The sequence below is a fragment of the Streptomyces sp. NPDC003248 genome (genome assembly GCF_055563235.1).
On the sequence record NZ_JBVHDT010000007.1, the window covers coordinates 1 to 115,343 of the forward strand.

Below are 115,343 nucleotides of genomic sequence, written 5' to 3' on the forward strand. Positions count from 1 at the left end.
ACGAGGGCCAGGGGCCGGCACGCCGAGAGCACGCACCTGACGCCGCCAGGCCCGCCCTCCGGGCGGACGACGGGACTTTCGCAACAGGCCCTAGGCCACGCCGAGACCACGACCAGGCCGCCGCCGGGCGCGCCCGGTCGCGCGCGCCCGGCGGCACGGCATCGGCCTCCGGCCCGCCGGACCCCTCACCCGGCCACCGGAGCCCTCACCCGGCCAACGCCAGGCCCACCCCGTGGGCGAGCCGCGTCACCGCGTGCCGGAAGAACGGCTCGCGGTCCTCCACCACCCGGTGGAACTGCCCGAACAGCTCGAAGCCGACCAGCCCGTACAGCTGGGCCCAGGCCGCGACCAGCGCCGCGACCACCTCCGGCGGCAGGTCGGGCGCGAGGTCGGACGCCATCCGCGCGGCCTCGGCGCGCAGGTCGGCCGGGAGCGCCGGCTCGACGGGCCGCGGCCGGCCGTCCTGGGCGTCGCGTGCGATGCCGAGAAGGAGGGTGCCGACGCGGGCGGCGGGCGGGACCGTCGTCTGCGGCGCGCTGTAGCCGGGCACCGGTGAGCCGTAGATGAGCGCGTACTCGTGCGGATGGGCCAGCGCCCACGCCCGCACTCCCTCGCAGACCGCGACCCAGCGCCGGACCGGCCCGTCGTCCGCGACGGCGGCGTGGGCGGTCTCCGCGCTCTCGCCCAGGGAGTCGTAGGCGTCGATGATCAGAGCGGTGAGGAGGTCGTCGCGGCTCGGGAAGTAGCGGTACAGCGCGGAGGAGACCATGCCCAGCTCGCGGGCCACGGCCCGCAGGGAGAGCTTGGCGGCGCCCTCCGCCGCCAGCTGCCTGCGCGCCTCCTCCTTGATCGCGGCGGTGACTTCGATCCGGGCGCGGGCGCGGACCCCGCGTGCGCTGCTGTTCATGGGCCCAGTGTCCCACGGAAGCGGAGCAGTGCCCACAAAGGAGAGCGCCGAACACAGAAGAGAGCACTGCTCTTGCCATGGAGCGCCGATCCGGTGCAGACTTCCCATGAGCGAGCGAGAGCAGTGCTCACACTTTCGTCCGAGGAGGCCACAGACATGTCCACCACCCTCCACGCCACCACCCACGTCCGGAAGCCCGGCTGGCTGACCGTGAACGTCCTCAACCGCGCCGTGGCCTGGCTGACCCGCCGTGGCCTGAGCGTGTGGGGCTCGCGGGTGCTGGCCGTGCGCGGCCGCAAGAGCGGGGAGTGGCGCACCACGCCGGTGAACCTGCTGACCGTGGACGGGCGGCAGTACCTCGTCGCCCCGCGCGGGCACGTCCAGTGGACGCGCAACATGCGCGCGGCCGGCGGCGGCGAACTGCGCCTCGGCCGGACGGTGGAGGAGTTCACCGCCGTCGAGGTCGGCGACGACGAGAAGGTGCCGCTGCTGCGGGCCTACCTCAAGCGCTGGAAGGCCGAGGTCGGGGTCTTCTTCCAGGGCGTCGGCCCGGACTCCGCCGACGCCGACCTGCGCCGCGTCGCCCCGGACCACCCGGTGTTCCGGATCACCGTCACGAACCGACGGTGACCCGGACCGGACGGGCGTCACGTGTCGACGGCGATCCCCACCGACGGTGATCTGGACCGACGGTGATCCGGGCCGTCCGTCCGCTCAGGTGGTGGATCCGGTGTCCTCGCCCGTCTGGCGCCGGTCCATCGCGTTCAGCGCGCGCTGGGCGAGCGGGTGCGTCCGGACGAGCTCGCCGAGCGTGGTCCGGCCGCGGGTGATGTCGGTGAACGCCCGCCAGGCCGGACGGAAGCCGGTGAGCACCGCGTGGAAGACACCCGGGCGCCGCTCGAAGAGCGCCAGCATGCGTTTGCCCACGCTCATCTCCACGCCCAGGCCCGCCTTGATCGCGAACGCGTAGTTCAGGGCCTGGCGGCGGGTGTCCACCGCGTCGTGCGCCTCCGCGATGCGGACCGCCCACTCCCCGGCGAGCCGGCCCGAACGCAGCGCGAAGGAGATGCCCTCCCGGGTCCACGGCTCGAGCAGGCCGGCGGCGTCCCCGCACACCAGGACCCGCCCGCGCGAGAGCGGGGAGTCGTCGGCACGGCAGCGGGTCAGATGGCCGGAGGAAATGCTCGGCTCGAAGCCGGCCAGGCCGAGCCGCCCGACGAAGTCCTCCAGGTACCGCTTGGTGGCGGCGCCCTCACCACGCGCCGAGATCACCCCCACCGTCAGCGTGTCGCCCTTGGGGAACACCCAGCCGTAACTGCCGGGCATCGGGCCCCAGTCGATCAGCACCCGCCCCTTCCAGTCCTCGGCGACCGTCTCGGGCACCGGGATCTCCGCCTCCAGGCCGAGGTCCACCTGGTCGAGCTTCACCCCGACGTGCGCCCCTATGCGGCTGGCACTGCCGTCCGCGCCGACGACCGCGCGCGCCAGGAGCGTCTCGCCGCCCTGGAGGACGACCGCGACCGACCGCCGGTCCGGCACCGCCGAGCCGTGCTGCTCGACGCGCTGCACGGTGACGCCCGTGCGCAGCTCGGCGCCCGCCTTCTGGGCGTGCTCGACGAGCTGCTGGTCGAACTCCGGCCGGTTGATCAGCCCGAACAGCATGTGCCGGGAGCGGCGGGTGCGGCTGAAACGCCCGTTGTGGGAGAAGGTCACCGCGTGCACCCGGTCCTGGAAGGGCAGTTCGAAGCCGGGGGGCAGGGCGTCGCGGGAGGGACCGATGATGCCGCCGCCGCACGTCTTGTAGCGGGGCAGTTCCGCCTTCTCCAGCAACAGCACGCGCCGTCCCGTGACCGCCGCCGCGTAGGCGGCCGAAGCCCCCGCGGGTCCCGCGCCCACCACGACGACGTCCCACACCCGCCGCTCGTCGTCCGCCGAAGAGTTCTCGCTGCTCACGATGGTCTACTGCTCCCGATCACGCCGCCTGCCGCACCTGTCCCCCGCATCCTACGACCGAGATCGCCACGGCCCGCTGTGGGAGGATCAACGGCACTCATCGGTACAACGTCGCACCCACAAGGAGCGTGCCCATGTCGTCGAATCCGGTCGCCGAGACCGTCGCCTCGCTCATGCCCCGGGCGAAGGCGGAGCTCACCGAGCTGGTGTCCTTCCGGTCGGTGGCGGACTTCGACCAGTTCCCCCGGAGCGAGAGCGAGGCCGCGGCGAACTGGACAGCCGCCGTGCTGCGCGCCGAGGGCTTCCAGGACGTGGCCCTGCTCGACACACCGGACGGGACGCAGTCCGTGTACGGCTTCCTGCCCGGGCCCGAGGGCGCCCGGACGGTCCTGCTCTACGCCCACTACGATGTGCAGCCCCCGTTGGACGAGGCCGGCTGGGTCACCCCGCCCTTCGAGCTGACCGAGCGCGACGGCCGCTGGTACGGGCGTGGCACCGCCGACTGCAAGGGCGGTTTCATCATGCACCTGCTCGCCGTGCGCGCCCTGAAGGCGAACGGCGGCGTCCCGGTGAACGTGAAGGTGATCGTCGAGGGTTCGGAGGAGCAGGGCACGGGCGGTCTGGAGCGCTACGCCGAGCAGCACCCCGAGCTGCTGGCGGCCGACACGATCGTCATCGGCGACGCCGGCAACTTCCGCGTCGGCCTGCCCACCGTCACCACCACCCTGCGCGGCATGACCCTGGTGCGGGTGCAGATCGACACGCTGGCGGGCAACCTGCACTCCGGGCAGTTCGGCGGCGCCGCGCCCGACGCGCTCGGCGCGCTGATCCGCGTCCTGGACTCGCTGCGCGCCGAGGACGGTTCGACGACCGTCGACGGCCTGACCGAGGGCCCCGCCTGGGAGGGCCTGGACTACGACGAGGAGCAGTTCCGCCGGGACGCCAAGGTCCTCGACGGCGTCGGCCTCATCGGCTCCGGCACGGTCGCCGACCGCATCTGGGCCCGCCCGGCGGTCACCGTCCTCGGCATCGACTGCCCGCCGGTCGTCGGCGCCACCCCGTCCGTGCAGGCGAGCGCCCGCGCGCTGATCAGCCTGCGGGTGCCGCCGGGCAAGGACGCGGCCGAGGCGACCGCGCTGCTCCTGGCCCACCTGGAGGCGCACACCCCGTGGGGCGCACGGGTGCGGACCGAGCAGGTCGGGCAGGGCCAGCCGTTCAGCGCCGACACGGCGAGCCCGGCGTACGCGGCGATGGCCGAGGCGATGGCGGTGGCCTACCCGGGCCAGGAGATGCAGTACGCCGGCCAGGGCGGCTCCATCCCGCTGTGCAACACCCTCGCCTCCCTGTACCCGAAGGCGGAGATCCTGCTCATCGGCCTGAGCGAGCCGGAGGCCCAGATCCACGCGGTCAACGAGAGCGTCTCCCCCGAGGAACTGGAGCGCCTGTCGGTGGCGGAGGCCCTGTTCCTGCGCACCTACGCGGCGAGCTGAGCCGACAGCCCTTCTCCGGCGGGCGGCGCCCACCCGCCGGACGGGGTCCGTCCGCCCGTAGCCCCATACCCGGCGAAGGCACTACGGCGCGCCGCCTCCTGACCCGGCGAAGGCCCTGCGGCGCGCGCCTCGCCGGCTGACGCGTCAGACCGGGACCCCCGCCTCCAGGTACAGCGCCGCGCCCCGCTCGCGCGCCCGCAGGGCCCAGCGCAGCCGTTCGTAGCGGACCGGTGGCAGCAGATCGGCCGCCTCGTCCTCCGTGACGAAGCGCCAGGCGCGCAGCTCCGGCCCGGGCAGCAGCAGCCCCTCGGCCGCCGCCGGGTCGAGCCGGCCGCCGTCGAAGAGGAGACGCAGCCCGCCGTGGCCGGGCGGCGCCGGCCGTTCCCAGTCGACGACGAGCAGCCGCGGTACGTCGTCCAGGCGCAGGCCGGTCTCCTCCTCGACCTCGCGCATGCCCGCGCGCGCGGGGGCCTCGCCGGGCTCCACGACACCGCCGGGGAACTCCCAGCCGGGTTTGTACGTCGGGTCGACGAGCAGCACCCGGTCCCGTTCGTCGAAGAGCAGCACGCCGGCGGCGAGCGTCTCCCCGGTGGGTTCGGGGGTCTGCACGATGTCGCAGGCGGGCACCGCGCCGCTGCCGACGGCTTCCGCGATGCGCACGGCCGTCTCGTACGGGGTGAGGTCGCTGGTGTCCACCGGGTGGGCGTCCGCGGTGAGCCAGGCGGCGAGGGCCGCGCGGTACGGCTCGATGTGGTCGTAGGACCACTGCCGTAGGCGCATCTCGCCGTCGGGGAGGTCGGGCGGGATGTCCCGCCCGGCTATTCGCTCGCGCAGGATCGTTTCCGCCGGGGCGAGGAGCACATGCCGCACGGGGATGCGCCGGGCGGCGAGGCCGCCGAAGATCTCGTCACGGTACTCCTGGCGCAGCAGGGTCATGGGGACGACGAGGGTGCCGCCGAGTTCGCCCAGCAGTGCGGCCGCCGCGTCGATCACGAGCCGGCGCCAGATCGGCAGGTCCTGGAAGTCGCCGACCTCGGCGAGGCGTTTGGCCGGCAACAGCTGCGGGAGCGCCGCGCCGATGACCTCGGGGTCGAAGAGCGTGCTGTTCGGGATCAGGTCGACCAGTTCGCGTGCGGTGGTGGTCTTCCCCGCGCCGAACGCACCGTTGACCCAGACGATCATTCGTACTCCAGGACAGGAAGGCCGCTGAACAGCGGCGGACCGGCATTCAGAAGATCATCTCGGAGCGGGATGGGAAAAATCGGCGTCCACAACCCCGCACCCACTACTTCCTTCTCCCACACGCCCTGGAGATACTCCACGATCCGCTCCTCCATCGCGACCGTCACCTCGGAGTAGACCCCCTCCACCCCCGGCAGCTCATGCCCCATCCGCGCCTCGACCGCCACCCGCGGAATGCCACCCGGCTCATCCAGCTTCGCCTTCGCCCAGTGCCGCAGCCGGTAGATGTCCTCCCCCGCCATCTCCGGCACGGCCGGCAGCTCCGGGCAGGCCCAGCGGGCATACCGTGGCGACGTGCCGCGCTCCTCCGCCCCGTCCCGGTACTGGACCCGCAGCGCGTGCAGGACTTCGTACCGCTGGACGGACTCCTCCCGCAGTTCCTCGTCAGGCTCCGACTGGGGCCAGTGCGGCGACGCGTAACCCCGCTGGAGCCCGTACGTCTCCCCTGGCGGCCTCATACCGGTGAAAGCGATGGTCCAGATGTAAGCCCAGCCGGCGAAGCCCCACAGCGTGTGCGCGTTCGCGGCGAGTTGGTGCACCGACTGGACGGACAGTTTGCGCTTGGCACGGCGGGTCTGCTTTTTGACGTAGCGGCCGCGGCGCCGCTGCTCAACGATGGGCGACTCGTCGCGCAGCTTGTACTTCACGACGGCGTCGTCCATCAGCATTTTGAACAGCCCGAGGACACCCTTCTGGTAGCTGTGCGAGTATCTGCCGACGACGTACCGGCGGAACCCGTCGTAGGCGATGGGCGTGATCTCGTCCGTCCATCCTTGCCAGAACGCGGCCATGTCGACGCGTTCGGATGAACGGGGCCTGTGCCGGTTGTTGCGTACGTCCGACTCACGGTCGAGGCCGAAGTTGTGAGCCTCCTCCTCGTCGGCGAAGGGGACGCCGTCCTCGGACACAGAGGCGGACTCGTGCCTCTTCCTCTTCGTAGGCTTGCCGTCGGCGTCGAGGTGGTATTCGCCGGACCACCACTTCACGCGGATCGAGTTGCCGCGGACTTCTACGTAGGGCATTCGTCATTTCCCAGATGATCGAAGTGATAGTGCGGGCCTCAGTGATTGCGGTTCCTACGATGCACGGCCGACGGGACAGCCGCCGCAGGTTCCGCAGTCTCGTCCCTACGCCCTGATGCAGGTCCATGGAGCCATCGCAGGGCTGGTCGTCGGTGACCGGCAGCTCCAGGTCGCTGTGGGTCTGTGTGAGCACCGACCGGACCGCGGCGCTCAACGTCGCTGCCGAGTTGTACCCGGGCATCACGACGGACATCAGGGCCACGACGCTTCTCCTTACCGGTTCAAGAACGACAGTCCGTCCATTCAAGCACCGCTATCAGGTAGCTGATATACAGATAATCGTCGCTGGCCAGGGCTACTTGGGGCTTCCCCTGGCCGTATGCGCCGCCAAGGTGGGTCACCATCTCGTCGGCTACGACGTGGACCCGCAGCGTGTCCGGCAACTCGCCGTCGGCCAGTTCTCCGTGGAGGGCGTGGACTCCCCCGCGGCTGCGCGCAGTGCTGGAGTCCGGGGCCCACTCTGCGACCACCAACGCTGCCGCGCTGGCCGACCAGGGCATCGCGGCCGCCGCGCGCCTGCCCGAGGACGCCGAACGGGTGGCCGGCGAGGTGCTGTTCGAGCCGAGCAGTCACGACTGTCTGCGGGTGTTGCTGGACCAGGACGCCGTGCTGCCCGAGCCCGTGGACGGCGCGCATCTGGTGCTCGGTCCACACGTTGCGCACGATCCGCACCGGCTCGTCGTCGACGGCTACGTGCTGCGTATCCGCTGCGACAGCGACGGCACCGGGCGCCGTGTCGTGATCGGCATCCAACTGCACGGCCACACGCAGTGGGTCGGCCTCGACGGATGCCGTCTGACGCCGTGGGGGCTTTCCACGCCCGCGGTCGAGGAGGTCCGCCGCCTGCGCGGCAGTTCGCGTGCCGCCTTCCCCCACCGCGCCGCGCCCCAGGCGGCGGATCGTCCTTCAGGTCACCCGTGCTCGCCGAGTTTCGGCAGTCCGCCCGAGACCGTTCGGACACTGTTTCCGCGCCGACTCGCCCGCTTGGCCATGAGTAGCTGACGGGCCATCGTGTTCCACTGCGCTGCTTCGTCTTGGTTCCCCGTGGCTCTCTGCTCCCGGCCGGCCGCTAGCATGGCCGCCCGGGTCTTCCTGTACAGCGGCTCTGCTATAGAGGACGCAGCTCCGCTGATCCGGACCGCACCTTCCGAACCTCGCTGACAGAGCACCAGACGGTGGTCCGCACCGTCCTCCGTCAGGCGCACGGCGTACAAGCCGGCACGGCTGCCACCGAGTGAGATCTTCCCGAGCTGCATGAGGAGTTCTGGGGGGTGCCCCTATGTCTTTGGTCAAGGGAAACGGGGGTGCGGTGGGTCGGTGAACCGGGGCAGCATGGCGGGGTGGCTGATCTGCTGTGGGATGACGTGAAGTGCTTCTTCGACCCGGACTTGATGGGGTCGCTGCCGGACGTGCGCATCCCGGATGCCTCGGTGGAGGACTGGCAGGTCGTCCTCGATCTGGTCGCGGAGAGGGGCTGGAAGTACCAGTACTCCGAGGGAGAGTTGGTGCTTCCGGTGCCCCGGGCGGAAGCCGTGCTGTCCCGTCCGGCGGATGCCGAGTGCCCTGACCTGCGGGTCTGGCCGACTGCCGATGTGTTGGCGATCTTCCGTTTCCATGCTGCCGATGAAGTCGACTTCGACGTCGACCTGCGGGAGTTGCAGGGCCAGGAGAGACTGGATGTGTTCTGCGGGTTCCTTCGGGAGATCGGGCGGCGGCTCGGCAAGCCGGTGCTGATGGACCCGGAGGGCGACTACGGCCATCCGGTGCTTGGCTTCGATGTCGAGGCTGATCGAGTCGTTCTCCTCGCAGACCAGCAGGTCAGGTGACTGCGGCCGACGGCTGCGGTTCGTAGAAGGTGCCGTCGCGGAGCATCGCGAACAGGACGTCGGCCCGGCGTCTGGCGAGGCAGAGCAGGGCCTGGGTGTGGTGCTTTCCCTGGGCGATCTTCTTGTCGTAGTAGGCCCGGGAGGCCGGATCGCCCAGGGCAGCGAACGCGGAGAGGAAGAAGGCCCTCTTGAGCTGCTTGTTCCCTCTCCGGGAGGGCTGTTCGCCGCGGATCGAGGAGCCCGAGCTCCGGGTCGCCGGGGCGAGACCCGCGTAGGCGGCGAGGTGGCCGGCGGTCGAGAAGGTGCTGCCGTCACCGACCTCGATCAGGATGCGGGCTCCGGTCCTGACGCCGACTCCCGGCATGGACGTCAGGACCTTCGAAAGAGGGTGAGCCTCCGGGAGTTCCTCGATCCGCCCGGCCAGGAGCTGGCGCTGGTCAAGGACTGCGGCCAGGGATCCGGCGAGGCTCGGGACGATCAGCGCGGCCGCCTCGATTCCCGGGACGGTGACGGTTTGCTCGTCCAGGGCGGCGAAGATGTCCTCGACCAGCCGCTCGGCCATCCGCGGTGCTTTCGGCCGTAACAGCGTGACCAGCCGGCGTCGGCCGGCCTTGCGGATCTGGGCCGGTGACTCGAACCGCTCCAGCAGCGTGAGGACGGCCGGGTGCTGCAATCGTGGCCCCAGGACCCGTTCCAGCGACGGGTGGATCTGGGTCAGCAGGCCGTGGAGCCGATTCGCGACCCTGGTGGCCTCGCCTGCCTGGTCGTCGTCGAACCCGACGATCATTTCCAGCTCGGCGATCGCCTCGTCCTCGCCGTCGATCGCCCTCAGCGTGTGCGGCATCGCCCGGGCCGCGTCGGCGATGATGAACGCGTCCTTCGCGTCCGTCTTCGCCTCACCCGGATAGAGGTCGGCGATCCGCCGCATCGTCAGGCCCGGAAGGTAGGCGACCTGGCAGTCCATGTCCCTCGCTACTGCCAGCGGCAGGGCACCGATCGAGGCCGGCTGATCGACCACGACCAGTACCGTTCCGTGCTTGGCCTGCAGCTTGGCGAACAGTTCGCGGAGTTTGGGCTCGGTGTTGGGCAGCCGCTTGTCGAACGCCTTCTTCCCAGCCGGTGTGACGGCGGTGGCGTGGTGTTCGCCCTTGCCGACGTCCAGGCCGAGGAAGACGTCGATGTCGCCGGTGTCGATCACGTGCAGGCCCCTCCATCACGCTTTCGTCCGGCCTCGCCAGGGCATCGAGCTGCCACATCCACGTTACGGAGAGCTCTTCCGGCTCGGGTGAAGCCGGTGCTCAAGCCCCTCATCAGCGGTCCGTCGATGCCTCCGGACCCGGTGACACCACCCCCCGGATCATCAACAACAGGAGGGGGAAGTCATGCCGGACCCGAAGGCCGGAGGCCCCATTGCGGAGCCACGAAAAAGGTAACGGGGGGGGACGGCAGCAGGACTTGAGCCGCCTGGGCATACGTCGTGGATCGCGCCCGGCAGGGCCGGTGAGGCCCACAGCAGCCGGCCCGCCGAATCCATGAGGATCTGCACGTTCATGCCGTGCTTCTTGTGCTTGCCCGAGTAGGAGGGCCGGTCCGCCGCGGTCCGGTCGGTCGGCAGCAGTGTCCCGTCCAGCAGGACGAACGCCTTCGACGAAGCGGTCCGTACCGCTTCGGCAAGGGTGGGAGCGAGTGCGGCCAGGACCTCTACGGCCTCGGTGATGTACCGGTAGGCGGTCGTGGTTCCGATGCCGAAACCAGGCCGCGAGCTGGGCGTACGGGTGACCGTGGCGCAGGTGGGCGAGTGTGAGCAGCGCCTGTCGGCCGGCGTCCAGCCGGCGCCACCGGCTCCCGATCGCACGGTGCCGGCACGGACGGCCGTCCGCCCTGGCCACCCCCGCCGCCAGGCCGCGGCAGGCGCCGGTGATCCCGGCAACCGAGTACGGGTGCTCCGAGCGCAGCAGGTAGCGGGCGACTTCCACGGTGCGAGAGGTGTGGCCCAGGGAGCGGCCGTTGTGCCAGTACAGGGCGACGGTGCGGGCGCGGGCGCCGGAGTTCGTCAGCGGTGCGCTCGCCGTAGGTGCCACTGCCGTACGTCATGGAGATCCCCTTCGTCGGGCAGTTGGGAGATGGCTGTCTTCGAGGTCCGTCAGCTGTACGAGGTCACCCGTACCCGCTGTGCCGGGCACGGCGTTCTTCTCCTGCGACGTCTTGCTCTGCGCCTGGCGACGGCGGCGCCGCTGGACAGCGTCGATCATGCGCGCTGCCCTCGCCGTCTTCGACCCGGGCCCGGTAGTCCGCCCAGTCACCGGCAGTCCAGTCGTCCAGCGCGACCGGGAAGTCGTCGCCGGTCACCGGCCGGCCTCAACGGCCGGGACGCCGTACATGGACGCGCACGGGTCGCAGGCGAACAAGGTGTCACCGCGCAGTATCGGCACCGGGTACCTGGGGTCCGGGGTCCCGCTGCACCAGCAGCACGAGCGGCCTGTGATCTGCTGCGGGCTCAGCCGCTCGGGGTGAACCGCCGGGGCGTCCAGGTAGGCACCGGCGAAGGGCTGCGTGCTGCGCGTCGTCATGTTGGTGCCTCGCGCTCGCGGTCGGGGAGCTTGTGGCGGCCATCTCCCACGGGGGAACGAGAGACGGCCGCCGGGCGCCCGCGGTGTTCACCGGGGCGCGTGTCCAGTCCAACACCGGGACGTTGTCAACGGGTAGGAAAAGTGAGCCGGTTGCTACTCGCGGTGACCGGAAATTTCGGCGGGGCGGGATATGCGCAACCCTCCACGCTGCATGATCACGCGGCTACGGTGAGTGTGTGGAAGGAAATGTCCGGCTGCAGGCCCACATGATCGGGCACGCCTTCAGGCAGGGTGCGCTGGCCGACCGGGTGAACGATGAGCTGAAGGCGGCCGGTCACAGGGGGACGGTCGGTGACCGCACGGTCCGCGACCGGGTGACCGGAAAAACCGCCTGGCCGCACCAGCGCCAGCGAGACGCCCTCACGGCAGTATTCGGATGCACCCCCCTATGCCTTGGCTTCTATCCCCCGGCATGCCCGCACCGTCCTACGAGGACCCCTCAGCCATGCTCCGCCGCCGCTTCTGCACCGCAGGCCACGTCCGCGCTCGCCGCCACCGCCCTGCCGGCCGTCGACACCCGCCCCACCATCGTGGGCACCTCCGAAGTGATCCGCCTGCGGGAGGGTCTGGCCCGGCTCACCCTGCTCGATCAGAAACGCGGCGGACACGCCGCCCTCGAACGCGACGCACTCGCCGGCGCAGCCGAGGCTGTCGGCCTCCAGACCCGGTCCGCTTCGCAGACGATCCGCCAGCGGCCTGGTCGTGCATCGACGCCCGCCACGCCTGGCTTCAACGCGACGTGCGAACGCGAGACCCTCCAAAGCCGCCAGCGAGCGCGAGGCCCGCCTCCACGCGTTCCGATGGCTGCACCGCTACAACGTCCGGCGCCGTCACTCCCGCCTCGGACACCGCAGCCCCATCGCCTACGAGAACGCCTTCCAAGCAACATCAACGTCAGAGTCGCTCAGTGAGCGGGGTGCCTGCCGGTCCGTGGCGTGACGATCAGCCCGGGGGGCCGTTGCCGCGGACCGGAGACAATTGAGGCGACTGGCATGAGCGGATCCGCCGCACGTGAGTCGGTGTGTGTCATGCTCTCAAGCTCAGCCAATGTGCTCTCATCCAGCCATGTGGATCCCTCCCCGCCAGCAGGGTGGGATGGGTGCCCGGCCGCCTCCTGCGGGAATAATTCCCGCATCAGCACGAGGGACTGTCGTCCGTCAATCACTCGCAGCACTTTGAATCGCGTACCGGGCAGAAAGATCACCTGCTCCGGGGCGTGCGGGGTTACCGCCGCAGTTCGTCGTGCGGTCAGCGACCACACGACGAAGGCGGGTCCCCCCGCCCGTAGCGTGGCTGACGATGCCGAGGCCGTCCAGAAACTCTGCTCCGTCACGAACTGGTTCTCGCGGTACCACTCGGTCAACGGTCCGACCGCGTTGGTGCGTACGATCGCCGGACCTCGGTAGGAGGCCAGCCGACGCAGCCCCGAGGCGAGACACCGGGCGAGGGACAGGTGCCCGCCCACCGTTCCCTCCGACAACGCCTCGTCGAGTTTCTCCCACTCTTCCGTCAGGTAAAGGTGGACGGCCGCCAGGTCGGCGAGCGCCTCGACATGGTTGTGACGGACGTTACCCGGAGGGCCCAGAGACCGGGTCAATGCCTGTGCCGCGCCAGTCATCGCCTCGCGGTACCGATCACCGAATGTACGCCATAGCCGCAGCCGATCCCACGCGATGCCCCGTCCACCCGTCGGGATGATCCGCGCGGCGGCGTTCGGCACGGACTGCACCCGGTATCCCACACTGCCGGGCGTCTGGACCGGTACGGGCACGGAGCGTACGTCGCGTTCAAAGCCAGGGGACGAGTCAGTGACGCTCATCGCGTTCTCCTGGGGAGTTCGGAGGTACAGGTGCGCACCGCGCTAACACGGCTATCAGCACCCGCCGTATGGGCTGTGCTGATAGCACCGTCGGTGACTTTAGGCATGGGCTAGCGGTTCCTTGCGGGTCGCTGAACGACATCGGCACGGAAGACCACCAGGTTTTCCCGTCTATACCGACGGTGGGTGAACCGGACCAGGGCACGTACGATGCCCACGGCCACCGTCGTGGGAGATCGGCGGGTGCGCCCCGGGCTGCGGTGACGATGTTGGCGACCGTAATGGTGAAGAACAGTTTCCAGGCGGCGTCATCGATCGCCTGCCGGGCTGCCGCGGCGTGTTCGGCTCGGCCGTCGCAGCTGGCGGTCCTTGAGCGCGTCCAGCGTCTGCTCTGCGGGCTCGCAGAGAATCAACCTGTTGCTTCCCGCGATTCGGCTCGTTGGTGTGGTATGCGCATCTCCAAGTCGATCTGTCACCAACTCACCGTGAAGTTCCAGGTGTTGTTTCCGCATCTGGATGAGCGGCAGCGGCGGCTGATGCTGATGGGGGCCGAGGCCAGGGTCCTGGGACATGGCGGAATTCGGGCGGTCGAGCTCGGACGCGAGACTCCGGGTCGACTTCGTCGTCCAGCGCAGCGACGACAGGCCAAGGACCACATGGGTGCCGGGAATCCGGTGCGTGACCGTGCCCTGGACGTCGCCGAGGTCCTGAGCGACCAGATCCCCCTGCACGGGGGGATGACGGTCGAGGGCCTGACGCTGCGGCCCCCGGTGAACCGTCCCGGGTGCTACGCCGTCCCGGTCCCGGACCAGGGAGCCGCGGCGAACGTGACAGGGCTGACGGCACGTCGGTTCCAGGAGGTGTGGCCGGACGAGGAGGCGGCCCTGGCGGCATTGGGCACTGTCCTGCCGAGTCCTGAGGAATACACGGAGGCGGAGGACGCCGTCCGCCAGCTCCAGGAGACTCTTGCTGCCGGTCGCGAAACGTGCCTGGTCGGAGGCGGCGAACAGGATGAAGTCGGCGATCTCCTCCGGGGCGGCCCGGCGGGGTACGGCCAGGTCGTCGACGGGGACGAGTTCGGTGCCGTCGGGGCCGTAGGCGAGGGGCGTCTCGATGATGCCGGGGTGGACGGCGTTGACGCGGATGTTGTCGCGGGCCAGTTCCTTGGCGGCCGCGCGCAGGAGGCCGCGCAGCGCCCACTTGCTGCTGCTGTAGGCGACGAGACCGGGGGCGGCCGAGAGTCCGGCGATGGAGTTGACGTTGACGATCGCGCCGCCACCGGCTCTGCGCATCGAAGGGGCCGCAGCGCGGAGGCCGAGCAGGGCGCCGGTGAGGTTGGTGTCCAGCACGCGCCGGAACTCGTCGAGCGGGATGCTTTCCGTGGTGCCGACGCTCAGGTAGGCGGCGTTGTTGATCAGGATGTCCAGTGATCCGAAGCGGGCCTCGGTCCGCTCGATCGCTTCCGACCAGTCGGATTCGTTCGTGACGTCGAGCCGGACGCCGAGGGCGGAGCCGCCGAGAGCGGTGGCCAGCTGATCGGCGCCGGCCAGGGCGGTGACGACGGTGTTGGCGCCGGCCTGGGCGAAGTGGGTGGACAGTGCGGTGCCGAGTGCGCCGGTGGCTCCGGTGACCAGAACGGTCCTGCCGGTGAAGTCGAACATGGGAACTGGTCCTCTCAGTTGCCGGCGAGGCCGGTGGTGGGTGGGTTGTCGTGGGGCCGGGGTGGGTCAGTTGCCGACGGGGCGGGTGGGGTTGATGGCAGGGATGGTGTCGTCGGCGTCGGTGGAGTGGGCGAGGTCCCGCCCGGCTTCCAGGGCCTGGAGGCGGTCGCGCAGGGCGGCGGTCGCCATGGCGTAGGCGTCGGAGCCCAGCGTCAGGCGGAACGGGGCCTCGGGCTGGTCGGCGGAGGCGATGATGGCCCGCGCGATCTTCACGGGGTCGCCGGGCGCGGGCAGCGGGGGCAGGTCGCCGGACAGGCTGGCGCGCAGCTGCCCCGAGGGTCCGTCGGCGTATACGGGCAGTGGTGCGCCGAAGACCGCGCCGGTGCCGCCGAAGTTGGTGCGGGAGACCCCGGGCTCGACCACCGTGACGCCGATGCCGAAGGGGGCGAGCTCGGCGGCGGCCGACTCCCAGAAACCCTCGATGCCCCACTTGGTGGCGTGGTACAGGCTCATGGCGGGAAAGGCGACTTGACCGCCGATGCTCGCGATCTGGATGTAACGTCCGCCGCCCTGGCCGCGCAGGTGCGGGACGGTGGCGCGGGCCAGCTGGATCGAGGCCGTGAGGTTGGTCGCGATCTGCCGGTCGATCTGCTCGTCGGAGAGTTCCTCGGCCGCTCCGAAGAGGCCGTAACCGGCATTGGACACCACGACGTCGATCCGGCCGAGCTCGGCGAACGCGCGGTCCACGACCTCGCGCAGCGCGGTGGTGTCGGTGACGTCCAGGCCGGCGCGCCAGAGCCGGTCTCCGTGGCGGGCCGCCAGACCGTCGAGGGTCTCCGGCCGCCGCGCGGTGGCGGCGACCCGCTCCCCCCGTGCGAGCAGCTGTTCGGTGAGGTGGCGGCCGAAGCCGGAGGACGTGCCGGTGATGAACCAGGTGCGAGTCATGGGTACTCCTCGGTGGGTAACTAACCGGATACATTCATACCTCACGACGGCCGCTTCGTAAATACCCGGATGGTTATGTACGATGGAGGCATGCCACCTGATGCAACGGAGACCAAGCGGCGACTGAAGAAGGCGGCGGTCGAGGAGTTCGCCGGGTACGGCCTGGCCGGTGCCCGGGTCGACCGCATCGCTGAAAAGGCCAAAGCCAACAAACGGTCGATCTACATGCACTTCGGGACCAAGGAAGAGCTGTTCGACATGGTCGTCGCCGACAGCATGGTCGAGCTGGCGAAGGCGGTCTCGATCGACGCGAGCAGCCTGCCCGAGTACGCCGGCGAACTCTTCGACCGGCTGGAGCAGCGGCCCCACGTACGGCGGCTGTACCTGTGGGCAGGACTGGAACGCCAGCAACCCATCGACGCCGAGGTCGCGGAATACCGGCGCAACGTCGCCGCGATCGAGGCGGCGCAGGCCGCGGGCCGGGTCCGCACCGACATTCCGGCGACGGAGCTGCTGGCCATGACGGTCGCGCTGGTGATGAGCTGGGAGACCGCCTCCTGGTCGCTGAAGGCGCTGCAGGCGCGGACCGGCCCCGCCTCCTTCGCGCCGCGGCGCCGGGACGCGGTGGCAGCCGCCGTCGCCGGACTCGCCCAGCCGCCCCGACCCCACTCCTAGACACTTGCGCCCGCACCGGACAGCCCATGGCGAAGCCGTGGCGGCGGCCGTCGCACGGCGGGCCGCACCGCTTCCTTCCCGAAGTCGTCCCACCGCCTTCCGTGACCTCGGTACCCGGCCCGCTCACCCGCCGCGTCCCGTGGTGCGGCAGGTGGCCGGTGGAGGCCGGCTCGGGCGCGCCGGGCACCGTGCCCCTGCCGTGCCGGCCGGGCAGGTCGTTGAACTCCCGGGCGTCGGGCGCGGTCGGGCAGCCGGCATCGGAATGTCGTGGCACAGGAGGCTTCTCCTAAGGTCGGGGGACGTGGCTGTTCGACGACTCCTGGTCCGCGGCGGTCCGCTGCGGACGCCTGCGCCCGGCACTCGCCAGGAAGACGGGGCCGTGCCCGGCAGGGCTTCGACACGGTCGAGCCTCGCCCTGCCGGCCACGGGAAGCGCAGGGAGGGCGGATGCGCCAGCCGGATGGTGACAATGGCCCTGCTGCCGGTTGCCTCGTCGGCCGTGAGGCGGACGGTGCGGACGGCGGGCTGCGGGTGCCGGAGAGCGAGTGCGGCGGCTGCCCGGACTCGCAAGGGGCGGAGAGCCGGTGCCCGATCCTCGGACGGAGGCCCGTCTGCGGGACCTGCGTGCCGGTCGGCACAAGCGGATGCTCATCAAGGGCGAGCGCGGGGGCGCCCCTCCCCCGGAAACGTTCAGCAGTGCCTCGCCGACGGACGTGCCCACGCCACGGCAGCCCTGCATCGGCCCTGCTGTGCACAGGCCGATCGGTGTGCGGCGCCGGCCGAGTGCCCGCACACCTGCCGTCAGCCCGTGGACACACCGCGCGGAAGGGCTGACCATCCGCCGGCCGTATCACCGGCCTCAGGGGGCCGTACGTTCGTGGCTCGACCGTCCGTGGCCCAGCCGACGGGTCGAGACGAGAGGGCTCAGCGGGCCAGCAGGTCCTGGATCGCCGCTGCGATCTCGTCGGGTGCCTCCTCGGCCACGAAGTGTCCCGCTCGGGTCAGCCGGTGGTCCAGGTCCGGCGCCCACGCCTTCCACACCCCGGCAGCGTCGTAGCCCAGTTGCGCGCCCCAGTCCTGCTGGACGACCGTCACGGGCATGGCCAACTGCGAACCGGCGTCCAGGTCCGCCTGGTCGTGTATGACGTCGATGCCCGCCGAGGCCCGGTAGTCCGCGACGATCGACGTCACTGCCGCGGCGCTCGCCCGCAGGTATTCGGCACGCACCTCCTCGGGCATGGCGGCCGGGTCGTTGGCCCAGGCGTCGAGGAACGAGCCGAAGAACGCGTCCGCACTGCCTGCGATCATCGCCTCCGGCAGGCCCGGCGGCTGCGCCATCAGGAAGAGGTGGTAGCCGACCGCCGCCGACACGCCATGCAGGACGTTCCACATGTCCAGCGTCGGCACAATGTCGAGGATGCCCAGGTGCGTGACGGTCTCCGGGTGGTCCAACCCCGCCCGGAAAGCGACCAGAGCGCCCCGGTCGTGGCCGACGAGGGCGAAGCGCTCGTGGCCGAGCGCCGCCGCCAGGGTCACGACGTCGGCGGCCATGGTGCGCTTGGCGTACACGTCGGGGCCGGTGGCCGCCGGCTTGTCGCTGGCACCGTAACCCCGCAGGTCGGGACAGATCACCGTGTGCTCGTCGGCGAGCCGCTCGGCGACGTGCCGCCACATCAGGTGGGTCTGGGGAAAACCGTGCAACAGCACGACCGGGCTGCCGCTGCCACCCACAGCGGCAGCCAGCTCCACACCGTCCGCACCGGGCAGGCGGATGTGATCGAAGCCGGGAATGGTGAGCGTCACGAGGGACCATCCTCTCGGGTCGGGGACACGACCGGATCAGCTTGGACGACGGCGATCAGCAGCCGATCAGTACGCTCGGGCGCGGCCGGCGACCTCGACGCCGCGACCGCGCACGCCGATGCGGCCGACCAGCTCGCCGCCGCCACCGAAGCGCCCCTCGTCCCCGTCCTCACCAGGTGGTTCAGGGCCCGGGCCACGGCCACCCGCCCGCAGCACCGAACCCGGCGGACCGACCGCCGCCACGGCCGCGGCGCACTACCGCGCTGCCGAGGACGCCCTCCGGACGGCCGGAATGCCAGGGCTGCACCGCGGACCTGTTCCCGCTCGCCCTGCTCGGGCTGCGCCTGCTGCACGACCGGCCCGCGCCCACCGACCCGCACCTCGACCGGGGCCTGTACCGATCCTGGGCGCGGCCCCTCGTGCCGCTCGCCCAGGACCGGGGCGAGGAGGCCCGTACCGCCCTCGCCGTGGCGCCCGAACCACCGTGTGACCACATGCGGGAGGCCATGTGGTGCCTGACCGCCCGCGCCGCCGTACACCTCGGCGAACGCGGAATCGCCGCGCACGCCGCGGCCGCCCTGCGCGATGCCCGTACGGAACACGCCGGTGCCGCTGGCGGAATGCTGACCCTGGACCCGGTGGCCCGCTACCTGGCAGAGACCCAGGCATGCGCCCAAGCGGGATGAGCGGCCCAGATTCCACGCATCACGCGCCCATTGGCGCTCACCTGCCCCCCCACGGCCCCGGTGGAATCAGGTCGCCATGACGTTCCAGTGGCATCCGCCGTCGGCGCTGGGCGGGTGGTGTGCCGGCGACGGTCTCATGCCACGCGGGGCAGGAGCACGGCAGTTCTATGGCTGCCGCGCTCGCCCTCTGCGCCGGCTCCGCATTTTTCAGAGGCTGCCTGAGCCCGAGTCATCGTGTAGACGGAGACGACTTCCGGTAGCCGGGTGGCGGCCGACTGTTCGAAGGCGGCCACGACGTCCCGGCGCAGCGGCCGGACCTGAGTGGCCACCATTGCCTGTACCGGATGGTTGAGTGCGCGCAGGGAGACCTGGGCTCTGTACCCCTGGATGATGCCGCGTCTGTGCAGCAGCCTGGTGCGTTCCGGACAGGTGGACGGCGCGATGCCGAGTCTCTCGGCGAGCGAGGGCCGGCGGAACAGGGGGGTTTCCCGACGGGTTTGTCGACGTGGTCGCGGGGGCCGAGGAGGCCGACTGCGCAGCAGGTGAGGTCCGTCGCCTCGGGGCGTGCCGGCGAGTTGCTCCAGATCCTGGTCGTGGACCCGTGCTGTCTGCGCGTGTTCGGACATGTCGGCGATGACGACGTCTTCCTTTCCTGGCTGCCCTGTTGCGCAGGGCGTTCAGTGTCGTGGTGCGGGCGGCCGGAGCCGGACATCCCGCCTGGGCGGCCCCGGATGGAGGGGCCCGTCGGCGTCCTCTCGCTCGGCGCCCAGGAGTGCGGGTAGTTGCCGGCCGATGGCGATGCAGGCATCGGCGTCGGCCGGCCGTCCGGCGGGCAGGGGAATTGAAGGAAATGGTGATGCCCTGCCCGACTGCGAGCTGGTCCTCGCGGACGCCGCCCCACTGCCGGACTGGCTTGAGCAACTCACCACCGCTCGCATCCCTGCCTGGTCACCCGGTGAGCAATGCGCGGATCGATGTCCCGCAGGACTCCGCAAGGACCGCGAGACGGTCCCGCCCGTCGGCCGGCACCCGGATCACGGCATCGGACATGTCCCGCACGCGTACGCCGGTGTTCACGCTTCGGGCGGATCCCGGCCCTCCGGCCGTGCACCACCGCCGGAGGGCCGGCACCAGCGGCGTCGCCGGCTGCCGGACGGCCGGGCGGTGGGCGTCGGCCGATGTCGGAGCGCACGCCTAGACTCTCGGCCCATGTCGTCCACGAAATTCCCCGCTCCCGGGGTCACTTCTGGTTCCGCCGCCCCAGGGGGCGCGCTCGACGCCGAGGCGCGCGTGCGCGAGTTGATCGCCGTCCTCGACTCGGGGGAGGCACTCACGCAGGCCGCCGAACTGGCCACGGCGGCCTGTCTGCCGCACGAGCTGCTGCTGCATCTGTGGCTGTCGGCCGCGGACCCGGACGGGTTCTGCGCCGCACTGCTGGCCCCGGCGATGACCCGCGAGGGTGTCACCAGCCTGTTCCTGACCTCGGTGACGTCGCTGCGCGGCCTGCGCCACCTCACGATGCTGCGCAGCCTCACCGTCTTACGCTGCAAGGAGATCACCGACATCACCGACCTGGCCGCGCTGACCGGCCTGGTCGAACTCGACCTCAACGGCTGCGCCGGCGTCCACGACCTCACCCCGCTCAGCGGCCTGACCTCGCTGACCAGCCTCACCCTGCACCGCTGCCGCGCGGTCGAGGACACCCGGCCGCTGCTGACTTTGAAGAACCTGCGCCACCTGGATGTGAGCATGACCAAGGTGCGCAGTGCCGCCGGGTTCGGCGCGGCCTTCCCCCGGCTGGAGAAGCTCAGCCTCCAGGGCTGCCGCTCCTTCCGGGACGCGGGCCAGCTCGCCGGCCTCGGGGCACTCACCGAGCTGAACCTCGGCTGGACCGGCATCCGCGACCTGGACGGCCTCACCGGCGCCAGCGGGATCCACACCCTCGACCTCGTCAGCTGCAAACGACTGACCAGCCTCAAAGGCATCGACGCACTGCCCCGGCTGACCGGACTACGGCTGGAGAAGTGCAGCCGGCTGGAAAGCCTCGACGGTCTCGGCGCCCACCCCCACCTGGACCGCGTCCGCGTGGAGGAGTGCCCCGCCCTGCGGGACCTGCGCGGCCTCGCCGCCCTGACCGGCCTGAGGTCCCTGCACCTGACCTCCTGCGAACAACTGACGTCCCTCGCCGGACTGGAGGCACTGACCTCGCTGGCCGTCCTGGACATCGAGGCGTGCCCCGCGGTGAGCGACCTCGCCCCGCTCGACGGGCTGCCCGAGCTGAGCCTGCTCTACCTGCAGCAGATCGACGGGCTCCGTGACCTGACCTCGCTGGGCTCCCTGCCCGCTCTGGAGACCCTGTCGGTCAGGTGGTGCCCCGCGCTGCGCAGTCTCGGCGGTCTCGGCGAGCTGCCCCGCCTGGCCGAGCTCCGCATCGACAGCTGCCAGAACCTGTCGGAGCTCGGGCCGCTCGGCCATCTGAAGGCCCTGCGCGAGCTGTGCGTGGAGGACTGCCCCTCCTTCACCACGGTCGGCTCCCTCGGCACGCTGTCCGCCCTGAAGGACATACGGATCAGCGGCTGCGCCGTCCTGGCCGACCTGTCCGGACTGGCCGGTTGCGGAGCCAGGAAGCTGAGCCTGTCGGGCCTGCCGATCCTGACGGACCTCGACGCTCTCGCACAACTGCCGCGGTTGCGCACGCTGGAGGTGTACCGCTGCCCCCGGATCCGGACACTTCCCGCCCAGCAGTGCCGGCACGTCCTGCTCTTCGAGCTGCCGTGGACAGACCTGTCCGGCCTGCGGGCGGGCCCCGACCTGCGGAGGATCCAGCTCTTCTCGGAAAAGCTGACGGACATCGGCGCGTTGACGGTCCTCCCGGGCCTGACCGATGTCGACATCGACTTCTGCACCGAGCTGAAGGACTGGAGCCCGCTGCTGGACATCCCGGCCCTTGACCGGTTCAAGCCACCGCGCTACCAGATGTACGAGATAGAGAAGGACGGCGGCACCGATCCGGTGCTGGAAGCACTCGCCGCCCGGGGAGTCACACGGTACGAGTAGACCCTCACGGTGGATTCGCCTGATCGTCGCAACGTTGCAGGTTCATGGTGCCAGAGCGGCGGCGAACTCCTGGGCGGAGGGCTGCCGACTGGGGTTCCTGCGGGGTCGGTTGCATCCCGACCCTGTGACGCCCTTGGGTCACGGTCGCAGAACCACGGTTCAACGGGGCAGCGCCGGCGCACTATGGCTGTGAGTGCGCTTCCGCTGCTTTTCACCGTTCGTCGACAGAGCGCTGCTTAACGTTACCGGGGCTGTTTCCGCAGGTGAGGGACGGACGGTCACGCGCCGTGTGAGGACTGGCGGAAAGGGTCATGGTGAACCGTTCGGGAGCTGAGAAGGGCATTCGCCCAGCTGAGCTGCCTCAGGCTCGCTGCCCCGTGCATCGGCCTGACGGTGTGGGCCCTCCTGGCCTGATGGCGACTCGACCGGGGCGTAGCGTCGTAATGACCCATCAGTTGCTGTCAGTGCGCACTGCTACACCCTTTTTGTCGGGATGAGCCGTGCTCCGCGGCCCACCGACGGGAGGGGGAAACATGTCGAGGGTGCCGGACGGGTTCCACCGGGTATGCAGACACATCCGTCGCAATCCGAGGCCCAGGAGCGCCAAGCGCATGAGCGGTTGGATGATTGCCGGCTTACTGGCCGGCGTGTGGCTGTGGGGGCAGGTGTTCGGGTTCAGTGAGTCCACCGCCACGACACCGCCGACGGTTCCGAAGCCGGCGGCCGGCGCGACGGCCGACCGCTGATGGGACGGATACGTCTGCGGCGCCCTCGCGGTGCCGCGGAGCTGGTCGCAGCGGCTGTGGTCGCCCTGGCCGTGCTCGTCCTGGTGGCGCGGACGGCGGCCATGGCGGTCGGCGCACTGAAGGCGGCCTGGCCTGCCCTGCTGGCTCTCGCTCTGCTCACGGGAGCCGTCGCGGCGTGGCGGATCAGGCAGGCGACCACGATGCGGCGTCGGGAGAAGGAGCGGCTGGCCACTCTGCGGATCACGCTCGCGGAGTTCGACACCATGGACGACCGTCGTTTCGAGTACGCCCTGCGGGATCTGCCGGTCCGTGAGGGCTGGCCGGCCCGCAGAGTGGGTGGCGGTGGCGACCAGGCCGCCGACGTCATCGGTGACCATCCGCAGCGCGGCCGGATCGTGGTGCAGGCCAAGCACACCCGCGTCGGCGGGAAAGTGGGCTCATCGGTGATGTACGCGGTGAAGGGGACGGCCGGGCCGGTCCATAAAGCCGATCACGCTGTCGTCGTCACCAACGGATCCCTCACCCGCGATGCCATGGCGTGGGGCGACCGGCACGGCGTCCACTGGATCGACCGGGAAAAGCTACAACGCTGGGCCGAGGACGGTGCCGCTCTGCACGCGCTCCTCGGATTGTCCGCGCGCTCCCGCCCGAGCCGATTCAGGCGTGCGGCATGACTGGCAAAGAGCGTGATCGCTGCCCAAGACGTCTGGAGGTGTGGTGTTCGATGAGGACGGGTTGCTCGACCTGCGCAAGTGCAAGAAGAACGCCCAGGACTGGTACGAGGAGATGCACGAGCGCCAGCGCAAAGCGCACTCCTCGCGGCGTATCCGCGTCGAGCACGGCATCGCGCATCTGAAGACCTGGCTGGCACTGACCCGCCACCTCGGCCGCCGCGAGCATATCAGCGACACCGTGCAAGCCGTCGCTGGTCTGCTGCCCCACCAGCAGAACGCGGACCTGCCTCCGGCACGGCAGGTGTGATAACCAAGCCCCGCTGAGGTCCTCGCCGTCTCACCACTTACCGTGCACGAGCTCGCTAAGGGCTTGCCGATCATTAACACGTTGTCTTGATCATGCTGATGGAGCTCAGGGCTCGGACCCGAGTTTGGAGGGCTGTGAGGGCGGAGGGCGGGGTGGCTGCCGGCGGGATGACGACGCCGTGCGTCTTGAGCAGTGTCCTGATCTTCAGCAGGGTGCGGTGCATGGCGGTCCGGCTGCTTGCGAACAGTACCGCGAGGGGTTCCGCGGCCAGGGCGATCCGCAGGTGAAGGACGGCCGCCAGGACCTGGTCGGGAAAGGCGAGCCGGGGCGGGCGGCCCCGGTTGACGTTGCCGTCGACGGCCAAGTGTCGGTGAGATCGCTCAGTTGCTGCCGGGACATGCCGGTCAGGACGGGGTCGGACAGTAGCGCATGGTCCCACTCCGGGGCCGGGGCTTCTGCGGAGCCCGGGGTGCTGGGACGGCTGGGCAGGGCTGGGGGTGCAGGGCATAGTTCCAGTCGCCGTGGAAGGCGTGTCGGGTCAGTGGCAGGGCCGCCATCTCCGCGTCGCCGATCTGGACTCCGGTGGGGTAGATGTTGGTGTCCAGCTCGGCCATGACGCGCAGTCCGGTGCGGGTGGTGGTCGCGGCAATGGACTGGACGATGACTTCGTGGCTGGTCAGCGGGCGGCCGCGCCAGTTCATGGTGATGTGGGAGAAGAGGAAGCCGGTGCTCGATCTTGTTCCACTTCGATGTTCCCGGCGGCAGGTGGCACACGGTGATCGTCAGTCCTGTTTCGGCCGCGAGCCGGGCGAGTTCGAGCTTCCAGGCCCGGGTGCGGTAGCCGTTCGAGCCGCCCGCGTCGGCGGTGATGAGCAGTCGTGTCGCCTGCGGGTAGGCGGCCCGGCCCTGGCCGGACCACCAGCGGCGGTGTCCACACTGATCACCGGCTGGCCGGCGTCCCGGTGATCGCGTGCCTGCTCGTTGAGATAGCGGAACTGGGCATCGCGGTCTGGACGTTGGCTTCCCTCGATGGTCTTGGCGTTGGCCTGCAGACTGAAGCCTTCCTCCCGCAGCAGGTCCGCGACGGTGTCCGCACCGACTTTGTGCCCGGTCCGGACCAGCTCCCGCGCCAGCGCGCGGGTCGACTTCACCGTCCACCGCAGCGGCGACATCGGATCACCGCGCTCGTCCGGCTCGACCAGCGCCAGCAGGGCCGGCCGCAGCCCCGGATCGAGATCTGGCGACCCTCTTGCGGCCCCCGCCCGGCCTCCGAACCCGCCCCAGAGGCTCCTCACCGGTGCCTCCAACTCGGACACGCCCTTGCGGACCGTGGTCTCACCCACCGAGGCCGCCGCCGCGACGGCCCGAACACCACCTTGTCCCAGGACACGGGCCTCTGCGGCCATCAGCAGCCGTCGCTGCCGCTCATCCAGTGCGGGAACAACACCGCGAACTTCATCGCGAGTTGGGTACGGATCTCGTCCGGGATACGCATACCACATCAACGAGCGATGAGACGGGAAGCAACACCTTGATGATCGGCAAGCCCTTAGGTCGAGAAGCAGTGGTATGCACCGCGGAATCCACCGCATCGCGCCCCGCTCGCGACGCAGCGGGGCAGGAGTGCGGTGACCGACCGTCAATTCACAGCGTGATGGATCACCGGGGACCTGTTCCGTCAATGATGCTGGGGCGGGGTGCTGGAGCAGATCGCGGTCCGACGGGCCGACACCGCATTGTGACCGGCAACTTCAGGATGGACGTCGTTCAGTGCTCGCAGAGGGAGAACTCCCGCTCGTAGAGCCGATTGTTGTTCTCGTCGACGAAGAACTTGCGTTCCTGCATGAGCTGTTCGCGGTAGTCCTTGGCCGCCTCCAAGGTCATGGTCGTGGTGGCGGACCACGGCTGCTGGGGCGGCACGTCCGACGTGGAGACGATGGTCTGCGACGGGTCGACGAGGAAGAAGGCGAGGACCTTGCGGTGCCCGGGCCTGGTGGGATCGGTGAGGCGGAACGGGGCGACGCGGTGCTGGAGGACGTTCGGGAAGGCCAGGCAGCGGCCCTCCGGGGTCGCCGCGGAGCCCAGCACCTGGTTGAGCGGGCCGTCTCTCTCCAGGCCGTAGACCTCGCGCATGCCGGTGGTGTCGTCCTGCTGGTGATCCGGGTCGTCGACCGCGGTACGGAAGCTCAGGCGACTCTCGGTGATGTTCTCGCTCTCCCAGTAGAAGAGACAGGTCGAGACGATCCGCTCGTTGAGCATTCCCTCGACGTGCCAGGAGCCGCCAGCGTACTCGGGGCTGTCCGGGGTGAGGTGGATGGCGGCGAGTTTGACGATGACCTGGAGGCAGCGGCCGCGCAGGTCGACGCGGTCGGTGCTGGCGGGCAGGGCGGGCGGGGCGTATTCGGGGGCGTCCGGGAGGGCGGGCCGGCGGTCGTCCCACCAGGTTTCCACGGCCTCCTCCCAGGCCTGGTGCGCTTCCTCGTCCTGCACGTCGGGCTCTTCCGGTTCGCTCCCTTCGTACTCCTCGTACCAGGACCACGGGTCGGCCTCGATCCGCAGGGTCCGGGGATGGCGCAGATCAGTGAGGACGTTCTCGAACAGCGGGCGCACCCGGGCGAACAGGCCGGGCAGGACGGCGGCGAGTTCGCGGTGGTCCTCGGGGTGGACGTTGTTGACGTACGAGAGGAAGGTGACGTCGCCGTCGTCGCCGACCCCGACGTCCGTGGGCAGCCACTGGAACCGTTCGGAGAATTCGTAATCCGAACGGTAGCCGGTCTTCGGTTTGTGCCACGCCCGCTCGGGTCCGCCGCTCACCTCGCGCACCAGGCAGAACAGCGACGGGTGGACCAGGTCCAGCACCTGGCCGTGGGAGCCCGGGTGCCAGTCCTTGTCCGCGTCGGGGACCTCTTCCAGGACCCGCACCGCCTCGCGCAGCCGTGCGGTGAGCTCGCCGTCGACCAGGGTGTCCGACTGCCACACTCCGTCGACGGCGGACACCTCGACACCGGTTCGGGCGTCTCTCAGCGCGGCGTAGTGGGCGAGCTCGGCGAGGACGTACCGTATCTCCGCCTCGGTCAGGCCCTGGTCGACGGCCTCCTCGGTCCATCTGGCCACCACGTCGGCGTCGTGCATCTTGACGTACCACTCGGGCTTCGACCGGATATGGGCACTGCACTGCACCATCTGGAGCTCCCGCAGTGTTCTGGGCTCCTGGCCGTACAGGGAGGCGGAGAAGGGCAGGGGGAAGGCAGCCGGTTCGGGCATGTGTACCTAGTCCTTACAGTTGTTCGGAACGGCCGGAATGCTACCGCCCGGGACTGACACACACCGCACCCCAACTCCCCTTGTACAGTTGGCCGTTGCGGACCAGCGCCTGCCACCTGAGACCTTGGGCATGCGGTCGCCGACGCACCTGCGGTGCGTGACAGTGACGCCCCGGATCACCACGCCGTCCGGCAGGGCAGGGCAGGGACGGTCACGGGGATGAGCCCGCCCGGCTGCACCGCGGCCCTGGATGCTGGGGCGGCGTACATGCGCTCGCCCGTCACGTTCCCCAAGTACAGGCGCTCCGCCTCGCGGCGCGCCGGATTCCCCGACCGCCGGGCGTCCTTGCGCGCCCCGTTCCGCTGACGTGGGTTTTGCGGTGGCCGTGGTAGCGGCTTCGGCGGGCTTGGTGGGCGTTGACGAGTTCGCGGATGGTGCCTTCGACGCCGGATCGGGTGGCGTGGAGCCGGCGCCCGTTCGCCTCCAGGTAGTGCCGCTGCGGTGTCCCCGCACGCCGGCCCGGACCCGCCACGGCCGCCGCCCGGGCGCCGTCCGGCCGCTCCCCGTCGACCGACACTCCGCCCGTGACCGCGCGGCGGAGTTCGCGGGGGCGTCCGCACCGTTCCGCCCCGGCGTCTCCCGCCGCCCGGCAGCCCGGCCAGAGCGAGCCGCAGCTCACCCTCGAGGTCGGCCAGCGCCCCCTCGTCGACCGGGACCTCGTCGAAGAATCCCTCCCTGATCATGCGCAGCAGGTCCTGCGGCGACATCCGGGTGCCACCGGTCACCAGCGGATCGACCAGCCGGGCCAGCTGCGCCCGGTCGTCGTCGCTCAGCCCCGACACCACGTCGTTCCACAGCTCCTCCTAGGGGGAGGTGGGCTCGGTCCGGTTGACGAACTGCGCCGCCGGATACACGACGGCCGACTACTGCCCCACCGGTCGCGCCGACAGCCTGCTCTGGTACCGGGGCACGAACGAGAACCCTCCCAGTCCCGCGTCCACTCCGACCGAGTCGGCGGCCATGGCCAGAACGACGGGCAGTGCCTCGGCCGGCTCCGGCTCCGGCACCCCGGACTCCGCGTAGCGCGACGCGACCCACGACCACAGCCCCTCCCAGGTGAGCGGTTCCCGGTCGCCCGTGGCCGCCCGCCGCACCAGGTCCATCGCCCGGAAGCCCTGCAACAGCGCTGCGAGCGCCGGACGGTCGTCCTCCAGGTGGGGCCCGTAGACCAGGCGGACGGCGCGCAGCCAGCGCAGCACGTCCTCCGCGCGGCGCGGGTCCCCCGTCACCTCGGCCGCCCACCGGGCGAGCTGCGGACGTGACGGCTCCGGACGGAAGCCGGCCCACCGGTCCCCGTCGGGCAGCTGGAACCGCGCCGGCAGGTTCCGTCCCGGATCGGCCAGCGCGATCAGCGGCTCCTGGCCGCCGGCGGTGGTCCACACCTCACGGGCCCAGTAGTCGGACAGCAACTGACCGGCGACCGGCCGCACCAGCGGGTCGTGCCCCGGCTCCCCCGCCACGTCGGCCCCCATGACGAGCGCCGCGGTGCCGGGCGGCAGCGTGGTCAGCACCGGATCCGCGGCGAACAGGAAGTCGACGATCCGGTGGTAGTCGAACGCCTTCGTGGCACCGTTCGTCAGCACCAGCTCCGCGCTCCGGCCGTCACCCCGCAGCCCGACGATGTACGCCTCGCCGAACGGCAACGCCTGCGGAACGCTCTCCGCCACCGCCCCGGCAGCGGCCCCGGGCACCGGCCGTACCAGGGTGAACTGCCGCGCGAACGGCAGCAGGCTGTAGGTGTCCTGGCGATCGTCCCAGACCGAACGGGAGGAGAAGCCCACCGGCTTCCCGTCCGGTCCCGGGTGCGTCGTCCTCCGGATCTGCTCCAACGGTGTCCGCGCGCCGTCCACCGCGACGACGTGCGGGCGCCAGTACCGCTCGGCGAAGGGTTCGGGGGGCTGGGCGAGCAGCGGGAGGGCGTCGCGGGCGGCCTCGACGACGCGGAGGCGCGGGTCCTGCGGGTCCGGTGACGGGCCGAGGAGGATGCGCGCGTCCTCGACGAGCTGTCGCAGACGCTCCCCGTCGTGGAACGGAACTCCGACGGCGTAGGCACCCAGCGCCTCCGCGATGCCGAACAGGTCGAGAAGGACGGACTGCTGCTCGATCACGTTGCGCAGCGACGAAGTGTTCTGCCCCATCAGTTCGATCAGGGGAGCGAACGCCCGGACCACCGGATGGCCGGTGATGTGTGTGATCGAGTCACGCAGGACGTCGTCGGGCAGCGGGGCCGGGAAGTCCCTCGCCCGCTGGTAGGTCCTGCGGCTCAGGGCGGAGAACTCGGCGACGGCCCTCCGTATCTCCTGCGGGTCCATCAGCTGCTTGCCGAACGAGATGTGCCGCAGCTCCGCCAGCGCGAGCGGGATGCCCAGGTCGCCGTGGACGTCCAGCTGCTGGTAGTCCTCGTCGTTCATGTCGACGGTCGCCGTGTGCGAGACGGTCTTCCCCTCGGAGGTGCGCCCCGTCAGCGCGGCGTAGGTGTGCTCGAGCGGGCTCGGCAGGACCCCGGAGCCGGTGAAGGAGAAGCCGGGGGGGACGGGCTCCTCCCTGAAGAAGCCGGCGGGGACGGGCTCCTCCCGGCGAAGCACCCGCCGGTACATCTCCAGAACCCGTGCCAGCTCGTTCTCCAGACCAGCGGTGATCCTGTCGTACGCCTTGTCGAAGAACGTCCGTGAGCGGGGCCGTGTGGCCTGAAGGACGCGGTCGAGCGGAGACCTGGACGCCGCGGGGAGGAGGTTCTTCAGAAGCGTGGTCCGCGGCCAGACGACGGCGTTCGGACGTACGGCGACGTGGTTGAACGACCACCACGCGTATCCCCAGACGTCGTCGACATCCGGGACGACGGTGAGGAAGGGGAGCATCTTGTGCAGGGTGGCCACGTCCCAGCCGTCCCCCATGAAGTCCTTGACGAACTGCGTGGCGACCCTGTGGCCGAACGCCCTGCCTGCCATGATCAGGGCTCCGAGATCCATGTTGGAGCCCAGCCGTCGTGCCGTGGCGTCCTGGAGCTCCCTGAGGCCGACGACCGGGGTACCCGGGGTCATCTGCAGGTAGGTACGGCGGCCGTCGGCCAGAGGGCTGGGCTGGACCATGACTCTGCTGGTGAACTCGGTGTGCTCCCATCCCGGGAGGGTCGACAGGATCTCAGTGAGCGGCACGGGCTTCCTCCGGCGGTCCGGGGCCTCCAACGCGCTCTGGAGGCGTTCCAGCCCCTCCACCATCTCCTCGACGGACGGCCTCTGCTCCTCCTCCCTCACACCGCCCGGCTCGGTGACGATTTCCGCGACGAACCGCACCACCTTGCCGGGCTTGTCCGCCCCCGCCACCGTCGCCTCGGACTCCACGGCATGGAGCACCCCGGTGACGGGATGACGCCAGAACTGCTGGGCGTCCGTAACGATCTTGATCCCGGGGCCCTTGGCCAGCAGCGCCTTCTGGAAAGGCGGCGTCTGACCGGGGCCGGTGCTGATCTCCAGCGGACGGCGCTCCTCGGCCTCCAGGCCGAGCGCGTTCCGGTGTTCCGGCGCGGGGCGGGCCGGCTGCCGCGCCGGAGCTTTGGTGACGGGTGTCTGCTCCTGGGGCGCCCGCCCCCCGGGCAGCGCGGAGACGAAGCCCGTGGGGCTGCCGTCGGGCCGCTCGTGGGTGTGCAGCCGGGCCGGTTCGTCCCGGGTGGCGGGGGTGACCGACACATCGCCCGTGGGTACGTGCGCCGCGAGGCCGGTGACCTGCCGGATGCGGCGCGCGACCGCCTTCACCTCGTCCTCCGTCGCGCCGGCCTTGCACGAGGTCACCAGGATGTCCGTGGCGTCCGCCGGGAGCCGGTCCCTCATGACGGCCAGCAGGCCGTCGGTGTCGAAGTCGACGGTCCGGCCCTTCTCGGCGGCGCCCCGGAAGCCCTCGCCGGTGCCGTGCGAGCCCCACACGGCCACCCTCGCGCCGGGCGGCAGGGGAAGCCTGCGCACCGTGCTCACCAGCCGGCCGTCACCGTCCCGCCGCCACTGGACGTACTCCCGCATGCCGGGCACGTCGCGGTGTGCTTCCCGGCGCGCCGCGGCGTTCTGATCGGTGAACGACGTCAGCCCCGCGTCCCGCCCGTCGCGGTCCTTGAGCCTCTCCACCCGCACCAGCGAACGCAGCAGGTGCCGCTCCGGATCGGCGATGACCCCGGCGGCCAGCATCCGCTCGGCCGACTCGCGGGTCATCCGGACCGGAACGGGGTGCGCGATCGGCACGTCCACCTCGGCCCGGGGGGCGCGGACCCCCATCGGGTGCGCGACCGCGTCGCGCTTGCGGCCGACCAGCCTCAGGTCGACGGTGAACTGCACCAGCGCCGACGGCCCCTTGAAGACCAGGACGGCGTCGTTCCCGGCGGCCCGCTGGCTGGTCTCGCCGGTGCCGCCGCCGGCCGAGCGGAAGGGCGCGGGCTGGTAGTCGTGGACCTGGTGCACCCCGAAGTTGATGAAGCCCGGCAGCGGCACGCCCTGTCCGACGGTGGTCTGGGCGCCGTCCCGGGCGCCGGCCTCCCCTCTTTGGTTCTGCCGCATGGCGCCGGGGGCGCCGCCGGCCGCCACCTCGAATTCGGCCGTCTCACCCGCGCCGAGCACTTCGCCGCCGGTGAGGCGCGCGTGCAGGGTGATGTCCAGGCCCTCGGTCCCGAGGAACCTCTTGACGAACGCCTGCGGCAGGGGCAGCCCGGTGGCGGCCAGCGCGGGCAGCGCCGACTGCAGCCACTCCGTCGAGACCTCCTCACGGATGAGGTGCGCCCCCGTCGTGCCGGTGGTGCCGAAGTCCGACGAGGCGCCCAGCTTCCGGGCCAGGTCGACGATCCCCGCCCGCACCAGCGGGGCTCCCTTGAAGCCGTTGGCCTGTGCCTCCCAGGGCAGCCGCGCTCCCGGGGCCCGCCACTGCGCCAGCGGGACCGGCGGTGCGGTGCGGTCCCCCGCCGCGGGCAGGGCCCGCGGCGGGCGCAGTCCGGCGAGCGCCCGCAGATCCGACTCGGGGATCCCGAACCGCAGGTAGCGGTCGTCCTCGGCCGGCGAGCCGTCCTCCGCGGCGGGGGGCGGCGCCAGCTCCACCGAGACGATCGGCTCCGCGTCCCCCGGAAGTTTCCCGCGGTACAGCTCCAGCCGCGCGGACACCGGGATGCGGAGCCTGACCATGCCGGCCTCGCCGGGAATCCTCGTCGTCACGCCCGTCGCGAGGGCCCGGCGCACCGTGTCGGCGAGGGACCGCTGGCCGGACGTCCCGACGAGGGGCACGCCGGCCACAAGGCCCGAGGCCGGCGAGACGGAGCCGGCGGCGATCAGGGGGACGTCGAGGCCCGGTCCCCGGCTCTCCGCCCCGGTGGACGCGTGGTCGAGCACGGCCTTGGTCGCGTAGCCGATCCGGCGCTCCCGCGCGGGGCGGCCGTCGAAGGTGCCGTCCCGCCGGTCCAGCACCAGCTGTGCCCAGTAGGCGTCCCGGCCCCTGCTCTGCCGGAACAGCTCCACGCCCACGCCGCCGTCGTCCAGGCCGGCCAGCAGCCCCACGGCGCCGTCGAGCAGCGTCGCGAGGCGCACGGTGTTGTGCCGCCTGTCGTCCAGCAGCCGCGTGGGCAGCAGGTCCTCGGTGAACTCCGCGCCGAGGGTCTTCAGCAACTCCTTCCGCAGCGCGGGCAGCAGCCGTCCGAAGCCGGGCGGCTGCTCCACCGCGCCGAGCCCCAGCGGCAGGCCGGCCGCCAGCACCAGCCCGGCGGCGGGGTCGGCCGCCACGGGCCCGGTCGGCGTGGTCCGCGCCACAGGCCCAGCAGGCGTGGTCCGCACCACGGACGCGGCCGGCGTGGTCCGCGCCACGGGCTCGGCAGCGGTGCCGCTTCCCTTCACCGCCCCGGCCGGAGCCGCGGCGGACGGCACCGGAGCAGCCGTGTTCGCGGCCGCGGGCCCGGCCGTGTCCCCGGTCTCCGTCGCGGCGGTGGTCCCGGGTGCCCGCGGAGCCGCCCCCTTCGCCCGCAGGCGCTCGTCGATCTGCGGGCCGAGGCCCATCTCCCGCGCGTGCTCCTCGGTCACCAGCGCGGCGACCGCCCGGGACAGCAGCCGGCCGCCGGTCCGCAGCCGTCCGGAGCCCATGCCCGCCTTCGCCTCGACGGCCATCAGGACCTCCAGGTCGCCCTGGACCAGCACCAGCCGCTCGTCGTCACCGGTGGAGCCGATCCGGCCGACCGTGCCCAGCGTGGTGAGCGAGTCCTGCGAGGACTTGCCGAGGACGTAGTTGGGGGCCAGGCCGCCCAGCACGAACGAGACGCCGTAGGGGGCTCCGGCTCCGCCGCCCATCAGCGAGACCGTCGCCGACCTGCTCGCGCTCCGGACGCCGGCGGTCTGGTGCCCTCCGGTGATCCACCGTTCGGTGGGCGGCCCGTCGACCACTTCCACCACCGAGGGTCTGATCACGTGGAAGCGGGTGCCGACGGCCCCGCTCAGCGTGCCCAGCCTGCGCTGGTAGCGCAGGTCGTCGACCACCCAGGCGCCGTTGGCCCCACGCGCCAGGCCGGCCGGGAGCGAGTCCGGGCTGAAGTCCTCCTCCAGCCACAGCGCGGGGTCCAGGGCCGGCACCGCGAGCGCCTCGTCGCCGCCCGCGGCTTCGGCCAGCAACTGCTGCGCCAGCTCGCCGATCTCCGCTCCGTCGCCCACGATCTCCAGGGCGAGCCACTCCTTCAGCGCCTGCTTGCCGGGCGTGGGGGCCGCCCACGCCGGGTCGTGCATCGTCGGGATGCCGTCCAGTTCCGGTACCGGTATCGCGACGGTCTCCGCGGCGATGTGCGGCAGGTGCTGCTGGGCCAGGCCGAACGTGAGGGCGGTCGGGGTCGTCAGCCGTGCCGGAACCGGGTCCACGTGCAGCGGCCGCACGCCGTCGGCCGCGCCCGGGACGGCGCCGGTGCGGGCGATCGTCGTCACCGGCGGTGTCTGCCGGCCCGGCCGGCCCGGAAGCAGTTGTCGCTGCCAGGTCCTGGGGAGCCGGACGGAGGTGACCTCCACGTCGAAGGCCAGCGAGGCGTCGAACGCGCTCGTGGCGCTCGTCCCGCCGGTCAGCCACCGGTTCTCCGTGCTCGACCCCGCCTGGCCTGCGCGGCTGCGGGACGCGCCGAGCGCCGCGGCGAAGGTCGTGTACAGGTGTCCGGGGACCGCCTTGAACGACAGCGTTCCCACCAGTGAGACACCTTCCTGGGCGCTGCCACCGCTCTGCACGCTGTGGGCCGACCAGGCGGCCCTGCGGCTCTTGAAGTCCGCGACGTCCCCCACGTGCCGGGGATCGGTGACCAGCCGGCCCCGGACGCGTACCAGGACGTATTCGTTCACGTCCCAGCCCTTGCGGCGCAGCCGCACCGGGATGCCCCGGCCGAAGAGGTGGCCCTTGCGCGCGCTCAGGCTGGAGGGCGACAGCGCGGTGGTCAGGGCCCGGTGGTTGCGGCGTTGCCGGACCAGGTCGAGCACCGGGTCCCAGCGGTCGGCGCGGTTGGCGTCGGCGAAGCCGGGCAGGAATCCGGCCAGCCGGGGGTCGTCGGCGAACAGCTCCTCGATCCGCCGGACCAGCTCGGTGGTGTCCACTTTGGACAGTGCCACGCTCGCGCTCGTCGGCCCGAACGGCAGGAACCGCTCGTGACCCGGGTCCCGCAGGAAGGGCGGGACCGCCGACGGGTCGCCGGGCACCTTCAGGCCCAGCGACACCGCCTCGTCGGGACGCAGGGCCAGCCAGGCGGTCACGTCCTTGTACGCAGGCCCGTCGCCGCGCCCCGCCCGCATGGCGGTGGAGCGTACGCCCGTGCCCTGCACCCAGATCCGCGCCCGGACCCGGTAGACGATCCGCTTGCCGGTGATCTGCTTGCCGTACGCCGTGGTGACGGTGGACGCCGAGGAGATCGTCCGGCTCGCCGACGACGACGCCCCCGGCCGCAGGGCCAGCCGTACCCGGGGGCCGCCCTTGTCGAGCCCCAGGCCGACGGCCGGGCCGAGTCCGAGGTCGCCGCCGACGCCGCGGCTGGTGTCCACCGTCCGCTGCCGGCTGGACTGCTGTTGCGGTTGGGACAGCGTGTCGCCGAGGACGAAGGCGGGGGCCATCCTGACGATGTCGGCACGCGCCCGGTAGGCGCCCATCACGCTGTTGTTGGCGCTGACCAGGTCCTCGGAGTCGGTCCAGCCGTCGAAGTAGGCGGGCAGGTCCCTCGTCAGGCGGTCCGCGGTGCCGGCGTCGAACGCGGCGGACCTGCCGCGGGATCCGGGCGCGGTGACCGCGGGGTGGGTCACCGAACGGATGACGTCGAAGAGTCCACCACCGCCCTCGTACTGGCCGCCCGTGTCGGTCACCGCGAGCACGTCCAGCGACTCCGCGGACCGCACGGCGCGCGCGAGGCCGTCGGAGAGCGGCTCCAGCGGGGCCTTCCAGGGCGTCGGGATCAGGTGCTGGACGGGAACCCGGGCGGTCACCGTGCCGCCGCTGGTCACGGTCCGGGCCGCGCCGCCCCCCGCTTTCCGTACCCGCAGCGTCAGGGTCACCTTGCGCGGAATGTCGACCGTGCCGCCCGTGCTGACCTGCTGGTGCGCGTTCACCACGGTCTCGTTGGCGGTGACCTGCCGCGACGTCTGGTCGAACGCCAGGTTCACCGCCGCGGTGCCGCCGGCGAGCAGCCCCGGTGCCGGTGTCGGCAGCAGGACGGTGGCGGCCCCCTTCAGCCCCCAGCCGTGCGTCGACTTCCGCGAGCGCGAGATGGCCGACGAGGTGGTGTGCGCGCTCCCCACTTCGGATTTCTCGCCCTCTTCCTCCTCGGCCAGGACGACCAGCGGCAGGATCTCGTCGTCCGCGCGGGTGAGGGAGACCGTCACGTCGTACCAGCCGTCCCCGCCGCGGACCTGGTGGGGAACGCCCTCGCCGAGGTAGGCGTCGGTGCGCGCCGCCAGATCGTCCACGATCGGCTCGGGGTCACCGCCGTCGGTCAGCGATCTCACCCGGTCGGAGACCCATTCCAGCCCGGACCTGTCCGGACCGTGCAGATGGGCCACCCCGGGGGCGCGCATCTGTTCCAGGTAGGGGGGCATCCGGTAGCGGCCGTCGGGCAGCCGGGTGACGGGCGCGGTGCCCGCGGTCGTCCCGGTTTGCTGCCGCGGACGCACGTCCGCAGTCGCCCCGACCCCCTGCCGCGGACGCGCGTCCCGGGCGTCCACCGGATCGCCGGTCACCTCGCGGGCCGGGGCGGGACGCGGGACCTGCACCGGCACCCGCTCCCCGGTCTGCGGTTCCCGGACGCCGGTGCCGTTGCGGAAGCCGGCGTCGGGGTAGGCCACCCCGGCGCCGGGCGCGGCCTGCTCGTCCCGCGGCGCCGTCCGGGCGGCGGGAGCGCCGTCCTGCGACGCCGGGGACGGCACCCCGGTGTCGGCGGCCGGGGGCGCGGTCTGTGCCGCGGGACCCCCCTCCTCGATCGACGGCGAGGCTTCCGCGGCGGTGGCGACGGCCCGGACTACGTCGAGGGCCTCCTCCAGCGGGGCGGTGGGCGCCTCGGTCGTCTCCAGCACCTCGTACGGGTCGCCCTGGGCGTCCGTGGCCGGCCGGACCAGCACGGGGACGAGGTCGGTCGGCTCGGCGTACCTGACCTGCGGCCGGCTCGGGTCGTGGGCCAGCGGGGTGAAGTCCCGGGCCGAGGAGTCCACCACCCGCACCACGACACGGTGCCACCCCGGCGGCACGTCCTCCAGTGCTGCCAGGGCCGCCTCCTCGTCCGGCCACACCTCCTGGAACCGCCGCACCGTCAGCCCCGTCAGGTTCGCCACGGCCCCCCGGTCCGGGACCGGGACGGCGTAGTACCCGGGACGGTTCACCGGGGGCAGCAGCGTCAGGCCCTCGACCGTCATCCCCACATGCAGGGGAATCTGGTCGCTCAGGACGTCGGCGACCTCGAGGGCGCGGTCAAGCATCTCCTGGTGGATCTCGGAGTACCTGGTACTCCGCGGATCCTCCTTCTGCAGGTCCGCCGCCTCCTTCAGCAGGTCCGCCAGGTCCTCGTCCTGCTTCAGCAGCGGCGGAAGCGCCGGCGTGCCGCCGGGCTCCATCGCCCGGTCGATCATCTCGGTGACCAGCTGCCCCAGCCGCCCGGTCCGCCTGTCCGGACGCAGGTCCTCCAGGCCGGCGTCCAGCAGCGGCCGGTGGGAGTCCTCACTGAACAGGTACAACGCGTCGACGTGGGCCGCGTCCAGACGGTCCAGCGGAAGACCCAGGCCGGCACCGCCCCAGGCACGGGCCGCCACGTGCCGGGCCGCCCACTCGGCGTAGTACCGCCAGTGGGGAGGACGCAGCTGGTCCGCCAGGTCCCCCGCGGGCAGTCCCTCGCGCGGCGCGAACATCGTGTCGGCCAGACCGTACAGGTGCACCCCGCCGCCGGCCAGCGCGGCGTTCAGGGCGGCCTCGTTCCGGCTCATCTTCGACGCCTTCAGATCCGCCAGCAGGTTCACCAGCGGATAGCCCTGGCTCAGCCCCCAGCCGAACACACCCTTCACATACGCCGGGAACTGGTCGGCGGGCAGCTTCAGCGACCGGTACATGGGGTAGAACCCCCGCGTACTGGGGACCGGGTCCACGCTGGTGTGGATCCCGCGCTGTTCCCGGATCCGCGACATTCCGGACTCGTCGTCCGCCAGCGAGCTCCACTCGTCCGGGTACCTGTCGGCCTCGGCCTTCTGGACGACCGTCAGCAGGTCCACCAACGGCACCGCCGGATCGTGGGGATCGAACGGCAGCTTGAGTTCGGGGTCGGCGGCGGCCAGCGCCTCCACCACCCGCCGCATCACCGCCCGCACGGCACCGTCCTGCCGCAGCCGCCGGCCCAGCGCCCACTCGTAGTCCTCCGCGATGTCGAACCAGAGGAGGTCGTCCCCGAGGCGGTAGCGCCCCGACTGACCCGCGAAGTACGGGTCGGTCACGTTCTTCGGAGCCGGGACCACCGCGCCCCGCGGCCGGAACTCCACCAGTTTGGCCTCCGGCTCCGCACCCCAGCCCGGGTACAACAGCCCCACGAAGTCGGAGCCGGCCATGCCCATGCCCACGACCGTGTTTCCGGCGAAGGCGACACGCTGGGGGGGATGCTGGTCGACGGACAGCTGGGCCACCGGCACCGCACCGGGGCGCTCGCCGCCCACCGAGCACTCCCACTGCAGCAGCGGGGTGTCGTCGGGTATTCCGGCCGCGGCGAGCCGCCAGGCCGTCTCCCGGCCGAACTGGGAGCCGCCCACCTGCTTGCCCCAGCCGAAACGGCCCACCACGAAGAACGCGTGCTTGTTGCCGTGCGCCGCGTCCACCACGAACCGGACCGGCCCGCCCGTCTGACCCGCCGCCGGCGGCCACGCCTGGAGCGGGCCGAACTGGCTGTTCTCCGAGTCGTAGACCTTGAGGCCCTGGACACGGAGGAAAGCCGCGAAGTCGTTCCTGCGCTCAGTGATGTCCCGCTGATTGTGGCTCTCGAAACCGATCAGGCCCTGCGGTGACCTGATCCCGCGGAACAGGATCTCGTTGTTCCAGGGGACCGGTGAGTGCGGCTGCGGTTCCTCGGTCGTGATCACATGCGAGTACCACTGGCCTGTCCTCCCGGCCCTCCGGTAGCCGGCGGGCCTGACGACCCGCAGGGAGAGCGGACCGGGGGACTGGACCGCGCGCTTCCCGGGGTCCGGGGAGAAGATCGCCGTGCTCCGCGGCGACAGCGGCTTGTCGACCTGCAGCAGCACCGGATGCCTGGTGGGAAATCGCTCGGCCAGGTAGCGCAACTGCTCCTCGGCGGCCGCGAGGTCCGACGTCCCATGCTCGAACGCCGGTCTGACTATCACCTGGCCCTTGACCGCGTCCGGCTTCGCTCCCCCGAACAGGGGACCGGGCAGCACCGCGAAGTAGTACACCGGGCCCCTGTCGGCCTCCTCGGCGGGCAGCAGGTCCAGCGCCTCCTCGGCCATCGCCGCATGACCCCGCACCTCGGACAACAGCCGTACGTCCGCGGCATCGGCGAAGGCTTCGACCGCCGCCCTCACCTCGTCCGGGGAAGCGCCCCGGCCGAGCACGTCCCGGATACCACCGTCCCGCAGCATGAGCAGCGGCCACGTCGTACGGTCGGCGGGATCCGCCAGCTCACCCGCCCGGCGGATCCGCTCCTGCAACTGACCGGGGGTGACGGCGCCGATGAGCCGCGCATCGGGTCCGGCGGCGAGCGCCAACGCCATGGAATGCGCCGGCTGCATCCGCCGGAGCGACGACGGAACCGCCGGATTGCGCATCAGATCCTGCCATGCCTCCCGGCGCTGCTGCCACACCTCTTCCGCTCCGGAGCCGCCCGACGGCTGCTGGCCGAGGTTCCGCCCCAGGACTCTGATCGGGTCGGCCCACTTACCCTGGCCGGTGATCTGATTGTCCAGCAGCGGCGTCGCCGCCACCCTGTACATCTCCAGGTGCGGCATCCGCAACAGTTCGCGGATGAGTTGCGCGTCCTTCGCCGCCGTGCCCTTGCTCAACCGGTCCAGCGGGTCCAGTACGCCGTTGATCCACCCGTGGACCCGGGAGAGGTCCGTCAGCCAGGGATCGGGCTCCACCTCCCTGTCCCACACACCGGCCCGGTGCGAGGCATCCAGGAACCACTCCCACGGCAGCATGGCGCCGTCGCGCTGCACCAGCCGTCCCGCCACCGCGTCCCGGAACATCAGCGGATCACCGCCCATGATGCGCAGGTGCGGGAACACGGCCAGCAGGAGTCCCACGGAACGGAGCCGGTCGAGCTGCTGGGGCGTCAGGTCGGCGAACCCTCGGTAACCACGCTGCCTCATCACGGCGTCCCACTCGGGCCCCCGCGACTGGGGCCCGGCCGGCACCGGCAGCCGGTGACCCATCGCGTAAAACGGGGCCAGCCGCTCCAGAACCTCCATCGAATCGGCGAGCGGCCGGAGGCCGGTGGCCGTCACCCAGTCCTGGATCTCCTTCTCGACGTCAGCCGCCGCCACCGGCGCCTTGCCCAGCAGCAGCCCGGCGAAAACCGCGAAGCCCGGAGCGTTGCGGAGCCGCCCGCTGAGGTCAATGATCATGGCCTGCACAGCCTTGTGCGCGTACTGCTGCACCAACGGGTCGGCGCCCAGCGCCCGGGCGACCGCGTTGCCGTACGTGTCCGACAGGGCCAGCCAGCGGTCGCGGTCCTTGAGGAAGAAGAGCGGGAACCTCGGCAGGTGGACGGCCGGTGGCGTCGGCGGGGCCTGTCCGGCGCCGGGTGCCACAACCGGACCGGCGACCGCCTGGCCACCCTGACCGGCCGGGCCGGCGACCGCCTGACCGGCCGGGATGGTCGCGGGGACGGCCGGGGCATCGGCGGGCGGCGCCTGGAAGTGCCACTCCGAGAGGTCGGTGATGCCGCCGGCCGAGCCCTCGCGGATCGCGTCGACCGGCGCAACCGTCCCGGCGGCCTCCCCGCCGTGCGGCACCGCCGGCGCGAGGTCCCCGGACACGGCGGTCTCCCGCGGCGCCGCTCCGGCGGCGGGCGCCCGACCGGGTCCGGCGGCGCGAGCGGGCACGAAACCCGCGCCATCCGCCACGCCCTGCGTGACGGAAGGACCGGACGGGCGCCCGGACTGCGTTCCGGAAGCCGTGGGCGGCAGCGGCGCCTCCTCGGCGGTGATGACGGCCCGGACCGCGTCGAGCCCCGTCCGCGGATCGGCCGACAGCACCTCGGCCATCTCCAGCAGCTGGTAGGGGGTTCCGTCGTCGTCCGTGGCCGGCCGGTGGGAGGTGGTGTCCAGGTCCGTTGCCGCGGCGTACCTCAGCTGGCTGCGACGCGGGTCACGGGCGAGGGCGGTGTGGTCACGGGCCGAGGACCTGTCCACCTTGACCACGACGCGGCGCGCCCGGTCCGGGACGTCGCCCAGGGCGGCCAGCGCGGCAGCCGCGTCCGGGTGGACCCGTCCGCGCTCCGGCATCCTCAGGCCCGTCAGCTGTCCGGCGGCCTGCACGGTCGGAGCCACGAAGGCGAAGTAGACCGGGCCGTCGACCGGTGGCAGCAGGTCCAGGCCCTCGGTTCCCAGCCCCAGGTGCAGCGGGAGCTGGTCCCGCAGCAGCTCGGCGAGCCCGGGCGCGAGGCCCAGCATCTCGTGATGGATCTCGTGGTACCGGCCGCTGTCCGGCGCGAGACCGGCCGCCTCCGCCAGCAGGATTCGCACCCGCGGATGCTGCCGCAGCAGCAGCCCGGCTTCGGCGGGGCCACCGGCCGTGCCCATCGCACGGTCGATGTCCTCCCGCACCAGCCGCTCCAGCAGCTCCTGCCGCTCCTGCGGGGGCAGGTCCTCGGCCCCGGACTCCAGCAGCGTCCGGTCCGCCTCGGAGCTCAGCAGGTACAGCGCGCCGACGTGGGCGCGGTCCAGACGGTCCAGCGGCAGGCCGCCGCGGTCCGCCCCGCCCCAGCCGCGGACCGCGGCGTGCCGGGCCGCCCAGTCGTCGGCGCCGACCGGCTGGAACTCCGCCGGAACCGCCGGCAGCTCCTGGGAAGCGGCCAGCGACCGCACCATCCGCGACAGGCCGTCCGGCACCTGGACGCCGTGGCCGTCCTGCCCCAGCAGCCTGGTCGCCAGATCGGCGTACAGCGGCCAGTGGGGCGGGCGCAGACGCTCCGCGAGATCCCCCGGAGGCAGTCCCTCGCGCGGCGCGAACACGGTGTCGACCAGACCGTAGAGGTGCACCCCGTCACCGGCCAGCGCCGCACCGAGGGCGGCCTGGTTCCCGCTGATCCCGGACGCGTGCAGATCGGTGAGCAGCGCCGCGAGCGGATATCCGTCGGACAGCCCCCGGCCGAAGACGGCCTTCACGAACGCCGGGAAGCCGTCGCTGGGCAGTTCCAGGTCCCGGTACAGCTCGTAGAACCTGCGCGTACTGGGTATCCGCGCCTGGGGCAGGGCGATGCCGCGCTCCGACTCGAGCTGCGCGAGCTCGCGTCTGCTCTGTGCCAGCGTGGTCCATTCCCGGCCGTGTTCGCCGGTCACGGCGGCTTCGAGGATGGACATCGTCTCGTCCAGCGGCACGTCCGCCCGGCGGACGTCGAACGGCACCTCGTACCTGCCGGAGTCGGCCAGGGCCTTCATGACCCGTCGCATGACACCGGCGACGGCCGGATCGTTCGACAGGCGCTCGCCCAGTGCCTGGTCGTAGGTGTCCGCGAGGGTGAACCACCTGCGCGTTCCACCGAACCGGTAGCGGTCCGCCTGACCGGCGAAGTACGGGTCGACGGTGTTCGCCGCCACGGGTGTGGCCTCGGGGTTCCGCGGCCGGAACGGCTGGAACCGCAGCTCGCGTTCGGCCCCCCAGCCCGGGGTCATCGCCACCCAGTCGGGGGCCGTCGTGCTGGTCAGGGAGGTGTTCCCCGCGTAGGAAGTGCGCTGTTCGGGCTGCTGGTCGGCGGACAGCTGGGCGACCGGCACCGCACCGGGGCGCTGCCGGCCCACGGAACACAGCCACTGGAGAAGCGTCGTGCTCGGAGGTATCCCCGCCTCGGACAGTCGCTGGGCCGTGTCGCTGCCGTCCTGCGAACCGCTCAGGTACTTGGGGCCGAAGCGGCCGACGACGGACACCGAGTGGCGGCTGCCGTGCGAGGACTTGACGACGAACGCGGGCGGACCGCCCTGCGGGTTCCTGGCGGCGGAAAACGGCCAGGACCGGATCGGGCCGTACTCCTTCCTGCCCGTGTCGTAGAGCCGGTAGCCGTTCACCTCGGGGAAGGTCGCGAACCGCTTCCTGCGGATGGTCGAGATGTCCTGCACGGGGTGGCTCTCGAATCCGATCCAGTGCCCCTCCTCCGTCCTGATGTCACGGACGAGGACCTCTCTGTCCCACGGGACGCCGGAGTGCGGTCGCGCCAGCTCGGTCGCGAGCACGTGCGCGTGCCACCGGCCGGTTCGCTCGTCCTTTCCGTAGCCGAGCCCGTCGACCCGCAGGGAGATCGGAGTGGGGGCCTGGACCGGGCGCTTCCCGGGGTCCCGGGAGAAGACCGCCGTGTTCCGCGGCGACAGGTGCCTCCTGGCCTCCACCAGAACCGGGTGCGACTGCCACGGCCTCAACTTCTCCGCGAGGTCGTTCACCCGCTCCATCGCCACCGCACGGTCCGACGTCCCCAGTTCGAACGCGGGGATCGTCAGCGTCTCGCCCTTGACGGCGTCGGGCTGCGGCTCCTGGAACAGCAGGCCCGGCCGCACGGTCACGTAGTACACGGGACCGCCGTCCGCCGGCTCGGCCGGCAGCAGGTCCAGCGCCTCCTCGGCCAGCGCCGTGTGCGCGCGCACCTCGGCCAGCTGCGGCTCGTCCACCGCGTCGGCGAAGGCGTCGACCGCCGCCCTCACGTCGTCCGGGGAACCGTGTGCGACCGCGTCCCTGATGCCGGGGTCCTTCAGCATCCACGTCGGCCACTCCAGCGGGTCGGCGGGATCGGCCGTCACGGCCGCCCTGTGGATGAGCTGCCTCAGCCGGTCGGGCGTGAGTCCCGGTTCCATCAGCTGTGCGTCCGGTCCCGAGACCAGCGTCAGCGCCATCACGTGCGCGGTGCTCAGCCACGGGAGCGCGTCCAGTACCGCCGGATTGCGCATGAGGTCGCGCCAGGCCGCGCGGCGCTGCTCCCACAGTTCCGGCTCGGTCTCGCTCTGCCCGTGGTGGCTCAGCCCGTCCCCCAGGACGCCGAGCGGGTCGACCCAGTCGTTCTGCCCGGTGACCCCGGCGTCCAGCAGCTGCCGTGCCGCGTCGGCGAAGAACTCCAGGTGCGGCAGCCGGGCCAGCGCGGCTCCGAGCTGCGCGTCGGACGCCGCCGACCCGTGGTCCAGCCGGACCATGGGTGCGAGCGTCCCGTGGATCCACCCGTGGACCCGGGACAGGTCCGTCAGCCACGGATCGGGTTCCATCCCCTCGTCCCACACGCCCGCCCGGTGCGAGACGTCCAGGAACCACTCCCAGGGCAGCGCGCCGTCACGCGACAGGTACCGGCCCGCCAGCGCGTCGCGGAACATCAGCACCTCACCGTCGGGGACGTCGAGGTGCCGGTAGACGCCGAGCATCAACTCCACCTGGCGGGCCTGGTCCAGTTGCCCGGGCGTCAGCTCGCGGAATCCCCGGTAGCCGCGCCGCTCCATCTCGGCGTCCCACGCGGCTGTCCGCGGCCGCACGCCGACCGGCGGCATCAGCCCCTCCTCCTCCGCGTACCACGGGGCGAGCCGTTCGAAGGCGGCCATGAGGTCGTCGAAGGGCGGCGGGTTCACGGTGTCCAGCAGGCGGTCGATCTCTTCCTGGAAGTCGACTCCGCCCAACGTCTCCGAGTTCACCAGGAGACGCAGGAAGTCGTGGAGGGCGAGCGCTTCCGCCTGGCTGCCGTACTCCGCCATCTTCCCCAGGGCGGCCTGGAGTTCCTCGCGGACCCGCCCGTCGGCGGCCAGCACCCGGGCAACCGCCTTCCCGTACTCGGCCGACCGCGCCAGCCACGTGTCGCGCAGCGGACCGGTGAACCAGCCCGGGAACCTCGGCTCGTGGACGGCGGGGAACGCGGGCCCGGTCCGGCCGGCGACGGTTCCCGCGGCCGGGGCCGCGGTCGCCTGCGCACCGTGACCTGCCGTGGCCGCCGGGCGGGCCGTGACCGCCGACGGCACCTGGGCCGGGAACTGGGACGCGTCCGCCGCGTCCCCGCGGGCGGGGTTCCGTCCGATCGCGTCGGTCAGCGCGGCCCGCATCGCGGCGACCGCGGCCTCGTCCGGGCCGACGTGGGGGACGACGGCACCGCCCGTCTCCGGTGCCCGGGACGGTGCGGAGGCGCTCATGACGCCGCTCTCGGAGGGTGCGGTGCCGCCCATCCCGAGGGCAGTCTCGCCCTCCGCGGGATGAGCGGTCTCCACGATCGCGCCGAGTGCCTCCTCCGGCGGGGCCGCGGGCACCTCGACGGTCTCCAGTACCTCGTACGGATCACCGCTCGCGTCCGTGGCCGTCCTGACCTGGCCGAGGATCAGACCGGTCGGCGCGGCGTACCTGAGCCGCCGCCGGCCCGGGTCGTGGGCCAGCGGGGTGAAGTCCCGGGCCGAGGAGTCCGCCACCCGCACCACGGCACGGCGCCACCCCTGCGGCACGTCCTCCAGCGCCGCCAGGGCCGCCCGCTCATCCGGCCAGACCTCCTCGAACCGCCGCACCGTCAGCCCCGTCAGGCCCGCCGCGGTCTCCTTGTCGGGCACCGGAACGGCGTAGTACACCGGCTCGTTCACCGGAGGCAACAGGGTCAGCGCCTCGACCGCCATCCCCACGTGCAGGGGGACCTGGTCCTGCAGGAACGCGACGACGTCCTGTTCGAGGCCGCGCATCTCCTGGTGGATCTCGGCGTACCTGGCGCTCTGCGGATCCTCCCCGGCCGCCTCCTCCAGCAGGTCCGCCAGCTCCGGGTGCTGTGCCAGCAGCGGCGGAAGGGCCTGCGTGCCGCCGGGCTCCATCGCCTCGTCGATCAGACCGCCGACCAGCCGCTCGAGCCGTGTCTCACGGTCGCGAGAGGGCAGGTCCTCGACGCCGGACTCCAGCAGCGGACGGTTCGCGTCCTGGCTGAACACGTACAACGCGTCGAGGTGGGCCGTGTCCAGCCGGTCCAGCGGCAGACCCTGGCCGGCGGCGCCCCAGGCACGGACCGCGGCATGCCGGGCCGCCCACTGCGCCGGGGAGACCGCCTGCCGGAACTCCGCCGGAATCGCCGGGACCTGCTCGGACGCCGCCAGCAGACGCACCGCACGCGCCATGCCGTCCGGCACCTGGTGGACACCGCGGGTACCCGGGGAAAGCCACTTGGGCGCCTGTTCGGCGTAGTACCGCCAGTGCGGCGGACGCAGACGGTCCGCCAGGTCCCCGGCGGGCAGCCCCTCGCGCGGCGCGAACACCGTGTCGGCCAGGCCGTACACGTGCGCCCCGCCGCCGGCCAGCGCCGCACTCAGCGCCGCCTCGTTCCGGCTCATCCTCGACGCCTTCAGATCCGCCAGCAGGCCCACCAGCGGAGACCCGTTGACCAGGGACCAGCCGAACACGGCCTTCACCCACGCCTGGAAGCCGCTGCTGGGCAGTTCCAGGTCCCGGTACAGCTGGTAGTACGTCCGCGTGCTGCGGGGCCGGTGCGTGTCCAGGTTGATTCCGCGCCGTTCCCGGACTTCCGACCGGTCGAGATCGCTCTCCAGGAGCACGGTCCGCTTCGGTGGGTACCTGCCGGCCCTGGCCTGCCGGACGACCGCCATCAGGTCCTTCAGCGACACCTCGGGACTGGTGGGATCGAACGGCATCTTGAAGCCGGGGTCGGCGGCCAGCGCGTTCACCACCCGCTGCACCACCGCCCGCGCGGCGCCGTCCTGCAGCAGCCGCTCGCCCAGCGCCTCCTCGTAATCCTTCGCGATTTCGAACCAGTGTGCATCGTGCCCGAGTTGGTAGCGCCCCGCCTGGCCGGCGAAGTACGGATCGACGACGTTCCCCGGAGTCGGCACCGTCGCGCCCCGCGGCCGGAACTTCGCCAGCTGCGGTTCCTCCGCGCCCCAGCCCGGATAGAGGCCGGCATGGTCGAAGCTCCTGTGGCCCACGACCACGTTTCCCGCATAGGAGTCGCGCCGCTCGGGCTGCTGATCCGCCATCAGCTGGGCGACCGTCGCCAGGCCGGGACGCTTACCGCCCACCGAGCAGTTCCACAGCAGCAGCGGGGTGGCGCCGGGTATCCCGGCCGCGGCGAGCCGCTGGGCCGCGTCGCTGCCGAACAGGGAGGCGCTCACCTGCTGGGCCCAGCCGAAGCGGCCCACCACGAAGATCGCGTGCTTGCTGCCGTGCGCCGCCTCGAGAACGAAGGCGGGCGGGCCGCCGGGCCCTCCCTTCGCCGCCGGGATCGGCCACGGCTCCGGCGCTTTGTAGGTCTTCCCGTCCAGTTCGGCGACCTGGTAACCCTTCACCTGGGGCATGACCCTCAAGTAGTCCTCACGGGTCATGAGGTCCCGCGGAGTCAGGCTGGCGAAGCCGACCCACTCTCCCCGTCTCGTCCTGATGTCGCGGACCAGGATCTCGTTGTCCCAGGGGACCGATGAGTGCGGCTGCGGCTTCTCGTCCGTGATCACGTGGGAGAACAACAGGCCGGTGTTCTCGTCCCTCCCGTAACCGGCGGTCCTGCCGACCAGCGACAGCGGGTGGGGGGACTGCACCGTGCGCTTCGAGGGGGTCCTCGAGAAGATCGCGGTCTTCCGCAGCGACAGGTGCTTCCTGATCTCCACCAGCACCGGGTGCCACCCGGCCGGCATTCGCCCGGCCAGCCGGTTCAGTTCCCTCAGCGCCACCGCGCGGTCGGAGGACCCGCGCTCGAAGGCGGGGAACGTCCAGGTCTCCCCCTTGACGGCGTCGGGCTTCGCCCCCTGGGACACGGGACCGCGCCGCACCGTCCAGTAGTACATCGGGCCGCTGTCGGCCTCCTCGGCGAGCAGGAGGTCCAGTGCCTCCTCCGCCATCGCCGCGTGCGTCCGCACCTCGTCGAGCAGGGCCTGGTCGGCCGCGTCGGCGTAGGCGTCGACGGCCGGCTCCACGTCCGCGACGGATCCGTACGTCCTGAGCACGTCGCTGATGCCCTCGTCCCGGAGCATGAGCGCCGGCCACGTCGACCAGTCGGCGGGATCCGCCAGCTCACCGGCCCTGCGCGCGCGCTCCCTGAACTGGTCCAGGGTGAGGCCCGGCTCGAGGAACACCGCGTCCGGGCCGGAGGCCAGCAGCAACGCGACGGCATGCGCGGGCCGCATCTCCTTCATCGCTCCCGGAGCCCCGGGGTTGCGCATCAGGTCCCGCCACGCCGCACGGCGCTGCTCCCACACCTCCACGCCGGCGGCACCGGTCCACCGTTGCTGGCTCAGCGTGTTTCTGAGGACGGTGAGCGGATTCACCCAGTCACCCTGGCCGGTGATCTCCTTGCTCGCCAGCGGCAGCGCCATGGTCTCGTACAGGACCACGTGCGGCACACGCCACAGCGTGTCCCGCAGGTGCGTGTCATCCGCCAGCGTGCTCGTGGGGAACCGGGCCAGCGGGTCCAGCACCCCGTTGATCCACCCGTGGACGCGGGAGAGATCCGTCTGCCACGGATCGGGCTCCATCCCCTCGTCCCGCACGCCGGCCCGGTGCGAGGCGTCCAGGAACCACTCCCACGGCAGCATGGCGCCGTCGCGCTGCACGAGCCACCCCGCCAGCGCGTCCCGGAACGTCAGCACATCGCCGTTCGGGATCCTCAGGTGCTGGTACACCCCGAGCATGAATTCCACGAACTCGGCCTGCTCGATCTGCTGGGGTGTCAACTCGTCGAATCCGAGGTAACCGCGCCGCCGCATCGCGGCGTCCCACGCGGGCCCCCGTGACTGGGGCCCGGCCGGCTCCGGCAGCCCGTGATCGGCCGCGTACGACAGAGCCAGCCGCTGCAACGCCTCCATCGACTCGTCCAGCGGCCGGGGCCGCCCCTGCTGCGGGTACACCCAGTCATCGACTTCCCGGCGGATATCGACCCCCGCCAGCGACGTCCGGTTCAGCAGCCGCAGCAGGAAGCGGTCGTAAAGCACCGGATCGGTGCCGAACCTCCTCCCGGCGTCGACGATGATCTCCTGGACAGCGATGTGCGGGGACGGCTCCACCTCCGGGTCGGCGCCCAGTACCAGGGCGACCGCGTCGCCGTACTCCTCCGACCGCCTGAGCCAGCTGTCGCGCGACGGCCCGGTGTAGAAGACCGGGAACCTCGGTGCGTGGACCGCGGGGAAGGCCGCGGCGTCCTGCCCCGTCCCGGTGGCCGTACCCGGTCCGGCGACGGCCTGGCCACCGCCCTGTGCGGCCTGACCGGCCCGGGCAGGCGAGGGGGCCTGGGCGGACAAGGGGGTCTGGGTGGACGAGGAAACCGGGCTCGCGGCGGGCATCATCGCCAGGTCCTTCGGCCCCGGCGCCGACAGGACGGAGCCAACCCTCGGGCGTTCGGGGAGCATGCCGGCCGCGGCGGAGGCGATCCGGGCGATCACGTCCTCGCCGAGGTGGTCGCCCGGGTCGGCTTCCTCGCCGAGGGAGCCGTCCGGGTCGGCGTCCTCACCGAGGGAGCCGCCCAGGCCGGTCTCCGCACCATCGGGGGAGCCGGCCGAGTCGGCGTCCTCGCCGGCCGGGACCGCGTCCTCGGATGCCTGAGCCGAGTTCACGGCAGGGGTCCCGGCGGGGACGGCGGACTGGTCGGAGGGGACACCGTCCGCGTCGTCCATCGACGCGTCGGAGTCGGTCTCCTCCTCCTCGGAGCCGCTCTCCCTCGCGGAGTCGTCCGAATCCGATGCCATGTCGACGTCCGAGGCGCCGTCGGTGTCCGAGCTCTCCGTCACCGACGCGGAGTCGGAGCCGGATTCGGTCTCGTCCCCGGCGAAGGGAGCGGTACCGGTCGCCTCCTGGTACTCGTACGGCCGGCCCTCCGCGTCGTACAGCACTCCGCGCACCCCGATGTCGAGGTCCGCCGGGTCCGGGAACAGCACCTGTCCCAGCCGCGGATCGGCCGCGCCGAACGCCGTACGCCGGGCCGAGGAGCCGTCCACCTTCACCAGGACCCGGTGGTGGCCCGTACCCGGGTCGGTCTCGTCCAGTTCGGCGAGCACCACGGACGGGTCCGTCGAACCCGGCTGGAACGCCGGCAGGGACATCCTGTGGAGCGCGCCCCGCGGAGCCGCGCCCGGCGCCCCCGCGGCCCAGTACCCGATGTACACCGGTCCGGTCGAGCCCACGGCCGGCAGCTTCGTCAGGGCCTCGCCCAGCACGGCCAGGTGCGACGGGAGGCCGGCCCGCACCGTTCCCGTCAGTCGCCCGCCCAGTGCCAGCAGTTCCTCACCGATCCGCCCGAACCGCTCGTCCTGCCGGTCGGTGACCCTGGCCTCGGCCACCAGTGCGTGGAAGTCCGCATCGGCCTGAAGGACGTACGGGAAGTCCAGGTCGCCCCGCATCGCGGCGTCGATCGTGTCGGTGATCGCCGCCGTCAGCGGATCCTCCCCCACGGCCGGAGCGGTCAGGAACCGCGGGTCCAGCAGCCTCCGGTCCGGGGCGTGGCCCGCGAGGAAGAGCGCGGTGGTGTGCGTCGGCAGCAGCCGGTCCAGCGGCGAACCCGGGTGGTGCCGCGTCCACTCGCGCAGCGCCGCGTACCGGGCCTGCCAACTCCCGGCGCCGACCTGCCGGGACGCGTCGTGGGGCACAGCCGGCAGGTCGGAGGCCCCTGCCATGAGGGCGAGTGCCGAATTCACCCCGTCGGGCACCGTGATGTCCCCGGTGATCCGGGACGTCAGCTCCGGGGAGTACATCTGGTGGTGCGGCGGCAGCCAGGCCCGGCCGTGTTCGGCGGTCAGCTCCCGCGTATCGCCGCCGAACGGCTGCAGGACGGAGTTCGCCCAGTCGTAGACGTCCGGCGCGTCACCGAGCACGGTGTCCCTCAGACGGTCGACGTCCACCCCTCGGCCGTCCGCGGCCAGACCGCTGTGCAGGTAGTCGGCGAGGATCTCCATGAGGGTGCCGTCGCCGGTGGACAGCCGCGAGGCGACCACCGCCTTGAGGAGCGGCAGGTGCCCGTCGGGGAATTCGATGGCGTCATATGCCTGGAACAGCGGCTTCATGCCCGGGTGGCCGCCCGCGCGCACGGGCAGTCCGCGCCGGGCGACGAACGCCGCCCGCTCGCCGTCGTCCGCCACGACCCGGAACCGTTGCGCCGGGTGGACCCGCTGGACCGCCCCGGTGATCGCGGTCATGAGGGCGGCTACCGAGGGCCGGCCACCCGGAATCCCGATCCGGTACTCACCGGAGGCCGCCAGGGCGTCGGCGAGCCTCTCCGTGAACCTCTGGACCTCGCGCTGCGATGCCAGCGCGTCCGCGACGGCACGCTCGTGGCGGGCCGCCGTCGACTCCCACGCCGGCTTCCGGAACAGGTCGCTCCACAGCCCCGACCGGCTGGCGAACGGCAGCCGCCCCGCCCGGTGCCCCGCCCGGGCGGCCTTCTCCGGCTGCCGGCCGAACGTCTTCCAACGGGCCTTCTGCCCCGCCCACCTGTCCTTCGGCCTCTCGACGAGGAATATCCCCGTCTCCCAGTTCGATTCCTTCGTCGGGCCCGCTCCGCCGGCCACGTTGGAAGCGGCGGTCGTGACCTCGTGGACATGTCCGTCGGCGATCTGCTGGGCCGTGGACACGACGCCCTCGGCACCGCGCGCCGCGTAGCAGGAGAACACCAGCTGGGTGGAGCCGCGTCCGAGCCCCAGCCGTTCGATCAGCCGGGCTCCCCGCCTGGCGATCGGTGCTCCGGTGAGCCGCCGCACTCCTCGAGGGGTCAGAGCCGCGAGCGATCCCACAGCGCCGTGCGAGGCCCAGAGGGTGACGGCGGGCTTGCCGTCCGGCCGCAGACCGGGGGTGTACGGAACCGGGAGGGTCCTGAGCAGCCGCCCTCCCGGTGTGTCCTTGTAGACCAAGGAGTCACCCAGGTACAGCAGGTCCCGCATCTCCTCCCGCCGTATCGACCAGTCGTACCTGCTGAAGCTGACCTCCCCGAACTCGGTTCCGCGGCGGTCCCGGACTTCCCGCGTGATGATCGGTTCCTTCCACTTCCGGTCCGCGGCGGGCCGATCGGCCTCCTCGACCGTGACGAGCCGGTACTCGAGGCCGGTCGCCAGGTCCCGGACGATCTCCTCGTCCGTGGTGGTGAACGTCGGGCGTCCGGGGTGGACGGCCCGGCCGTCGGGGGTGTGGGTGAACGGGCCGTACTCCCGGGCTTCGAGCGGGCGGGCGATCCTGTACAGCACCGGATGCCCGCCGCCGCGCCGGGCGTCCGCCGCCAGGTCCCTGGTGGCCGCCGTCAGGCTGGACGTGGTCTGGAACAGCCGGGGCTTGGTGAAGGTCCGTCCCGGGGCCGCGTACGCGTGCGCCCCGTGCAGCGGGCCGGGCCCGGTCTCCGGCCAGTACAGCGGCCCCTCGGCCTCGGGCAGCAGTTCCACGGTGCCGGCGGCCATCTCCGCGAGCTGGGCCAGCTCCGCCATGAGGTCGCCGGTCGCCAGGGACCGCGCCACCTGCCGCACCGTGCTGGGCGTTCGTTCCTCGGGACGGTCGATCAGCCTGCGTACCGCGGGCTCACGCTGGAGGACGCGCGGCAGGGAGGACAGGGGTGCGCCTGCGGTCAGCCGCATCAGCCGGGACAGGATCCGTTCCTGGAGCAGCTGCCGGCCCGGCGCCGACTGCGCGGTGATCCGCTCGTCCAGGAACTCGGGTGCGTCACCCAGGAGATACAGCGCCGCCGCGCCGCCGGGCGCGATACCACGGTACTGACGGCGGTGCTTGCGCAGCCATGCGCGGAAGGCGTCCCTGCGTGCGTCCGACGCGACCGCGGCGGAGTGCACCCCGTCCGTGACGGCCTCGCGGAGGTCGTCCGGGGTGGGGCCGCCGATGGTCTCCGGAGCCAGCAGACCGGCGGCCAGCTCCGCGAAAACGACGTCCTGCGGCAGTCGGCCCAGGGTTCTCCTGAGCGCCGCGTCCCCTGCGAGCGGACCTTTCGCGATCCTGGACAGGGGGTCGAAGAGGAGCGGCACCAGACCGTACAGCTGGGCGGCGTCGACCTCCACGGACGGCGCGGTCCGCACGTCCGGCTCCATCCACCGCGAGCCGTCGGTGTCGACCATCCCTGCCCGCTGGGCGGCTCCGAGGAGCTGCACCAGCGACGGCGCGCCGTTCTGCGACAGGATCCAGCCGAACACGGCGTCCCGGAAGTCCAGCGGATCCGCCCGGGGGATGTTCAGCCTGCCGTGGACACGCATCAGCGCTTCCGCCACCCGGACCCACTCGGCCTTCTCGGCCGCCCATTGCTCGGTCACCGGATGACCCAGCTCGGCCAGACGGGACTCCAGGGCGGGGTCCCGGTCGGCCGGCTCCACCCACTGGGGGTCATCGGCCGCGAAGACCGGGGCGGCCAGGGTGAGGGCCTCCATCACCTCGGCCTGCGACGGCTGGTTGCTGCCCTCCTCCTGGTTCTCGCTCAGCAGGCGGTCCATCGCCGTGACGTAGTCGAACGCCTGCGGGTCCTGCGGGTCGAAGAAGTAGCGGAGGGGGTTGGTGCGCCTGGCGGCCACTGCGTCGACGAGCGCCTTCAGAACGGACCGCGGCGTCGCCACGTCGGTCGACATCGCACGGCCGAGCGCGCGTTCGTAACCCAGCGCCGCGTGCAGCCACCGCGTCCGGTCCTTGGTGTACACGCCGGGCAGCGTCGGCTTGATGCCGGAGGCGCCCGACGGCGGGGCGGCCGACAGGCCGGTGCCGGCCGCCGCCGTCCCCGTCGTGCCGGCGGCGGTGGTCGCGGACGGTCCGGTCTCCTCGACCCGCCAGTGCAGCACCGGGCCCCGCCCGTCGTCCGTCGTCCCGCTGGAGCGGACGGTGTAACCGGCGCTGCGCGCGAACGCCGCGGGCCGCGCGGTCGACTCCGGCCCGAGGAACGACAGGTCGCGCGCCGACGGGTTGACCACCTCCACCAGGAGACGGGGCTGCGACACGGAGTCCGGCGCGGCGAGCCCGGCCAGTGCGGTGGACGCGTCCATGCTGCCGCGGGCGTACTTCGGGATCGTCAGCCGGTCCGGGACCGACGGATAGGCCAGGAACACCGGTCCCTGCACCCGGGGCAGCCGCGCCAGGCCGTCGTCCAGCATCATCAGGTGGTCGGGGAGTTGCTCGTACAGCGGCTCGGCAAGCCTCTCCGCCGACTTGAGCAGTTCGTTCGCGAGCCCGCCGGAGCGCGGGTCCTCCGGACCGGTGCGGGCGAGGTCGTCGGCGAGTGCCTGGAAATCCGGCTCGGCCCTGAGCAGCCGCGGGAAGTCCGGGACGGCGCTTTGCAGGGCCTCGGTCACGACGTCGCGGATCTCGGCCTTCAGCAGGGCCACACCCTCCGCGTCGCTCGGCGCGCCGCGGAACGCCGGGTTGAGCAGCCGCATGTCCCCCGGGCCGGCCGCGAGCAGGTAGAGCGGGGTGAAGTGCGGGGGCGCCAGCACGTCCAGCGGGGAGCTGCCGTGGCGGTCGCTCCAGTCGCGCATCGCCGCGTAGCGTTCCGGGTCGGCGGAGCCGGGACCGGTGCCGGACCGCGCGGCCCGCGCCGCGTCGACGATGTCCTCCGGAACCTCGACGCCTCCGGTGGCCTCGGCGGTGAAACCGGGGAAGTACACCTGCCACTGGGGAAGTTCCAGCGCCTCGCGCAGGCCGTCCGGGGCCGCGGCGAGCCGCCCCTCCCCCAGCGCCGTGCGCGCCCAGTCGTACAGGCGTGCCCCGCCGGCCGCCAGAACGGTGTCGAACCCTGTGCCGTCGGGTGAGAACCCGGCGTCGTGGAGGTCCTTGAGCATCTCGGCGAGGCTGTACCGGCGGGTGGCCAGCCCCCAGCCGATCACCGCTTCCGCGAACTCCGGGACGCTGCCTCCGGGAACGTTCAGCGACCGGTAGGCCCTGAGCAGTCCGCTGACGCTCCGCAACGGCCCGGGGCGGCCGAACAGGCCGAGCTCGTCGCGGTGGCGCCGGAGCTCGTCACGGTCGGCGGCGAAGGTGAAGGTTCCGGGGTCGTCGTGCGCCGCGACCGCGGTGTCGAACGCCGTCATGAGGTGGACCAGCGACGGTGTGGGACCGTCCGGGCCGGCGCCCGTCACCTCCGCGGCGCCCGGCAGCGCCGCCCGGGCCTGCTGGACGACCGCGACGAGTCGCGGGTCGTGCGCCAGCAGTGCGCCGAGCCCCTCCTCGAAGCGGCGGGCGGCGTCGGCCCACGCCTGCGTCGGGTAGTGGGCGGGCATGGCCTGGACGGTCCAGTCCGGGGCGGTCTCCTCGGCGGTCTCCCCGGCAGTCTCCTCGGCGGTCTCCTCGGCGTTCAAGGGTGGTGCGTGCGCGGGCGCGGGCGGTTCCTGGAGCTGTCCGCCGCCGACGGGCGCCAGGTCGGTGGACGGCGCTCCGGTGAACGCGCCGGTACCGGGCCGGGCGGTCGCCTGCCCGGACGCGCTGCTTGTCTGCCGGGTCGTGCGGTCCTCGGCCACGCCCGGCGCATCACCCGTCAGACCGTCTCCCGCCGTGCCGTCAGGGCCGACGATGCCCTTCAGCGGGATCCTGACCGCCTTGGCATCGGGTGCCGGGGCCGGCACGTCCGGCGCCAGGTACATCGCCGAGCCGTCCGCCACGAGCCGGTACCGCGCGGTTCCGGGGGCGGGGAAATCGGGGTGCTGCCGCAGCGTGTCCGGATCGGCGACACGGCCGAGCCAGCCGCTGGGCCCGTGGAGCAGCCCGTCGAGCCCGTCCGCCGACTCGTGCACGAAGAGGTTGCCGAACCTGACCCACCCCTGCGACGACAGGACCTCGCCGGGGGCCAGTTCGAGCTCACCCGCCGCACCGACCCGGTACGTCAACGGCCGTGACCCGTGCTCAGTCGTGCGCTCGTAGACGTACGGCCACTCCGGGGCCCGCCCGGCCGCGCCCTTGCCACCGGGACCGGGCACCTCGCCCGCAGGCACCTCGTCCATGGGCACCTCGTCCACGGGCACCTCGTCCAGGTCCCCGACGGTACCCGGCCCCTCGACCGTGACCTCACGGCCGATCGGCCACCGCTCCGCGTACGGCTGCCTGCCGGAGTCGGGTGAGCCGCCGGGCAGTCCGCCGCCCCCCTGCTGTGCGGCTCCGCCGGCGGGAGCGGCATACGTGACCGGAGGGATCAGCAGGTCGGGGGACACGGTGCCCCATCGCGCCTGCCACAGCACGTTCTCCAGCACGCTCGCGCTCACCACGGGTTGCCAGTTCTGCTGCCGGGCGTAGCCGGTCACGATCCGCTCCAGCGACTCCCAGGTCAGCGGCCCGGTGTCGGAGCTGCCCGGGGCGTTCATCCGCAGCCGCTCCAGCGCCCCGAAGCCCCGGATCAGGTCCTGGAAAGCAGTGCTCCGTGCCGGGTCGGTGTCGATGCGCACACCGTGGGTCTCCCGCAGTGCCCGTACCCACCGCAGCGCCCGCGTCGTGCGGTCCCCCAGCCCGGCGGACAACCCGCCCAGGTCGGCCAGCCGGGACAGCATCCCGGAGCCCGGCTCAGGAGGGAACTCGAGCCACCGGTGCACCGGACGGTCCGGATCGTCCATCTTGAACAACCGCGCCGGCAACTGCCCACTCGGGGCATCCGACCCCACCACGCCGTCCGAGGTCCGTACTGTCCGCCCCGTCTTGTTCGCCACTGTCTGTGCCCCGGGCGGGGACACCAACCGGTCCCGCCCCGGCTTCAGCAACCCCAGTTCACACCACAGCATGACCAGCGGCGCATCGGGATCCATCAGCTGCAGACTCTTTCGGCGGCGATGTATCCGCCCGAGTTCGGCGAAGGGCACGCTATGGTGCGCACCCGTACTGCGCCTTGTCACCACCGCGTGGACGGCACTCCCGTGGCCCACCGAGATGTACGAACCGGCGAGAGGCCACGGCAACGGCTGCAGCCCGCCCTGCCGGCTGGGTGCCACTCCCGGCAGACCCTCGTAGTAATCGAAGTAGTGCTGCACCAGGGAGAGCGTCCGCGTTTCAGCCTCACGCGCCGCGACGGCCTTCTCATCCATGAAGCTCCGGCCGGTCAACCGCTGCCCGTCCGCCGTCACCACCGGATACGACCACACGTCCTGGTCCGAGAACTTCGCCCCGTCCGACGCCGTTATCTCCGCATGCGGATCATCCGGCACCAGCCGGGGAGGCGTGGGAACCCAGGTACCCACCGGGACCTGTCCCGGGCGGGAATTCGCGAGGGCCGGAGACACCCAGGCACTGTCGGCAGCAGCCCGCTGGAACCGGAGATCGCCGTAGGTGTACCACACCAGCACGCCGGCCCGATCCGCCAGCCTGCGCACCAACTCCTCACTGGCATCCTTGAGCAGCAGCACGATCGGAACGCCCGCGGGCCGTTCGCGATCGTGCGCCACCACCTCGATGAACTCCTCCTCGCTCAGATTCGTCCGGTACCCCACGCCGTTGTCCAGGTAGATCTGCCCCGGGGACGTGAACTCCGCCACCACTGCCTGAACCGGACCCGTCCACGGCGGCGCAACCGGCTGGATGACACCCGCGCCGTCCTGCTTGCCCACCCTGTCCAACAGCAACTTCAGCGGCCGCCCCGTCAGGTTCTGCCCCTGGAAACTGCCGTTGGCCCACAGCTTCGTCGCCTCACTCAGTGCCTGACCCTTGCGCTCCAGCCCGTACACCGCGATCGACGCGAGGCTGTACGCCCGCCCGTGCCGATAAGCACTGCTCGCGACACCCAGTGCCTCGCTGACGTGACGCAATTCCATCTGAACCGAAGGATCCAGGTGCAGCACCTGCCTGGTGACACCCCGCACGTCGATCGGCCCCGCACCCAAGTACGGGTCGCTCCTGCGCGCGGCGTCCAGCAGCCCGAGCGCGTTCACCATCTGCGGGAACGTCGGCTGCGCGGCGGCCTGAGACCCGAAAACCGTGAGGAGCGCGGCGGCCAGCCCGTTGTTCGGCGGCGCACCGCCCAGCAGACCCGCGGCCGCCGGCGCCGGCGCGGTGACCTCGGGGACGCCGGTGGCCACAGTGTCCTGGCGAGGCTCGGAGATCCCGGGCCGGTCGGCCTCGGCCGCCCCCGAGACCAGCTCCGCACTCGGGTACGGGATGTACGCCGCGACGGTGTCCTCTCCGGCGTCCGCGAGACTGTCATCGGGCACGAGGTACAGACCCGACTCACCCGACAGCAACGTGTACGGCCGCAGCCTCGCCGGACCCATCGCGTCCAGGCGGCGCCTCAGCGCGTCCCTGTCGGCGGCCGGCCCCACCCAGCCGGTGTCACCGCGCAGGAACGCACCCGTCGGCCGGTGGACGAAATCGGGCCCGTGCCCGTTCCAGTCCTTGGGCCCGCGCCCGGTCCGCTCTTCATGCCCGTACCCGACCCACCCCTCGGCCGAGAGCACCTCACCGGACGGCAGCTCGATCCACCCCGCCCGGCCCACGGTGTACCCGTCGGAACCGACCCCCACACGGACGTCCCCGCCGGCCCGCCGCACCTCGCCCAACGGCACCGTGCCCGGACCCCGCCCCACCCGACGCGGCTCCTCCACCCGCACCGGACCGCCGAGGGGCAACCCCGCGGCGAACGGCTCGACATCAATGTCGATGCCCGGCAACTCGGCCAGGTCAACACCCGGGAACTCGGCCAGCCCACCCCTCACCATCATCCGCGCGATGAACTCACCACGCGCCTTGGCGGGCTCCCGCCGCTGCCACACCCCGGGAAGCAGGTCGTGCCACCGCTCCACCGTGGCATCGTCCACGGGCAGGTGCACCTCCCACCTCTCCAACTGCCCCACGACCGCCGCACGGACGTCTTCGAACTCGTCCGACGACAGACCACCACCCGACGGACCAGCTCGGTGGGCGGCCACCGGCGGGACGGACCGCCCGGACGACACGGAGTGGGGCGCCGCCTGATCGGAGGCGGCCCGATGCGCGACAGCGTCCTGGCCCGGACCCTCGCCCGGGACGGTCTCCTCCACGGTCGTATCGGCGCCCGAGGGCGCGTGCGCGGCCGGTCCCTGGAGCTGTCCGCCGCCGACGGGCGCCAGGTCGGTGGACGGCGCTCCGCTCGGTTCGCCGTCGGCCGTGACCTGCGGCGCCGCCTCGGGGGTGTCGGGCCGGGTCCGGATCGCTGCCGCGGAACCGGCGGTGTCGTTGCCGGGGTTCCGGGTCTTCTGAACGGGCTCGGAGAGCGGTCCTGGGGCGTGTTCGTCCGCTTGGCCGGGAGTCGGAGGGGTGGCCTGCTCCTCCGCGGGCGCCGGCGCGCTCTCCTCCGTGCCAGGGGCCGGCGCCGTCCGCGCCCCGGCTCCGACGCCGTTTCCGGAGAGGTTCCCGGTACCGGTGAGGTCTCCGGTGCCCGCACCCGTGCTGTTGAAGGCGTCCCCGTTCGCGGCCTCGTGGGCGCTCCAGAGGGCCGACGGCGGCTTCGGTGCCCACCGGCGGTGGAGGGCGTCGACGACGTCCTGCCGGAAGTCGTTCCCGATGCGTTCGTACCGGCCCTCGTCGATACGGCGGCCGGCGCCGAGGTGGTCGAACGATCCGCCGGCGGCGGACAGCATCCGGGTGGCCTCGGCCTCGAACGCCAGCTGCTCCGGCAGCCGGCGGGTCTCGTCGGCCAGGCGGGCGTCCCACTCCCACATGCGGCCCGTCAGCGCGGCGGGGCTGGCGGCGGGGCTGGTGGCGGGCGTGCCGAAGACGGTGTCGAACGTGTTCAGGATCCGCCGGTCCCACTCGGACCTGGCCCGGGCCGTGTCGGCCTCGGACAGCTCCTGGCCGGGGTGGTCGCTCCGCCATGCGGCCAGCTGCCCGTCGAACACCGCGCCGGCCGACCGCACCGCGCTCCGGCGGGCGTGGTGCCGCAGGATCCACGTGTGGATCCGGTCCTGCCCCGTCACCCGGCTGCGGGCGTCCTCCCAGTCGTCCAGCCGGGTCCGCAGCGGGCCGTCCCCGGCCACGACGGTCCGCTCGAACTGGTCCGTGGTCTGGGCGGTGATGCCCTGCTGGAGCCCGCGCAGCAGGGACGGGGGCACGTCGTGCGGGATGTCGAAGCGGCGCCGGAACGCCTCGCCGGCCGGCGGAGCGGCCTCCCACGACCGCACGGCCGCCTCGACGTCGCCCAGGGCGTTGCGGATCGCGGTCTCCCGCGCGGCCTGCACCGCCAGCTTCGCCGGCAGGTCCGCCAGCACCCGGTCGTACCGCGCACGCCACTGCGGCAGCAGCTCCCGGGGCGCGGCGGGAAGGCGCTCGGGGGAGTCCGTCGACCCGAACACCTCGGTGAACGCGGCGTCCAGGTCGTGGCGGGCGGAGTCCAGGACCAGTCCCAGTCCGGGTCCCGACACCTCCGTGTCCCCGGCGTCGAAGGCCGTGAGCAGGGCACGGCCGTCGTCGTCGAGGGCGTCCCGGTAGGAACCGCCTGCCAGCCTGCCGAAATCGGACGCCAGGCGGGACTGCTCCCAGAGGTATCCCGCCCTCAGGTCGAAGGCGTCCTCCAGGGGGCCGGTGAGGGAGTCCAGCTCGTTCTGCGCCTCCCGCACCCGCTGTTCCAGGGTTTCGGCGGTGTCGGAGCCGGCCGGGAACGTCCTGGCGACCGCATGGTCCACCTGTTGCTCGAAGCGAGCCGCCGCATGGTCGTGCACCGCTGCGGCGATCTCCGGGGTCACCTGGAACGGCGCCGTCGCCTGCGGGGTGGCCCACCGGTCCAGCCAGGCCCGGAACCGGTCCTCGAACGCCGCCCGGCCCCGGGCCGTCGCCACCTGGCGAACCGCTTCCTGGGCGAAGGCGTCCCCGGTCGCGGCGGCGGCACTGCCGGCCGGGCCCCGGTGGTTCTCCCACGCCTGCTCCCGGACCTGGTGCAGCTGCTGCTCGTCGAGCCCGTGGGCGGTGGCCGCCGCCCACGTGTCGAAGGCATCGTCGAACTCCGCCCGCGCGGCGGCCTGCTGCTCCTCCCGCCGGGTCGCTTCCTCGGCCTGCTCCAGCCACTGCCCGTACTCGGTGTGCAGTTGTTCCTGGTCCGCCTGCCACGCCGGACGGCGCCAGTCGTTCTCCGCGGCGTACGACGGGGCGTCGACGAACCGGCCGACCGCTTCCTGCGCGTGCGCCGCCTCGCGCGCCTGGACGTACGCGTTGCGCGCCGCGTCGATCCGGTCCGCGGTCCACCGTGCCATCTCGGGCGACGTCAGCCGGACCTGCTGCGGCGGCCGGCCGGCCAGGAGGCCGCGGAAGTCCTCGGACAGGCCGTGCCGGGCCCGGGCGGCCCGCGTCAGGGCGGCGGCACGCTCGTCGTACTCCCGCCGCGCGTCCTCGAGCGCCGACGGCCCCTGCTCGGTCAGCCGCTGCCGCAACGGCTGGGCGATCGCCGCCTTCTCGCCCTCGTACCAGGACGCCAACTGCGGGTCCCAGCGGGCGTCCGGCTGCCACGAGGTCGTCTCCAGGTGGTCCCGGAACGCGCGCAGCGCACCGACCGTCCGCGCCGCCCGCGCCTGAAGCCCCTCGGCCGCCTGCCGCAGTTGCTCCTCCAGCCGGCCCTGTTCGGCCGTCCGGTCCTCGGCCGAGGCGAGCGCCGCCCAGTCGGCGGTGTAGCGGTCCCGCAGCTCCTCCAGCCGGTTCCGGTACCACTGGTGGGTCTGGGTGTCCCAGGTCGCACGGCCCGTGGTCAGGTCCTGCGGGCCCGACGGACCCCTGGTCCGCAGCGCCCGCTGGAACGAGGATTCGGCGGCTGTCCAGTCGGTGCGGGCCCGGGCGAGCTCCTGCCGGAACCGCTCCACCATCTCGGGGGGCGCCTGGAGCGTGGCCTGAAGGTCACCGGCCGAGGCGGTGGTGGCCGGGTCCGCCGCGGCCGTCACGGCCTGGTGGAAGTCGTCCCTCAGCTGGGTGACCCGGGCGGAGGCGCTGAACCCGTCGGGCCGCGGAACGGGCGGCAGGGACGACCCGACCTGCTCGTCGAAGAGCCTGTGGGTGGTCTGGTGCGCGGCAAGGTCCGCGTCCGCCTGGCGCAGCCGCTCCTGCACCTGCTCCCGCAGCCGCTCCTGCGGCTGCCCGTCCGGCGGGACCTGCCGGCCGTCGGCCGACGGCGCGGTCCGGGCGTCCGCGTACCACTCGCGGAGGGCGCCGACCTGCTGCGCGGCGTCAGGGTTCCGCAGGCGCGGGAATGCCTCCAGGTGCGTGTGGAACTCGTGGTAGGCCTGGTCGCGGGTTTCCAGCCCGTCCCGCAGCGCGTCCAGCTCCGCTGCCGCCCGCTCGTCGGCCGCCGCCCGGACCGGCGAGACGTGCGGGGCGGTCTGCTGCGGTGCGGTCTGCTGCGGCGCGGACGGGGCGGACCGCTGCGGCTGCTCCTGCGCCGTCTCGTGGGATGCGGCCTGCGCGGGGCGCTGCGCGGGCAGTTGCGCCGTCTCCTGCTGCCCGCCGGGGGCGTTGACGGTCTCCTCCGGCACGTGCCCGCCGGAGGCGGGGACGGTCTCCTCCGGCACGTGCCCGCCGGAGGCGGGGACGGTCTCGTTCGCGGTGTGCTCGTCCGCCGACGGGAAGCGGAACGGGTCTCGGCTGACGTCCAGTTGCGGGTAGCGCAGGGTCCAGGTCGGACGGCTCCGCCAGTCCTGGTACGCCGCCTCGTGGGCCTGTGCGTCGTCGCCCAGGGTCTGCCACCGGTCGCGGGTCTGCTCGACCAGTTCCGCCCGGACCTGGGCGGCCTCCTCCTGTGTACGTCCCTGCCCGGCCTCGTTCCAAGCGTCGGTGAAGTCGCTCCGCAGTTCGTCCACACCACGCTCGTAGGACTGCCTGGCCTGCGGCGAGTCGAACCCGCGCGGATCGAGCCCGACCGTCTGCCGGAGATCCTCCAGCGCGGACTGCCTTGCCTCCCAGGCGCCGAAGGTGTCCCGCATCTGCGCACGCCACGCCGCGGCCTCCGCGGCCGCCTGCTGCCGTATCCGCTGCTCGTACGGTGACTGCTGTTCGAACTCCTCCCACCGCTCGCGCAGTTCGCTGCCGAACGCGTCGCCGCCGGCTTTCTCCGACTCCAGCCAGGTGTCCAGGTCGCGGCGCGCGGGGCCGAAGTACTCGTGGTACTGCTTTCCGGTTTCGCTCCGGTACTCGTCGGCCAGCTTGCCGAACGTCTCGTCCTCCATGGCGAAACGCCTGGCGGCCCGGTCGGTGAGGTTGGTGAGCTCGTTCGCGCCGGACGTCATGTCGTGCAGCCGTCCGGCGGCGTCCCGCAGCGCCTGCTCGGCACCCTGCTCGAACGCCACCCGGTCCGTCGCCGACTCCAGCGCCGGCTCGTACACCAGCCGCCTGAACCGGTCCTGGCGCACCGCCAGCTCGTGTGCCGGCCAGGCGCCCTCGTCGGGCCAGCCGACCAACTCGCGGTAGCCGTCGGTGAGTTCCTCTCGCACCCCGTCGCGCGCCCGGTTCGCCGCCGCGTCGTCCCCGGGCAGGTCCCGCAGCAGGGCATCGGTCCGCCGCAGCCACCCCTGCAGACCCGCCTGGTGTTCGAACCGCGCCCGCAGCTGGCCCTGCATCGCGGCGTCGGCCTCGCGCAGCCTTTCGGTGTACGCCCCCCACTCCTCGCCCGAGATGTCCTCCGGCGCGCGGCCCTCGAGTTCACCGCGGGCCCGGCCCCGCACGCCGTCCCGGTACTGGTCCAGCACCTCCGTGCCGTCGACCCGGTCGAATTCGTCCGGGTGTGCCGTCCGCTGCCGCCAGTGCGGTCTGAACGCGTCGACGACCCGCTCGGCCTGCGTCCGGAGGCTCGCCTCCGCGGCCTCGGCCCGCAACCGCCCGTGCCAGCGGTCGAGCACCTCGTCCGCCAGCCGCTCGAACCGCGGGCGATCGGCACGCCACTGGTCCTCCGTCAGGCGGCGTACCTCCGGCCCGTCGGGCCCCGGCAGCCGCTGCGTGGACTCCTCGAAGTCCTGGGCGAACTCCTCGCGCAGTTCCTCCAGCCGCTCCCGGCTCGTGCCGGTGAGCCGTCCCACGAAGTCGAAGCCGTTCGCGGCGTACGCCTCCACGTCCAGCCGCGCGCGCAACCCGCCGGTGAGCTCGTCGATCCCCTGCGAGGACCGCTGGTGGATCCCGTCCCAGTCGGACGGCTCGATCCGGCCGTCGTCGGTCCGCCGGACCCCCTCCGCCGCCTTGTAGACCTCGTTCGCGGCCGCCTCGGCGAGATTCGACCGCGCCCTGGCCTCGTCGGCCGGCGACAGCCCCGCCGGACGATCGGGTGCCGTGTCGAAGGCGTGCTCCGCCGACATCCGGGCGCTGTCCGCCGCCGCCGCGAGTTCGAACTCGTCGTGCAGGCCGCCCACCAGGGCGTCGAACCGCCGCTCGAACTCCCGCTGGTCGATGTCCCCGCGCTGCAACTCCTCCAGGTCCGTCTGCCACCGCTCGTTGAACCGGGTCTCCACCCGCTCCCGCCACGTCGGCCCGCCCCGGCCGGCCCGCGCCTGCTCCCGCACCAGCCCGTCGGCGAGCGTGTCCACCGACAGGTCGTGCTCGATGCCGTCCAGCCGGGACGACAGGTGCTCCCTGACCTGGTCCACGCCGGGGAGCGCCGCGGTGCCCCCTTCGAGGTCCCCGTCGGCGCCGCGCGGCCGGTTCTCGTACACCGCCGTCCGGTAGGCGTCCGTCACCGTGCCCACCAGCTCGTCCGGCACGCCCAGCCCCCGCGCCCACCCCTCCGGGCCCGCGGACTGCGCCTGGCGGATCATCCCCCGCGCCACTTCGTCCAGCGACAGGTTGTGGTCGAGGCCCGTGAGGCGGTCCGAGAGCTGCTCGATCAGGTGCTGCTCGCCGGGGATCCCGTCGTTGCCGGACACCGGCCGCCCGTCGGCGTCGCCCGTCCGGTCCGGTCCGGTCCCCCGCACCGCGGCCCGATAGCCGTCGGCCACCGGCCCGACGAGTTCCTCGGGTACGAGCTGCCGTGCCCAGGCCTGCGGATCCGGCCTCCCTGTGCCCGGGACGCCGTGGATGTTCTCGCCCCGTACGTAACCCGCCTGGGCGGCGTCGAGGGCGTCATCGGCCTTCTGCTGCTGCCAGAACTTCTGGTCCTCCCGCGACAGCCGGCCCTCGAGGGCGCGTGTGGTCTCCTCGTGCGCCGCGTTGAACCCGTCGACGCGCACCTGATCGTCCGGGGAGAACACATACGCCCGGTCCCGCGGCCCGGGCGGCGGCATCTCGCCGCCCGCCGCATCGTGGGGGGCCTGGTCGGGGACGGCCTGATCGTGGGCGGCCTGGTCGTGGGAGGTTTCTTGGCGTGGGGCTTCGTCGCGGGGGGCCTGCGAGCCGCCTGCCCGGCCGTCCTCGGGGCGGGTGTGTTCGGCGTTCGCCGTGGATTCGATGTCGCGCGGCTGTCCGGCCACGGGCTCCGGGGACTCCGGGGAACGCGCCGGCGGCCGGGCGGACGGAGCGGGTGCTGCTGACGCCCCCTCCGCGGCCGTGGCCGTGGCTCCCTCGGTCGCCTCGGGTCGCGATTGCTGCGACGTGGGCTGCGGTTCGACCGCAGGGCGTGGCTGCGCCGCCGGCTGCGGCCGGACCGCGGGCCGTTGCTGCGCCGTCGGCGATTCGGCGGCGGTCCGCGACGGCACGCCGGCGACGGCGGTCTGCTCCGTTCCTCCGCTCGGCGTGGCGCTCCGGCCCCCGGGGCGAACCGGGCCTCCGGCCGCCTGCGGAGCGGGCGCCTGCGGAGCGGGGCCGCTCTCGGTGGCCGGCCGTGGTGTCGCCGTCGACTCACGTCCCGAAGCCTGGACGACCGGCGCGACCGTCTGCCTCTGCCCGGTACCGGGGGACGCCTGCTCACGCGGGGACTGCGACCCGTGCGGCGGCTGCGCGGCGGGCGGCTCGCCGCCCCGCACGCCACCGGCCTCGACCCCGCCCCGGCCCGCCGGGGCGGTCCCGGCGTACGGGGCGGCCGGCGGCTGCTGCGCGGGCGAATCCTCGGTGCCGGTCCGGTCGGCACCGGCAGGGAGTTCCGTTCCCTCACCGGAGACGCGTCCGGGCGCCGGTTCCGCAGGCGCCTGTCCATGCCCGGACTGCGACCCCTGCACAGCCTGTCCAGGCCCGGGCACGGACTCCTGCCCCACAGACGCGGACACGTCCTGACGACCCTGCGCCCCCTCGGCCCGCCCAACCGGCTGACCACCCTCACCGGAGACGTGCCCGGGCGCCGATTCCGCAGGCGCCTGTCCATGCCCGGACTCCGCCCCCTGCACAACCTGTCCAGACTCGGGCACGGACTCCTCACCCGCAGACGCGGACACGTCCTGACGACCCTGCGACCCCTCGGCCCGCCCAACCGGCTGACCACCCTCGTCACCACGCGCCACGACAGACTCCGGCCGCGACCCCACCGGAGCCACTCCCTGCCCGGACCCCGATCCCGCCGGAGCCTCCTGCCCAGCATCGGGCCGTGACCCCACCGGAGCCTGCTGCCCACCATCGGACCGCAACCCCGCCGAAGCCCCCTGCCCGGCGTCGGCCCCCGGCCCCACCGGCGCCTCTTGCCCAGCATCGGGCCGCGACTCCACCGGAGCCTGCTGCCCACCATCGGACCGCAACTCCACCGGAGCCTGCTGCCCACCATCGGACCGCAACTCCACCGGAGCCTGCTGCCCAGCCTCGGGCTGCGACCGCTCCGGCACCACCTCGTGGCCCGGACCGGCGGACGCCTGCTCATGCGTCGGCGTCGGCGCGGCCGGCGCCGACGGCTGCTCCGGTCCGCTCCGGACCGCGTCCGGCTGCCCGGCCACGGCGAAGTCCCCGGAGACCCCGGCGTCGCGCGCCGCGGCCCCGGTGGCCATTGGGCCGACGGGAGCCTCGGTCACGGGGAGCTCCTGGCCGTGGCCGAGCGGCTCCGTGGTGACGGCCCGGGGCGCCTCGGGGGCGTCCACCGGACGTGCCAGGTCCTCCGCGCCCGCATCCCTCTCCGCGGGAGGGGCCTGGGACGGGTCCACCTCCGCCGCCCAGTCGTCGACCGAACGACCGCGCGGGGGAACGCCGAGGTCATGTTCGCGCAACGCGGCCTCGGTGAGGCGGTCACCGCCGGTGTCCCTCGACAGCCCGGAACGGTCCGACGACACCTGCCCCGTGCCACCCGGGGCGCCGCGGCCCGGCGTTCCGCCCTGCGCGGACGGAGCCGCGACGCCGAAGGGCTCGGTTCCCCCCTGCGTCTCGAAGCCCGGCAGCTCCCGCGTGGTCTCGGGCCGCGCCTCGAAACCCGGCAGTTCTTGCGGCCGGGCCAGGGAGCCGGCCGGGCCGGCGTCCCCGCGTGAGGCGGCGGCACCACCCCGGGCGCCGGGAAGCTCCTGCCCGTCCCGGCCCGCGCCCGCCCCGAACCGCTGTTCCCAGGCGCCCGGGGGGATCAGCGTCCCGTCGTCCGACCCGATGCCCGAGACCGAGCGGTCGTCGTTGAACGACTGGGTGTCCAGATCGGACACGTCGTCGCGCCCGGGACGTTCCCGACCACCGGCACCCTCCTCACCCGGGTGGGAGGAGGTGAGCGGGGTACCGCTGCCCTCCGCGAGCCCGCTGAGGTCCGTGTTCCCGCCACGGCCCTGTTCGCCGGGTCCGCCCGTCGACTCGACAGGTGTCTCCAGTGCGCCGTGGCCGGACTGGACGCCGTCCCCGGACAGCGACAGACCGTCGTAGCCGGAACCGGCACGGGGGTCCTGAGGTCCGCGGGCGAACGCCGACGGCTCGACACTCCCCTCCCGGGGCACGGCTCCGTAGCCGTCGGTGCCCTCCCCGGTGCCGGGGCGGGTGCCCTCCCCGGTGCCGAGCCCCTCCACCCCTTCACCGTTCAGGCTCGGCGTGTCGTCGCCCAGCCGCGGTACCTCGATCTCACCGTCGCCCCGCGCCCCGGTACCGCCCTTCCCGCCGCGCGCCGCGGGGATGTGCCCGATCGCACCGCCCACGGCCCCGGCCAGCGCTCCGAGCCCCGGGTCGCCCTCGATCCCGAACGCCAGGTCCGTGAGTTCCATGCCCACCGCGCCGGCCGCCGCGCCGACGCCCATCTTGCCCACCAGGGTCGCCAGGATCTCCGGCGCCACCGCACCGGCGCCCGTGAACATCAGCCCGGCCACGGCGCCGTTGATGGCGCCCGCGCCCAACGCCATCTTGGTGGCGTCCCAGTCCCACGTGGACCGGTGCGCCTCACCGGCCTGGCCCATCTGGATCAGCTGGGCGATCGCGTCCATCACCGCGGCCATGGCCACGTTGATCGCCACCGCCGTCAGCAGCCGCGTCAGGATCATCCGGATCGCCGCGGTGCCCGCCGCCACGATCGCCGGCACCGCCTCCGGCGCCCACCACGCGAGGAACGCGATCTGCGCCGCCATCCAGACCAGCATCTCCAAGATCATGATCTTGGAGTACTGGACCTGAAGCCCCGTGTTCTTCGCCATGTCCGCGAGCTGCTCACCCGCTTTGGCGAGCCCCGGCAGATCATTCATCAGGTTCTGCAGGTACGCCTCGAACGCGTCCGCCGTCGGCCCCGAAAGTCCCGACCGCACCTGCTCGACCGCCGACTGGAGCTCCGGCTGCAGCTCCTGCACCGCCTTCGCGAAGTCCCGGTGTGCCGACGCCAGCTGGAACAGCTTGTCCTCGTCGGCCTTCGGCCACTGACCACCGGAAAGGGCGGCAACCCACTGCAGCCCGGAGGGCAACATGATGCTCATGAGTCAGCAACCACCACAGACAGGACTTGACAGGGGAAGAACGACGACCGGGGACCGGTGACGCCGGCGCACGACGCCGACATGGCACGGTGCCGTGCCGTGCCGCGACGAGCGGTGTGCGCGGGTGTCGAAGCCTCAGGTGCCCATGCCGGAACCCAGGTTCTCCGCGTCTTCGGTCGCCCGCTGCTCGGTCTGCTCGTAGGCCTCCGCCATGTCCTGCACCTGTTCGGTGGCGTCCTTGAGCACCTTCGCGCCCTGCACCGCGGCGTCGATGGCCTTCTCGTGCGGGTCCCAGTACTTCTCGCGGAACTTCTTGCCGGTCTTGTCGTCGCCCCAGCACTCACCCAGCTCGTTGGAGCGGTCGACGAGGTCACGCCCCGCCGCGTCCAGCTTGCTCCAGATCGACTCGAGGGTTCCGATCGCCTTCTTGATCTGATCCGTGTCGACCCGGACGATTCCGCCCGAGGACGACTGCTGCTGCTCACTCACTGCGGTCGTCCCCCTTCGTCCCGCGGTACCCCTGGTCCACGTAGTCCCTCACGGCCTCGGGCATGGGGAGGTCCTCCGGCAGGAACGAGCGGGGGTCGAACTTGCCCTCCAGCAGGTCGGCGAGGGGAACCCCGCCGGGCATCATCCCGGTCACCGTCTCGGTCACCTTCTTGAGCGCCTGGGCGCGGGCCTTGTCGACGGTGGCCTGGATCACCCTGGCCAGGTCCTTGGGCGCCATGTTCCGGTAGGCCCCGGTGGGGAAGTCCAGTTCCGTGATCTGACCCTGGGCCCCCACCGTGACCCGCACCACCTGCCGGGGTGCCGTCGCCGTCGCCGTGACCGCGTTGATCTGCTGACGCGACTCGAACGCCTGGTCGCGCTGCTTGCGGTAGTCCGCCAGCAGCTCCTCGATCTGCTGATCGTACGGAGACGACATTCCGGCCCTCCCTGACACCAGGTGGAATCGATGCTTCGAAAGGCCAGTCAACCGGCCGACGGGACGCATCCCCACGTCACGGGCGGATGATGGACCTCCTGTACAGCGGGTTCTGCCTTCGTATCCGCATCCGCCCCGCGCTGCGCCGCCGGACGGGCCCCGCTACAGCAGGCCGCCCGTGTCCACGGACGTCGTTCCGCCGCCCGCCGCCCGCGGTTCCCGAGCACCGGTGGCGCCGGACGCGTCCGGTGCCACGGAGGCATCCGGCGCACCGTTGAGCATGCCGTCCACGGAGCCGTACCAGCTGTTCTCCCCCTCCGTCCGGGCCGCGGCCTCGACCGCCTCGCGCAGCGCGCCGGACTCGACCGTCATGCTGACCGGTCCCGACGCGTTCAGGTAGATCAGGTGCCCCTCGGGAAGCCGGTCGAGGAGCTCGGGGACCTTCATCGGCTGGAACGACAGGCGTCCCGCCGCGTGCAGGTGGTCGGGGGAGGTGAACACCGGGACGATGGGCGTCTCGTCGTCCGGTGCGACGGCGGACAGCAGTCCCCCGCCGGGCGCGAGGAACACCGCCACCTCCGCCGTGGCCAGGGTGTGGGTCACCGTCTCCGCCGGACCGTAGCCGGTGGCGGCGAGCTGTACCGCCTCGTCGACCGGGTCGGTCGGGTCGGGCCAGCCCATGGCCTTGGGAGAGGGCTGGTACTCCTCGTTGTCCTGCCATTCGACGATCTCGCCGTCGAGGTCCGAGCGCCACTGGCCGACGAGGGCCCAGTTCGGCGGCGTTCCCTCACCCGACCAGGCCGGATCGATCAGGCCGAGCCAGTGGTCGGGGGCTTGCCGGGCCGCCTCGCGGATGTGGTCCGGGACCGGCGGTATGTCACTCTCCGCGGCCTCCGGCTGCTGCGCCTGGGGGACGACGGCCTGTCCGGGGCCGGCGCCGGCCCCGGAGGACCCCGTGGCCTGCTGTGACACCGGCACGGTGGGGATGACCGGTTCGGCCTGACCGCCCGCCGTGTCCTTCCCGTTCGACTCGCTGCTCATCGTTTCGTCTCTTTCGTCTCTCGCTGCTTTCAGGGTGCGCCTGAACCGCCCGTCCGTCCGCCCGGTCGCCGGGCGTCAGCCGAACACGCCCGACCCTTGTCCGGCGCCGCCCCAGGCGTCTTCCTCCTGGCGCAGCAGATCGGCGACGCTCGTCTTGCCGTCCTCGTCCCGCGTCCTGCCCCTGCCCTTGCCCGCGTCCTCGTCCGCTTCGTCGGCGGCGGGGCGCCGGCGGCGGGCGGTGTCGGCGGGCGGCTCCTCGGGCTCGTCGACCGCGCACGACAACTCCATCGGAACGCCGCCGCCCGACACCTTCGGCCGCCAGGCCGGCCGCGCGGGCTCTGCGGGAGCCTGGCCGGCCGCGGCTGCCCGGGCGATGGCATACGCACCGGCCGCGACGGAGGTGGCGGCGGCCGCCTCCTGCCGGGCCTCCTCGGTGCCGGTGCCGGTGCCCGTACCCGTCCCCTGCCCGTGCCCTCCGAGCAGGGGGAACAGTGAATCGGTCGGGAGGTCCCAGGTCGTCGGGTCGTCCGCCGCGGGCGCCTCGGTGACCGAGACCTGCTGGACGGGCTCCTGGTGGGCGGTGTGCTGTTCGCCCTGCGCCTGAGGCTCCGAAGCCCCGGCGGCCGGTGCCGGGAAGACGGCCGCGGCCTGATGCCCGGGCGCCGCGGCCTCGGTGCGCGCGGGGGGTTGCGCCGCGTGCGCCGGAGGGGCTTCCCCGGCCGCGGGGTGGACGCCCGCCGGGTCGGCGGCGGCAGGCGGCTGTGCGGTGGCCGCCGTACCCGCTGGCGGCTGAGCGGTGGCCGCCGGCTGCGACACGTCCCACGCCGACTGCGAAAGGCCGTGGGACGGCTCGGAGCCCGACGCGCCGGGCTGCCCGGCCGGCCACTCGGAGCCGCCCCACAGCGCCGCCGAGGTGTCTTCGGTCCGCCCGGTCCGTTCGCCGCGCTCACCGCTTCTGCTGGTTCCGCTACCGCCCGCGGGCGCCCCGGGCACCAGGAACGGCATCACCGCCGGGAAACCCGCGGCGGGCTGCCCGGCCTGCGATGCGTACGGCTGGTCCTGACCGGACTCGTCCTCCGCCGACGGCGGCCACTCCGAGGTGGCCCCGGGGTGGCCGGCGCCCTCGCCGAGGCGCAGGTGCGCGTCGCCGGGCGACGTGCCGCTCGGCGACCCGATGGCCGGCCCGTCCGCCGTCGGAGTGCCCGCCCACGGCTCGCCCGTGGTGAACAGCAGACCGGACGCGTCGGAACGCTGGTGCTCGCGTTCGCCGCCCGCCGCACCGGCGCCCATACCGCCCGGCATCATGGGCATCATCGACGTGCCGGTGGCACCGGCGGCGGCCTGCGGCGAGGAATCGCCAGCCACCAGGTGCTCTTCACCGTCGTCCGGTAGATCCAGCCCAGGCCCACCGGCCTGGGCACCGCCGAAGACGTCGCCCGTGGAATCCTCGGCATCCGCCCTGTGAGCCCAGGGACCGGCATCGCCGCTCAGCAGTCCGGACGCGTCGGACCGCGCGCCGTCCTGACCGCCGGCACCGGCACCCGTACCTCCCATGCCGCCCATCGGCATCATCGGCATCATGGGCGTCATCGACGTACCGGCGGCATCCCCGGAAGCCGTACCGCCCGGATACGCACTGACATCGGTACCAGAAACCCCGCCGTCGGCAGACACGTCGGACAGACCTGACAGCCCGGACGCGTCGGTGGACAGGCCGGTCGACGGGAAACCGGACACATCCGCCGACCCATCCGACAACCCGGACCCGTCGATGGACAGATCCGTCGACGGGAAACCGGAGACGTCCGCCGATTCATCCGACAACCCGGGTGTCACCAGGTCTTCCTGATCCGGCAGCTGCAACTCGGACCCACCGGCACCGACACCGCCGGTCACCTCACCGGCCGTGTCACCGCCCAGATCGGACGAGCCGGTCCACGGAGTGACATCGCCGCTCAGCAGTCCGGACGCGTCGGACCGCGCGCCGTCCTGACCGCCGGCACCGGCACCCATACCTCCCATGCCGCCCATCGGCATCATGGGCATCATCGACGTACCGGAAGCATCCCCGGAAGCCGTACCACCCGGATACGCACTGACATCGGTACCAGAAACCCCGCCGTCAGCAGGCACGTCGGACAGACCCGACAGCCCGGACTCATCGGTAGCCAGATCCGTCGATGGGAAACCGGACACATCCGCCGACCCACCCGACAGCCCGGACCCGTCGGTGGACAGGCCCGTCGACGGGAAACCGGCCACATCCACCGATCCTCCCGACAACCCCGACCCGTCGGTGGACAGATCCGTCGACGGGAAACCGGCCACATCCGTCGACCCACCCGACAACCCGGGCGCATCGGTGGACAGATCGGTCGACGGGAAACCGGAGATGTCGGAAACCGAGCCCGTACCGGTGTCCGGAGCAGCGGTGCCCTCGGTGTTCACATCGGGCAGGCTCGTGTCCGGGAACCCGGCGATGTCGGCGGTGTCGGCGGTGCCCGGCGTGGTGGCCGAGTCCGAACCGACGGTTCCCTGAGTGTCCAGGCCCAGGTCCTCGGCGAACGGGGAAGGCGTGTCCACCGTAAGGGACTTGGTACCGGTGCTGCCGGTTTCAGAGGGGTCCGAGCTCGTACCCAGGGATGAGGAGGGGAAGGAGGCGATCTCCGGCATCGGGGAGACGGTGCCCTGGCTGCTGGGGTTGAGCGCCGCGTCCATGGCCGGATCCAGCTGTCCCGTGGAGGGCATGTCCGCCAGGTCGCCGCCGAGTGACGTATCACCGGAAAACGCCTCCGGGCTCAGGCCCGACCCGTCGTCCAGGGAGGCGCCCGAGCCGAGATCGGATGTGTCGAAGGGCGCCGGGGACACGGTCGCGTCCTGAACGCCGGGGCTGCTCGAAGTCGGGTCCGAGCCTGTCAGATCCGTCGCATCCGCTGAGAAGTCCTGGGCCGTGGGGTCCAGCGTCCCGCCGTCGGTCGTCAGACCGGTACCCGGGTAGTCGGCCAGGCCGGAAACGTCCTGGGGCGAGTTCCCGCTGTAGTCCGGTATGTCACTCCCGGTATTCAGCGCGCTGTCACCGTAGTCCGGTACGTCGCTCTCGGTGTTCAGCGTGCCGTCACCGTAGTTCGGTATCCCCCCGCCGGTGTACGGCATCCCGTCACTGTAGTTCGGCAGGTCACTGCCGGTGTACGACGTCCCGTCACCGTAGTTCGGCAGGTCGCTGCCGGTGTACGGCATCCCCTGACCGTAAGAGGACGTGTCGTCGTACGGGGTGGTGCTCGCCGGGTTGTCGGGGGAGGTCGGCTGGCTGACGGAGTCCGAGGTGACCTTGTAGTGCTGTGACAGGGCAACGAGCACCTGCCGCATGTCGTTGCCCATCATCTCGACGATCTTCTTGTTGGCGCTGACCCGGACCAGGCCGTTGCTCATCAGAAGGCTGGGGTCGATCTTCAGCGCCTGTTGGGCATACCACAAGTTGATGTCGTTGATCTTCGCCTTGGCCTCGCGCAGATGCTGAGCGTTGTTCGCCAGTTGCTGCGGGACGTTGTAGTCCCCGGTGATACCGCCGGACAGCACGTCGGACATGTCCTGTACCTGCGTCGAGAGCTGGGTCATGGCGGATTTCAGGGCTGTTGCCGCCTCACCCTGCCACGGTCCGTTCTCGCCCGTCAGCTGCTCGGTCTGGTCGCTCAGGACCTGAGCGACGTCCTGCAACACCTGCTGCGTGTAGTAGAAGGTGTTGGCCGCCTCCTGGACGGTCGCCGGATCGGAGAACTGCGCGGCCCGCTCCTGGTTGTGACTGTCGCCTACATAGGCGGCGCCGCCATTGATGGCCGCCATGATGTGCTTCCAGTCCCAGCCGCTGTAGTCACCGCTGGTGTCTCCGCCGTCGGTGGCCCAGACACCGCTCTCCTCCTCCGAGAAGCCAGGGACGTCGTTGCCGGCCATGTCTCCGCGTTTCCCTCCGCCATACGCTTGTATGAATCCCAGGTCTACTGCATTTGCCGGCCCGGCCGGTCACCGAGGCGGGCGTCAGCCGTCTAGAAGCCGGGCAGCACCCTCGGCTCCGCCGGACTGTCCAGCGTGGCCTCGGGCAACTGCTGCCCCAACGCATCCGCCGGCACCGACGCCACCGGCCGCGCCAGACTGTCCTGCGTAGCCTCAGGCAACTGCTCCCCCGCCGCCCCCGACGTCTGCGGGTGCACCAACACACGGTCCAACGCGATCCCGGACGACTGATCTCCCGCCGCCCCCGACGTCTCCGGGCGCGCCAACACACGGTCCAACGCAATCCCGGACGACTGATCCCCCGCCGCCCCCGACACCACCGGCCGCGCCAAACCGTCCTGCGTAGCCTCGGGCAACCGCTGCCCCAACGCATCCGCCGGCACCGACGTCTCCGGCCGCGCCAACACACGGTCCAACGCAATCCCGGACGACTGATCCCCCGCCGCCCCCGATGTCTCCGGCCGCGCCAACACACGGTCCAACGCGATCCCGGACGACTGATCCCCCGCCGCCCCCGACACCACCGGCCGCGCCAAACCGTCCTGCGTAGCCTCGGGCAACTGCTGCCCCGACGCCCCGGAGAGGGCAGGGTTCGCCGCGCTGAACTGGCCCTGACCCACTTGGCCCTGCGTGGTCTGGTACCCACCCGCGTACCCACTGCCCGCACCCGGCGCGTAGCCCGTCGTCCCGTTGTAACCCGACGTCGAATAGTTGCCGGTCGTCCCCCCGTAACCCGACGTCGAATAGTTGCCCGTCGTCCCGCCGTAACCCGACGTCGAATAGCCGTTCGTCGTCGGCACACCACCCGTTGTCGAATAGTTGCCGGTCGTCCCCCCGTAACCCGACGTCGAATAGGCACCCGACGTCGACGGCACACCAGCCGACGTCGAATAATCGCCCGTCGTCCCGTTGTAACTTGACGTCGAATAGTCGCCGGTCGTCCCGCCGTAGCCCGACGTTGAATAGTCGCCGGTCGTCCCGCCGTAACCCGACGTCGAATAGCCGCCCGTCGTCCCGCCATAACCCGACGTCGAATAGCCCTCCGTCGTCGACGTGCCGTCCGTCGTCGAGCTGTTGCCCGTCGTCGGGTTGTCGGGCGATGTCGGCTGGGAGATGGAGTCCTTGTTGACCTTGTAGTGCTTGGCCAGGGCGATGAGCACCTGCCGCATGTCCTCGGTCATCATGTCGACGATCTTCTGGTTGGCGCTGACCCGGACCAGGCCGTTGCTCATCATGAGGTCGGGATCGATCCTGACGGCCTCCTTGGCGTACCAGACGTCGATGTCCTTGATCTTCGCGATCGCCTCGTACAGGTGCTGCGCGTTGTTCGCGAGCTGCTGCGGCACGTTGTAGTCCCCGGTGATACCGCCCGAGAGCACGCCGGCCATGTCGAGCGTCTGCTGGGCGAGCCTGGACATGGCGGAGCCGAAACCCGTCGCCGCCTCCCCCTTCCAGAACCCGTTCTCGCCGACCAGGGTTTCGGTCGTGCTGGACAGGTAGTCGCCGACTTCCTTCAGTACCTCCTGCACGTACCAGAAGGTGTCGGCCGCGTCCTGGACGGTCTGCGGGTTGGAATAGCCCGCTGCCTTCTGCGCGAGGCTGGAACCCGTGTAGGCCGCGCCACCGGTGATCGCGGCCATGATGTGCTTCCAGTCCCAGTCGCTGTAATCGCCGCTGGTGTCACCCGTCTCGTCGGGGAAGACACCGTCCTCCCCCTCGGTGAAACCAGGTACGTCACCGCTGTTGCCGTCGTCGGCCATGATTCCGCGCTCCCGTCGCGCAATGCCAATAACGCGCAACGCCCTTCATCGGCGTCACGCTGCCACATCATTCACGAGGCGCCCCGCCGGTCACGGGGCGCTGTTGTCCGTCATTCCGGGTGGCCGACGACGGCCGGCCGATCGGCGACTGTGTGCCGACGGTGTCAGCCGCCTTCTCCCGGCAGTCGTGACCAGGCAGGGCGCGACCGCGGGCGGAGACGGGCCGGAGCAGCCCGGTGACACGTCACCGGGCCCGCCCCGGTGGACGTCGACGCCCGCGCTTCCCGCTCCGGCGTGCGCACGCCGCCGCGATCGCCACGATCAGAGCGGGTCCGACTGCAACGCCTGAAGGTCCGTCGCCGCCGTCGTCAGCAGGGTCTGCAGATCATCGCCCCCCTTCTGGTTCAGCTCCTCGATCGTCGAGTACTTCGTGGCCAGCGTGCGGAGGTTGCTCGCGGTGTCCATCAGCGCCTGGCGCAGGTGGTGGAGGGCCTTGGTGTAATGCGGCCGCAGACCCTCGTCACCGGTCACCGCCGCCTTGAGCTCCTCGGCCTCCTTGAAGGCACCGGGCGCGATGTCCTTGAGCTGATCGACCCGGGTCCAGGCGGTACCGACGTTCTCGGCCAGCGTGTCGAGGTTGTCGGCGTAATTCTTGAGCACCTTGGTGTCGACCCGCACGTTGCCGTTGGCGTCCGTGGAGACGCCCGGTATCGCCAACCCGGGGAGGGTGGGGAGCTCGGACTGGTCGATCGTCCCCGTGCTGTCGTCGGAGTACGTACCGCCGCTGTACTGCTGCGGTTCCTTGGACGTGGTGTCCTGGTTCTGGTTCTGGGCCTCGTTGTCCCTGTCGCTATAGAAGCTGCGGTCTCCCACCGTTGGTCACCTCCCGTCCGTCATCGAGGTTGCGGCCCCTTGTCGCCAAGGTGTCACGACTCCCAGAGGTTCACGCCGTACTTCTCACCGTGCAGGTAGTGCTCGGTGATCGTTCCCAGCGACGCGGTGGCTATCCGGGACTGCTGCTGCATGGCCTCCGCGGCCGCGTCCCACTGGGCCTTCGCGACGTTGTAGGTCTCGCGCGCGTCGCTGCTCCACTCCGCCAGGCGCTGCTTGGAGGAGTCGTCCAGGTTCCTGATCATCTCCTGGATGTTCTTGGTGATGGTGTCCATCTCGCCCGCGACGAACTCCATCTGCGAGAAGCTGACCTCGTACGTAGCCATGCTCGTTCCTTTCGTTCGGAAGCCTTGTGATCTGACCGGTCGGCCGGTCCGTGGACCCCGCGCGGGTGCGCGCCGGCGCCTGCTCAGAATCCGGGCAGACCCGCGCTGATGGCCTGCTGGAGGGAGCTCGCCGAGTCGGTCGTGCTGGTGTGCACCCGGTCGTACGTGCCGGTCTGCGCCTCGAGCTTGTCGGTGACGATCTGAAGCTGCTTCTTGACGGTGGCGCAGTTCTCCAGCCACGTGTTGAGGGCGCCGATGAAGGTGGCCGCGGCGTCCCCCTTCCAGCCGCCCTCCAGGGTGGTCGCCTGGCTCTGCATGTTGGTGAACGCGCTGCCGGTCTCGGTGAGCGCCTGCTCGAAATGCGGCAGCGCCGCCCGCATTCCCGCTACGTCGACCGTTGTCGGCTGGGCCTCGGCCATCATTCATCCCTTCTTCGACTGGGCGGTGCACCGGGGTGTTCCCCGCGGCACCCTCTGCTGCGCTCAATCCTGCGCGGTCGCCGCGGCCGCGAGGAACGGTGAGCGGTCTTCGTTGCCTGCCGGTACGCGGAGCTGTGCCCGCGTGTCACCAACGGCCTCCGGCACCGGGGCGGAGTGCGGTGCCGGGATGTCGCGGGGCCGCAGGGCGGGCGCCTTCGACCGCTCCGCGATACGGTCCGCGATACGGTGCGCGCCCCAGGCGCCGTCGGCGGGCGGCCGGGCGGCCAGCAGCTCCGCCAAGGCGGCGCGGGTGCCCTCGCCGAGCTGGTGGCCGCGCGCGGCCAGGCGGCGGCAGACCAGTTCCGTGAGGTCTTCGGGCCCGTAGCCGGGCAGATGCAGGTACTCCGCGAAACAGCGGGCGGCGGCGCTGCCCTGCGGCAGCGCCTCACGGAGCCCGGTGGGCGTCGCCCGCAGGACCATCGCGGTGTGCGGGAAACGGTCCGCGGCGGCCACCACGGCGGCCCACACCGCTGCCCGCTCGTGAGCCGGCCGGGCGGTGAAGGCGGCGTCCAGGGCGAGTTCCAGCACCCCGCCCTCGGCTTCGGCGAACAGCGTGGCCGCATGGGCTCCGGTCTGGTCCGCCCACCGGGCCGGGACCTGCGAGAGCGCCGCACGGTGCACTGCCCCGTTGGGCAGGATGCCGGTCTCCGCAAGGCACTTCGCGTACAACGTGGACACGGCGCGCCGTCCGCTGCCCTCCTCACCGATGAGGGCGACGTTGGCGGCCGGGACGATCGGCCCGCCGTCGCGGCGCGCCGCGACCAGATCGTTGGTGCGCTTCAGCAGTGCCGCCCGCACGTCCCGCAGAGCGCACAGCCCGGCCAGGCGGCGCATGGCGGGCGGCGGCTCGCTGAGCGGCTGGAACCCCGCCGCCTGGTGCGGGGCCGGCTCCGGCTCGGACTCCGGTCCGCCGGCGTCGCCCTCCGGGACCGGGCCGATGTCGGCCGCCTCCAGACGGCCCAGCGCGGCCGTGTCGCGCGGCGGGGCGACGGCGAGGCGCGACGCCTGGTTGCTGATCATGGTTTCGAAGAGCGAACGGGCGACACGGCCGTTGCCGAACGTCGGTCCCTTGGGGATGTTCTCGAAGTACCGGGTGAGGGCGTCCAGGGCGGAGTCGTCGAGTTCGTAGTAGTGCTTGGTGCACAGGCCCTCCACGATGGTGACCAGTTCGTCGACCTCGTAGTTGGGGAACTCCACCGTGCGGGCGAAACGCGACGCCATGCCGGGGTTGGACTCCAGGAACTGGTCCATCTGCTCGGAGTACCCGGCGACGATGACGACGATCTCGTCGCGATGGTCCTCCATCAGCTTCATCAGCGTCTCGACGGCCTCCTGGCCGAAGTCGGGACCACTGCCCTTGGACTGGTTGGTGAGCGTGTACGCCTCGTCGATGAACAGCACACCGCCGAGAGCCTTGTTGAACACCTCGGTCGTCTTGATCGCCGTTCCGCCGATGATCTGGGCGACGAGCCCTGAGCGGGAGACCTCGACGATGTGTCCCTGGCTGAGGATGCCGAGTTCGGCCAGGACGGCGCCGTAGAGCCGGGCCACGGTGGTCTTGCCGGTGCCCGGCGGCCCCGCGAAGACCAGGTGACGGCTCATCGGCGGCATGGGCAGGCCCAGTTCCTCGCGCCGCTGCGTCATCTTGTTGAGGTTGATCAGACCGTTGACCTCGCGTTTGACGCTTTCCAGTCCGACCAGTGCCTCGAGTTCGGCGAGCGGTCCGGTGCCGGGGGAGCCGGAGCGCCGCCCGGCGCCCGCCGCCTCGTCCTGCCGCTTGTCACCGCGGGAGGGGGCCGGCGCGCCGGACAGCGGCTCCCCGTGGTCCTCGCCGCCTCTGAGCCGGTTGACTCCCGTGCCGCTGTTGTCGGCGACCTCGCAGCGCTGGATGCCGACCAGCTCGTCGGAGTTGCTGCGGACACCGTCGCCCACGTTGTCGACGATCGTGCAGTCGCTGAGGTCCGCTCGGCCCGACGCCTGGATGTTGACGCCGTGCCCCTTGGCGTCGTGCACCCGGCAGCCGGCCGCGGTGAGGGTGCCCCCGCCCAGCACCCTGGCCCCGTCGACCGAGGAACCCACCAGTTCGCTGTCCCGCAGGACCACCTCCCCGTCGGTGCCGACGAGCACGCCGGCGTCCACGACGGTGGACGACTCCGCCTCGGCCCGTGCCCCGCCGGAGACCGCGATGCCCCAGTCGCCCGCGGCACGCAGCCGCACACCGTCGAGCCGGGCGGTGGCACCCTCGTTCAGTTCCACGCCGGTGCCCTGGTGGATGTCGAGGTCGCACTGCCGCAGTTCCAGGCGGGCGGAGCCCGACACGCGCAGCCCGGCCGAGCCGTCCTGGACCGACAGTTCCTCGAAGGCCGCGGTGGCGCCGCCGCTCAGCTGCGCCGTGCCCCGGGCGGCCCCGCGGACGCGGAGCCGGACCAGGGCCGCCTGGCTGCCGTCCTCGACCAGCACGGCCAGCGGGGTGCCGGTGATCGCGCAGTTCTCCAGGCGCGGCCGGGAGCCGCCGGTCACCTGAAGCCCGCTGGTGGTCGCGGAGTCCAGCGTGCAGTCCCGCAGCAGGGGAGCCGCTCCACCGCTGATGTGCACCGACTGGCCGCCCGACCCGCTGAGGGAGCACTCGGTGAACGTGGTCAGGCCGGTGCTGGTCAGATACGCATCGAGGCTGGTGGACCCGGTGACGGTGACGCGCATCAGTTCCGCCTTGGCCTGCTGCTCCACCACGACTGCGGGCTTCTCGCTCTTGGTCACGGTGGTGGACTCGACGGTGACACCGCCCTGCCCGTTGACGCAGATGCCGTTCCCGCCGACGCGTTCGAGGACGCAGTCGCGCACGGTCAGGCGCCCGTTCTCGGCGACGACGACCGCGGAGGAACCCAGGTCGGTGAGGGTGGTGCGCTCCACGGTGTTGGCGGTGGGCGCGGTCACGACGATCCCCGCGCCGCCCGGATTGCTCGCCCGGCAGTCGCGGATCGCCAGCTGACCGGCCTGCCAGGCGATCACCGCGGCCCACGCCCTGCCGGCCACGGTGCAGCCGTCGAGTGCCGCCTGGCCCCGGCGGACGTCCACGACGGCGGCGTTCGCGTCGGAACCGGCGAGCGTGAGGCCCGACAGCTGCACCGCTTCGGCGTCCACGACGACGGTGCTGCCCACCGGTGACTCGAGCCGCACGCTGCCGGGGTCGCCGTCCGCGGACAGGGTGACCGCGCGGTTGAGGGTCAGGGCCTCCTGGTAGGTGCCCGGGGCGATGGAGATCAGCGCGCCCTCTCCGGCGGCGGCCAGCGCCTGGGACACGGTGCGGTAGGCGCCGGGGTGGGTCATCGAGACTCTCAGGACCTGCCGGTTCACGGCTACGCCCCTTTCTGCGGCAAGGTACCGGCCGAGGACCCGGGCTGCCGCGGCCCGCCTGGCGTGCTCGGTGGGGTCTGCAACAGTCCGGGAGCGGCGCAGAAGGCCTCCGCGTGCTCGTCGGGAAGCGGATCGCCCGTCCGCCCGGGGTCGTCACCGGCCTGCTTCCAGAACGCGTGGACCTGTTCGAGGCCCGCCAGCGCGATCTCGTCGAGCGGCACGCGTCCCTCTCCGACGCGTCCCTGCTCGTCGATCTCCGACGCCGACAGTTCGCGCAGCATGATCACCGGGCGGTTGCCGTCGACGGCACGCAGCACCTTGAAGCCGGTGCCCGGCGCGAAGACGACCCGGTCCGGGATCTCCGGCAGCACCAGCGCGGTACGACGGGCCGTCAGTGACCATATGAGGATGTCGGTGTTGCCGGTCAGGTCCCGGCGGACCGCGGACAGGGCCGAGAGGAACGAGCGTTCGGTGAACGCCATGCCCTCGCGGTACCAGGCGCGTTCGGCCGGGCTGAGGGCGGCCCGCAGCAGCGCGCCGCCCCGGTAGGACGGCAGCCGGCGCAGTCCGCAGGTAGCGCAGCGCGCCAGCGGCACGTGCGGCCCCGTCGTCGCGGCCCGGATGGCGGCGTCGATGGCCGGCGTCGCGCCCGAGAGGTACAGGCGGACGGCCGCCAGGTCGGTCAGTGCGTCGCTCGCCGAGCTGCGCGGGCCGCCGTGCAGCCCCGGGGACTCGGACAGCAACCGGGTGACGAAGGCCGCGGCGGTGTCGTAGCGGGCGCCGAGGCTGCGTCGCACCCAGTCGCGTTCCCGGTCGATGCCCTTCTGCGGTGGTACGACGTCAGCGGCGGGCGCGGGGCCGGGCTGGACCCGCGCGGTGCCGCCGCCCTGCGGCAGGGAGGACACGGGGGGCGGGGCGGGCACGCGCTGGGGAGCCTGAAGGGTGTCGTCCTCGGCCGCGTCGGGGGGCTGCGGAGTGGGCCGGACCGGCTGGGGACTCGGTGACTCCAGGCGGATGCGCGGTGCCCCCGACGGTCCCGGGGCAGGCGCTGGGCCGGGCGCGGACGGTGGCGCGTGGGTGGGCTCCGCCGGCGGGGACACCACCGGCACGGACGTGGAGGGGTCCCCCGGCGCCGGGGGGACGGCCGGCACCGACGGCGGGGAAACCGTCGGCACCGGCGCGGGGACGGCCGGCACCGACGGCGGGGAAACCGTCGGCACCGGCGCGGGGACGGCCGGCACCGACGGCGGGGGAACCGTCGGCGCCGGCTGCGGGAAGCTGGTCCGATCGGATGCCGCAGGGGCGGACGGCGCCGTGGGCCCTGTCGGCTCGTGCGGGGGCGGGACGGTTGTCCGGCCCGTGGCGACGGACGGCAGAGCGGGCAGGTCGGGACCGGCCACCGGCCGCGCCGCTGGCGGTTGTGTGGCGGGCTGCTCCGGTCCCGGCTGGGACGTGGGCACGCGGGACGCTGGGAGGTCCTCGGACCGCTGCGGGAGCTGGGCGAGCCGGCCGGAATCAGGGGCGGCCCCCTGCGTCCGGGCCGCCGGAGGATCCGTCCAGGCGCTCCCCTGTTCCAAGGGCGAGGGTACGGTCCGCTCCGTCCTCGGCGCGGCCTCCAGGACGCGTCCGTCGGCCGGCCCGGGCTCGGAGGGGACCGTACCCCCGGGCGGCAGCGGCGGCGGACCGCCTTCAGAAGAACGGCCCGCCTCGCTCGAGGGCATGACGCGGCTCTGCCGGCCGAACGAGGGGTCCAGGCCGCGCAGCAGTTCGTAGGAGATGAACCGCATGCGGTCGGCGGTCATCGGGTTGGTCTCGTCGTACAGGATGGCGGGGTACACGGGATCGGCCGGCGCGGAGCGCACGGTGTGGCCGTCGGGCGGCTCTGCTGCCGGGCGTACCCACAGGCCGCTCTGCACGACCTCCAGGACCACGTCCGGGGCGTACTGGTAGACGCCGTGCTCGACGGCCGGGATGTCCCCCACCGGGACCCGGGTGTTCAGCGGCACCGGGGCCTTGGCCCGGCCGCCGGTCTGCGAGCGCGGCCGGAAGCCGAACTGTCCGGCGTACGGCCGCCAGCCCAGCGTTCCGTCGCGTGCGAGGGTGCGCACCACGGGTGCCCCGCCGTCCGCGTCCGCAGTGGGCACGCCCGCGTGGACGACGACGGGTTCGCCCAGCAGGTCGGCCAGGGCCTGACCGAGTGGCGTGCCGCTGGGGACGGCCACCGGACCGTAGGGCAGGAAACGCACCATGGGCCGCGCGTTGGCGGACAGCGTGTCCCAGAACGCGGAGACCTCCTCCAGCGGCAGGGCGGACGTCCCCGGGCTGCCGAGCGCCACCCCGATCTGGTCGGGGTGGCCGACGAACCGGTCGATCAGCCACTGCCGGTGTCCGGGGGCATCCGCGTCCTCCCAGGTGCCGCGGATCCACACGCCACTGGGCAGCGGCTCGACCATGCCGCCCGCGGCGGTCGGGCGCGGCCGGTCGGGCACCGAGAACTCCCACTGCGGCTTGGGGAAACGCCGCGACTCCGGTACCGACGGCAGTCCCGGCCGGTATCGCAGCCAGCCCAGGCCGTGGTCGGCGGGGACGAACAGTGCTCCGCCCGCCGCGGGGACCACAGTCCCGTCGGGGGCGAGCACGACGCACCGCAGCCGGTCGGCCAGCGACTGCGCGGCCTGCCTGACGTCCTCCCGGTTGCCGCGGCCGGGGACGATACGGAAGCTGCCGCCCCGGCGGGCCAGGGACCGGGCGACCTTCTCCCACACCGCCTCCTCGGGGCTTGCGGGCAGGTCGAGGACGACGAGGGTGTGCTGGGGGTCGGCGGCCAGGCGCCGCGTGAAGTTCAGCGCCCGGCTGTCCACGAAGCCGCGCGGGTGGACCAGCAGCGCCTCGCCGACGCTCCGCGACTCCAACGCGGCCCCGCCGGTGCCCAGCGTCATACGGGACAGCCTGGCGGACAGGCGGTGGCCGAAGTCGCCGCGCGCCGCCGGACGGCCCCCGGACCGCCCGGCCATCTCAGCTGCCTCCCTGGACGGCGGTGGCGGCCAGGGCCCGGCTGAGCCGGGGGCCGGTGGCGATCAGGTCGAGGGTGGAGGCCGGGAGGGTCCGCGGGGTGATCCCGCCGTAGCCGAGCGCGTCCACGGCCTGGCCGACGAGCGGGTACTTCACGCCCTGATCGGTGATCAGGAAGGGGCCCGGGGTGTCGTAGTCGCCCGGCTTCTTCGGCGGAACGGCGAGGACCGCGTGGGCCGGCGGGACAACAACCCGGGTGGCCGCGTCCGTCACGCGCCCGGTCTCCCGCACCACCCGGCTGCGCACCCCCGAGTCGTCCACGGTGCGCAGCAGGCACAGCGCGGACCCGTCACCGGCGGTGGCGTCGGCGGCGTTCAGCAGGTCGGGGATGCGGTGCAGCAGGGAATCGTCGGAGGAGGCGTGGACGGCGGCGATGTCGTTGGGGGTGACCTGCCTGGGGTCTTCGCCGCCCGGTGCCGCGGCGAGCAGCGCGGCCTCGGTGGCGGTGAGGGAGGCGACACCGTCGCGCCTGAGGACGTAGAAGTGGTCGGCTCCGCTGACGACGGTGCGGAACAACTGGCCGACCCGTACCGCGGTGCCCCCCAGGATGCCGCCCTTGGCGCCAGCCTGCGGGATGCGGGCGGGAGCGAGGGTGGTGCCGGTGGGCAGCGCGTCCAGCCAGGCCGAGGGAGCGCTGACGGGCTGCTCGGTGTCCAGGCCGAGGGCGACGAGCGAGGACCGGCCGTCGACGGGGTACTTGGTGTTCCGCCACAGCACGTAGCGGGTGCCGTCGGGGCCCGCTGCGAAGACACGGGCGTCGTCCGGCACGTTTCGGGCGGACCCCGGGGCGAAGTCGAGCGCCTCGCCCCCGTGGGACCCGGTGCGCAGGCACTCCGTCCACGCTCCGGTCAGCAGCGACGACGGCTGTGCGACGTCGTCGGGAGCGCCGGCGATCCCCAGGGGCGCTCCCCGAGGCACGTCGGCCATCGACGAACGGGAGACCTGCTGCACGGCGGTGTCGCTGCCGGCCAGCAGGAGCGCGGAGGCGTAGTTCGCGGTGGGGTGCAGCACGCCGCCGACGTAGATGTAGCGGTTGCCGGTCTCCTTTTCGACGACCAGGGCTCCGGCCTTCTTCCACGACGTGTTGTCGACGGGCACGATCAGTCCGTAGACCACGAAGACGAGGACGAGCAGGACAGCGGCGATGACGCCGAACATGCTGCCGAGCCCGGATCGGCGCATGGGGGCCTCGCCGGTCCCCGGGTCGCCCGAGACCAGGGCTGAGGCCAGACGCCCGGTGGCGAACTGGTAGGCGTGCAGGTGGTCGCGTCGGCTTTGCACGGCTCCCCCTCAGCTGACCAGAGCGCGGAAGTACGCGTACACGTGCAGCAGTTGCAGTGTCAGCGGCAGCAGGGCCAGTGCCGTCAGCACCTCGAGGATGTCCGCGGTGTGGCCCCACACCGGGAGCAGCCGGGTCGTGGGCAGCCGCCACGCTCCGACCAGCAGCGCTCCGGCGGCCACCAGCAGGGCCAGCAGCAGCGCGCAGCCGACGAGGGGGGAGACGGCCGACGCCCACGCGTACACCACGCAGAGCAGCCCGAGTGCACCGCACAAGGCCATCGGAACACGCTGCCAGGTCCCGTTCAGGTTCTTGGAGCGCAGCAGTGCCGCGCCGGAGAGGACCAGGGCGAGCAGCCAGTGCAACCAGCCGCTGCGCTGGGCCAGCAGGACGAACGCGGTCGCGCACAGCAGTCCGGTGGCGAGGCTCACCACCGTGAGCATGGCGTCGGCGTTGGCGGCACGCCGCCCGAGGAGGTGCTCCGGTTGGGGGTCGATGTCCTCCTGGAGTTCGTCGGCGTTCCGCGGCAACTGCGGGACGCGCAGCCGGGCCAGCCGCAACGAGGCCCTCGGCGCGAGATGGCCGAGCAGGAAGAAGACGACCGCCATCGGCACCGTGCTGTCGACCGCGTCCAGGCCGAAGGCGGCCGACAGCGCTCCGCCGGTCGTGGCGAGGACGGCCGTGAGCAGCATCGTGCTGGTCAGCCTCAGTGCGAGCCGGGGCAGGGTCAGCAGTACCGCGGACATCAGGGCGGCGCATCCTCCGCCGAGCATGATGTCGACGGGCCGGGGCGACAGCAGAGCGGCGGCGCCGTGCAGGGCGGTCATCCCGGCCAGGGCCGAGAACATACCGGCGCCGAGGCCGGTGATCAGCAGGGTGACCCGGTCGGCGGGCCGCCGCTGGTCCAGGGCGCCGCCGACGCACAGGGAGACGGCGGCGACCGCGTAGAGCACGGGTACGAGCACACGGTCCGCGGTGCCGGGGACAGCGGCGGCGAAACCGGCCAGTACGAGTGCGGCGAGGGAGTGGAAGAGACGTCGGGTCAGTTCCGGGCGCCACCGGTCGCGGCGCGAGCCGACAGCGTGGGCGACCCCGTCGGCGACGTCGTCGAACTCCAGCTCCGGGATCGGGTCGTCCGCGGGGCGCAGGTACAGGATGTCGCCGTGGACCAGCCCCGCGCTCTGCGGTGTGGCGTCGATGTCCAGCGGGGGCTCGCCCAGCCGCTGAAGTGTCCAGGTCCCCACGGCCCGGCCGGGGTCGGTGGGGATGTGCCGCATGAGCATCGCCAGCAGGGTGGAGACGGATGTGGCGACGGGTACGGCGAGGTCGGCACGGCCGACCGGCCCGGCGATCGTCAGTCGGCACACCTCCGTGCTGACCGTCCGGCGGGCGCCGGGGGCGGAGACTGCGGTGGTCATGGTGCTCCTGGAAGACATGGGGGGTGACAGTGCCGTGGGGCGGGTGGCGGGACCGCCGTCAGGGATTCGCGTATCCGACCTGGATCAGCCGGATGCCGCGCCGGGTGACGAGCTGGGCGCGGCCGGGGGGAAGCGTCCGGGGCCGGGCCTCACCGATGAACTTGCCTTCCTCCTTGGGATAGGAGTGCAGCAGAGCGGGACTGCCCAGTTCCCAGATGCGGCGCAGGACGGGATCCATCATGGCCCGGCCGGCGCCCGAGGTGGAGCGGGAGATCACCAGGTGCAGGCCGATGTTGACCGAGTGGGCGAGCATCGGGGCCAGGGCGTTCAGCGGTGACTGCGAGCCCATGCCCGGGCCGCCGCCGTACAGGTCGTAGTCGTCGATGAGCATGAACAGCCTGGGACCGGTCCACCAGTCGCGGCGCGCCAGGCGTTCGGGCGCGATGTCGGCCCCGGGGACTCGTTTGCCGACCGACACCGCGGCGCTGCCGGCGAGCTGGGTGAGGCTGTCGCCGTCGACCGCGAACCCGACCCGGTACTCCTCGGGAACGGCACTGAGCAGGTCGCGGCGTGTGTCGGCGAGGAGGATGCGGGCCTGTTCGGGGGTGAAGCGGCGGGTGATGGCGTCGATGGCCAGACGCAGCACGTTCGTCTTGCCGGTCTCGCTGTCGCCGAACACCAGCAGGTGGGGAGTGGTGCCGAAGTCGTGCCACACGGGGGCGAGCCGCTGCTCGTCCCAGCCGAGCGGCACCCGCAGGTCTCCTTCCGGCGCCGGCAGTTTGGACAGCGGCAGCTTGGTGGGCAGCAGCCGCACCCCGGGGGCGGAGCGCCCGGTCCAGAAGGTGTCGATCTCGGCGACCGCCGCCTTGGTCGCCGCGGTGAGGTCGTCGCTCCGCGGGGAGCTGTCCAGCCGCGGCAGGGCGCACAGGAAGTGCAGCTTGGAGTGGGTGAGTCCGCGGCCCGGCTGGTGGGGGACGGTGGCGGCGACCCGCGAGCCGTGTTCGGACTCACCGCCGTCACCGAGCCGCAGTTCGAACTTGGTGCCGAACAGGTCGCGGGCCCGGGGGCGGATCTCCGACCAGCGCACCGCCGAGGCGACGACATGCAGTCCGAACGACAGACCGCGGGCGGCCAGGTCGGTGATACGCGGTTCGAGGTCCTCGAACTCCTGCTTGAGGGTCGCCCAGTTGTCGATGACGAGGAACACGTCACCGTAGGGGTCGTCGATCTCACCGCTGTCGCGCTTGCCCCGGTAGGCCGTCATCGACTCCAGGCCCAGCTCGGTGAAGCGCCGCTCGCGGACCTCCAGCAGCTGGGTGAGTTCTTCGACGGTCCGCTGCACCCGGTCGCGGTCCAGACGGGTGGCGAGGGAACCGACGTGCGGCAGCCCGGCCACGGACTGGAGTCCGCCGCCACCGAAGTCGAGGCAGTAGAACTGCGCTTCGCGGGGGGTGTGGGTGAGGGCCAGGGCAAGCATCAGGGTGCGCAGCATGGTGGACTTGCCGGTCTGCGGTGCCCCGGCGAGCGCCATGTGCCCGTCGGCGCCCGACAGGTCGGCCACCAGCAGTTCCCGCAGCTGTTCGAAGGGCCTGTCGACCATGCCGATCGGCACGCGCAGTCTGCCGAGCGCCGGGTAGTCGCTCGCGCTCATGCCGCGCTCCGGGTCGGGGACGATGCCGGGCAGCAACTGGTCGAGGGTGGCCGGGACGTCCAGCGGCGGCAGCCACACCTGGCGGGCCGGCGGACCGGCACCCTCCAACCGGCCCACCAGGACCTCCAGCAGGCTCTCCTCGTCGGCCGACGCGGGTTCCGCGATCCGTGTCTCGGGTTCCTGGACGAGGATCCCCCCGGCCTCCTCGGACGCGTCCGGAGACAGCGGCAGGCGCTGCTCCATGCCGAACGCGACGATCTCGTCGCTGCCCCGCGCCGTCTCGGCGGGGCCGCCGGAGGCGGTGGGGGACGCCGGGCAGGGGCCGGAGACGTAGGCGGCCTTGAAGCGGGCCAGATTGCTGGTGTCGATCTTCAGATAGCCGTTGCCGGGTGCCGAGGGAAGCTCGTAGGCACTGCCCACACCGATCACGCTGCGGGATTCCATCGAGGAGAAGGTGCGCAGCGCGATCCGGTACGACAGGTGGCCCTCGACCCGGTGGATGCGGCCTTCGTCCAGGCGCTGGGAAGCGAGCAGCAGGTGGACGCCGAGCGATCGGCCCAGACGGCCGATGCTGACGAACAGATCGATGAACTCCGGTTTGTTGGCGAGCAGTTCGGAGAACTCGTCGACGACGACCAGCAGCGACGGCAGCGGCGTGAGGGGGGTGCCGCCCAGCCTGGCCTTCTCGTACTCGAACAGGGACGAGTAGCCGCTCTCCCGCAGCAGTTCCTGACGCCGCATCATCTCGCCGTTCAGCGAGTCGCGCATGCGGTCGACCAGGTGCAGTTCGTCGGCGAGGTTGGTGATCACCGCGGAGGTGTGCGGGAGGCGGTCCATGTTCAGGAATGTCGCGCCGCCCTTGAAGTCGACCAGGACGAAGTTCAGCACTTCCGAGGAGTGCGTCGCGGCCAGACCGACGACCAGTGTGCGCACCAGTTCGCTCTTGCCGGAGCCGGTCGCTCCGATCAGCAGGCCGTGCGGGCCCATACCGGCCTGTGCCGACTCCTTCAGGTCCAGTTCCAGGACCTCGTTGTCCTCGGTGATGCCGATCGGTACCCGCAGGCGTGTGCTCTGAGGACTGCGGGTGCGCCACAGCGCGGCCACGTCGAAGGAGCGCGGGTCGCGGATGCCGAGGAGGGCGCTGAGGTCGAAGTCGGTCTCCAGGGGCTGGTCGACGAGGTCGACGCCGCCGTTGGTGCGGAGCGGGGCCAGGACGCGCGCCAGGGACTCGGCCGCCGAGGGGGACAGCGAGTCGCTCTCGGCGGTGACGACGGTGTCGCCCGCGGGGAACTGGACGGTGCCGTCCTGGAGGGTCAGCCGCAGTACGTGCGGTCCGCCGGTCATGGCGCCCGTGGCGTCGAGCAGGACGACATTGCGCAGTCCGGCGCCGAGCAGCCGCGAGGTCTCGGGGATGTGCACCCGGTAGGCCAGCACGATCACGAAGGGTTCGCCGATCCGGGGGGCGGCGTGGGGCTCGTGGTCGGGACGGTCGCTCACCTCGTGGCCGAGCAGGTTCAGCAGCGCGTCGGGGTCCTCCGCCACCAGCCGCAGCGGCCCGGTCGCGTCCTCCTCGTACGGGTGGAGGTTGTGCGGCAGCCACTTCAGCCAGCCCCACTCGGCACGCCCCGCCGCGTCGGACAGCAGCGCGATACGCAGTTCGTCCGGCGAGTGCAGCACAGCCAACTGTCCGATCATGGCGCGCAGCAGGCCCAGCGCGGCGGCTCCCTCACCGGCGAACTCCACACTGGTGAACCGGCGCAGCGGCAGCGTCACCGGGAGGTGTCCGACCGACTGGTAGGCCTTGGTGAAGCGCCGCAGCGAGATCGCCGACAGGGGTTCGAGGTCCTCCACCGGCTTGGTCCCCGGCGGCACCAGGACCAGGTTGGCGCGGCGGGAGCCCAGACCGATGCGCACGTCCGCGAAGTCGTCGTGGCCGGCCCTGCGCTCCCACAGCCGGGACTGGCCGGCCATCGCCCACAGGTCCTGCGGGCGCGGGTTGTCCCAGTGCGCCGCCGCCCGCTGCTCGGCCGCGGACTGCCGGACCCGCTTGCGCACCTGCGCCAGGTAGCGCAGGTAGTCCCGGCGTTCGGCGCGCATCTTCCGCTTCCGGTCGGCACCGCGTCGGCCGAGCTGGCCGAGCCCCATGCTGATCATGGCGACGCCCATCATCCCCGACATCATGTACGTGGTCGTCGAACGGGCTCCGAGGGTGAACATCATGACCATGGCGCCGACGCCGAGCAGCATCGGAAGGAAGACCAGCGCGGAGGTGAGGTCGGCGGTCGGGGGTTCGGGGAGGATCGGGGGCTCGGCGAGCTCGATCTGGTCCTCCGGAGCCTCGGGGCCGGGAATACGGGGCGAGCGCTTCACGACCACAGTGCTCATGGGGCTGTCTCCTGCGGACTGGGGGCTTTCGGGGTTCCGCGGCAGCACCGGCACGGTGCGGGTCTCGCGAGCCGCAGCAGGGCTGCCCGCCCACCCTAGGAACCGGTCCGGACGGAGTCCGCATCGGCGTGGGCACATTGTCCGTGCGGACGAAGGACATTGCCTGCCCGGTCAGTGACCGCGGCCGGTGCCTCTTTCCCCGAGCGCGCCGGCCGGACCGTCCCCCGGGCCCGGTCCGCCACGGCTCCCGCCGGTGTCCGGCACCAGTCCGAGCCGGGCCAGACTGCCGTCCAGCCAGGCCGCGGCCAGCTTCACCCGGGAAGGGCACCCGGTACGTCTGAACAACCGGGTCAGCCGCTGCTCCACGGTCTTCTCGCTGCACGCGAGCCGGGCCGCGATCTGCCGGTTGGTCGATCCGCCGCTGACCATCTCGATCAGACTGATGTCCTGCTCGCTGAGCCCTTTGCTCACCGAACGGCTCCTCGGCAGCGAGACGTTCCGGCGTTGCGCCGCACGATCGATCACAGCGCGCACGGGCCGTCCGATCCCCATCATGCGCGAGATCCGCTTCACCTCGGTCAACCACGGCTGGGGGTCGTCGCCGACCTCCACCAGGCCGTAGCAGCACAGCAGGCTCAGGGGCGCGTCGCCCCGCCGGGTCAGTGACCGGTGGGCGGCCAGCAGGCTGTCCTCGTCACGATGCACCAGGCCACGTCCGATGAGCACCGCGTCCCGGCTCATGGACGAGGCCCTCTCCTCGTGCAACGCCTCCAACTCCTCCAGCGCCTGCCGCGCCGTCTCCGGCCGGTCCCCCAGCGCGGCTATCGTGAGGATCCGCAGCAGCACCCACTCCACGCCCGCGAGCACGCCGTTCTTGCGTGCCCGGCGCACGTCGTGCCATCCGCCCGCCAGCGCCTCGTCCGCCTGCCCCGTCCAGAACCGCACGGCGATGCGCGCCCGGTCCAGCAAGGGATGGACCACGCCGTCGGGGACGAGGTCCAGCCACGCGCGGGCGTGCTCCGGCTCCCCGCGCATGCAGTGGATCTCCGCCGCCAGTGCCCGGGCCAGCTGTGCCGCACCGGCCGCGCCGTCGCCACGGCTCCGTGTCTCGATCCGGCGCGCGGAGGACAGGGCGCTGTCCCAGTGTCCCTTGAGGTAGTCGCGCACCATCGCCTGGTAACGGATGGCGGTGCTGTGTCCGGCTCCGGTGCAGAGGTCACCCAGCACGGCTGCGAAGGCGCCCGCCAGGTCCCCGTAGGCTGCGGCGTTCTGCAGCCGGTCGAGGGCCTCCTCGGCGACAGCGCCGGACGGCAGCGCCTGCCGCACCCTGTCGATCTCCGCCCTGCTCCCCACGGCGGCGGCCATCAGCCGCAGTTCGGCGGGCGTGGGCAGCGGGCCGTGGCCGCGTGCCGGGTCAGCCGTGGGAGACCGGTCGTCGTCCCACCCCGCCAGGGTCACCGGGCCGATCCCGTACAGCCCGGCGAGCGCCACCGCCCTCGCCACGGCCGGCATCGGCTCCAACGCCGTTCGGTATCGCCGGTCGGAGCCCTCGCAGAAGGGGAGCCGATGCTCGTGCAGAACCGCGAGGACCCATGCCTGGACCGCGAGTTGCAGAGCGGTCCCGTGCCCGTCGGACCGGTTTGCGGCGGGCGGGCGGTCCGCCCGCCGTTCCACACAGGCGAGCAGCGGCTGACCGAGTTCCAGCACACCCTCGTAGTCGGCGTACCGCAGGCTGAGTTCGGCGGCCTCGCGCAGCAGAGCCGGTGTTCCGGGGTCGCCGGGGGACAGACGCCGCAGCGCCGACCGGTAGGCCCGCGCGGCCCGCTGCAGGGACTTCCGTGCGTCGTTGCGGGCGGCGGCGAGCAGCAGGGGAACTGCGAGCCCGTCGTCCAGCAACGGGCCGGCCGCCGCGACGTGGTCGGCCAGGTACGGGTAGCGGGCGCCCGCGGTGGCGGCGTCCATCCGGCCGGTCACCGACGTGACGATCCGGGCGTGGACGCCCCGCAGATCACTGCGTACGGGCAGCACCCGCAACGTCTTTGCCAGCGCGGGCACGGAGAAGGACAGGCGGCCGACGCCGTCGACGGTCAGCACCCGGTCCTTGACCAACTGGTCCACGGCGGCGACTGCTTCGGCGTGCGCTCCGTCATGCGACCGTATGAGGCGGAGGTCGTCGACGCGGAGTTCGCCGCCACCGATCAGGTGGGCCAGCGTGGCGGCCGGCTCCACCGACTCGGCGGCCATGTCGGGCCGTACGAGCCGGAGCAGCCGGTCCGGCCGGCTGACGGAGCCCAGCCGGCCCGTGCCCTCCGTCAGGCAGAGCCGGCCGTCCAGTTCGAGCAGGCTGCCGCTCTCGCGCCAGCAGGTCAGCAGGGACAGCACTGCCTCCGGGTTTCCGGCCAACGGTCCGAGCGCGCGTGACAGCGCCGTGAGCAGCATTGGTTCGACGGGACGGTCGGCCCACCACGCGGCCAGTTCGCCGACCCCGGACGGCGGAAGCGGCCGCAGTTCCAGCACCCGGTCGGCCGTCGTCGCCAGACCGGCACCGCCGTCCCCTCCCGCGCCCGCGAAACGGCCGGCCATCACCACGGGGACATCTGCCGGGCGGAAGACGCGCAGAACCACTCCCAGAGCGGATGCGGTCCGCGGCGGCATCCGCTGCACGTCGTCGAGGACGACGGCGAAGGGAACGGACTGGGCGGCGTCGGCCAGCACCTCACCCATGGTCTTCAGCAGGACCGTTTCACCACCGCGGTGGGTGATACGCCACTGAACGCGGCGCACAGCGGTGATCCGGGCCGGCAGCCGGCCGTCGTGGATCCTGGCGAGCACATCGCACACGGCATCGGCCGCGGCCGCCACGCCAGGCGGCTCCTGGGTGTCCTCCCAGTTCATCGTCAGGACCTTGGCGCCGTTCCGCGTCGCCACCAGCCGCGCCCGCTCCAGCAGGGCGGTCTTCCCCACCCCGGCCCGGCCGCTGATCAGCAGGGTCTGCGCCGGCGTACCGGTGGATCCCAGGATCCGGACCACTTCGTCGACCTCGCGGTCCCGTCCGATGAGAGGCGCACGGTGCCGCACGAGCACTCCTCCCACGCCTACGAATCACAACCTTCCAAGTCGGGTGAATTGCACGCCTCGCGGGGGCTGCCCCCACGTGCCGGTGATGATCGTGGTCATCTCTTCGCACGTCAGTCGGGTGGGAGCCGGATGCCGGGTACGACCAGGACCCTGCCGCTGGGCAGTGCGTCGGCGACGGCGGGTAGCGCCGGCGGCTCTGCCGGCGGTACCCGCCGGGCGACCTCCACGCGCGGCCCGGCATGTGGGGCGCGTCACAGGGATCGCCCTCCACACAAGGCCGGCGCGGATGTTGGTGTCGGCCGGGCCGAACGACACCGCCGCGACACGAACCAGCACCTGCCGGACACCGGGAATCGGCTGATCCACGTCCTCGTGACGCAGGACGTCCGGATCGCCGTACTGATGCAAACGCACTGCCTCATGGTCTTTCCGTTTTCGCCCGAGCGGTCGCGGTGGCCTTGGTCCGCATGCGGCGCAAGGCAGGGTGTCCGTACATCGGGTCCGGCCGACGGACGATTGGCCGTTGACAGTTCAGGCGCAGCCAACAGTAGGAACGGCGGTGCGGAGAGAGCGTGTACTTTTGCGACACCAGATGGGATCGAGGCGACGTCTTCATCGGCGCGGAGGACACATGAGCAGCAGCCCGCGATTCCTTGGTCCGGGCGGCAAGACGGGCACGTTCACCGTCGACGCCGGCACCACCGGCACCGGCCGGGGGACCTGGGAGTCGTTCATCAACACCTGGAACGACCACATGGGAGACCTGTACCCCCTGCCGGAGTTCAGCGCTTCCACGGTCGACGGCTTCCAGGGAACGATGCAGTCGGTGACCCTGCACGACACCGCCATCAACGAACTCTGGGCTTCCTCACCCGTCAGTACCCGGGCGGTCGGGTCACACGAGCACGACCAGGTCAGACTGTACGTCGGGCTGCGCGGCACAGTGGCCCTGCGGGAACCGCACGACCAGGGCGGTGACGCGTGCGTCTCGGCCGGCACCTACTTCATGCACCACGTCGTGACGGAGAACCACTTCCACACCACGCCGCAGATCGGCATCCGCATGTTCAACTTACCCGGCGCCGCCCTGCGGTCCCTGGTGGCCGGGAAACCACGCACCGGGCAGGCCACCTCGCCCGCGGCGCAGATCCTCATGGCGCACGCCGGCATGGTGCAGCGGACCGTGAGCGCGCTCAGTCCCGCGGGCGCGCACGCCTCCCGTAACGCCCTGCTGGAACTCGCCAAGGGACTGGTCCTGGACCAGTTCGACGACCGCGAGCCCACCTTCACCCCGGCACTGGCCCAAGCGGCCAAGGACCTGGCCGACACCCGGCTCACCGACGCCGACCTCTCTCCGACCACGATCGCCGCGCACCTGCACGTCTCCGTCCGCACCCTGCAGCGGGCCTTCGCGACTCTCGGCGAGTCGTTCAGCGCCTACATACGCCGCCGACGCCTGGAGGAAGCCGCCACCGCGCTCACCGCCCCGGGATCACGCCTCACCGTCTCCGAGGCCGCCGCGCTCTGGCACTTCACCGACAGCAGCCACTTCATCCGCGCTTTCAAGAAGCAGTACGGGGCGACACCGGCGCAGTTCGCACGCCGCCCCGCCTGACGACCCAGGCGTCGTGCAGGCGGCGATAATGACTGCCGTGGACGCACGTTCGTCCGCTGGAGTCCGCCCGGGAAAACCGGGCGCACCCTCCCGCTGTGCATCGTTCGGCGAAAGGCGCGATCGGAAGTGACTGATCGGACAGTGACGACAGACGTGGTCCACGGTGACACGTCGGCACGCGTTCACCGAACGCAGGAGCGCATGGTCGGACGTGAGTCGCAACTGGACGCGATCCACGGCCTGCTGAGTGATCCGGACGGGCCGCGCCTGGTGTACGTCCGGGGCGAACCGGGGGCCGGGCGCAGCTCGTTACTGCGAGCCGTCCATGGACGACTGCGCGCGGAAGGGACCGGCGCGCAGTTCTTCGCGTGCGCGCCAGGCGATGAGCAACACCCTTTGCTGCTGGCACTGCGCCTGATCACGACGCTGGTGAAGCCCCAGCCCGGCACGGCGCAGCAGCAGTCGGGCGGCAGGCTGGTGGCGGATCTGATGTCCGCTGCCGAGAAGGGCGACCGGACCACGGCGGGTGAAGCGCTCACCGCCGCTCTGACGCAATGCGGACCCACGGTGCTGGTGGTCGACGACATTGAGCACGGCGACGCCGACTCGCTCACCGTCCTCAGCGAACTCGATGCTGCGCGAATCGGTCCAGGCGTCCGGCTGGTGGTGTCGGCGGGCGGGCCCGTGAAGCCCCATGAGTCCGACCTGGCCGGGCACCGGCTGGCAGAGGGCACGGTGGTGCGGACCATCGACCTTCCGCGCCTGCGGCCCCACGACATCGAGACCGCCTTGGCGCGACGGTTCCGGGCGAGCCCCGACGACACCCTCGTCCGGCGGACGCACGAACTCACCCAGGGGGTCCCCGGGGCAATGGACGCCCTGCTCACGGCGTGGACGCAACAGGGCGCGATCCGGGTGGTCCAGGGTTACGCCTTCCTGGGTGCCGGCGTTCCGGTGCCGGCGCTGCCGGACAGCGCCCCGTTCCTCGCCGCGCTGCACGCGCTGGGCGAACCCGGCCGGACGGTGGCCGGCGCGCTGAGCGTGCTGTGGCCGTTGGGCCCCTGGACCCCGCAGCTGATCGCGTCGTCCACCGGACTGTCCGACGCCACTGTCGCCGAGGGCGTCCACGAGCTGACCGAGGCGGGGATCATTGAGGAGCTCCCCCTCCGGGACGGTGCCGCGGCAGGCGGTTGGGCGTTTCGCGTGCCGCTGACGGCCTACGTCTTAGAAGCCCGGCTGGGCCCCTTGGAACGCAGTCGGCTGTCCGCCGCCGCGGTCAAGGCGCTGTGGAACACGGCGGAAGGAGGCAGCGACGCCCGGCGGGTGGCCGTCGTCCTCCCGCAGCCGCACGCGGACTTCTATCTGGCGGACCGGCTGGCGGACGCGGGCACCCTGGTCGACCGTGACCGCGCGGTGGCGGAGCTGACCGCCATCGCGGAACGCGAGTGGCCCGACTTCGACGGCCGGGGGATGCTGCGCTGGCTCTGGGCGGCGGCCCGCCTCATCGAGGACCCGGCGGTCCGCGGTCCCGCCCTGCTGCAGAACCTGAGAGCCGCATACGCGGCGGGCGACTACCCGGCGGCGCGGATGATGGCCGAATCGCTGCTGCACACGCCTCCCGACGGCGTCACCGTGCCGGTGCTCCACGGCATCGCCGACGTGCTGGCGTCAGCGGCGGCAGCCGAGAAGGACTGGCCGTTCCTGTCCCGGATGGCTGCGGAGCAGTGGTGGGACAGGTCGCCCCTGCCCGCCGGGGCGACCGTGGCGGTCGGAGCGGTGGCCCTGTGCCAGCTGGGGAGGTGGCGGGAGGCCCTGGATCTGCTCCTGCGGACCGAGCCGGTGTGGCACACCGCCCCGGACACCCCTGCGGTGCCCGTCCTCCACCGCTACCGCACCACCGCCGAGCTGATGCTGGGACAAGCGGGACCGGTCACGCGCTCACTCACCAGGACGGAGCCAGAAGACCTGCCCCCCGACCTGCGGTACGTGCTGACGACGGTCCAGTGCGAACAACTGCTCTGCTCCTGCGACCTGCGGGAGGCACATGCTCTGCTGTCCGACCGCGGACTGGCGCCCGAAGCACTGCCGCCGTACGGCTTGTTCCTCTGGCACCACCTGGGGGGCCGCTGGGAGGAGGCGCTGAAACGCGCCCGCTGGCTGCTGGCCACCGGGCAGGCGTTCACCTCGGCCACCGACAGATATCTGCTTCCGGCACGGACCGCGGCCGTCCTCCTCGCCCGGGGCGGCGTCCACAGCGCGCAACGTCTGATCGACAGCGCACGGGGCGGGCCGGACGGCCCGCTCGAGCACTCCCTGGACAGTGCCGAAGCCGAGGTGCTGCGGACCCTCGGCGACCTGTCCGGCGCCGCGGAGTCGCTCCGCCGCGGGCTGAGCGCCGCGGACGCCCGCGCACACGTCTACGGCACCGACGAACTGTGGGCCGCCCTCACCGAGATACACGCCGAAGCCGGCCGCACCAGTGAAGCGGTGACTTGCCTGAGGCGTCTTCAGAAGGTGGCCAAGCAGCTCGGCAGCGGCCGCTCACGCCTGCTCCACCTGCTGGCCTCGGCGAAAGTCCTGCGCCCGGACGCCCCCGACGACGCCCGGCGCGACCTGCGGGAAGCGGTGGATCTGGCCCGCTCCCGCTCCCAGCCGTTCGAGACCGCGGTCACCCTGTCGGCAGCCGCGGCCAACGGCGCGGGCCCGGCCACCCTGCTGCACGAGGCCTACGAGCTGTTCCAGGAAACCGGGGCCGCACTGTGGCGCTTCCACACCAGGACGGCGCTGCGCGAAGCCGGCCTCACCGTCCCCGGCCGCAAACAGGCCACAGCCGAGAACGAGCACCTCCTCGCCACCCTGATTGCCGAAGGACTCACCAACCGCCAGGTCGCCACCGTGCTGCGCCTCAGCGAGAAGGCCGTCGCCGACCGGATCTCCCGGCTACTGGCGCGCACCGGCCTGCGGTCCCGCACCGAAGTCGTGACAGCCGTGCTCAGTCAGGACCGCTGACCCACGGGCGCCGCCGCCGACTCTCCCAGGTGCCGCTGCCGGCCTCCCGGAGCTCCGCAGCAGTGCCGCAACGCCGGCACTCCACCCCTCTCCGCCGTCGTCCACTCCGTACCGGTCGGAGTCCGCCACGAGCCGGGACGCGATTCCGGAATCCGCCGGAAACAGCCGCTCCGCCCCATACGCCCACCGGATACTCGTGCGACATTTCCCTGCCCTTAGGGGGGAGGGTCCGCATGGACACCAGGTGCGGATCCGGCCATGGCACCATCCTCATCAGCCGTAACAGGCCGCACGACAAGCACAGGTTCCCGAAGGGAAATCGAATGCCTCAGCAGGTGGTGAGAGACACGACCCGGGTGGTGATCCACGCCGCCGACGTCGTCACACGGGCCGGACTGGTCAGCTCCATCGAGAACGACCGCCGCATCGTCGAGGTGTCCGCGGACGAGTCGCACGAAGCGGACGTCCTGGTGGTGGCGATGGACACCGTGGACGCCCAGGCCCTCGACCTGCTCCCCACCCTGTGCGACCGGCCGGAGGCACGCTTCGCACTGGTGGTGGGACGGCAGTGGCTGGCCAACGTCTCGACGGCGGTCGACCGAGGCGTGCGTGCCGTGCTGTGGCGCGACTCCTTCACCCCCCAGGCCTTCGTCCGGACGCTGCTCACCGTTGCGTCAGGCGGTGGCAGCTTCCCTCCCACCCTTCAGGGCACCCTGCTGGAACAAGTGCAGTGGACCCACAGAGAGGTGCTCACCCCGCGCGGTCTGAACGCCTCCGGCGTCACTCCCCGGGAGGCGGACGTGCTGCGCCTGGTGGCCGAGGGCCAGGAACTCTCGGAGATCGCACAGAAACTCTCCTACTCCGAGCGCACGGTCAAGTACGTCCTTTACGGCCTTATGAAGCGCATGCAGCTGCGCAACCGGGCCCACGCCGTCTCCTACGCCATACGTTCAGGCATCATCTGAGGGCTTTCGGTGCCCTCGAACAGGTGAGGGGCAGCCCGGGAGCCAGCCGCGGCCGGGACTCCCCTCTTCACGAAGAGGCTGCCCCGGCGGCAGAACGAGGTCACGGACGCGCCGCACGCCCGTTCGGACATCGTTGTCCGTGCTTGCGGGGACCACACCGGCCGGGGCCCGGCCGGGCCGACGTTCGCCGGCCTCCCTGGCCCCGAAGGACGGTCCCCGCCCGATCCGTCGCCAGGTAACCAGAACCCTTGGAAGGAGGCGGGGCTTGTCCTCGTCCACGCAACAAGACGGCGCCGGTGCCACCAGAAGTCCACTGGTTCGCCGAGCGGTCACACTGCCCGCGGTAGCCGTCGACGCCTCCACGGCACCGGCTCCGGACCCCGGGTCACCACCGGCGCAGCAAGCAGCGGTTTCGGCAGGTGACGCGACCGACGCGCCCCGGAGCCCGGACAGGGACGGAGGCAGGAGTACACCGGCTGACGGCGGGGCACTGGCCGTGTGGGAGAACGACCCGTCGTTGCCCGAGACGACCGCCGAAGACCTGTCCGTGTCCGCGGACACGGACAGCGACGAGCGGGAACGGGCTCCGTCCGTCCGAAGGAGGACGGTAGTCGTCGGCGCCGCTCTCGGCGCCGCGGCGATGCTCGTGATCCCGCTCCTGGTGGCGAGCTCGGACTCGTCATCGAAGGGCGACCACAGAACGCCGCTCAAGATCGCCGACGCTCCCGTACGGCCCCAGGCGTTCCCGCCCTCCACCGCGGCCTCACCGTCGGCGTCACCCTCCGGCAAGCCTTCGCCGTCATCCGTTCCCTCCCGGTCGCCGTCCCCGCGCGGCGCCACCGCATCCGCGGCCGAGGCCGCTGCGGGGACGCACAAGGACCGGCCCAGCCAGACCCCGACCGGCGGTCACAGCACCGCGAAGTCCACCGTCAGCGTCCCGGCGGCGTTCGCAGGCGCCACCAACATGCTCCTGCGGAACCTCGGGACGGGACGCTGCGCCGACTTGCCGTACAACGGCAACGGGGCCTCGGAGGGGCCGGTCGAGCTGTTCCAGTGCCAGCCGGGCCCGAACGACAACCAGATGTGGAACCTCGAGGTCATCTCGGGGCTGAAGGGTCCGGGCGGGGCCCGGCCGTTCATCATCCGCAACGCCAAGGACGGCCTGTGCATGGACCTCAAGTACAACGGTTCCGTGCCGGCCGGTACGAAGGTGATCGAGTACTCCTGCAACAGCACGACCGGGGACAACCAGCTCTGGTACCTGGCAAAGGGGCATCAGAACCACTACCGGATACGCAACCTGACGAGCGACGGTCTCTGCCTCGGCGTCACCGGTGGCACGGAAGCAGGAAACGAAGCCAAGCTCCAGATCGAATCCTGCGGCTCCACAGCCGATGACTGGGGATGGAAGGCCCGGTGACCTGCCACCAGCCCTGTGACGCGGGTCGCGCCGAGTGGTCCCGGCCCGCCCCCGTCACCGGCTCACCGTACTTGGGCGGTGTCACCGTGTCATCGGTGGAACCGCCCCACTCCCCGCAGCAGGCTTGCCACTCCAGCGGTTACCCACGGCCCGGCCCGACGGCGGACCCACCGGCCGTGCGTGCTGCGGCCGGCGAGCCGTGGCAGGAACGCGGCACGGTGTTCACCAGGCCGGACGGCGGCCCGGTCGGTCCGCGGACCGACCGGGGAAATCCAGGCAGCCCCCGGCGGAAGCGGACATCGACGGCCCGCGCCCGTACGACGGCGGCCGGCACACCGCGGGGACCACCCTCGATGAACGCGGGGTGGACATGCCCGCGGTCACGGAGCCCTTACGGCACACCCGGATCAGTGCGCGTCCGCGAGGCAGTCCGCGCCAGCGCGATGGCCAGGGCAAGGTCCATCGAGACCTTCCCGGGATCGTGAACGGACCTCGGCTTGCGCCAGGACGCCAGTTGCGCGGATATCACCTGGTCAAGGCCGATCTTGCGGACCGTCTCCAGCAGCAGGACCGCACCGGCCTGGGAGACCACGTGCCGACCGTCTCCCTGGACTCGGACACGCGAGTACGACGAGACAGGCTCTTCCGCCTGGAAAGTGCACTTTCCATTCCGGGCCCGCCTTTTGGCGCGCACATTGAACCAGGCGCGGGCAACTCACGTTACATTCAGGGGAGACGGCATGCGCCAAAGCCACATCGCATGCCGAGTCCACCCGAAGAGGGAATAGCACCTAATCCGATGGCTTGAATGATTGAAAGGATGCCAGCATGGTCTCGAATCTTCACAGGAAGAAGACTGTGGGCTGGATTGCCGGGGTGGCACTGGCGGCGACGGCCGTGGGTCTCACAGGGTACTCGAACGGCACCAGCCCCATGGCGAAGAAGGGTCCAGCCGCACATGGTTCGAATGTGACCGAATCGAAGAAGGAGAAAGAAGAGGGTGTCGAGGTAACGATGGCCTTCGGCGGAATCGGTAACACCTGGCACGAGAACTAGCCTCGATCTTTCGTGGCGGTCCGCCGACGTAGTAGGTGGACCGTTTTCGTGCTGTGGGCTGAGGCGGGGCAGGCCAGGGGCCCGAGTGTCGTCTCGGGGTGGCGCCGGGTCCCACTGCTCCGGGTGGTGAACTGCTGTCGTAGGGACGGGTGGATCCGCTGGTCAGCCGGGGTTCGGCAGGAGTGCGAGCCGTTCGAGTGCGGCGGTGATGTGGCGGCTCCAGGGCCAGTGCCGGGACAGGCGGAGGATCCGTCGGCGGCCGGTGGTGACGAGCTGCCCGGCCGCGGCTGCTGGTGGATCGCCTCGGTGATCGTCATTCCGACGGAATACGACAGCCACCGCCCACGCCGGGCGAGCCAGGACACGAACGCGTGGGTGCCGCCTGCGGAGTCCGTGCGGATCAGCGTCTGCCGTCCGCACAGGTACTTCTTCGGCAGCTGGGACGGGGCGAGGCGGGTGACGGTGATGTGGTCGGCGGCCGTGTTCGAGCCCGCGTTCTCGGGCCGCAGCAGCGCTGCCACCGGTTCTCCGGTGCCGCCTGGGCCATGGTCGACGAAGCCCATCAGCGGGTGATGGCCGTAGGTCTTCTTCCAGGTTGCGGCCGCGTCCTGCTTGTCCGAGTGGGCGATCACGAGGACGCCGTCGAGATCGACGATGACCTGGCCGTCGGCGTCCGGGGCGTTCGTTCCGGTCAGCGACCAGGTGCGGGCCCGGACTTGTGACGGTGCGAAGCGGATGGCCTGCAGTGCTTTCTCGCCGGAGGCGGCGAGGGCGTCGACCGGGCGGGAGACGGTCGGGTCGGAGGCGACCGGGCCGAAGACGGCCGGCTCGCACCGCAGCGCGGCGATGTCGGCGAGGCAGTCCCCGCCGAGCGCGACCGCCGGCGCGAGGTCCACGAGGATCTTGCCGGGATCATGGATCGCGCGTGGCTTGCGCCATGGCGCGAGTGCGGCGGACATCGCCTGGTCAAGACCGGTCTTGCGGACCGTTTCCACGAGCAGTACCGACCCAGCCTGGGAGAGGGCCTGGCGGCCGTCGTTCTGAACACGGACGCGCGGGTGGAACCCGATGGAGTGCTGCACCTGGGAAGTGCCTCCGGCGGTGGCAGGAACAAGGACCTCAACAATCCTGATTCTTGCTGGTGAGTGGCACTTTCTGCTTTCCTACCGTCTGCCGGACAGCCCGCTTCACGAAAGCCCGAGGTTAGGTTTTACGAAACCTCACGCGTCTGGGGCTGAACCATTCAGCGCGGACTTACGTCATAATGCATAGGGATCACCAACGTGCTCCCTCGACAATACATCGCAAATCTACGGAGGTTCACTGTGAAGCGTTACTCTTTGCCCGTCATTGTCGCGCTCACCGCAGCCGCGGCCGTGCTGCTGACGGCATGGGGCGCCGGGGAGGACAAGGCCGAGACGCAGAACCAGGTGGTGGTGGCGGGCGACGGTTCGAACTTCATCAACTACTAGCCTCGATGTTTCTTGATGGTCCGTCGACGGAGTCGGCGGACCATCTTGTTGCGGGCGGCGGAGGCTGGGCAGGCTGAGGGCCCGAGTGTCGCCTCGGGGTGGCGCCGGGTTCCACTGCTCCGGTGTCGGGCTGTTGTCGTAGGGGCGGGGAGTCAGCTGGTCAGCCGGGGTCCGGCAGGAGCGCGAGCCGGTCGAGGGCGGCGGTGATCTCGCTGGTCCAGGGCCAGTGCCGGGTCAGGCGGAGGATCAGCCGACGGCCGTCGGTCACGAGTTGGCCGGCCGCGGAGAACAGGCAGAGCCGCAGGCGGCGGGGTTCCCGGAGCCGGGCCCTGCCGGTCAGGGCGAGCATGGGCATCCAGGCCAGGAGGTCGAGGGCGCAGCCGCTGACGATCTGGACGATCGTGGGCTCCGGCACCCCGGTGAGCCGGTCGTCCACATTGCGCTCGGTGACGCCGACCAGTATGAGGCCGCCGTAGCTGTTGGCCATGGCCGCGACCGAGTCAGGGATCTTGGACGCGTAGCTCTCCTTGTACTCCAAGGTGAGGCTCTCGATACCGCCCTGACCAGCCTCAACCCGTCTGTTGGCCCCCTGTGGCTTGCCCGCTCCACCCTGCCACGGAAACCACCTCCCGTTGAGGTCGCGTGAACACGGTGGCGGCGGGGCCCCGGGGGGGGGCCCGCGCCCCCGCGGGGTGGGGGGACGGGAGTCGGTGCCCCCCCCGGGGCGCACCTCGCAGCCGGGCCGGGGGGGGCGGGGGGGGGGCGGGGGGCCCGGGGGGGGGGCCCCCCCCCCCCCCCCCCCCCCCCCCCCCCGCGGGGGGGGGGGGGGGTGGGGCGGGGGGGGGGGGGGGGGGGGGGGGGCCCCCCCCCCCCACGGCGGTGTGCGGATCCGTCAGTCGTTCCCGCCCAGGGCGCTCTCGTCGACGCCGGCCAGGCTGTCGCTGGCGAGGGCCGGGTCGAGCGTGGTGAGGGTGTCCCCCACGTTCAGCCTGTCGTGGTCCTGACCGGCCAGACCGTGCGAGGGGGTGATCGCCGCGACGACGAAACCGGTGGCGAGGGAGGCGATGGCGAGCATGCTGCGCTTCTTCATGCCGGGATCAACTGCGCGGGGCGCGCGAGGTCACGCGGCAACCGGGGCACGCCGGACCGCAGCCGAGCGGTGTGTCTCGCCGGGAGAGCGAAGAAACGTTTCGTCGACGCCTGCGCCTGCCGGTCGTCCGGCGGAGGCAAGACGTCCCCCGCCGCCCCGCCCCCGGGCGACCGGGGCGACGCCCCCGCCGCCCTCTCCACCGAACGGCCGGCGGAACCCTCCGCCGGCCCCCACCGCCCCACCCGCCCCTCACACCCCCGCCGCCGTCACCCCCGGCCGCCGCGCCAGGGCCGCCGCGGCCGCGCCGACCAGCCCGGCGTCCGTGCCCATCCGGGCGGGCACGACCGTCAGCCGCCGGACGAACGACAGGGTCGCGTAGTCGGCGAGGGACCGGCGCAGGGGCGTGAAGAGGACGTCGCCCGCCTCGGCGACGCCGCCGCCGATCACCGCGATGTCGATCTCGACGAGCGCCGCGGTGGCGGCGATGCCGGCCGCCAGGGCGCGCGCGGCGCGCTCGAAGGAGGCCCGGGCCACGGGGTCGCCCGCGCGGGCCGCGACGGCCACCGCGGCGGCGGAGGTGTCGCCGTCGGGGCCGGGGCGCCAGCCGTTCTCCAGGGCGCGCCGGGAGATGTGCGGGCCGCTGGCGATCCGCTCCACGCAGCCACGCGCCCCGCACGCGCAGGGGTCGCCGTCGAGTTCGACGCTGATGTGACCGATGTGGCCCGCGTTCCCGGTGGGGCCGGGGTGCAGGCGTCCGCCGAGGACCAGGCCGCCGCCGACCCCGGTGGAGACCACCATGCACAGCGCGTCGTCGTGGCCGCGGGCGGCCCCCTGCCAGTGCTCGGCGGCGGTGAGGGCCACGCCGTCGCCGATCAGCACGACGGGCAGGCCTCCGACCGCGGCGCGCACCCGTTCCACCAGCGGGTAGTCACGCCAGCCGGGCACGTTCACCGGGCTCACCGTGCCGGTGGAGGCATCCACCGGACCCGCGCTGCCGATACCGACCGCGCGCGCACGTCCCCACAGCGACGACGCCGTCAGCTCCCCCAGCACCTCCCGCACGGCGCGCATCACGGTGTCGCCGTCCTCCTGCGCGGGCGTGGGCCGCCTGGCGCGGAGCAGGATCGTTCCGTCACCGTCCACCAGCGCTCCGGCGATCTTGGTGCCGCCGATGTCGAGCGCGGCCACGAGGTCGGTGTGCATCACGTCTCGCTTCTCCCCCTCCACCACGGGAATCGGGCCGGCCGGTCCGGCGGTGGGGGACGCGGGCCGGAGATTGCGGTGGCCAGTCTCCCTCGCATCTGACAACGTTGTCCAGGCCCTATGCTCGTCGGCACATCCTCATACGACTCCCGGAACGCCGCACCCCCGGGGACAACAGGACAGGACACCGCCCCGTGCCCGAGACGCCCAGCCGGCCCGTCGGACTCTTCGGACCTCGCTACGGCAACCGTCCCACCATGAAGGACGTCGCCGCGCGCGCGGGCGTCGGGCTGAAGACCGTCTCACGGGTGGTGAACGGCGAGCCGGGGGTCACCCCGCAGACGGAACGGCGCGTCCAGGAGGCCATCGACGCGCTCGGCTTCCGCCGCAACGACAGCGCGCGGGTGCTGCGCAAGGGCCGTACCGCGAGCATCGGCCTGGTCCTGGAGGATCTCGCCGACCCGTTCTACGGCCCGCTCAGCCGGGCGGTGGAGGAGGTGGCGAGGGCCCACGGCGCGCTGCTCATCAACGGCTCCAGCGCCGGGGACCCCGACCGGGAGCAGGAGCTGGCGCTGGCACTGTGCGCGCGCCGGGTGGACGGTCTGGTGGTCATCCCGGCCGGGGACGACCACCGGTACCTGGAGCCCGAGATCAGGGCGGGCGTCGCCACGGTCTTCGTCGACCGTCCGGCCGGGCGCATCGACGCCGACTGCGTCCTGTCGGACAACTTCGGCGGCGCCCGGCAGGGCGTGGCCCACCTCCTGGCGCACGGGCACCGCAGGATCGGCTTCATCGGCGACATGCCGCGCATCCACACCGCGGCGGAGCGCCTGCGCGGCTACCGGGCGGCCCTGGAGGACGCCGGCATACCGGTGGAGGAGGCCTGGGTGTCCCTGGGGGCCACGGAGCCGGCGCGCGTGCGCCGGGCGACCGAGGCGATGCTGTCCGGGCCCACGCCGGTCACGGCGGTGTTCACGGGCAACAACCGGGTGACCGTCACCGTCGTCCGGGTGCTCGCCGAGCAGGCCCGGCCGGTAGCCCTCGTGGCCTTCGACGACCTGGAGCTCGCCGACCTGCTCCAGCCGGGCGTCACCGTGGTCGCCCAGGACGCGGCCGCCATCGGCGGCACCGCCGCCGTGCGTCTCTTCCAGCGGCTGGAGGGCACCCTGATCACCCCGGAACGCGTCGTGCTGCCGACACGGCTGATCACCCGCGGCTCGGGCGAGCTGCCCCCCGCGGACTGAGGACGGCGTGGACGGACACCACGACGGACAACACGACGGACACCGCGAAGGCCGACACGACGGACACCACGAAGGCCGACACGAAGGCCGACACGACGGACAACACGAGGGGCGCACACTGGAGGCGCTCGGTCTCGCCGTCGCGCCGCGTGACCACCCGCTGACCTATCCCGGCGCCTGGCCCGAGGAGTCCGGCCTGCTCGCCGGGGACCGGCTGCTGCCCCTGGACCGCCTGGTGTTCCCCGGCCGCACACCGGTCCTGGCCGTGGGCTCCAACGCCTGCCCGGGCCAGCTGCGCCACAAGATGGCCGAGTGCGGGGTCACCTCGCCGGTCCCGATGGTGCGGACCCGGGTCACGGGCGTCGGCATCGGCGTCTCCGCGCACGTCAGCCGGCTGGGATACGTGTCCGCCTCCCCGGTCCTCGCCCCCCGCGTCACCCGGGAGTTGTTCGTCATCTGGCTGGACGCGGTACAGCTCGCCGTCGTCGACGCGACCGAGCCGCACTTCGACCGGGTCCGGCTGCCCGCCTCCCAGGTGCGGATCGAGCTGGCCAACGGCGACGAACTCACCGGCGCGTTCGCCTACGTCAATCGCCACGGCGTCCTGCACAACGGCACCGCCGCCCCGCGCAGCCATCCGGGACAGCGCGCCCTGATCGGCGAACTCCTGCTGGGATCGGCCGAGTTGAGGCGGCTGTTCGGCGAGACCCCGGAGGCGTTCTGCGCCGCGGCGCGGGCCGACGCGCTGCTGTGCGAGCGCGGCACCCGGCTGTTCGCGCGGGAGCGGCTGGTGACGCGCTCCGGGCTCGAACACCTCCGTGTCCGGTAGGAACACCTCCGTGTCCGGTAGGAACGCCTCCGCGTCCGCCAGGCCCTGTCGTCAGACGCCCGCACGGCACTGCCGGGCGGCAGCCGCCCCGGTCCGGGATCCGGGCCCCGGACCATCCTGGTCTACTGGCCCGACGCCGTCAGATCGCCCCGCCGGGGTGCCGCGAAGCCCTCCAGGGCCGCCCTCGACAGCCCCGTGGCGCCGGTCACCTCGGCGGGGTCGAGCGCACCGCAGTCCAGGCCGCGCAGCAGGTAACCGCTGAGGGCCTTGGCGGTGGCCGGCTCGTCCATGACGTCGCCGGCGGCCCGGTCGGCGTAGCGGGCCAGACGTTCGGCGGCCTGGACGAAGCCCTCACGGTAGAAGGCGAAGACGGCCGCGTACCGGGTGGGGAGGTGGCCGGGGTGCATGTCCCAGCCCTGGTAGTAGGCGCGGGCTAGGGCCCGGCGGGTGAGGCCGTAGTGCAGCCGCCAGGCGTCGTGCACCCGCTCGGTGGGGCCGACGGGCAGGACGTTCGTGGAACCGTCCGAGACGCGTACGCCGGTGCCGGCCGCCGCGACCTGCATGACGGCCTTCGCGTGGTCGGCGGCCGGGTGGTCACTGGCCTGGTGGGCGGCGGACACTCCGAGGCAGGCGCTGTAGTCGAACGTGCCGTAGTGCAGGCCGGTGGCGCGGCCCTCGGCCGCCTGGATCATACGGGCGACTCCGGCGGTGCCGTCGGCGGCGAGGACGGCCTGGCTGGTCTCGATCTGGATCTCGAAGCCGAGCCGGCCGGGCGCGAGACCGCGGGCCTTCTCGAAGGCCTCCAGGAGCCGGACCATCGCGGTGACCTGCTGCGGGTACGTCACCTTGGGCAGGGTGAGGACCAGCCCGTCCGGCAGGCCGCCGGCCTCCGTCAGGCCGGTGAGGAAGATGTCCAGGGTGCGGATCCCGCGGTCGCGGACGGCGGCCTCCATGCACTTCATGCGGATGCCCATGTACGGCGCCGCCGTGCCCTTCGCGTACGCCTCGGCGATCAGACGCGCGGCGCGGGCGGCCGCCTCGTCCTCCTCGGCGTCCGGGCGGGGGCCGTAGCCGTCCTCGAAGTCGACGCGCATGTCTTCGATCGGCTCGCGCTCCAGCTTGGCGCGCACCCGGGTGTACACCGGCTCGGCGAGGTCGTCGGACAGGCCGAGGACGGCGGCGAAGGACGCGGCGTCCGGGGCGTGCTCGTCGAGGGCGGCCAGGGCCCGGTCGCCCCAGGAGCGGAGGGTGTCGGCGGTGAAGGCGTCACCGGGCACGTAGACGGTGTGCACGGGCTGGCGGGTGCCGGGGTCACCGGGGTAGAGGCGTTCGAGTTCGGCGTCGACCGGGGCGAGGGAGGCGCTGATCTCCTCGCTGACGGCGCCCGCGAGGCTCGTCGTCACGGTCTCCTGCTGGCCCTGACCCATCCCAGACCCTCCTGTTTTCCGCTGTACGGAATCAACAATCCGTAGAACGAAGTTATCCGTGGATCTTCCGGCCGGTCAACACCCTGTCCGCGCACTGGCCCCCCCGACCGCCCCCGGGCCCCCTTCCGCACAGCCGTTCCCCCCTTCATCCTGGCTCACGAGGGGAGGAGGCACATGGCGGTCACCAGGGGGACGACGCGCCGCACCGGGCTGAGGACCGTGGCGGCGGCGGCCGTCGCGGTCCCCGTCCTCGGAGCGGTCCGCTCCTCCGGCCCCCGGACCCGCGAGGCGAGCGGCAGCCCCCGCCCGGCGCCCTCCGTCCCTCCTCTGGACGTCATGACCTTCAACCTCCGCTTCCCGAGCACCGTGGAGCCCCACAGCTGGCCCGCCCGCCGCCCGGTGATGCGCGCCCTGCTGCGCGCGGCGGCCCCGCACGTCATCGGCACCCAGGAGGGCGAACCCCCGCAGCTGCGGGACATCGAGGCCGGCCTCGGACCGCACTACGACCGGATCGGCCGGGGGCGCGGCGGCGGCGACGAGGAGTCCATGGCCGTCTTCTACGACACCCGCCGGCTGGAACCGGTCGAGCACGCCCACTTCTGGCTCTCCGACACGCCCGCCGTGCGCGGCTCCAACACCTGGGGCGCGGCGTACCCGCGCATGGTCACCTGGGTCCGCTTCCGCGACGTCACCACCGGGGGGCGGGAGTTCTGCCTGCTCAACACCCACCTCGACAACGAGAGCCAGTACGCGCGCCTGCGCTCCGTCTCCCTGATCGCCGCGCGGACGGCGCGGTTCGACCCGGCCCTGCCGCTCGTGGTGACCGGCGACTTCAACGCCGTCGCCCACCGCAACCCGGTCTACGACGCCCTGCTCGCCACCGGTCTGGTGGACACCTGGGACACGGCGCGGCGGCGCGGCGCGGGGTACGGGACGTACCACGGCTACCAGGCGCTCACCCCGGGCGGGGCCCGGATCGACTGGATCCTGGTGCGTCCGGGCGTCACGGTGCACCGCGCGTGGGTCGACACCTTCTCGCTGGACGGCCGGTTCCCGAGCGACCATCTGCCGGTGTGCGCCACGCTCGGCCTGGGATGAGCCGAGGCCCCCGTGACCGGCGCGGTCAGGGGGGCCTCGGGGGTGCCCGGGAGCGGGCGGGTGATCAGCCCTTGCGGGTCTTGATCTCCTCGGTGAGCTGGGGGACGACGTCGAAGAGGTCGCCGACGACGCCGTAGTCGACGAGGTCGAAGATCGGGGCCTCGGGGTCCTTGTTGACGGCCACGATGGTCTTCGAGGTCTGCATGCCGGCGCGGTGCTGGATGGCGCCGGAGATGCCGTTGGCGATGTACAGCTGCGGCGAGACGGACTTGCCCGTCTGGCCGACCTGGTTGGTGTGCGGGTACCAGCCGGCGTCCACCGCGGCGCGGGAGGCGCCGACGGCCGCGCCGAGGGAATCGGCGAGGTTCTCGATGATCGCGAAGTTCTCGGCGCCGTTGACGCCGCGGCCGCCGGAGACCACGATCGCGGCCTCGGTCAGCTCGGGGCGGCCGGTCGACTCGCGCGGGGTGCGGCCGGTGACCTTGGTGCCGGTCGCCTGCGCGGAGAAGGTCACCGACAGGGCCTCGACCGTGCCGGCGGCCGGCGCGGCCTCGACGGCGGCGCTGTTGGGCTTGACGGTGATGACCGGGGTGCCCTTGACGACGCGGGACTTGGTGGTGAAGGACGCGGCGAACACCGACTGGGTGGCCACCGGGCCCTCGTCGCCGGCCTCCAGGTCGACGGCGTCGGTGATGATGCCGGAGCCGATGCGCAGCGCCAGACGGGCGGCGATCTCCTTGCCCTCCGCGGAGGACGACACCAGCACGGCGGCCGGGGACACGGCCTCGTGGGCGGCCTGGAGCGCGTCCACCTTCGGTACGACCAGGTAGTCGGCGTACTCGGCGGCGTCGTGCGTGAGGACCTTCGCCGCGCCGTGCTCGGCGAGCGTGGCGGCGGTGTTCTCCGCACCGGCGCCGAGGGCGACGGCGACCGGCTCGCCGATGCGGCGGGCCAGGGTCAGCAGCTCCAGGGTGGGCTTGCGGACGGCGCCGTCCACGTGGTCGACGTAGACGAGGACTTCAGCCATGGGAATGCTCTCCTGCGTAACGATCTTGAGGGGCGGTCAGCGGATGCGGGGCTCTAGATGAACTTCTGGCCCGCGAGGAACTCGGCGAGCTGCTTGCCGCCCTCGCCCTCGTCCTTGACGATCGTGCCGGCCGTGCGGGCCGGGCGCTCGGTCGCCGTCTCGACCTTGGTCCAGGCGCCCTCCAGGCCGACCTCCTCCGCCTCGATGTCGAGGTCGGACAGGTCCCAGGACTGCACCGGCTTCTTCTTGGCGGCCATGATGCCCTTGAAGGACGGGTAGCGCGCCTCGCCCGACTGGTCGGTGACCGACACGACGGCCGGCAGGGAGGCCTCCAGCTGCTCCGAGGCGGTGTCGCCGTCCCGGCGGCCCTTGACCGTGCCGTCCTCGACCGAGACCTCGGAGAGCAGGGTGACCTGCGGCACGCCCAGGCGCTCGGCCACCAGGGCCGGGACGACGCCCATGGTGCCGTCGGTGGAGGCCATGCCGGAGATCACCAGGTCGTAGCCGGCCTTCTCGATGGCCTTGGCCAGCACCAGCGAGGTGCCGATGGCGTCGGTGCCGTGCAGGTCGTCGTCCTCGACGTGGACCGCCTTGTCGGCGCCCATGGACAGCGCCTTGCGCAGCGCGTCCTTGGCGTCCTCCGGGCCCACCGTCAGGACGGTGATCTCGACGTCGTCGTCGGAGTTCTCGGAGATCTGCAGCGCCTGTTCGACGGCGTACTCGTCGAGTTCGGAGAGCAGACCGTCCACGTCGTCCCGGTCGACGGTCAGGTCATCGGCGAAGTGCCGGTCGCCAGTGGCGTCGGGCACGTACTTCACAGTGACAACGATCCTCAAGCTCACGCCGGCTCTCCTACTGCATCGTCAGTTCTCGGCTGCCTTCTTCCAGGCAGCATAGGCGCCACAAGCGGCCGATCCCGACCGGGGCGACCTGCGCTCCGACCGAAATATTACTCGCCAGTACATCGAGTTCATTCCCGCTAAGCAAGCGCTTTGAACTGTGACCTGTGCAACGCAGCGTAATCGGAATCGGACGGTTTCGCAGAAGAGCGCCGCGGCGGTCAGTCGCGCAGCGCGGTGAACCGGCCCTGGTGGTAGAGCAACGGCCGCCCGGCGCCCGCCGGATCGCCGTGCACGACCTCGGCGAGCACGATGCGGTGGTCCCCCGCGGGCACCCGCGCGACGACCCGGCACACCAGCCAGGCCAGGACGTCGTCGAGGACGGGGACGCCCTCGGGGCCCTCCTGCCAGGCCGTCGGCGCGCCGAACCGGTCGGCGCCGCTGCGGGCGAAGGTGGCGGCCAGCTCCTGCTGGTGCTCGCCGAGTATGTGCACCCCGACGTGGTCGGCGTCGGAGAGCGCCGGCCAGCTGGAGGCGCCGGTGCCGACGCCGAACGACAGCAGCGGGGGCTGCGCGGAGACCGAGGTGAGGGAGGTGGCGGTGAAGCCGACCGGACCGGTCCCGCCGGACGCGGTGATCACGGCCACACCCGCCGCGTGCCGGCGGAAGACGGAGCGCAGCAGGTCGGGGGAGGCGAGCTGAGGAGTACGGAGACCGGGGACGGCCGTCATGGAGTTGTCCTTCTCGGGGGAGGGGCGCGGGCGTCGGGGACTGCTCACCGGCCCGGACAGCACGCGCTCGCGGTGCGCACCAGGTCGACGTGCGCCCGTCCGTGGAGAAGGGGGTCCTCAGGCATGGGGTCAGGCTGACGACGGATGGCCTGCACAGTCAAGTGCGTCCCGCCATCCGGAAGTGCCCTGACCGGCTCTGCGACGGACCTCACACCGGCCGGCCTCACACCGCCTCCCCCAGGGCCGCGATGACGTCGGCCGTACGGGGCCGGCCCGCGGCGCGGCGCACGACGCGCCCGTCGGCGTCCAGGACCAGCACGGTGGGGGTCTTGAGGATGCCGAGTTCGCGGACGAGGTCGAGCCGGGCCTCGGCGTCGATCTCGACGTGCCGCACCCCCGGGACCATGCCGGACACCTCGCCGAGGATCCGGCGGGTCGCCCGGCAGGGGGCGCAGAAGGCGCTGGAGAACTGGACGAGCGTGGCCCGCTCGCCGAGTTCGCCCCCCAGCAGGTCCGCACCGAGCCGCTGTCCCTCGTCGCGCCCGCGCACACGCACCCTCCCGCTCCGCCGCCGGTGCGGCACCCCGAGGACGCTCGCCGCCGCGAGCACCCCCGCACACGAAAAGTCCGGTCATCAACGGCTCCAGCATTCACGAGGCCGAAAAGATTCCCTCGGCGGGGGTGGGTCCGGCCGGGCTCACGCCGGGCCCGGCACGGCTGGGACACGCGGCCACCGCGGCGGCTCCGGCGGCCGCCTTCCTGAACGCCGTCTCCGGTCTCCGCCCGGGGTGCGAGATGTACCTGCTCGTACGGCGGGGTGACGGTACGGGTGGAGTAAAGGGGACGTCAAAGCCCGAGGTGGATCAAGGTGCCACGTGACGAGGATCTCGCGGTTCACAGGCACGGGGACTGGCTGTCGGCGCGTTCTTCGGGCACGATCTGCGAGATGCCGTAAACCTACGGCTGCGTAACTTTGTCCGGGAGCCGTTCCCGGACGGAGAGAAGGAAGGGTCCGCCCCGCCCATGGCAGAGCTTGTCTACCGCCCCGTCGTCGGCCTCGCCCAGACGCTCTTCAAGGTCTGGGACCTCAAGATCGACTGCCAGGGGTCGGAGAACATCCCGCGCTCGGGCGGAGCCGTGCTGGTGAGCAACCACATCAGCTACCTCGACTTCGTCTTCAACGGCCTGGCCGCGCTCCCGCAGAAGCGCCTCGTGCGGTTCATGGCCAAGGAGTCCGTCTTCCGGCACCGGATCTCCGGTCCGCTGATGCGCGGGATGAAGCACATCCCGGTGGACCGCAAGCAGGGCGAGGCGGCGTACGCGCACGCCCTGGACTCGCTGCGCTCCGGCGAGGTCGTCGGGGTCTTCCCGGAGGCCACCATCTCCGAGTCGTTCACGCTGAAGAGCTTCAAGTCCGGTGCGGCCCGGCTGGCCCAGGAGGCGGGCGTCCCGCTGATCCCGATGGCACTGTGGGGCACGCAGCGGCTGTGGACCAAGGGCCACCCGCGCAACTTCCGGCGCAGCCACACCCCGATCACCATCCGGGTCGGCGAGGCGGTGGAGGCCTCCCGCGACAAGTACGCGGGCGCGATCACCCGGCAGTTGCGCGAGCGCGTCCAGGAGCTGCTGGAGGCCGCCCAGCGCGCCTACCCGGTACGCCCGAAGGACGCGAGCGACACCTGGTGGATGCCGGCCCATCTGGGCGGCACCGCACCGACGCCGGAGCAGGTCCGCCAGGCCGAGGCCCGCTGACGGGCCGCCCGGCCCACGGCGGGTCGCACACGCCCCCCTCCCCCGGCCGGGGCGGCGCCTCACCTTCCCCCGGTCCCCCTCCCGCGGCCGGGGCGGCCGACGACGTCGACCCGCCGGTGCTCACAGGGTGGTGGGCAGCGTCTTCCACAGGGAGGGCCGGTCGGGGGCGGCTTTCAGCGCGTCGAGAACGGCCGGGTGCGGCGCGGCGTACAGCACGGGGTGGTCCAGCTCCCCGGCCGCGGTGTCGGGGATGAAGGCCAGTCGCTCGCCGGCCAGGGAGAACCGGGCGTCCACGCCCGGCTTGTTGCCGCGCGGGTCCTGCCGGTGCCAGGCGCCGTTGAAGCGGACGGCGACCAGTCCGTGCACCACGTCGAACACCTGGTAGCACAGCGCGGTCGGGATGTCCTCCGCGCGGAGCAGCGCGGCCAGCGCGTGGGACTTGGCGTAGCAGATGCCCGTCCTGTGCTCCAGGACGTCCGAGGCGCGCCAGGTGACGCGCAGATCGCCGGAGTCCTGTGAGTGGGGAATGGTGTCGCGCACGAACTCGAACGCCAGTCGCGCATAGGCATACGAATCTTCCGCGTCCTTGGCGAGACGTCGGGCGGTGGCCCGCACCAGCGGGTGCTCATGGTCGATGACCTCGTCAGCGGCCAGGTAGGCGGACAGGTCGGGGTTCTCCTGGATCAGCTCCATGTCTGGAGAGCATAGGAACGCGATCACCCGAGAGTCAATGATTTTTCGGGTGACCGCATACTTATGCATATCCGGGGGCGCCGGGTTCAGCGCGCCATCTCCTCCTTGAGCGCCGTCACGAAGGTGTCCACGTCCTCCTC

The 115,343-nt window shown here is 72.2% G+C and carries 54 protein-coding genes and 11 pseudogenes (1 of these 65 running past the window's edge); 22 read left to right on the forward strand and 43 right to left on the reverse strand.

What is annotated here, in order from left to right; translation table 11 throughout:
* Positions 1 to 205 precede the first annotated feature (205 nt).
* Positions 206 to 907 carry a TetR/AcrR family transcriptional regulator gene (locus tag ACZ3KJ_RS18240; RefSeq protein ID WP_467528091.1) on the reverse strand — a complete coding sequence of 234 codons (702 nt, stop codon included), beginning with the start codon at positions 905 to 907 and terminating at the stop codon, positions 206 to 208.
* Between the two features lie 156 nt (positions 908 to 1,063).
* On the opposite strand from ACZ3KJ_RS18240, the gene ACZ3KJ_RS18245 reads away from it, so the two are divergent.
* Complete coding sequence (locus tag ACZ3KJ_RS18245; RefSeq protein ID WP_467528093.1) at positions 1,064 to 1,537, forward strand: nitroreductase family deazaflavin-dependent oxidoreductase; 474 nt, start codon at positions 1,064 to 1,066, stop codon at positions 1,535 to 1,537.
* A gap of 84 nt (positions 1,538 to 1,621) precedes the next feature.
* On the opposite strand, the gene ACZ3KJ_RS18250 is transcribed toward ACZ3KJ_RS18245, so the two are convergent.
* Positions 1,622 to 2,860 (reverse strand): geranylgeranyl reductase family protein, encoded by a 1,239-nt coding sequence (locus ACZ3KJ_RS18250; protein WP_467528095.1) that lies wholly within the window; start codon positions 2,858 to 2,860, stop codon positions 1,622 to 1,624.
* A gap of 134 nt (positions 2,861 to 2,994) precedes the next feature.
* Between ACZ3KJ_RS18250 and ACZ3KJ_RS18255 the strand changes: the two genes are divergently transcribed.
* Positions 2,995 to 4,350, forward strand: a complete 1,356-nt coding sequence (locus ACZ3KJ_RS18255) for a M20/M25/M40 family metallo-hydrolase (protein WP_467528096.1) — start codon at positions 2,995 to 2,997, stop codon at positions 4,348 to 4,350.
* Between the two features lie 144 nt (positions 4,351 to 4,494).
* Here the strand turns inward: ACZ3KJ_RS18255 and ACZ3KJ_RS18260 are convergent, their stop codons facing one another.
* The 3 genes and pseudogenes from ACZ3KJ_RS18260 to ACZ3KJ_RS18270 all read right to left on the reverse strand — a co-directional run.
* On the reverse strand, positions 4,495 to 5,532 hold the full coding sequence (locus ACZ3KJ_RS18260; RefSeq protein ID WP_467528098.1) for an NUDIX hydrolase: 1,038 nt from the start codon (positions 5,530 to 5,532) through the stop codon (positions 4,495 to 4,497).
* Complete coding sequence (locus ACZ3KJ_RS18265) at positions 5,529 to 6,614, reverse strand: hypothetical protein (protein ID WP_467528624.1); 1,086 nt, start codon at positions 6,612 to 6,614, stop codon at positions 5,529 to 5,531. The genes ACZ3KJ_RS18260 and ACZ3KJ_RS18265 overlap by 4 nt, the downstream gene beginning before the upstream one ends.
* Before the next feature lie 118 nt (positions 6,615 to 6,732).
* Positions 6,733 to 6,876, reverse strand: a pseudogene (locus ACZ3KJ_RS18270) (glycosyltransferase); the annotation flags it as partial.
* A 236-nt stretch (positions 6,877 to 7,112) separates the two neighbouring features.
* Here ACZ3KJ_RS18270 and ACZ3KJ_RS18275 point away from each other — a divergent pair.
* Both ACZ3KJ_RS18275 and ACZ3KJ_RS18280 read left to right on the forward strand, forming a co-directional pair.
* Positions 7,113 to 7,676, forward strand: a complete 564-nt coding sequence (locus ACZ3KJ_RS18275) for a hypothetical protein (RefSeq protein ID WP_467528100.1) — start codon at positions 7,113 to 7,115, stop codon at positions 7,674 to 7,676.
* Between the two features lie 338 nt (positions 7,677 to 8,014).
* Positions 8,015 to 8,500 carry a hypothetical protein gene (locus ACZ3KJ_RS18280; RefSeq protein ID WP_467528102.1) on the forward strand — a complete coding sequence of 162 codons (486 nt, stop codon included), beginning with the start codon at positions 8,015 to 8,017 and terminating at the stop codon, positions 8,498 to 8,500.
* Here the strand turns inward: ACZ3KJ_RS18280 and ACZ3KJ_RS18285 are convergent.
* The 4 genes and pseudogenes from ACZ3KJ_RS18285 to ACZ3KJ_RS18300 form a co-directional block, all read right to left on the reverse strand.
* On the reverse strand, positions 8,493 to 9,698 hold the full coding sequence (locus ACZ3KJ_RS18285; RefSeq protein ID WP_467528104.1) for an IS110 family RNA-guided transposase: 1,206 nt from the start codon (positions 9,696 to 9,698) through the stop codon (positions 8,493 to 8,495). The two genes, ACZ3KJ_RS18280 and ACZ3KJ_RS18285, sit on opposite strands and share 8 nt — an antisense overlap.
* Before the next feature lie 273 nt (positions 9,699 to 9,971).
* Positions 9,972 to 10,362, reverse strand: a pseudogene (locus ACZ3KJ_RS18290) (transposase family protein); the annotation flags it as partial.
* 483 nt (positions 10,363 to 10,845) lie between these two features.
* Positions 10,846 to 11,070: a hypothetical protein gene (locus ACZ3KJ_RS18295; protein ID WP_467528106.1), complete on the reverse strand. Its 225-nt coding sequence runs from the start codon at positions 11,068 to 11,070 to the stop codon at positions 10,846 to 10,848.
* Between the two features lie 964 nt (positions 11,071 to 12,034).
* The gene (locus ACZ3KJ_RS18300; protein ID WP_467528108.1) at positions 12,035 to 12,949 is read right to left on the reverse strand and encodes a hypothetical protein; all 915 of its coding nucleotides are present in this window, start codon (positions 12,947 to 12,949) and stop codon (positions 12,035 to 12,037) included.
* A 449-nt stretch (positions 12,950 to 13,398) separates the two neighbouring features.
* Here ACZ3KJ_RS18300 and ACZ3KJ_RS18305 point away from each other — a divergent pair.
* Positions 13,399 to 13,593 (forward strand): annotated as a pseudogene (locus ACZ3KJ_RS18305) (ISAzo13 family transposase); the annotation flags it as partial.
* A 333-nt stretch (positions 13,594 to 13,926) separates the two neighbouring features.
* Here ACZ3KJ_RS18305 and ACZ3KJ_RS18310 read toward each other — a convergent pair.
* Positions 13,927 to 14,610 (reverse strand): annotated as a pseudogene (locus ACZ3KJ_RS18310) (SDR family NAD(P)-dependent oxidoreductase); the annotation flags it as partial.
* A gap of 66 nt (positions 14,611 to 14,676) precedes the next feature.
* The gene (locus ACZ3KJ_RS18315) at positions 14,677 to 15,555 is read right to left on the reverse strand and encodes an SDR family oxidoreductase (protein ID WP_467528109.1); all 879 of its coding nucleotides are present in this window, start codon (positions 15,553 to 15,555) and stop codon (positions 14,677 to 14,679) included.
* 90 nt (positions 15,556 to 15,645) lie between these two features.
* Here ACZ3KJ_RS18315 and ACZ3KJ_RS18320 point away from each other — a divergent pair, with 90 nt between their 5' ends.
* The gene (locus ACZ3KJ_RS18320) at positions 15,646 to 16,230 is read left to right on the forward strand and encodes a TetR/AcrR family transcriptional regulator (RefSeq protein WP_467528111.1); all 585 of its coding nucleotides are present in this window, start codon (positions 15,646 to 15,648) and stop codon (positions 16,228 to 16,230) included.
* A gap of 923 nt (positions 16,231 to 17,153) precedes the next feature.
* Here the strand turns inward: ACZ3KJ_RS18320 and ACZ3KJ_RS18325 are convergent.
* Positions 17,154 to 18,032, reverse strand: a complete 879-nt coding sequence (locus ACZ3KJ_RS18325) for an alpha/beta fold hydrolase (RefSeq protein ID WP_467528113.1) — start codon at positions 18,030 to 18,032, stop codon at positions 17,154 to 17,156.
* Between the two features lie 75 nt (positions 18,033 to 18,107).
* Here ACZ3KJ_RS18325 and ACZ3KJ_RS18330 point away from each other — a divergent pair.
* The 5 genes and pseudogenes from ACZ3KJ_RS18330 to ACZ3KJ_RS18350 form a co-directional block, all read left to right on the forward strand.
* Positions 18,108 to 18,718: pseudogene (locus ACZ3KJ_RS18330) on the forward strand (SARP family transcriptional regulator); the annotation flags it as partial.
* A 1,209-nt stretch (positions 18,719 to 19,927) separates the two neighbouring features.
* Positions 19,928 to 21,775, forward strand: a complete 1,848-nt coding sequence (locus ACZ3KJ_RS18335) for a leucine-rich repeat domain-containing protein (RefSeq protein WP_467528114.1) — start codon at positions 19,928 to 19,930, stop codon at positions 21,773 to 21,775.
* A gap of 611 nt (positions 21,776 to 22,386) precedes the next feature.
* Positions 22,387 to 22,521 (forward strand): hypothetical protein, encoded by a 135-nt coding sequence (locus tag ACZ3KJ_RS18340; RefSeq protein ID WP_467528116.1) that lies wholly within the window; start codon positions 22,387 to 22,389, stop codon positions 22,519 to 22,521.
* Entirely contained in the window at positions 22,521 to 23,195 is a 675-nt protein-coding gene (locus tag ACZ3KJ_RS18345) for a restriction endonuclease (RefSeq protein ID WP_467528118.1), read from the forward strand. The genes ACZ3KJ_RS18340 and ACZ3KJ_RS18345 overlap by 1 nt, the downstream gene beginning before the upstream one ends.
* A gap of 43 nt (positions 23,196 to 23,238) precedes the next feature.
* Entirely contained in the window at positions 23,239 to 23,502 is a 264-nt protein-coding gene (locus tag ACZ3KJ_RS18350; RefSeq protein WP_467528120.1) for a transposase, read from the forward strand.
* A 73-nt stretch (positions 23,503 to 23,575) separates the two neighbouring features.
* Here ACZ3KJ_RS18350 and ACZ3KJ_RS18355 read toward each other — a convergent pair.
* Positions 23,576 to 24,997 (reverse strand): annotated as a pseudogene (locus ACZ3KJ_RS18355) (ISAzo13 family transposase).
* Positions 24,998 to 25,269: 272 nt separating this feature from the next.
* Positions 25,270 to 26,766 carry a DUF4246 domain-containing protein gene (locus tag ACZ3KJ_RS18360; RefSeq protein WP_467528121.1) on the reverse strand — a complete coding sequence of 499 codons (1,497 nt, stop codon included), beginning with the start codon at positions 26,764 to 26,766 and terminating at the stop codon, positions 25,270 to 25,272.
* A gap of 741 nt (positions 26,767 to 27,507) precedes the next feature.
* On the opposite strand from ACZ3KJ_RS18360, the gene ACZ3KJ_RS18365 reads away from it, so the two are divergent.
* On the forward strand, positions 27,508 to 27,633 hold the full coding sequence (locus ACZ3KJ_RS18365) for a hypothetical protein (protein ID WP_467528122.1): 126 nt from the start codon (positions 27,508 to 27,510) through the stop codon (positions 27,631 to 27,633).
* A 56-nt stretch (positions 27,634 to 27,689) separates the two neighbouring features.
* Here the strand turns inward: ACZ3KJ_RS18365 and ACZ3KJ_RS18370 are convergent, their stop codons facing one another.
* The 15 genes from ACZ3KJ_RS18370 to ACZ3KJ_RS18440 form a co-directional block, all read right to left on the reverse strand.
* The gene (locus ACZ3KJ_RS18370) at positions 27,690 to 68,066 is read right to left on the reverse strand and encodes a WXG100-like domain-containing protein (RefSeq protein ID WP_467528124.1); all 40,377 of its coding nucleotides are present in this window, start codon (positions 68,064 to 68,066) and stop codon (positions 27,690 to 27,692) included.
* A gap of 135 nt (positions 68,067 to 68,201) precedes the next feature.
* Positions 68,202 to 68,555 carry a WXG100 family type VII secretion target gene (locus ACZ3KJ_RS18375; RefSeq protein ID WP_467528126.1) on the reverse strand — a complete coding sequence of 118 codons (354 nt, stop codon included), beginning with the start codon at positions 68,553 to 68,555 and terminating at the stop codon, positions 68,202 to 68,204.
* Entirely contained in the window at positions 68,548 to 68,991 is a 444-nt protein-coding gene (locus ACZ3KJ_RS18380; RefSeq protein WP_467528128.1) for a YbaB/EbfC family nucleoid-associated protein, read from the reverse strand. Before ACZ3KJ_RS18380 ends, ACZ3KJ_RS18375 begins: the two co-directional genes overlap by 8 nt.
* Positions 68,992 to 69,153: 162 nt before the next feature.
* A complete protein-coding gene (locus ACZ3KJ_RS18385; protein WP_467528129.1) occupies positions 69,154 to 70,032 on the reverse strand; it encodes a type VII secretion system-associated protein in 879 nt (292 codons plus the stop codon).
* 75 nt (positions 70,033 to 70,107) lie between these two features.
* Entirely contained in the window at positions 70,108 to 73,980 is a 3,873-nt protein-coding gene (locus ACZ3KJ_RS18390) for a hypothetical protein (protein WP_467528131.1), read from the reverse strand.
* 92 nt (positions 73,981 to 74,072) lie between these two features.
* Positions 74,073 to 75,800, reverse strand: a complete 1,728-nt coding sequence (locus ACZ3KJ_RS18395) for a hypothetical protein (protein WP_467528132.1) — start codon at positions 75,798 to 75,800, stop codon at positions 74,073 to 74,075.
* Between the two features lie 321 nt (positions 75,801 to 76,121).
* Positions 76,122 to 76,673 carry a hypothetical protein gene (locus tag ACZ3KJ_RS18400; RefSeq protein ID WP_467528134.1) on the reverse strand — a complete coding sequence of 184 codons (552 nt, stop codon included), beginning with the start codon at positions 76,671 to 76,673 and terminating at the stop codon, positions 76,122 to 76,124.
* Positions 76,674 to 76,726: 53 nt separating this feature from the next.
* The gene (locus ACZ3KJ_RS18405; RefSeq protein WP_467528135.1) at positions 76,727 to 77,017 is read right to left on the reverse strand and encodes a WXG100 family type VII secretion target; all 291 of its coding nucleotides are present in this window, start codon (positions 77,015 to 77,017) and stop codon (positions 76,727 to 76,729) included.
* Between the two features lie 83 nt (positions 77,018 to 77,100).
* Positions 77,101 to 77,439, reverse strand: a complete 339-nt coding sequence (locus ACZ3KJ_RS18410; RefSeq protein WP_467528137.1) for a WXG100 family type VII secretion target — start codon at positions 77,437 to 77,439, stop codon at positions 77,101 to 77,103.
* Positions 77,440 to 77,499: 60 nt separating this feature from the next.
* Positions 77,500 to 80,850 (reverse strand): right-handed parallel beta-helix repeat-containing protein, encoded by a 3,351-nt coding sequence (locus tag ACZ3KJ_RS18415; protein WP_467528139.1) that lies wholly within the window; start codon positions 80,848 to 80,850, stop codon positions 77,500 to 77,502.
* 2 nt (positions 80,851 to 80,852) lie between these two features.
* Positions 80,853 to 83,864: a hypothetical protein gene (locus ACZ3KJ_RS18420; RefSeq protein ID WP_467528140.1), complete on the reverse strand. Its 3,012-nt coding sequence runs from the start codon at positions 83,862 to 83,864 to the stop codon at positions 80,853 to 80,855.
* Position 83,865: 1 nt separating this feature from the next.
* A complete protein-coding gene (gene eccB, locus ACZ3KJ_RS18425; RefSeq protein ID WP_467528141.1) occupies positions 83,866 to 85,203 on the reverse strand; it encodes a type VII secretion protein EccB in 1,338 nt (445 codons plus the stop codon).
* A 9-nt stretch (positions 85,204 to 85,212) separates the two neighbouring features.
* The gene (eccD, locus tag ACZ3KJ_RS18430) at positions 85,213 to 86,619 is read right to left on the reverse strand and encodes a type VII secretion integral membrane protein EccD (RefSeq protein WP_467528143.1); all 1,407 of its coding nucleotides are present in this window, start codon (positions 86,617 to 86,619) and stop codon (positions 85,213 to 85,215) included.
* A gap of 58 nt (positions 86,620 to 86,677) precedes the next feature.
* Positions 86,678 to 90,655, reverse strand: coding sequence for a type VII secretion protein EccCa (eccCa, locus tag ACZ3KJ_RS18435; protein ID WP_467528145.1), 3,978 nt, complete (start codon positions 90,653 to 90,655; stop codon positions 86,678 to 86,680).
* Positions 90,656 to 90,826: 171 nt separating this feature from the next.
* A complete protein-coding gene (locus ACZ3KJ_RS18440; RefSeq protein WP_467528147.1) occupies positions 90,827 to 93,733 on the reverse strand; it encodes a helix-turn-helix transcriptional regulator in 2,907 nt (968 codons plus the stop codon).
* Between the two features lie 631 nt (positions 93,734 to 94,364).
* Here ACZ3KJ_RS18440 and ACZ3KJ_RS18445 point away from each other — a divergent pair.
* From ACZ3KJ_RS18445 to ACZ3KJ_RS18460, 4 genes are all read left to right on the forward strand, one after another.
* Positions 94,365 to 95,348 carry a helix-turn-helix domain-containing protein gene (locus ACZ3KJ_RS18445; RefSeq protein ID WP_467528149.1) on the forward strand — a complete coding sequence of 328 codons (984 nt, stop codon included), beginning with the start codon at positions 94,365 to 94,367 and terminating at the stop codon, positions 95,346 to 95,348.
* 201 nt (positions 95,349 to 95,549) lie between these two features.
* The gene (locus ACZ3KJ_RS18450) at positions 95,550 to 98,357 is read left to right on the forward strand and encodes an AAA family ATPase (protein WP_467528151.1); all 2,808 of its coding nucleotides are present in this window, start codon (positions 95,550 to 95,552) and stop codon (positions 98,355 to 98,357) included.
* Between the two features lie 323 nt (positions 98,358 to 98,680).
* Entirely contained in the window at positions 98,681 to 99,322 is a 642-nt protein-coding gene (locus ACZ3KJ_RS18455; RefSeq protein ID WP_467528153.1) for a helix-turn-helix transcriptional regulator, read from the forward strand.
* A 517-nt stretch (positions 99,323 to 99,839) separates the two neighbouring features.
* On the forward strand, positions 99,840 to 100,742 hold the full coding sequence (locus ACZ3KJ_RS18460; RefSeq protein ID WP_467528155.1) for an RICIN domain-containing protein: 903 nt from the start codon (positions 99,840 to 99,842) through the stop codon (positions 100,740 to 100,742).
* A gap of 416 nt (positions 100,743 to 101,158) precedes the next feature.
* Here the strand turns inward: ACZ3KJ_RS18460 and ACZ3KJ_RS18465 are convergent.
* A pseudogene (locus tag ACZ3KJ_RS18465) lies at positions 101,159 to 101,436 on the reverse strand (transposase); the annotation flags it as partial.
* 134 nt (positions 101,437 to 101,570) lie between these two features.
* On the opposite strand from ACZ3KJ_RS18465, the gene ACZ3KJ_RS18470 reads away from it, so the two are divergent.
* Complete coding sequence (locus tag ACZ3KJ_RS18470; RefSeq protein WP_467528157.1) at positions 101,571 to 101,798, forward strand: hypothetical protein; 228 nt, start codon at positions 101,571 to 101,573, stop codon at positions 101,796 to 101,798.
* Between the two features lie 290 nt (positions 101,799 to 102,088).
* Here the strand turns inward: ACZ3KJ_RS18470 and ACZ3KJ_RS18475 are convergent.
* Positions 102,089 to 102,880 (reverse strand): annotated as a pseudogene (locus ACZ3KJ_RS18475) (transposase); the annotation flags it as partial.
* A 258-nt stretch (positions 102,881 to 103,138) separates the two neighbouring features.
* On the opposite strand from ACZ3KJ_RS18475, the gene ACZ3KJ_RS18480 reads away from it, so the two are divergent.
* Positions 103,139 to 103,270 (forward strand): hypothetical protein, encoded by a 132-nt coding sequence (locus ACZ3KJ_RS18480; protein ID WP_467528159.1) that lies wholly within the window; start codon positions 103,139 to 103,141, stop codon positions 103,268 to 103,270.
* A gap of 160 nt (positions 103,271 to 103,430) precedes the next feature.
* Here the strand turns inward: ACZ3KJ_RS18480 and ACZ3KJ_RS18485 are convergent.
* From ACZ3KJ_RS18485 to ACZ3KJ_RS18500, 4 genes and pseudogenes are all read right to left on the reverse strand, one after another.
* Positions 103,431 to 103,670: pseudogene (locus ACZ3KJ_RS18485) on the reverse strand (transposase); the annotation flags it as partial.
* A 24-nt stretch (positions 103,671 to 103,694) separates the two neighbouring features.
* Positions 103,695 to 104,000 (reverse strand): annotated as a pseudogene (locus ACZ3KJ_RS18490) (AlbA family DNA-binding domain-containing protein); the annotation flags it as partial.
* 162 nt (positions 104,001 to 104,162) lie between these two features.
* Positions 104,163 to 104,360, reverse strand: a complete 198-nt coding sequence (locus tag ACZ3KJ_RS18495; protein WP_467528161.1) for a hypothetical protein — start codon at positions 104,358 to 104,360, stop codon at positions 104,163 to 104,165.
* A 249-nt stretch (positions 104,361 to 104,609) separates the two neighbouring features.
* Positions 104,610 to 105,563, reverse strand: a complete 954-nt coding sequence (locus tag ACZ3KJ_RS18500; protein WP_467528162.1) for an ROK family protein — start codon at positions 105,561 to 105,563, stop codon at positions 104,610 to 104,612.
* A 194-nt stretch (positions 105,564 to 105,757) separates the two neighbouring features.
* On the opposite strand from ACZ3KJ_RS18500, the gene ACZ3KJ_RS18505 reads away from it, so the two are divergent.
* On the forward strand, positions 105,758 to 106,807 hold the full coding sequence (locus ACZ3KJ_RS18505) for a LacI family DNA-binding transcriptional regulator (RefSeq protein WP_467528164.1): 1,050 nt from the start codon (positions 105,758 to 105,760) through the stop codon (positions 106,805 to 106,807).
* Positions 106,808 to 106,925: 118 nt separating this feature from the next.
* A complete protein-coding gene (locus ACZ3KJ_RS18510; protein WP_467528601.1) occupies positions 106,926 to 107,636 on the forward strand; it encodes a hypothetical protein in 711 nt (236 codons plus the stop codon).
* A 122-nt stretch (positions 107,637 to 107,758) separates the two neighbouring features.
* Here ACZ3KJ_RS18510 and ACZ3KJ_RS18515 read toward each other — a convergent pair whose 3' ends face one another.
* The gene (locus tag ACZ3KJ_RS18515; RefSeq protein ID WP_467528165.1) at positions 107,759 to 109,063 is read right to left on the reverse strand and encodes a DUF6986 family protein; all 1,305 of its coding nucleotides are present in this window, start codon (positions 109,061 to 109,063) and stop codon (positions 107,759 to 107,761) included.
* Between the two features lie 174 nt (positions 109,064 to 109,237).
* Between ACZ3KJ_RS18515 and ACZ3KJ_RS18520 the strand changes: the two genes are divergently transcribed.
* The gene (locus ACZ3KJ_RS18520) at positions 109,238 to 110,161 is read left to right on the forward strand and encodes an endonuclease/exonuclease/phosphatase family protein (RefSeq protein ID WP_467528167.1); all 924 of its coding nucleotides are present in this window, start codon (positions 109,238 to 109,240) and stop codon (positions 110,159 to 110,161) included.
* Positions 110,162 to 110,225: 64 nt separating this feature from the next.
* On the opposite strand, the gene ACZ3KJ_RS18525 is transcribed toward ACZ3KJ_RS18520, so the two are convergent.
* From ACZ3KJ_RS18525 to ACZ3KJ_RS18545, 5 genes and pseudogenes are all read right to left on the reverse strand, one after another.
* Entirely contained in the window at positions 110,226 to 111,188 is a 963-nt protein-coding gene (locus ACZ3KJ_RS18525) for an electron transfer flavoprotein subunit alpha/FixB family protein (protein ID WP_467528169.1), read from the reverse strand.
* Positions 111,189 to 111,241: 53 nt separating this feature from the next.
* Positions 111,242 to 112,030: an electron transfer flavoprotein subunit beta/FixA family protein gene (locus ACZ3KJ_RS18530; protein ID WP_389516517.1), complete on the reverse strand. Its 789-nt coding sequence runs from the start codon at positions 112,028 to 112,030 to the stop codon at positions 111,242 to 111,244.
* A gap of 218 nt (positions 112,031 to 112,248) precedes the next feature.
* The gene (locus ACZ3KJ_RS18535) at positions 112,249 to 112,758 is read right to left on the reverse strand and encodes a flavin reductase family protein (RefSeq protein WP_467528171.1); all 510 of its coding nucleotides are present in this window, start codon (positions 112,756 to 112,758) and stop codon (positions 112,249 to 112,251) included.
* 44 nt (positions 112,759 to 112,802) lie between these two features.
* A complete protein-coding gene (locus ACZ3KJ_RS18540; protein WP_385063140.1) occupies positions 112,803 to 112,883 on the reverse strand; it encodes a putative leader peptide in 81 nt (26 codons plus the stop codon).
* A gap of 98 nt (positions 112,884 to 112,981) precedes the next feature.
* Positions 112,982 to 113,393 (reverse strand): annotated as a pseudogene (locus ACZ3KJ_RS18545) (TlpA family protein disulfide reductase).
* Between the two features lie 388 nt (positions 113,394 to 113,781).
* Here ACZ3KJ_RS18545 and ACZ3KJ_RS18550 point away from each other — a divergent pair.
* The gene (locus ACZ3KJ_RS18550) at positions 113,782 to 114,510 is read left to right on the forward strand and encodes a lysophospholipid acyltransferase family protein (protein WP_467528173.1); all 729 of its coding nucleotides are present in this window, start codon (positions 113,782 to 113,784) and stop codon (positions 114,508 to 114,510) included.
* Between the two features lie 120 nt (positions 114,511 to 114,630).
* Here the strand turns inward: ACZ3KJ_RS18550 and ACZ3KJ_RS18555 are convergent, their stop codons facing one another.
* Together ACZ3KJ_RS18555 and ACZ3KJ_RS18560 are read right to left on the reverse strand one after the other, a co-directional pair.
* Complete coding sequence (locus ACZ3KJ_RS18555) at positions 114,631 to 115,203, reverse strand: transglutaminase-like domain-containing protein (protein WP_467528175.1); 573 nt, start codon at positions 115,201 to 115,203, stop codon at positions 114,631 to 114,633.
* 86 nt (positions 115,204 to 115,289) lie between these two features.
* Positions 115,290 to 115,343, reverse strand: the end of a protein-coding gene (locus ACZ3KJ_RS18560) for a threonine aldolase family protein (RefSeq protein WP_467528176.1). Its footprint extends 1,017 nt past the window's final position; 54 of the gene's 1,071 nt are visible here — the last part of the coding sequence; its start codon lies off the right edge, out of view — the gene reads right to left on this strand; it ends in the stop codon at positions 115,290 to 115,292.

Excerpts from the sequence above, each read along its gene's own strand:
- ACZ3KJ_RS18240 (WP_467528091.1), bottom strand. The coding sequence starts at position 907 with ATGAACAGCAGCGCACGCGGGGTCCGCGCCCGCGCCCGGATCGAAGTC.
- ACZ3KJ_RS18255 (WP_467528096.1), top strand. The coding sequence starts at position 2,995 with ATGTCGTCGAATCCGGTCGCCGAGACCGTCGCCTCGCTCATGCCCCGG.
- ACZ3KJ_RS18420 (WP_467528140.1), bottom strand. The coding sequence starts at position 83,864 with ATGGCCGGGCGGTCCGGGGGCCGTCCGGCGGCGCGCGGCGACTTCGGC.
- ACZ3KJ_RS18320 (WP_467528111.1), top strand. The coding sequence starts at position 15,646 with ATGCCACCTGATGCAACGGAGACCAAGCGGCGACTGAAGAAGGCGGCG.
- ACZ3KJ_RS18555 (WP_467528175.1), bottom strand. The coding sequence starts at position 115,203 with ATGGAGCTGATCCAGGAGAACCCCGACCTGTCCGCCTACCTGGCCGCT.
- ACZ3KJ_RS18535 (WP_467528171.1), bottom strand. The coding sequence starts at position 112,758 with ATGACGGCCGTCCCCGGTCTCCGTACTCCTCAGCTCGCCTCCCCCGAC.
- ACZ3KJ_RS18365 (WP_467528122.1), top strand. The coding sequence starts at position 27,508 with ATGCGCAGCAGGTCCTGCGGCGACATCCGGGTGCCACCGGTCACCAGC.
- ACZ3KJ_RS18245 (WP_467528093.1), top strand. The coding sequence starts at position 1,064 with ATGTCCACCACCCTCCACGCCACCACCCACGTCCGGAAGCCCGGCTGG.
- ACZ3KJ_RS18470 (WP_467528157.1), top strand. The coding sequence starts at position 101,571 with ATGGTCTCGAATCTTCACAGGAAGAAGACTGTGGGCTGGATTGCCGGG.
- eccCa (WP_467528145.1), bottom strand. The coding sequence starts at position 90,655 with ATGAGCACTGTGGTCGTGAAGCGCTCGCCCCGTATTCCCGGCCCCGAG.
- ACZ3KJ_RS18455 (WP_467528153.1), top strand. The coding sequence starts at position 98,681 with ATGCCTCAGCAGGTGGTGAGAGACACGACCCGGGTGGTGATCCACGCC.
- ACZ3KJ_RS18395 (WP_467528132.1), bottom strand. The coding sequence starts at position 75,800 with ATGGCCGACGACGGCAACAGCGGTGACGTACCTGGTTTCACCGAGGGG.
- ACZ3KJ_RS18360 (WP_467528121.1), bottom strand. The coding sequence starts at position 26,766 with ATGCCCGAACCGGCTGCCTTCCCCCTGCCCTTCTCCGCCTCCCTGTAC.
- ACZ3KJ_RS18520 (WP_467528167.1), top strand. The coding sequence starts at position 109,238 with ATGGCGGTCACCAGGGGGACGACGCGCCGCACCGGGCTGAGGACCGTG.
- ACZ3KJ_RS18340 (WP_467528116.1), top strand. The coding sequence starts at position 22,387 with ATGAGCGGTTGGATGATTGCCGGCTTACTGGCCGGCGTGTGGCTGTGG.
- ACZ3KJ_RS18450 (WP_467528151.1), top strand. The coding sequence starts at position 95,550 with ATGGTCGGACGTGAGTCGCAACTGGACGCGATCCACGGCCTGCTGAGT.
- eccD (WP_467528143.1), bottom strand. The coding sequence starts at position 86,619 with ATGACCACCGCAGTCTCCGCCCCCGGCGCCCGCCGGACGGTCAGCACG.
- ACZ3KJ_RS18295 (WP_467528106.1), bottom strand. The coding sequence starts at position 11,070 with ATGACGACGCGCAGCACGCAGCCCTTCGCCGGTGCCTACCTGGACGCC.
- ACZ3KJ_RS18495 (WP_467528161.1), bottom strand. The coding sequence starts at position 104,360 with ATGAAGAAGCGCAGCATGCTCGCCATCGCCTCCCTCGCCACCGGTTTC.
- ACZ3KJ_RS18345 (WP_467528118.1), top strand. The coding sequence starts at position 22,521 with ATGGGACGGATACGTCTGCGGCGCCCTCGCGGTGCCGCGGAGCTGGTC.
- ACZ3KJ_RS18540 (WP_385063140.1), bottom strand. The coding sequence starts at position 112,883 with ATGCCTGAGGACCCCCTTCTCCACGGACGGGCGCACGTCGACCTGGTG.
- ACZ3KJ_RS18315 (WP_467528109.1), bottom strand. The coding sequence starts at position 15,555 with ATGACTCGCACCTGGTTCATCACCGGCACGTCCTCCGGCTTCGGCCGC.
- ACZ3KJ_RS18380 (WP_467528128.1), bottom strand. The coding sequence starts at position 68,991 with ATGTCGTCTCCGTACGATCAGCAGATCGAGGAGCTGCTGGCGGACTAC.
- ACZ3KJ_RS18410 (WP_467528137.1), bottom strand. The coding sequence starts at position 77,439 with ATGATGGCCGAGGCCCAGCCGACAACGGTCGACGTAGCGGGAATGCGG.
- ACZ3KJ_RS18550 (WP_467528173.1), top strand. The coding sequence starts at position 113,782 with ATGGCAGAGCTTGTCTACCGCCCCGTCGTCGGCCTCGCCCAGACGCTC.
- ACZ3KJ_RS18515 (WP_467528165.1), bottom strand. The coding sequence starts at position 109,063 with ATGGGTCAGGGCCAGCAGGAGACCGTGACGACGAGCCTCGCGGGCGCC.
- ACZ3KJ_RS18445 (WP_467528149.1), top strand. The coding sequence starts at position 94,365 with ATGAGCAGCAGCCCGCGATTCCTTGGTCCGGGCGGCAAGACGGGCACG.
- ACZ3KJ_RS18370 (WP_467528124.1), bottom strand. The coding sequence starts at position 68,066 with ATGAGCATCATGTTGCCCTCCGGGCTGCAGTGGGTTGCCGCCCTTTCC.
- ACZ3KJ_RS18385 (WP_467528129.1), bottom strand. The coding sequence starts at position 70,032 with ATGAGCAGCGAGTCGAACGGGAAGGACACGGCGGGCGGTCAGGCCGAA.
- ACZ3KJ_RS18260 (WP_467528098.1), bottom strand. The coding sequence starts at position 5,532 with ATGATCGTCTGGGTCAACGGTGCGTTCGGCGCGGGGAAGACCACCACC.
- ACZ3KJ_RS18335 (WP_467528114.1), top strand. The coding sequence starts at position 19,928 with ATGTCGTCCACGAAATTCCCCGCTCCCGGGGTCACTTCTGGTTCCGCC.
- ACZ3KJ_RS18525 (WP_467528169.1), bottom strand. The coding sequence starts at position 111,188 with ATGGCTGAAGTCCTCGTCTACGTCGACCACGTGGACGGCGCCGTCCGC.
- ACZ3KJ_RS18300 (WP_467528108.1), bottom strand. The coding sequence starts at position 12,949 with ATGAGCGTCACTGACTCGTCCCCTGGCTTTGAACGCGACGTACGCTCC.
- ACZ3KJ_RS18500 (WP_467528162.1), bottom strand. The coding sequence starts at position 105,563 with ATGCACACCGACCTCGTGGCCGCGCTCGACATCGGCGGCACCAAGATC.
- ACZ3KJ_RS18390 (WP_467528131.1), bottom strand. The coding sequence starts at position 73,980 with ATGGCCGGCAACGACGTCCCTGGCTTCTCGGAGGAGGAGAGCGGTGTC.
- ACZ3KJ_RS18405 (WP_467528135.1), bottom strand. The coding sequence starts at position 77,017 with ATGGCTACGTACGAGGTCAGCTTCTCGCAGATGGAGTTCGTCGCGGGC.
- ACZ3KJ_RS18265 (WP_467528624.1), bottom strand. The coding sequence starts at position 6,614 with ATGCCCTACGTAGAAGTCCGCGGCAACTCGATCCGCGTGAAGTGGTGG.